This is a genomic window from Dongshaea marina (assembly GCF_003072645.1).
Taxonomy (GTDB): domain Bacteria; phylum Pseudomonadota; class Gammaproteobacteria; order Enterobacterales; family Aeromonadaceae; genus Dongshaea; species Dongshaea marina.
Map to the genome: position 1 here is coordinate 419,037 of NZ_CP028897.1, position 115,343 is coordinate 534,379.

The 115,343-nt window shown below is 51.4% G+C and carries 101 protein-coding genes, 7 tRNA genes and 5 pseudogenes (2 of these 113 cut by a window edge); 59 read left to right on the forward strand and 54 right to left on the reverse strand.

Annotation, left to right across the window (positions count from 1 at the left end):
- The 16 genes and pseudogenes from DB847_RS02205 to mutT form a co-directional block, all read left to right on the forward strand.
- A pseudogene (locus DB847_RS02205) lies at positions 1–1,342 on the forward strand (peptidoglycan D,D-transpeptidase FtsI family protein) (it extends 418 nt beyond the left edge of the window).
- Complete coding sequence (gene murE / locus DB847_RS02210; protein ID WP_108649249.1) at positions 1,329–2,807, forward strand: UDP-N-acetylmuramoyl-L-alanyl-D-glutamate--2,6-diaminopimelate ligase; 1,479 nt, start codon at positions 1,329–1,331, stop codon at positions 2,805–2,807. Before DB847_RS02205 ends, murE begins: the two are co-directional and overlap by 14 nt.
- A complete protein-coding gene (locus tag DB847_RS25295) occupies positions 2,804–3,037 on the forward strand; it encodes a Mur ligase domain-containing protein (protein WP_234418487.1) in 234 nt (77 codons plus the stop codon). The genes murE and DB847_RS25295 overlap by 4 nt, the downstream gene beginning before the upstream one ends.
- Complete coding sequence (locus DB847_RS02215; RefSeq protein ID WP_234418488.1) at positions 2,998–4,161, forward strand: UDP-N-acetylmuramoyl-tripeptide--D-alanyl-D-alanine ligase; 1,164 nt, start codon at positions 2,998–3,000, stop codon at positions 4,159–4,161. The genes DB847_RS25295 and DB847_RS02215 overlap by 40 nt, the downstream gene beginning before the upstream one ends.
- Positions 4,155–5,237: a phospho-N-acetylmuramoyl-pentapeptide-transferase gene (gene mraY, locus DB847_RS02220; protein ID WP_108649250.1), complete on the forward strand. Its 1,083-nt coding sequence runs from the start codon at positions 4,155–4,157 to the stop codon at positions 5,235–5,237. The genes DB847_RS02215 and mraY overlap by 7 nt, the downstream gene beginning before the upstream one ends.
- Positions 5,238–5,239: 2 nt before the next feature.
- Complete coding sequence (gene murD, locus DB847_RS02225) at positions 5,240–6,538, forward strand: UDP-N-acetylmuramoyl-L-alanine--D-glutamate ligase (RefSeq protein ID WP_108649251.1); 1,299 nt, start codon at positions 5,240–5,242, stop codon at positions 6,536–6,538.
- Positions 6,539–6,630: 92 nt separating this feature from the next.
- On the forward strand, positions 6,631–7,728 hold the full coding sequence (gene ftsW / locus DB847_RS02230) for a cell division protein FtsW (protein WP_234418577.1): 1,098 nt from the start codon (positions 6,631–6,633) through the stop codon (positions 7,726–7,728).
- Position 7,729: 1 nt separating this feature from the next.
- Positions 7,730–8,830, forward strand: a complete 1,101-nt coding sequence (murG, locus tag DB847_RS02235; protein ID WP_108649253.1) for an undecaprenyldiphospho-muramoylpentapeptide beta-N-acetylglucosaminyltransferase — start codon at positions 7,730–7,732, stop codon at positions 8,828–8,830.
- Positions 8,830–10,290 (forward strand): UDP-N-acetylmuramate--L-alanine ligase, encoded by a 1,461-nt coding sequence (gene murC / locus DB847_RS02240; protein WP_108649254.1) that lies wholly within the window; start codon positions 8,830–8,832, stop codon positions 10,288–10,290. Before murG ends, murC begins: the two co-directional genes overlap by 1 nt.
- Positions 10,291–10,370: 80 nt before the next feature.
- Positions 10,371–11,207, forward strand: coding sequence for a D-alanine--D-alanine ligase (locus DB847_RS02245; RefSeq protein ID WP_234418489.1), 837 nt, complete (start codon positions 10,371–10,373; stop codon positions 11,205–11,207).
- A gap of 1 nt (position 11,208) precedes the next feature.
- Positions 11,209–11,964, forward strand: a complete 756-nt coding sequence (locus DB847_RS02250; RefSeq protein ID WP_108649256.1) for a cell division protein FtsQ/DivIB — start codon at positions 11,209–11,211, stop codon at positions 11,962–11,964.
- A gap of 6 nt (positions 11,965–11,970) precedes the next feature.
- Positions 11,971–13,227, forward strand: a complete 1,257-nt coding sequence (gene ftsA, locus DB847_RS02255; RefSeq protein WP_108649257.1) for a cell division protein FtsA — start codon at positions 11,971–11,973, stop codon at positions 13,225–13,227.
- A 39-nt stretch (positions 13,228–13,266) separates the two neighbouring features.
- Positions 13,267–14,442 (forward strand): cell division protein FtsZ, encoded by a 1,176-nt coding sequence (gene ftsZ, locus DB847_RS02260; protein WP_108649258.1) that lies wholly within the window; start codon positions 13,267–13,269, stop codon positions 14,440–14,442.
- 98 nt (positions 14,443–14,540) lie between these two features.
- On the forward strand, positions 14,541–15,467 hold the full coding sequence (gene lpxC, locus DB847_RS02265; protein ID WP_108649259.1) for a UDP-3-O-acyl-N-acetylglucosamine deacetylase: 927 nt from the start codon (positions 14,541–14,543) through the stop codon (positions 15,465–15,467).
- Between the two features lie 334 nt (positions 15,468–15,801).
- Positions 15,802–18,528 carry a preprotein translocase subunit SecA gene (gene secA / locus DB847_RS02270; RefSeq protein ID WP_108649260.1) on the forward strand — a complete coding sequence of 909 codons (2,727 nt, stop codon included), beginning with the start codon at positions 15,802–15,804 and terminating at the stop codon, positions 18,526–18,528.
- Positions 18,525–18,923 carry an 8-oxo-dGTP diphosphatase MutT gene (mutT, locus tag DB847_RS02275; protein ID WP_108652886.1) on the forward strand — a complete coding sequence of 133 codons (399 nt, stop codon included), beginning with the start codon at positions 18,525–18,527 and terminating at the stop codon, positions 18,921–18,923. Before secA ends, mutT begins: the two co-directional genes overlap by 4 nt.
- 97 nt (positions 18,924–19,020) lie before the next feature.
- Here mutT and yacG read toward each other — a convergent pair whose 3' ends face one another.
- The 7 genes and pseudogenes from yacG to DB847_RS02310 all read right to left on the reverse strand — a co-directional run bounded on the left by yacG (position 19,021) and on the right by DB847_RS02310 (position 25,028).
- On the reverse strand, positions 19,021–19,209 hold the full coding sequence (gene yacG, locus DB847_RS02280; protein ID WP_407644431.1) for a DNA gyrase inhibitor YacG: 189 nt from the start codon (positions 19,207–19,209) through the stop codon (positions 19,021–19,023).
- A gap of 11 nt (positions 19,210–19,220) precedes the next feature.
- Positions 19,221–19,951, reverse strand: a pseudogene (zapD, locus tag DB847_RS02285) (cell division protein ZapD).
- A gap of 27 nt (positions 19,952–19,978) precedes the next feature.
- The gene (gene coaE, locus DB847_RS02290) at positions 19,979–20,587 is read right to left on the reverse strand and encodes a dephospho-CoA kinase (RefSeq protein WP_234418492.1); all 609 of its coding nucleotides are present in this window, start codon (positions 20,585–20,587) and stop codon (positions 19,979–19,981) included.
- Between the two features lie 2 nt (positions 20,588–20,589).
- Positions 20,590–21,477 (reverse strand): prepilin peptidase, encoded by an 888-nt coding sequence (locus tag DB847_RS02295; RefSeq protein ID WP_108649261.1) that lies wholly within the window; start codon positions 21,475–21,477, stop codon positions 20,590–20,592.
- 133 nt (positions 21,478–21,610) lie between these two features.
- Positions 21,611–22,858: a type II secretion system F family protein gene (locus DB847_RS02300; protein WP_108649262.1), complete on the reverse strand. Its 1,248-nt coding sequence runs from the start codon at positions 22,856–22,858 to the stop codon at positions 21,611–21,613.
- Positions 22,859–22,875: 17 nt separating this feature from the next.
- Complete coding sequence (pilB, locus tag DB847_RS02305; protein ID WP_108649263.1) at positions 22,876–24,582, reverse strand: type IV-A pilus assembly ATPase PilB; 1,707 nt, start codon at positions 24,580–24,582, stop codon at positions 22,876–22,878.
- Between the two features lie 5 nt (positions 24,583–24,587).
- On the reverse strand, positions 24,588–25,028 hold the full coding sequence (locus DB847_RS02310; protein ID WP_108649264.1) for a pilin: 441 nt from the start codon (positions 25,026–25,028) through the stop codon (positions 24,588–24,590).
- A 636-nt stretch (positions 25,029–25,664) separates the two neighbouring features.
- Here DB847_RS02310 and DB847_RS02315 point away from each other — a divergent pair.
- Positions 25,665–26,549, forward strand: coding sequence for an IS982 family transposase (locus DB847_RS02315; protein ID WP_108649240.1), 885 nt, complete (start codon positions 25,665–25,667; stop codon positions 26,547–26,549).
- Positions 26,550–26,587: 38 nt separating this feature from the next.
- Here the strand turns inward: DB847_RS02315 and nadC are convergent, their stop codons facing one another.
- Positions 26,588–27,427 carry a carboxylating nicotinate-nucleotide diphosphorylase gene (gene nadC / locus DB847_RS02320; RefSeq protein WP_108649265.1) on the reverse strand — a complete coding sequence of 280 codons (840 nt, stop codon included), beginning with the start codon at positions 27,425–27,427 and terminating at the stop codon, positions 26,588–26,590.
- 124 nt (positions 27,428–27,551) lie between these two features.
- Between nadC and ampD the strand changes: the two genes are divergently transcribed.
- The 5 genes from ampD to lpdA all read left to right on the forward strand — a co-directional run bounded on the left by ampD (position 27,552) and on the right by lpdA (position 34,945).
- Positions 27,552–28,109, forward strand: a complete 558-nt coding sequence (gene ampD, locus DB847_RS02325) for a 1,6-anhydro-N-acetylmuramyl-L-alanine amidase AmpD (protein WP_108649266.1) — start codon at positions 27,552–27,554, stop codon at positions 28,107–28,109.
- A 177-nt stretch (positions 28,110–28,286) separates the two neighbouring features.
- Complete coding sequence (locus tag DB847_RS02330) at positions 28,287–29,069, forward strand: GntR family transcriptional regulator (RefSeq protein ID WP_108649267.1); 783 nt, start codon at positions 28,287–28,289, stop codon at positions 29,067–29,069.
- Positions 29,070–29,113: 44 nt separating this feature from the next.
- On the forward strand, positions 29,114–31,771 hold the full coding sequence (aceE, locus tag DB847_RS02335) for a pyruvate dehydrogenase (acetyl-transferring), homodimeric type (RefSeq protein ID WP_108649268.1): 2,658 nt from the start codon (positions 29,114–29,116) through the stop codon (positions 31,769–31,771).
- Positions 31,772–31,783: 12 nt separating this feature from the next.
- A complete protein-coding gene (aceF, locus tag DB847_RS02340) occupies positions 31,784–33,373 on the forward strand; it encodes a pyruvate dehydrogenase complex dihydrolipoyllysine-residue acetyltransferase (RefSeq protein ID WP_108649269.1) in 1,590 nt (529 codons plus the stop codon).
- A 138-nt stretch (positions 33,374–33,511) separates the two neighbouring features.
- Positions 33,512–34,945, forward strand: a complete 1,434-nt coding sequence (lpdA, locus tag DB847_RS02345) for a dihydrolipoyl dehydrogenase (protein WP_108649270.1) — start codon at positions 33,512–33,514, stop codon at positions 34,943–34,945.
- Positions 34,946–35,441: 496 nt separating this feature from the next.
- Here lpdA and DB847_RS02350 read toward each other — a convergent pair whose 3' ends face one another.
- Positions 35,442–35,699, reverse strand: coding sequence for a hypothetical protein (locus DB847_RS02350; RefSeq protein WP_108649271.1), 258 nt, complete (start codon positions 35,697–35,699; stop codon positions 35,442–35,444).
- Positions 35,700–35,782: 83 nt separating this feature from the next.
- Here DB847_RS02350 and DB847_RS02355 point away from each other — a divergent pair, with 83 nt between their 5' ends.
- The 9 genes and pseudogenes from DB847_RS02355 (at position 35,783) to DB847_RS02395 (ending at position 45,217) form a co-directional block, all read left to right on the forward strand.
- A complete protein-coding gene (locus DB847_RS02355; protein WP_199911685.1) occupies positions 35,783–36,991 on the forward strand; it encodes an FAD-dependent oxidoreductase in 1,209 nt (402 codons plus the stop codon).
- The gene (trxA, locus tag DB847_RS02360) at positions 36,988–37,302 is read left to right on the forward strand and encodes a thioredoxin TrxA (RefSeq protein WP_108649272.1); all 315 of its coding nucleotides are present in this window, start codon (positions 36,988–36,990) and stop codon (positions 37,300–37,302) included. The genes DB847_RS02355 and trxA overlap by 4 nt, the downstream gene beginning before the upstream one ends.
- A gap of 20 nt (positions 37,303–37,322) precedes the next feature.
- Entirely contained in the window at positions 37,323–37,808 is a 486-nt protein-coding gene (grdA, locus tag DB847_RS02365; protein ID WP_108649273.1) for a glycine/sarcosine/betaine reductase complex selenoprotein A, read from the forward strand.
- A 70-nt stretch (positions 37,809–37,878) separates the two neighbouring features.
- On the forward strand, positions 37,879–39,411 hold the full coding sequence (gene grdC, locus DB847_RS02370) for a glycine/sarcosine/betaine reductase complex component C subunit beta (protein ID WP_108649274.1): 1,533 nt from the start codon (positions 37,879–37,881) through the stop codon (positions 39,409–39,411).
- Positions 39,412–39,419: 8 nt separating this feature from the next.
- Positions 39,420–40,553, forward strand: a complete 1,134-nt coding sequence (grdD, locus tag DB847_RS02375; protein WP_108649275.1) for a glycine/sarcosine/betaine reductase complex component C subunit alpha — start codon at positions 39,420–39,422, stop codon at positions 40,551–40,553.
- A gap of 265 nt (positions 40,554–40,818) precedes the next feature.
- Positions 40,819–42,110 (forward strand): annotated as a pseudogene (locus DB847_RS26485) (glycine/sarcosine/betaine reductase component B subunit).
- An 11-nt stretch (positions 42,111–42,121) separates the two neighbouring features.
- The gene (locus tag DB847_RS02385; RefSeq protein WP_108649276.1) at positions 42,122–43,420 is read left to right on the forward strand and encodes a glycine/betaine/sarcosine/D-proline family reductase selenoprotein B; all 1,299 of its coding nucleotides are present in this window, start codon (positions 42,122–42,124) and stop codon (positions 43,418–43,420) included.
- A 54-nt stretch (positions 43,421–43,474) separates the two neighbouring features.
- Entirely contained in the window at positions 43,475–44,785 is a 1,311-nt protein-coding gene (locus DB847_RS02390; RefSeq protein WP_108649277.1) for an amino acid permease, read from the forward strand.
- A 27-nt stretch (positions 44,786–44,812) separates the two neighbouring features.
- On the forward strand, positions 44,813–45,217 hold the full coding sequence (locus DB847_RS02395; protein WP_108649278.1) for a GrdX family protein: 405 nt from the start codon (positions 44,813–44,815) through the stop codon (positions 45,215–45,217).
- Positions 45,218–45,276: 59 nt separating this feature from the next.
- Here DB847_RS02395 and selB read toward each other — a convergent pair whose 3' ends face one another.
- The 4 genes from selB to DB847_RS02415 all read right to left on the reverse strand — a co-directional run bounded on the left by selB (position 45,277) and on the right by DB847_RS02415 (position 50,298).
- Complete coding sequence (gene selB / locus DB847_RS02400; RefSeq protein WP_108649279.1) at positions 45,277–47,070, reverse strand: selenocysteine-specific translation elongation factor; 1,794 nt, start codon at positions 47,068–47,070, stop codon at positions 45,277–45,279.
- A gap of 138 nt (positions 47,071–47,208) precedes the next feature.
- Positions 47,209–47,300: transfer RNA gene (locus tag DB847_RS24170), tRNA-Sec, on the reverse strand.
- Between the two features lie 713 nt (positions 47,301–48,013).
- Entirely contained in the window at positions 48,014–48,418 is a 405-nt protein-coding gene (locus tag DB847_RS02405; RefSeq protein WP_108649280.1) for an H-NS family histone-like protein, read from the reverse strand.
- Positions 48,419–49,167: 749 nt separating this feature from the next.
- A complete protein-coding gene (locus DB847_RS02415) occupies positions 49,168–50,298 on the reverse strand; it encodes a 1-acyl-sn-glycerol-3-phosphate acyltransferase (RefSeq protein ID WP_199911821.1) in 1,131 nt (376 codons plus the stop codon).
- A 207-nt stretch (positions 50,299–50,505) separates the two neighbouring features.
- On the opposite strand from DB847_RS02415, the gene DB847_RS02420 reads away from it, so the two are divergent.
- Positions 50,506–50,730, forward strand: coding sequence for a YheU family protein (locus DB847_RS02420; protein WP_108649283.1), 225 nt, complete (start codon positions 50,506–50,508; stop codon positions 50,728–50,730).
- A gap of 322 nt (positions 50,731–51,052) precedes the next feature.
- Here the strand turns inward: DB847_RS02420 and DB847_RS02425 are convergent, their stop codons facing one another.
- Positions 51,053–51,475, reverse strand: a complete 423-nt coding sequence (locus DB847_RS02425) for an OsmC family protein (protein WP_108652889.1) — start codon at positions 51,473–51,475, stop codon at positions 51,053–51,055.
- A 244-nt stretch (positions 51,476–51,719) separates the two neighbouring features.
- On the opposite strand from DB847_RS02425, the gene crp reads away from it, so the two are divergent.
- Complete coding sequence (gene crp / locus DB847_RS02430; RefSeq protein WP_108649284.1) at positions 51,720–52,358, forward strand: cAMP-activated global transcriptional regulator CRP; 639 nt, start codon at positions 51,720–51,722, stop codon at positions 52,356–52,358.
- A gap of 46 nt (positions 52,359–52,404) precedes the next feature.
- Here the strand turns inward: crp and DB847_RS02435 are convergent, their stop codons facing one another.
- From DB847_RS02435 to DB847_RS02445, 3 genes are all read right to left on the reverse strand, one after another.
- A complete protein-coding gene (locus DB847_RS02435; RefSeq protein ID WP_108649285.1) occupies positions 52,405–53,265 on the reverse strand; it encodes an NAD(P)-dependent oxidoreductase in 861 nt (286 codons plus the stop codon).
- Between the two features lie 191 nt (positions 53,266–53,456).
- Positions 53,457–55,385 (reverse strand): ABC transporter ATP-binding protein, encoded by a 1,929-nt coding sequence (locus DB847_RS02440; protein ID WP_108649286.1) that lies wholly within the window; start codon positions 55,383–55,385, stop codon positions 53,457–53,459.
- An 85-nt stretch (positions 55,386–55,470) separates the two neighbouring features.
- The gene (locus DB847_RS02445) at positions 55,471–56,145 is read right to left on the reverse strand and encodes a CatB-related O-acetyltransferase (protein ID WP_108649287.1); all 675 of its coding nucleotides are present in this window, start codon (positions 56,143–56,145) and stop codon (positions 55,471–55,473) included.
- Between the two features lie 248 nt (positions 56,146–56,393).
- On the opposite strand from DB847_RS02445, the gene DB847_RS02450 reads away from it, so the two are divergent.
- The 3 genes from DB847_RS02450 (at position 56,394) to DB847_RS02460 (ending at position 58,235) form a co-directional block, all read left to right on the forward strand.
- Positions 56,394–56,588 carry a YheV family putative metal-binding protein gene (locus DB847_RS02450; protein ID WP_108649288.1) on the forward strand — a complete coding sequence of 65 codons (195 nt, stop codon included), beginning with the start codon at positions 56,394–56,396 and terminating at the stop codon, positions 56,586–56,588.
- Between the two features lie 161 nt (positions 56,589–56,749).
- Entirely contained in the window at positions 56,750–57,334 is a 585-nt protein-coding gene (locus DB847_RS02455) for an FKBP-type peptidyl-prolyl cis-trans isomerase (RefSeq protein ID WP_108649289.1), read from the forward strand.
- Positions 57,335–57,479: 145 nt separating this feature from the next.
- Entirely contained in the window at positions 57,480–58,235 is a 756-nt protein-coding gene (locus DB847_RS02460) for a substrate-binding periplasmic protein (RefSeq protein ID WP_108649290.1), read from the forward strand.
- A gap of 117 nt (positions 58,236–58,352) precedes the next feature.
- Here DB847_RS02460 and DB847_RS02465 read toward each other — a convergent pair whose 3' ends face one another.
- Complete coding sequence (locus DB847_RS02465; protein WP_159084342.1) at positions 58,353–58,763, reverse strand: hypothetical protein; 411 nt, start codon at positions 58,761–58,763, stop codon at positions 58,353–58,355.
- Positions 58,764–59,100: 337 nt separating this feature from the next.
- Here DB847_RS02465 and DB847_RS02470 point away from each other — a divergent pair, with 337 nt between their 5' ends.
- From DB847_RS02470 to rarD, 3 genes are all read left to right on the forward strand, one after another.
- Positions 59,101–59,763, forward strand: a complete 663-nt coding sequence (locus tag DB847_RS02470; protein ID WP_108649292.1) for a hypothetical protein — start codon at positions 59,101–59,103, stop codon at positions 59,761–59,763.
- Positions 59,764–59,898: 135 nt separating this feature from the next.
- The gene (locus tag DB847_RS02475) at positions 59,899–60,732 is read left to right on the forward strand and encodes an SWIM zinc finger family protein (protein ID WP_108649293.1); all 834 of its coding nucleotides are present in this window, start codon (positions 59,899–59,901) and stop codon (positions 60,730–60,732) included.
- Positions 60,733–60,912: 180 nt separating this feature from the next.
- Positions 60,913–61,800: an EamA family transporter RarD gene (gene rarD, locus DB847_RS02480; RefSeq protein ID WP_199911691.1), complete on the forward strand. Its 888-nt coding sequence runs from the start codon at positions 60,913–60,915 to the stop codon at positions 61,798–61,800.
- 29 nt (positions 61,801–61,829) lie between these two features.
- Here the strand turns inward: rarD and DB847_RS02485 are convergent, their stop codons facing one another.
- A complete protein-coding gene (locus DB847_RS02485; RefSeq protein WP_108649294.1) occupies positions 61,830–62,837 on the reverse strand; it encodes a Gfo/Idh/MocA family protein in 1,008 nt (335 codons plus the stop codon).
- Between the two features lie 264 nt (positions 62,838–63,101).
- Here DB847_RS02485 and DB847_RS02490 point away from each other — a divergent pair, with 264 nt between their 5' ends.
- Positions 63,102–64,016 (forward strand): bifunctional helix-turn-helix transcriptional regulator/GNAT family N-acetyltransferase, encoded by a 915-nt coding sequence (locus tag DB847_RS02490; protein ID WP_108649295.1) that lies wholly within the window; start codon positions 63,102–63,104, stop codon positions 64,014–64,016.
- Positions 64,017–65,151: 1,135 nt separating this feature from the next.
- Here the strand turns inward: DB847_RS02490 and DB847_RS02495 are convergent.
- Both DB847_RS02495 and DB847_RS02500 read right to left on the reverse strand, forming a co-directional pair.
- Positions 65,152–65,385 carry a SlyX family protein gene (locus tag DB847_RS02495; protein WP_108649296.1) on the reverse strand — a complete coding sequence of 78 codons (234 nt, stop codon included), beginning with the start codon at positions 65,383–65,385 and terminating at the stop codon, positions 65,152–65,154.
- Between the two features lie 8 nt (positions 65,386–65,393).
- Complete coding sequence (locus tag DB847_RS02500) at positions 65,394–66,377, reverse strand: WD40 repeat domain-containing protein (protein ID WP_108652891.1); 984 nt, start codon at positions 66,375–66,377, stop codon at positions 65,394–65,396.
- 102 nt (positions 66,378–66,479) lie between these two features.
- Here DB847_RS02500 and fkpA point away from each other — a divergent pair, with 102 nt between their 5' ends.
- On the forward strand, positions 66,480–67,301 hold the full coding sequence (gene fkpA / locus DB847_RS02505) for an FKBP-type peptidyl-prolyl cis-trans isomerase (RefSeq protein ID WP_108649297.1): 822 nt from the start codon (positions 66,480–66,482) through the stop codon (positions 67,299–67,301).
- Positions 67,302–67,439: 138 nt separating this feature from the next.
- Here fkpA and DB847_RS02510 read toward each other — a convergent pair whose 3' ends face one another.
- From DB847_RS02510 to aspA, 4 genes are all read right to left on the reverse strand, one after another.
- Positions 67,440–68,363, reverse strand: coding sequence for a sensor domain-containing diguanylate cyclase (locus DB847_RS02510; RefSeq protein ID WP_108649298.1), 924 nt, complete (start codon positions 68,361–68,363; stop codon positions 67,440–67,442).
- Between the two features lie 60 nt (positions 68,364–68,423).
- Positions 68,424–68,756: a divalent-cation tolerance protein CutA gene (gene cutA, locus DB847_RS02515; protein WP_108649299.1), complete on the reverse strand. Its 333-nt coding sequence runs from the start codon at positions 68,754–68,756 to the stop codon at positions 68,424–68,426.
- A gap of 46 nt (positions 68,757–68,802) precedes the next feature.
- On the reverse strand, positions 68,803–70,104 hold the full coding sequence (locus tag DB847_RS02520) for an anaerobic C4-dicarboxylate transporter (RefSeq protein WP_108652892.1): 1,302 nt from the start codon (positions 70,102–70,104) through the stop codon (positions 68,803–68,805).
- A 146-nt stretch (positions 70,105–70,250) separates the two neighbouring features.
- Complete coding sequence (gene aspA / locus DB847_RS02525) at positions 70,251–71,699, reverse strand: aspartate ammonia-lyase (RefSeq protein ID WP_108649300.1); 1,449 nt, start codon at positions 71,697–71,699, stop codon at positions 70,251–70,253.
- A gap of 458 nt (positions 71,700–72,157) precedes the next feature.
- Between aspA and DB847_RS02530 the strand changes: the two genes are divergently transcribed.
- Entirely contained in the window at positions 72,158–72,631 is a 474-nt protein-coding gene (locus DB847_RS02530; protein WP_159084343.1) for an FxsA family protein, read from the forward strand.
- A gap of 336 nt (positions 72,632–72,967) precedes the next feature.
- On the forward strand, positions 72,968–73,426 hold the full coding sequence (locus DB847_RS02535) for a hypothetical protein (RefSeq protein ID WP_108649302.1): 459 nt from the start codon (positions 72,968–72,970) through the stop codon (positions 73,424–73,426).
- A gap of 86 nt (positions 73,427–73,512) precedes the next feature.
- Here DB847_RS02535 and DB847_RS02540 read toward each other — a convergent pair whose 3' ends face one another.
- Positions 73,513–74,865, reverse strand: coding sequence for an MATE family efflux transporter (locus tag DB847_RS02540; RefSeq protein WP_108649303.1), 1,353 nt, complete (start codon positions 74,863–74,865; stop codon positions 73,513–73,515).
- A 225-nt stretch (positions 74,866–75,090) separates the two neighbouring features.
- On the opposite strand from DB847_RS02540, the gene DB847_RS02545 reads away from it, so the two are divergent.
- The 5 genes from DB847_RS02545 to DB847_RS02570 all read left to right on the forward strand — a co-directional run bounded on the left by DB847_RS02545 (position 75,091) and on the right by DB847_RS02570 (position 82,290).
- Positions 75,091–75,384: a co-chaperone GroES gene (locus DB847_RS02545; RefSeq protein WP_108649304.1), complete on the forward strand. Its 294-nt coding sequence runs from the start codon at positions 75,091–75,093 to the stop codon at positions 75,382–75,384.
- 30 nt (positions 75,385–75,414) lie between these two features.
- On the forward strand, positions 75,415–77,061 hold the full coding sequence (gene groL, locus DB847_RS02550) for a chaperonin GroEL (RefSeq protein ID WP_108649305.1): 1,647 nt from the start codon (positions 75,415–75,417) through the stop codon (positions 77,059–77,061).
- Between the two features lie 1,049 nt (positions 77,062–78,110).
- Positions 78,111–79,355 (forward strand): group II intron reverse transcriptase/maturase, encoded by a 1,245-nt coding sequence (ltrA, locus tag DB847_RS02560; RefSeq protein WP_234418493.1) that lies wholly within the window; start codon positions 78,111–78,113, stop codon positions 79,353–79,355.
- Complete coding sequence (locus DB847_RS25310) at positions 79,339–79,764, forward strand: HNH endonuclease signature motif containing protein (RefSeq protein ID WP_234418494.1); 426 nt, start codon at positions 79,339–79,341, stop codon at positions 79,762–79,764. Before ltrA ends, DB847_RS25310 begins: the two co-directional genes overlap by 17 nt.
- Before the next feature lie 1,068 nt (positions 79,765–80,832).
- Positions 80,833–82,290 (forward strand): DASS family sodium-coupled anion symporter, encoded by a 1,458-nt coding sequence (locus DB847_RS02570; RefSeq protein WP_108649308.1) that lies wholly within the window; start codon positions 80,833–80,835, stop codon positions 82,288–82,290.
- 21 nt (positions 82,291–82,311) lie between these two features.
- Here the strand turns inward: DB847_RS02570 and DB847_RS02575 are convergent, their stop codons facing one another.
- Complete coding sequence (locus DB847_RS02575) at positions 82,312–83,136, reverse strand: substrate-binding periplasmic protein (protein WP_108649309.1); 825 nt, start codon at positions 83,134–83,136, stop codon at positions 82,312–82,314.
- A gap of 144 nt (positions 83,137–83,280) precedes the next feature.
- Between DB847_RS02575 and DB847_RS02580 the strand changes: the two genes are divergently transcribed.
- Entirely contained in the window at positions 83,281–83,814 is a 534-nt protein-coding gene (locus DB847_RS02580; RefSeq protein WP_108649310.1) for a dihydrofolate reductase family protein, read from the forward strand.
- A 51-nt stretch (positions 83,815–83,865) separates the two neighbouring features.
- Here DB847_RS02580 and DB847_RS02585 read toward each other — a convergent pair whose 3' ends face one another.
- A complete protein-coding gene (locus DB847_RS02585) occupies positions 83,866–84,666 on the reverse strand; it encodes a substrate-binding periplasmic protein (RefSeq protein WP_108649311.1) in 801 nt (266 codons plus the stop codon).
- 331 nt (positions 84,667–84,997) lie between these two features.
- On the opposite strand from DB847_RS02585, the gene DB847_RS02590 reads away from it, so the two are divergent.
- The 4 genes and pseudogenes from DB847_RS02590 (at position 84,998) to DB847_RS02600 (ending at position 89,433) form a co-directional block, all read left to right on the forward strand.
- Positions 84,998–86,887 carry a beta-glucoside-specific PTS transporter subunit IIABC gene (locus DB847_RS02590; RefSeq protein ID WP_108649312.1) on the forward strand — a complete coding sequence of 630 codons (1,890 nt, stop codon included), beginning with the start codon at positions 84,998–85,000 and terminating at the stop codon, positions 86,885–86,887.
- An 11-nt stretch (positions 86,888–86,898) separates the two neighbouring features.
- Complete coding sequence (locus tag DB847_RS02595) at positions 86,899–88,338, forward strand: 6-phospho-beta-glucosidase (RefSeq protein WP_108649313.1); 1,440 nt, start codon at positions 86,899–86,901, stop codon at positions 88,336–88,338.
- A gap of 99 nt (positions 88,339–88,437) precedes the next feature.
- Positions 88,438–88,512: pseudogene (locus DB847_RS26490) on the forward strand (LacI family DNA-binding transcriptional regulator); the annotation flags it as partial.
- A 63-nt stretch (positions 88,513–88,575) separates the two neighbouring features.
- Positions 88,576–89,433 carry a substrate-binding domain-containing protein gene (locus DB847_RS02600; RefSeq protein ID WP_234418495.1) on the forward strand — a complete coding sequence of 286 codons (858 nt, stop codon included), beginning with the start codon at positions 88,576–88,578 and terminating at the stop codon, positions 89,431–89,433.
- A gap of 71 nt (positions 89,434–89,504) precedes the next feature.
- On the opposite strand, the pseudogene DB847_RS02605 reads toward DB847_RS02600, so the two are convergent.
- From DB847_RS02605 to DB847_RS02635, 7 genes and pseudogenes are all read right to left on the reverse strand, one after another.
- Positions 89,505–90,085 (reverse strand): annotated as a pseudogene (locus DB847_RS02605) (anthranilate synthase component II).
- Positions 90,086–90,289: 204 nt separating this feature from the next.
- Positions 90,290–91,090 (reverse strand): hypothetical protein, encoded by an 801-nt coding sequence (locus DB847_RS02610; protein ID WP_108649315.1) that lies wholly within the window; start codon positions 91,088–91,090, stop codon positions 90,290–90,292.
- A 316-nt stretch (positions 91,091–91,406) separates the two neighbouring features.
- Complete coding sequence (locus DB847_RS02615; RefSeq protein ID WP_108648954.1) at positions 91,407–92,324, reverse strand: IS5 family transposase; 918 nt, start codon at positions 92,322–92,324, stop codon at positions 91,407–91,409.
- Positions 92,325–92,353: 29 nt separating this feature from the next.
- Positions 92,354–92,542 (reverse strand): hypothetical protein, encoded by a 189-nt coding sequence (locus DB847_RS02620; protein ID WP_108649316.1) that lies wholly within the window; start codon positions 92,540–92,542, stop codon positions 92,354–92,356.
- Positions 92,535–95,090 carry a YfjI family protein gene (locus DB847_RS02625; protein WP_159084344.1) on the reverse strand — a complete coding sequence of 852 codons (2,556 nt, stop codon included), beginning with the start codon at positions 95,088–95,090 and terminating at the stop codon, positions 92,535–92,537. The genes DB847_RS02620 and DB847_RS02625 overlap by 8 nt, the downstream gene beginning before the upstream one ends.
- Positions 95,091–95,133: 43 nt before the next feature.
- A complete protein-coding gene (locus DB847_RS02630) occupies positions 95,134–95,325 on the reverse strand; it encodes a helix-turn-helix transcriptional regulator (protein WP_108649318.1) in 192 nt (63 codons plus the stop codon).
- Positions 95,326–95,437: 112 nt separating this feature from the next.
- Positions 95,438–96,136, reverse strand: a complete 699-nt coding sequence (locus DB847_RS02635) for a spore germination protein GerPC (RefSeq protein WP_234418496.1) — start codon at positions 96,134–96,136, stop codon at positions 95,438–95,440.
- A 349-nt stretch (positions 96,137–96,485) separates the two neighbouring features.
- Here DB847_RS02635 and DB847_RS02640 point away from each other — a divergent pair, with 349 nt between their 5' ends.
- Positions 96,486–96,695, forward strand: coding sequence for a helix-turn-helix domain-containing protein (locus tag DB847_RS02640; RefSeq protein WP_108649320.1), 210 nt, complete (start codon positions 96,486–96,488; stop codon positions 96,693–96,695).
- A 28-nt stretch (positions 96,696–96,723) separates the two neighbouring features.
- Positions 96,724–97,857, forward strand: a complete 1,134-nt coding sequence (locus tag DB847_RS02645) for a hypothetical protein (protein WP_159084346.1) — start codon at positions 96,724–96,726, stop codon at positions 97,855–97,857.
- Positions 97,858–97,990: 133 nt separating this feature from the next.
- Here DB847_RS02645 and DB847_RS02650 read toward each other — a convergent pair whose 3' ends face one another.
- Positions 97,991–100,399: an N-6 DNA methylase gene (locus DB847_RS02650; RefSeq protein ID WP_159084347.1), complete on the reverse strand. Its 2,409-nt coding sequence runs from the start codon at positions 100,397–100,399 to the stop codon at positions 97,991–97,993.
- Between the two features lie 268 nt (positions 100,400–100,667).
- Positions 100,668–101,909: a tyrosine-type recombinase/integrase gene (locus DB847_RS02655; RefSeq protein ID WP_108649323.1), complete on the reverse strand. Its 1,242-nt coding sequence runs from the start codon at positions 101,907–101,909 to the stop codon at positions 100,668–100,670.
- Positions 101,910–102,245: 336 nt separating this feature from the next.
- Between DB847_RS02655 and DB847_RS02660 the strand changes: the two genes are divergently transcribed.
- Entirely contained in the window at positions 102,246–103,847 is a 1,602-nt protein-coding gene (locus tag DB847_RS02660) for a CHASE domain-containing protein (RefSeq protein WP_108649324.1), read from the forward strand.
- Between the two features lie 115 nt (positions 103,848–103,962).
- Here DB847_RS02660 and DB847_RS02665 read toward each other — a convergent pair whose 3' ends face one another.
- From DB847_RS02665 to DB847_RS02695, 7 genes are all read right to left on the reverse strand, one after another.
- Positions 103,963–104,259 (reverse strand): late competence development ComFB family protein, encoded by a 297-nt coding sequence (locus tag DB847_RS02665; protein ID WP_108649325.1) that lies wholly within the window; start codon positions 104,257–104,259, stop codon positions 103,963–103,965.
- A gap of 77 nt (positions 104,260–104,336) precedes the next feature.
- Positions 104,337–104,423 (reverse strand) — tRNA-Leu (locus DB847_RS02670).
- A 44-nt stretch (positions 104,424–104,467) separates the two neighbouring features.
- Positions 104,468–104,554: transfer RNA gene (locus DB847_RS02675), tRNA-Leu, on the reverse strand.
- A 47-nt stretch (positions 104,555–104,601) separates the two neighbouring features.
- On the reverse strand, positions 104,602–106,083 hold the full coding sequence (gene glgA / locus DB847_RS02680; RefSeq protein ID WP_108649326.1) for a glycogen synthase GlgA: 1,482 nt from the start codon (positions 106,081–106,083) through the stop codon (positions 104,602–104,604).
- Positions 106,073–107,290, reverse strand: coding sequence for a glucose-1-phosphate adenylyltransferase (gene glgC, locus DB847_RS02685; protein WP_108649327.1), 1,218 nt, complete (start codon positions 107,288–107,290; stop codon positions 106,073–106,075). The genes glgA and glgC overlap by 11 nt, the downstream gene beginning before the upstream one ends.
- 138 nt (positions 107,291–107,428) lie before the next feature.
- A complete protein-coding gene (gene rsmC, locus DB847_RS02690) occupies positions 107,429–108,463 on the reverse strand; it encodes a 16S rRNA (guanine(1207)-N(2))-methyltransferase RsmC (protein ID WP_108649328.1) in 1,035 nt (344 codons plus the stop codon).
- Between the two features lie 126 nt (positions 108,464–108,589).
- Positions 108,590–108,787 (reverse strand): hypothetical protein, encoded by a 198-nt coding sequence (locus DB847_RS02695; RefSeq protein WP_108649329.1) that lies wholly within the window; start codon positions 108,785–108,787, stop codon positions 108,590–108,592.
- Positions 108,788–109,054: 267 nt separating this feature from the next.
- Here DB847_RS02695 and DB847_RS02700 point away from each other — a divergent pair, with 267 nt between their 5' ends.
- Entirely contained in the window at positions 109,055–109,261 is a 207-nt protein-coding gene (locus DB847_RS02700) for a hypothetical protein (RefSeq protein WP_108649330.1), read from the forward strand.
- Positions 109,262–109,357: 96 nt separating this feature from the next.
- Here DB847_RS02700 and DB847_RS02705 read toward each other — a convergent pair.
- The 6 genes from DB847_RS02705 to DB847_RS02730 form a co-directional block, all read right to left on the reverse strand.
- Positions 109,358–109,433, reverse strand: a tRNA-Asn gene (locus tag DB847_RS02705).
- 6 nt (positions 109,434–109,439) lie between these two features.
- Positions 109,440–109,515 (reverse strand) — tRNA-Phe (locus DB847_RS02710).
- A 3-nt stretch (positions 109,516–109,518) separates the two neighbouring features.
- Positions 109,519–109,594, reverse strand: a tRNA-Thr gene (locus DB847_RS02715).
- Between the two features lie 55 nt (positions 109,595–109,649).
- Positions 109,650–109,725 (reverse strand) — tRNA-Phe (locus DB847_RS02720).
- A gap of 98 nt (positions 109,726–109,823) precedes the next feature.
- Positions 109,824–110,996, reverse strand: coding sequence for a murein transglycosylase domain-containing protein (locus tag DB847_RS02725; protein WP_159084348.1), 1,173 nt, complete (start codon positions 110,994–110,996; stop codon positions 109,824–109,826).
- A gap of 17 nt (positions 110,997–111,013) precedes the next feature.
- Positions 111,014–111,289 carry an oxidative damage protection protein gene (locus tag DB847_RS02730; RefSeq protein WP_108649332.1) on the reverse strand — a complete coding sequence of 92 codons (276 nt, stop codon included), beginning with the start codon at positions 111,287–111,289 and terminating at the stop codon, positions 111,014–111,016.
- 293 nt (positions 111,290–111,582) lie between these two features.
- Here DB847_RS02730 and DB847_RS02735 point away from each other — a divergent pair, with 293 nt between their 5' ends.
- Positions 111,583–112,140, forward strand: coding sequence for an SGNH/GDSL hydrolase family protein (locus DB847_RS02735; RefSeq protein ID WP_108649333.1), 558 nt, complete (start codon positions 111,583–111,585; stop codon positions 112,138–112,140).
- A complete protein-coding gene (locus DB847_RS02740) occupies positions 112,140–112,730 on the forward strand; it encodes an SGNH/GDSL hydrolase family protein (RefSeq protein ID WP_108649334.1) in 591 nt (196 codons plus the stop codon). The genes DB847_RS02735 and DB847_RS02740 overlap by 1 nt, the downstream gene beginning before the upstream one ends.
- 95 nt (positions 112,731–112,825) lie before the next feature.
- Here the strand turns inward: DB847_RS02740 and DB847_RS02745 are convergent, their stop codons facing one another.
- The 4 genes from DB847_RS02745 to mutY all read right to left on the reverse strand — a co-directional run.
- Positions 112,826–113,404 carry a hypothetical protein gene (locus tag DB847_RS02745; protein ID WP_108649335.1) on the reverse strand — a complete coding sequence of 193 codons (579 nt, stop codon included), beginning with the start codon at positions 113,402–113,404 and terminating at the stop codon, positions 112,826–112,828.
- 783 nt (positions 113,405–114,187) lie between these two features.
- Positions 114,188–114,604: a bacteriohemerythrin gene (locus tag DB847_RS02750; protein ID WP_108649336.1), complete on the reverse strand. Its 417-nt coding sequence runs from the start codon at positions 114,602–114,604 to the stop codon at positions 114,188–114,190.
- A 31-nt stretch (positions 114,605–114,635) separates the two neighbouring features.
- Positions 114,636–115,058: a bacteriohemerythrin gene (locus DB847_RS02755; protein WP_108649337.1), complete on the reverse strand. Its 423-nt coding sequence runs from the start codon at positions 115,056–115,058 to the stop codon at positions 114,636–114,638.
- A gap of 33 nt (positions 115,059–115,091) precedes the next feature.
- Positions 115,092–115,343: the 3' portion of an A/G-specific adenine glycosylase gene (gene mutY, locus DB847_RS02760; RefSeq protein ID WP_108649338.1), read on the reverse strand. 789 nt of this gene lie beyond the right edge of the window; only the last 252 of its 1,041 coding nucleotides appear in the window; the start codon falls outside the window, past its right edge; its stop codon occupies positions 115,092–115,094.

Consider the following 115,343-nt stretch of genomic DNA (forward strand, 5'->3'; position numbering starts at 1 on the left):
CGGTAGCCGACTATATCCGTAAGCTCAAGCTGCCGGGAATCTACTTAAGACCCGAGTCCCGCCGCTTCTATCCGACCGGTGAGATCAATGCCCAGCTGGTCGGGCTGACCAATATCGATGATAAGGGGATCGCCGGTATTGAGCTTAGCTATAACCAGTGGCTTGCAGGCAGTGCTACTGAGCGCAGGGTACGCAAGGATCGCCTGGGTCATGTGATCGAGAATATGGGAGTGGTGCGCGAGGGTAAAAAGCCCCATCAACTGACCCTGAGTATCGATCAACGCATTCAGTCGATGGCCTATAAGGCGCTTAAGCGGGCCACCGCGTACAATCAGGCAACCTCTGCCTCTTTGGTGATGATCAAGGTCAATACAGGTGAGATCCTGGCGATGGCCAATACTCCCTCCTATAACCCGAATAATCGCTCTGATTATCGAAGCTTCAGGGCCCGGGATCGCGCCATCACAGACGCCTATGAACCGGGCTCGACTCTCAAGCCTCTGATCATGGTCAGTGCTCTGGAGCACAAGGTGGTTGAGCCGGATTCCATCATAGATACCTCCCCGGGCTGGCTGTACCTTGGGGCACAGCGGGTCTCCGACGAGGGACATAACTACGGTAAGATCACCCTGGGTCAAATCCTTGAGCACTCCTCCAACATGGGGATGACCAAGATTGCCCTCAGGGAAACGCCGCAGCAGATGCTCAGTACCCTGTATAACCTTGGAATTGGCAATACCACGGGGGTGGGGCTCACCGGAGAGGCCGCGGGGTTCATGCCGCAGCGGCGCCGCTGGTCCAAGTTTGAGCAGGCGACCCTCTCATTTGGTTATGGGGTGACGGTCACTCCCCTCCAGCTCGCCTATGCCTACTCGATATTGGGTAATGGCGGCATTCGTTATCCACTGAGCATCCTCAAGCTCAATAAGGCCCCCAGGGGGAGCGGGTGGTGCCCCAGCGCGATGCCGATGAAGTGGTCAAGATGCTGGAGAAAGTAATATCCGGCGGAACCGGGACAAAAGCTGCTGTTCCGGGCTACCTTGTCGCAGGAAAAACCGGTACGGCCCGAAAAGCGGTTGCAGGGGGCTATGGAAATGACTATGTTGCTCTGTTTGCCGGGCTAGCGCCCGCGTCCAACCCGCAGCTGGCGATGGCGGTCGTGGTCAATGATCCCAAGGGGGATCGTTACTATGGCGGTCAGGTTGCAGCACCCGTATTTTCAGAAGTGATGAGTGGCGCCTTGCAGTTATTGAATATTCCACCCGATGCCGAGCCTGCTGGTGGCGAGGGTAGTAAAATGCGATTTGTTAAGCATGAGGAGGTTAAAGATGCTCATGCTTGATGATCTCCTCAGACCCTGGGGAGTAATAGCACCTAACCGAGAGGTTCAGAACATAACACTGGACAGTCGTACTCTCCAACCGGGGGAGCTATTTTTGGCGGTCCGAGGCCATGAAGTTGATGGTCGTAACTATATAACATCTGCCATCGGTAAAGGAGCGAGTGCTGTCGTTGTGGAGTGTGATTCACATCAGCAGCATGGGTCATGCGAAGTACGTGACGGGGTCCCCTGCCTGTCGTTCTGGCAACTTTCAATGCATCTGTCTGCGATTGCCGCCCGCTTTTATGGGCAGCCTGCAGAACAGATGGCAGTCGTGGGAGTCACCGGAACCAATGGTAAGAGCACCATCTCTCATCTGGTTGCGAACTGGTGTCAGCTCTTGGGGCAGCAGTCAGCCGTGATGGGCACGTTGGGCAATGGCTTGTGGCAAAAGATAAGGCCCGGGACAAATACCACTGCCAGTGCAGTTGAGTGCCAGCAGTTGCTGGCGCAGTTTGTCAAACAAAGGGTCGATGTAGTGGCAATGGAGGTCTCATCCCACGGACTGGATCAGTTTCGGGTAGATGGGATCCCGTTTCGGGTCGCGGTCTTCAGCAATCTCAGCCGCGATCACCTCGATTATCACGGGGATTTGCAAAGCTATGCAGAGGCAAAAAGCCGGCTGTTTAGCTTTAGCTCCGTTGAACATCGGGTGATCAATGCTGACGATCTGCTGGGCCGCGGTTTGATTCAACAATATCCACAATCTATCGCTTATTCGCTAAAAGGCCGGCCTTTGGCACACCCGGGAGATTCAATCTGGGTTGAGGCTATAGAATTTAGCGATTCTGGCTTTTGCGCCCGGATCGGCTCCTCATTTGGTCGGGGTGAGCTCAAGGTTCCCTTGCTGGGTGAGTTTAATGTTGAAAATGTTCTGGCAGCCCTGGGCTCAATGCTGGCCCTTGGTTATGAATGGAATGCTCTGTTAGATGTGGCGCCACGGTTGATGGCGGTGTCTGGACGGATGGAGCTGTTCTCCTCTGAAAACCATCCCGCCATGGTGGTGGATTATGCCCACACCCCGGATGCGCTGCATAAGGCGTTGCTTGCGGTTCGCCAGCACTGCAGGGGGACCCTGTGGTGTATTTTTGGCTGCGGCGGGGACAGGGACAGGGGCAAGCGTTCACAGATGATGGCGTTGGCCGAGGAGCATGCAGACAGGGTGGTGGTAACCGATGACAACCCACGCCGCGAGTCACCCGGGCAGATCGTGTCTGAGATACTGGCCGGAGCAGACAAGCCGGAGCGGGTGCAGGTGATTCATCAGCGTGATCAGGCGATCCGCTGGGCCTTTGAGCAGGCGGCGAAGGATGATCTGATCCTGGTTGCCGGCAAGGGCCATGAAGATTATCAGATAGTAGGAGATAAGGTGCTCGATTTTAGTGACCGCCAGTGGGTCAGAGAGCTTCAGGAGAGTCAGTCATGATTCCCCTGAATCTGCAACAGATCGCACAGGTTCTCAATGCGACCCTGGTCGGGGATAGCTGTACGCTGGCATCGGTCAGTATAGATACCCGAACCCTTGGCCCGGGTGCCCTGTATGTGGCCTTGCGAGGCGAACGGTTTGATGGGCATCAGTTTTGTGACAAGGCAAGAGAGCAGGGGCGGTTGCCCTGTTGGTTCAGGAGCGCCAGGATGTTGCTTTACCTCAATTAGTGGTCAGGGATAGCCATCAGGCATTGGCCGATCTTGGTGCTTATGTCCGCTCTCAACTGGATCTGAAGGTTGCAGCTATCACCGGAAGCTGTGGCAAGACCTCGGTCAAAGAGATGCTGGCGAGTATTCTGGGGCGTGAGGGGAAAGCACTGGCGACCCGCGGCAATCTGAATAACGAGATAGGGGTGCCACTGACATTGCTGGAGCTGACCGAAGAGCATCAGTATGCGGTCATCGAGCTTGGGGCAAATCACGCCGGCGAGATCGCCTTTACTACGGCACTCACTCGCCCGGATGTCGCCGTGGTGACCAATGTCTCGGCGGCACACCTTGAGGGTTTTGGCTCCCTACAGGGGGTGGCCGATGCCAAGTTCGAGATTTTCCAGGGGCTGGGCAAAGAGGGGATCGCGGTTCTTAATCGCAAGCAATATGACTTCGAAAATTGGCATCACAAGCTGGCGATACAGCCCCAGCTGGGATTTGCCCTTGAGGATCCTGACTCGGATCTCTACGCCGATGCGATAGAGATGCAGGCCTCGGGGTGCCGGTTTATGCTGCACACCCCGAAAGGAGCCGCAGAGGTGCGACTCAGGGTTCCCGGGCGTCATAATGTGGCTAATGCGTTGGCAGCTGCCGGCACGGCATTGGCTTTAGGGATCCCTCTGGAGACTATTGTTGCGGGCCTTGAGGCGTTCGACTCGGTTCCGGGGCGCCTGCAACGAACCGAGCTCAAAGATTGTGTGGTGATCGATGACAGTTACAATGCCAGTGCCGATTCGGTGAGTGCTGCCATTGAGGTGCTCAAAGAGATGCCAGGCTACCGGATCTTCGTGTTTGGGGATATGGCTGAGCTTGGAGATGAGAGTGATGCTCTTCATCAGCGGATCGGCCGGGAGCTGAAGGCCAGTGGTATTGAACAGGTACTGCTGCTGGGTGATAAGACCCGGCTGACGGCCAAAGAGTGCCAGGGGCACTGGTACAGCGATAAGCCGCTGCTGATCAAGGCATTGGAGCAGCTAATAACAGAACAAAAAGATGTAGTGATTTTGGTTAAAGGGGCCAGAAGTATGAAGATGGATGAGGTTGTGACTGTACTCACCAATAACGAGGAGATGGCATGCTAGTCTGGCTTGCGGAGCATCTGACACACTATTGGAGTGTGTTTAATATCTTTTCGTACCTGACTTTTCGGGCGATCCTGAGCATTCTGACCAGTCTGGTGATCTGTCTGTGGATGGGGCCGCGCCTTATCAAGCGCCTGCAACGTCTGCAGATAGGTCAGGTGGTACGAAATGATGGGCCGGAATCCCATTTCAGCAAGTCCGGCACCCCGACCATGGGCGGGATCATGATCCTGGTTTCGATTGCGATCTCCTGCCTGCTGTGGGCGAGGCTGGATAACCCGGATGTGTGGGTGGTGCTGTTTGTGCTGGTGACCTTTGGAATCATAGGCTTCATCGATGACTACCGCAAGGTGGTGCGTAAGGACCCTAATGGTTTGATCGCCCGCTGGAAGTATTTTTGGCAATCGGTGGCAACCCTGTTGGTTGCATTTTTTCTCTATGCAACCGCCCACCATGCCAGTGAAACCACCCTGGTGATCCCCTTTTTCAAGAGTGTGATGCCTCAGCTGGGTTTGTGGTTTATTTTGCTGACCTACTTTGTGGTGGTTGGTTCGAGTAATGCGGTAAACCTGACCGATGGCCTGGATGGATTGGCGATTATGCCAACCGTCATGGTGGCTGCCGGATTTGCCATTGTGGCCTGGGCGACCGGTAATGTGAATTTTGCCAGTTACCTGCATATCCCCTATGTGCCAAAGGCCGGTGAGTTGGTGGTTGTCTGTACCTCGATTGTGGGGGCGGGCCTTGGGTTTTTATGGTTTAACACCTACCCGGCTCAGGTGTTCATGGGTGATGTTGGCTCACTGGCGCTGGGAGCTCTGCTCGGTATCATCGCCGTGTTGGTTCGCCAGGAGTTTTTGCTGGTGATCATGGGAGGAGTTTTTGTGCTGGAGACTGTTTCTGTGATCCTGCAGGTCGGCTCCTACAAGCTTCGTGGCCAGCGAATATTCCGCATGGCCCCGATACATCATCACTATGAACTCAAAGGATGGCCAGAGCCTCGGGTGATCGTTCGCTTTTGGATCATGACACTGGTGCTGGTCCTGGTGGGACTTGCAACATTGAAGATGAGGTAATCATGGCTGGGCATTCAGTCGTTGTGTTGGGGATGGGCAAGACAGGCCTGGCCTGTGTTGACTACCTGTACCGCCAGGGCGTGTCGCCTCTGGTGGTGGATAGCCGTGAAAATCCACCGGGTCTTGCCAGCCTGCCAGCGGATGTCGCCCGTCACTGTGGTGATTTTCCTCAAGAGTTGTTGTGTCGGGCGAAAACCCTGGTGGTCAGCCCCGGGATCTCTCTTAAGCAACCGGCGATTGAAGCAGCCCGGGCAAGTGGCGTTGAGATCATTGGTGATATTGAGCTGTTTGCCCGCGCAAACCGTGTGCCTGTCATCGGGATCACCGGCTCTAATGGTAAGAGTACGGTTACCACTCTGGTGGGGCTGATGGCTGAAAAAGCAGATCTCAGGGTGGGGGTCGCCGGGAATATTGGTACTCCGGTTCTCAGCCTGCTGGAGGAGTCATTGGATCTGTGTGTCCTTGAGCTCTCAAGCTTTCAGCTGGAGACCACCTTTTCTCTGAGCTGTCAGGCGGCCACTGTCCTCAATCTGAGTGAAGATCACATGGATCGCTACCTGGATATCGAAGATTATCGCGCCGCCAAATTGCGGATCTATCGAGGGGCTCAGGCGGTGATTAGTAACCGGCAGGACTTAAGAACCTATCCTCTGGAGGCTTGCCCGGATTTTAGTTTCGGCTCAGACAATAGCGGTTATGGGCTCCTGGAAGTTGATGGAGAGTGTTGGCTGGCGGTTGAGGGTGAACCTGTGATGAATACCCGGGATATGGGGTTGCTGGGACGCCACAATCAGCTCAATGCACTGGCGGCGATGGCGCTGGCCGATCGGGTCGGGATCCAAAGAGAGGCACAGCTGGCCGCACTGCGCGAGTTCAGCGGCCTTGCTTACCGCTGCGAGCTGGTTGCCAATAAGAACGGAGTGCTCTGGGTGAATGACTCCAAGGCGACCAATGTCGGGGCGACAATAGCCGCGATTGAAGGCCTTGAGGGGCAATATAGTGGTCGGCTGTTTTTGCTGGCCGGAGGCCAGGGCAAGGGGCAGGATTTTTCACCCCTTGAGCCGCTTCTCAATCACCAGGTCCATCAGACTATCTGTTTTGGTGAGGATGGGGATGCTATTGCGGGGTTAACACCACAGCACCATAGAGTGGACAGCCTGGAGCAGGCGATCGATTACTGCAGCAACCAGGTATGTGCAGGCGATCTGGTTCTGTTGGCTCCGGCCTGTGCCAGCTTCGATCAGTTCGTGAGCTTTGAGGCCCGGGGCGCACGCTTTAATCAGTTGGTCGAGCTGTTATGAGAATCGCCATCCGCCAACACTTCGACAAATTTTCTGCGCTGCGTTTTTTGCTGGGCGGGGGGAATAGCTCCGCGGTTTATGACAGGCAACTGATGTGGCTGGTGTTGGGGTTGATGGGAGTGGGTCTTATCATGGTGGGCTCAGCTTCGATCTCCGAGGGGTTGGTGCTGAAGCATGATGCTTTTTTCTTTGTAAAGCGCCACGCCTTTTACCTGGTGCTCTGTTTCGCGATGCTGGCAATCTTGCTTCAGGTGCCGATGCGTTTTTGGGAGCAATACAGCGGCCAGCTGTTGTTGCTTGCCCTGGTGATGCTGGTGATGGTGCTGATCGTCGGGCGCACCGTCAACGGTAGTACCCGCTGGCTACCGCTTGGCCCCCTGAATTTCCAGCCATCTGAGTTTGCCAAGCTGGCGCTGCTGACTTATCTCGCCAGCTACCTGGTGCGAAAACAGGAGGAGGTGCGCGATAGCCTCAAGGGGTTTTTAAAACCGCTGTTTATCCTGTTTGTGTTGACTATCCTGCTGCTAAGCCAGCCGGATCTTGGGTCGATGATCGTGCTGTTTGTGGTCACCATGGGGCTACTGTTTTTGGCCGGGGCCCGCTTGTTCCAGTTTGGCTTTCTGATGCTGGCCGGAGTCGGGGGGGTGGTTGCACTGATCCTGATCTCCCCCTATCGTCTCAAACGGGTCACCATGTTTTGGAACCCCTGGCAGGATCCCTTCGGCAGTGGATATCAGCTGACTCAGTCTTTGATGGCATTTGGCCGGGGTGGCTGGTTTGGTGTCGGGCTCGGCAATTCGGTACAAAAACTTGAGTACCTGCCCGAAGCTCACACGGACTTTGTTTTTTCGATTCTGGGTGAAGAGCTGGGCTATATCGGGGTGGTAGTTGTGCTGGCGATGCTGTTTTGCCTGGCCTGGAAAGCCCTGATGATAGGGCGCAGAGCCCTGCTGGCCAACCGATTGTATGAGGGGTATCTCGCCTGTGGGATCAGCATCTGGTTTAGCTTTCAGTCGGTGGTTAATGTCGGGGCTGCCTGTGGTTTGCTGCCGACCAAGGGATTGACTCTGCCACTGGTGAGTTATGGCGGTTCCAGCCTGATTATGGTTGCTGCCGCAGTGGCGATCTTATTGCGCATCGATCACGAGATGCGGGTTTCGGGTATGCAGGCCCGTCATTTGGAGAGTTAACATGAGTAAACGGACACTATTAGTGATGGCTGGCGGAACCGGAGGACATGTTTTTCCCGGCTTGGCCGTTGCTGATTATCTGAAGCAGCAGGGCTGGGATATTCATTGGCTGGGTACCCGTGAGCGCCTGGAGGCTCAGTTAGTGCCGGAGCATGGTTACCCTATCTCTTTCATTGAGATCAAGGCGCTCAGAGGGCAGGGGCTCAAGAGTAAGCTGCAGGCCCCCTGGAAGCTGTTAAAGGCATTGGGGCAAGCTCGCCGGGTGATAAAGGCCATCAAGCCTGATGTGGTACTGGGAATGGGCGGCTTTGCCAGTGGTCCGGGTGGTGTCGCGGCACGCCTTGCGGGGATCCCCCTGGTTCTTCACGAGCAAAATGCCGCCGCCGGGATGACCAATCGCCTGCTTTCTAAAATTGCGACTCGAGTGCTGGAAGCTTTTCCTAATACTTTTCAAAATTCACCCAAGCTGGAGCTGGTGGGCAACCCGGTTCGCCAGGCGATGATCGATATCCCTGCCCCACAGGAGCGGCTGGATCTGAGCCGCAAATCCCTGAGGGTGCTGGTGATCGGTGGTAGCCAGGGTGCAAAAGTTCTTAATGAGACACTGCCACAGGCGGTGGCTAATATCGCTGATCTTGAGATCCGCCATCAGTGTGGCAAGGGCCAGCAGCAGAGCGTCTCTGAGGCCTACTACGATCTTGGAGTTAAAACCGGGGTTCAGGCCAATGTGACTGTTCTGCCTTTCATCAAAGACATGGCCGCGGCCTACACCTGGGCGGATCTTCTGATCTGCCGGGCCGGAGCGCTTACGGTTGCTGAGGTCTCTGCGGCGGGAGTGGCGGCGATCTTTGTTCCTTTTGCCGCGGCGGTCGATGATCACCAGACCAAGAATGCCCGGCAGTTGGTCAGAGCGGGAGCCGCCCTGCTGATCCCTCAGGCGGAGTTAACTGCAGAATTACTGAGCCAGAAAATAGCGCAGCTTGCACAAGACAGGCCGCAGATTTTAGATATGGCGACCAAGGCTCGCCAGCAAGCGATAACAGATGCAACAAAGCGGGTGGCGAACGTATGCCAGAAGCTGGTTGCACAAGAGATTGATTGATGACTAAGAACGAACTTGCAAGATTAAGAACCATGATCCCTGAGATGCACAGGGTACAGCGGATCCACTTTATCGGGATTGGCGGCTCGGGTATGGGAGGAATCGCCGAGGTTCTGTGTGGTGAAGGCTACCAGGTGACAGGTTCCGATCTTTGTGAAAATGGGGTTACTGAGCACCTGCGCCGTTGTGGCGCCGAGATCACCATAGGTCACCAGGCCAAGACTGTCGAGGGAGCCAGTGTGGTGGTGGTCTCAACGGCGATTAAGCAGGAAAACCCTGAACTCGCCTATGCCCGGGAGCTGAGGATCCCCGTGGTTCAGCGCGCCGAGATGCTGGCCGAACTGATGCGTTTTCGCCATGGGGTTGCGGTGGCCGGAACCCACGGTAAGACGACGACGACCAGCCTGATTGCCAGCGTGTATGGTGAGGCGGGCTGTGATCCGACCTTTGTGATCGGTGGTCGTCTCAATAGTGCAGGCACCAACGCCAAGCTTGGGAGCTCACGTTATCTCATCGCCGAGGCAGACGAGAGTGATGCCTCCTTTTTGCATCTGCAGCCGATGGTGACAGTTGTCACAAATATCGAGGCGGATCACATGAGTACCTATGGTGGCGACTTCAAGGTTCTCAAAGAGACCTTCATGAAGTTTCTGCACAACCTGCCCTTCTATGGGGTGGCCGTGGTGTGCTGTGATGACCCGGTCGTCAGAGAGCTGATCCCGACCATTGGGCGGCGGGTTATCTCCTATGGTTTTTCCGAAGATGCCGATTACAGGCTCAGTGATTATCAGCAACAGGGCAGCCGCAGCAGCTTCACCCTGAATAGCCCCGATGGCGAGAAGACCCGAGTTACCCTGAATCTGCCCGGAAAACATAATGCTCTCAATGCTACCGCGGCAATTGCGGTGGCCCGCGATGATGCGATCGAGATGGCCGCGATCACCCGTGCCCTGAGTAAATTTGAGGGCGTCGGTCGGCGTTTTCAGCACTATGGAGAGTTTGATACCGGCAGGGGACAGGTGATGCTGGTGGATGATTATGGCCATCATCCCAGTGAAGTTCAGGCGGTGGTGGAGGCGGTCCGGGATGGCTGGCCAGACAAGCGGTTGGTGATGATCTATCAGCCCCATCGCTATAGCCGGACCCGGGATCTCTATGATGATTTTGTGTCTGTGCTTTCTAAGGTCGATGTGCTGCTATTGCTGGATGTCTATGCCGCCGGTGAAGAGCCGATCGCCGGGGCGGATAGTCGGGCCTTGTGTCGTAGTATCCGTCAGCTGGGGCGGGTCGACCCGATTTTTGTCGCCAGTGCAGATGATATTCCAGCGACCCTGGCCGGACTTCTCAACAATGGCGATCTTTTGATGACCCAGGGAGCCGGAAGTATTGGATTGCTGGCCAAGCGCTTGGCTGGCCTGGAGCTTGATGCAGAGCGTATGCTGCAACAGGAGAGTGAGTAGATGAGTCAATTTGGTAAGGTTGCCGTGCTTTACGGGGGACATCCGCTGAGCGGGAGGTCTCACTGCGTTCGGGGACGGCGGTGTTAAAAGGACTGCAAAATGCAGGCATCGATGCTCATGGATTAGATACCCGGGACTACTCGCCGCTTCAGCTTAAGAGTGATGGGTTTGAGCGGGTCTTTATCGTGCTGCATGGCCGGGGTGGTGAAGATGGCAGTATCCAGGGAGCATTAGAGTTTTTGGATATCCCTTATACGGGCTCCAGGGTTCTGGGATCGGCGCTGGCGATGGACAAGGTTCGCACCAAGCAGATCTGGCAGGCCCTGGGGCTACCAACGGCGCCCTATGCCGTGGTCCATAGAGCCGATTATCTGGCTGCGGATGCAGCTCAGCTATTCGAAAGCCTGAACTTGTGTGCCTTTGTGAAACCCTCCCGGGAGGGATCCAGCATCGGAATCGTGAAAGCTGAGAGTGCAGAGCAGCTACATCAGGCAATTGAGACCGCCTTTGAGCATGATGATGAGGTGCTCGTTGAGAGCTTCATCGATGGGCCAGAGTATACGGTATCGATAGTCGGTGACCAGGTGTTACCGGCCATTGAGCTCAGGACGGCGCGTAGTTTTTACGATTATGCGGCCAAGTACCAAAGTGGTGATACCCAGTATATCTGCCCCTGTGAGCTGACGGATGATGATCGTGAAGAGTTGAATCGATTGAGCCTGCGGGCTTTTGAGTCCCTGGGCTGCGAAGGTTGGGGACGGGTGGACATCATGCGTGATGCAAATGGGGCTTTTCAGCTATTAGAGGTCAATACGGTTCCCGGAATGACTGAGACCAGTTTGGTGCCAAAAGCGGCACGGGTCGCGGGTTATTCGTTTGAGGAGCTGTTGCTGAAAATCCTGGAGGAGGCGCACTGAGATGGGGCGTGCTGCCATCATACGGAAGCAATTTCAGATCCCGGGGCGAATGCGCTTTTGGAGCGGGCTGCTTTTTTTTGTGGTGGTGCTGATTCTGGTATTGTGGGGTGGGCGGCAGGTTAAGGACTGGTTGTACGACGGTAGTCGCCTTCCTTTGAATAAGTTTGTGGTGCAGGGAGCCCAGCGTCCGATTGTACGTGCTGAGATCGAAGCGGTGTTACAAGGCCTTCCTAAAACCACCAGTTTTTTTGAGCTGAATGTAGATAAGCTGCAACAGCAGCTGGCGGCTCAACCCTGGGTTTACCAGGTGGCGGTTCGTAAGCAGTGGCCTGAACGGCTGGGAGTCTATGTGACTGAGCAGCAGGTAATGGCACACTGGGGGGAGCAGCAGTTGATCAATCGCTATGGCGAGATCTTCAGTGCTCCAACCCAGGGAGTCAAGCTGCCGGATCTGTGGCTCAGTGGTCGGGCAGATGAAGCGGATAAGGTTGTAGCCATGTACCACCAGTTGCAGCCCTTGTTTCAATCAGGCCCCTTTCGTCTTACCCACCTGACGATGACCGGACGGGGAGCCTGGATTGTCGAATTGGATAATGGCTGGAAGCTTTATGTCGGCCAGCAGCGGGTCATGGAGCGGTTACAACGTTTTTTGAGTGTGTATCCACAGATCCAGCCTCAACAACAGATCGCTTATCTGGATCTGCGATATGACACCGGAATCGCAGTGGGATGGAAAAATAACAAGAAAGTGAGTTAACACTGAATGACAAAGGCACTGGAGAGAAATTTAATCGTTGGTCTGGATATCGGTACTTCCAAAGTATCGGCTCTGGTCGGTGAACTGCTTCCGGATGGAGAGCTCTCCATTGTCGGGTTGGGGAGTCATAGCAGCAGGGGAATGGATAAGGGAGGCGTGAACGATCTTGAGTCTGTGGTCAAGTCGATTCAGCGTGCGATCAATGAAGCTGAGATGATGGCAGAGTGCCAGATCACCTCGGTTTACCTTGGGATCTCCGGGCGGCACCTGGATTGTCTGAATGAGTCGGGTATGGTGCCGATCACAGATGAGGAGGTCTCCCAGGATGATGTGGATAATGTGATCCATACGGCTCAGTCGGTCAAGCTCAAGGATCAACACAGGATCCTGCATGTGATCCCCCAGGACTTTGCCATTGATTACCAGGAGGGGATCAAGAATCCCATCGGCCTGTCCGGGGTAAGAATGAAGGCTCAGGTTCACCTGGTGACCTGCCATAACGATATGGCGAAGAATATTGTCAAAGCGGTTGAGAAGTGTGGTTTGAGAGTGGATCAGCTGATCGCTTCCGGGCTGGCTTCCAGCTATGCGGTTCTGACCGAGGATGAGAAGGAGCTTGGGGTTTGTGTGGTTGACATCGGCGGTGGCACCATGGATATGGCGCTGTTTACCGGTGGGGCCTTGCGCCATACCCAGGTGATCCCTTATGCGGGGAGTGCGGTGACCAGTGATATCGCCTACGCCTTTGGGACACCACCGGCAGATGCCGAAGCGATTAAAGTTCGTTATGGATGCGCACTTGGAAGTTTGGTCAGTAAAGAGGACAATATTGAGGTTCCGAGTGTCGGAGGGCGACCCGCCCGCAGTCTGCAGCGACAGACTCTGGCCGAAGTGATTGAGCCAAGATATAGTGAACTTTTCGGCATGGTAAATGACGAACTACAGAAGTTGCGTCGTGAACTGAAAGATAAAGGGGTCAAGCACCAGTTTGCCGCTGGCATAGTGCTGACCGGTGGCGCATCACGCATAGAAGGCGTGGTGGAGTGTGCCGAGCGAATTTTTGGATGTCAGGTCAGAGTGGGAGAACCGGTCAACATCAAAGGTTTGGTTGACTATGTAGGCTCCCCTGTATATTCGACTCCCGTAGGATTATTGCAGTATGGCAAGTTGCATCAGCCAAATAACTTGGAAACCGTGATGCGCAGCCATAGTGTGGGTGGCCTGATGAAGAAGGTTACCAACTGGTTTAAAGGGGAATTTTAGTGTTGTTGATGGGTGCAAAAAGCGAAGTGGAGAGACAAGATGTTTGAATTCATGGACAGTTCTAGTGACGAAGCAGTCATTAAGGTTATTGGTGTCGGGGGTGGTGGAGGAAACGCCGTCGAGCATATGGTGCGTGAATCGATCGAGGGTGTCGACTTCATCTCGATCAATACGGACGCGCAGGCACTCAATAGTGCGACGGTTAATACCACACTGCAGATCGGTGGGACCATCACCAAGGGGCTGGGAGCAGGTGCCAATCCCGAGGTGGGTCGCGATGCTGCGATCGAAGATCGTGAGGCGATTGCCGAGCTGCTCAATGGGGCCGATATGGTGTTTATCGCGGCCGGTATGGGTGGCGGAACCGGAACCGGTGCGGCTCCCGTGGTGGCTGAAGTTGCCAAGGAGCTGGGGATCCTGACGGTTGCTGTGGTGACTAAGCCCTTCTCCTTTGAGGGTAAGAAGCGAATGAGCTTTGCCCTGCAGGGAATTGAGGAGCTGGCTAAATCGGTCGACTCGCTGATCACCATCCCGAACGATAAGCTCCTCAAGGTATTGGGGCGTGGTATCAGCCTGCTGGATGCCTTTAAGGCGGCCAATAACGTATTGCTGGGAGCGGTGCAGGGCATTGCCGAGCTGATCACTCGTCCGGGTCTGATTAACGTTGACTTTGCGGACGTTCGTACCGTGATGCGCGAGATGGGTACAGCCATGATGGGCACCGGTATCGCCAGCGGTGAAGACAGAGCGGAAGAGGCTGCCGAGAAGGCGATCTCCAGCCCGCTGCTGGAAGATGTGGATCTAGCGGGAGCCCGTGGCATCCTGGTGAATATCACTGCGGGTATGGATCTCAACATTGAAGAGTTTGAGACCGTCGGTAATGCGGTGAAAGCGTTTGCCTCCGAGAATGCAACCGTGGTGGTCGGTACCGTCATCGAACCGGATATGGAGAATGAGCTGCGGGTGACCGTGGTGGCAACCGGGATCGGCGCCGATCGTAAGCCGGACATCACATTGGTGAAGTCTGCAACTACGGCTCCTCAGAGCGCATCGGTTCCATCCATGTCTGGTAGTGCACGCCCGGCGACCGAGAACGATCAGCCTCTGACACCTAAGAGTGCTCAGGTTGCGGTCAATGCCGATAGTAACCCGGTCGCGAAAAGCGAGCCTGATTACCTGGATATTCCGGCATTTTTGCGTAAGCAGGCTGATTGATCGAACTGTGTTTGGTTTTGATGCTGGTTATAGAATGTGCTACACTCTTCGGCCGTTTGTTCGAGTCGGGCTGAAGTAGTGCTGAGCGGGTACGTCTTATGATGAAACAAAGAACCCTAAAGAAAAGTGTGCAGGCCACCGGAGTTGGGCTGCATTCAGGGCAGAAAGTCACCATGACCTTCTACCCTGCTCCAGTTAACACCGGGGTCGTGTATCGACGTGTTGATCTGGATCCAGTGGTGGAAATCAAGGCCGATGCCAGCCTGGTGCGTGATACCATGCTTTGCACTGCTCTGGTCAATGAGCAGGGCGTACGGGTTTCTACGATAGAGCATCTCTCTGCAGCCCTTGCTGGCTTAGGGATTGATAACCTTGTCGTAGAGGTCGACTCTCCAGAGCTGCCGGTAATGGACGGAAGTTCCCATCCGTTTATCTACCTGCTGCAATCTGCGGGGATCGAAGAGCAGTCCGTTGCCAAGAAGTTTATCCGGGTACTCAAGCCGATTCGGGTTGAGTTAGAGGATAAGTGGGCCGAGCTGCTTCCCTACAACGATGGTTTCAAGATGGACCTGCTGGTGGATTTTGATCATCCGGTATTCAAGAAGCAAAACCAGCATCTGAAGCTCGATTTTTCCAGCAATGCCTTTATTCGCGATATCAGCCGCGCCCGAACCTTCTGCTTCCTGCGGGATGTTGAGTATATGCACTCACGCAACCTGGCACTGGGTGGAGGCCTGGAAAATGCGGTGGTGATGGATGATTATCGTGTGTTGAATGAAGATGGCTTACGCTATGACGATGAGTTTGTGAAGCACAAGATGCTGGATGCGATCGGCGATCTCTACATGTGTAATCACAATCTCATCGGTGAGTTCAAGGCTTACAAGACCGGGCATGCCCTCAACAACCTGTTGCTCAAGACTCTGTTGGCAACAGAAGATGCCTGGGAGCTGGTTAGCTTTGAAGATGAAAAACAGCAGGTGCCGATCACCTTCTGTGATACCTCACTGGTGGTTGCAAGCTGATCTTCCACATCAGACATGAGAAAAGGCGCCGGCGCTCTCCACCCGGCGCCTTTTTTATTTCCCCCCAGTTCTGATCTCCCCTTGCTTTTTGAGGAGACAGCCCCCATAAATTGCTTGGCTCTGTTGAGGTTTCCAATTTTAAAGTGGATCTGAGGCGTCAGCAGAGCCTGGATGATGAGTTGTTTTTGCACTCTTTTCCAACAAGGATTTTGCCCTGGTCTTATCTTGATTTAAAATGGCGTGCCGGTCTGTCCTGTATCGCTTCGACGAACCGGGGGGTCTCCTAAAGTGCAAGGATGAGAGATTAAACCAGTGAACCTAAAAGTGGCCAATAATGATAAGTAACTTCCTCACCAAGATTGTTGGCAGCCGTAATGAGCGAATTCTCAAGAATCTGCGCAAGGCTGTAAAACGGATCAACGCTATGGAGCCTGAATATGAGGCTCTGACCGATGAGCAGCTGAGTGCCAAAACTGAGGAGTTTCGTCAGCGACTCAAAGAGGGGGCTACTCTTGAAAGCCTGCTTCCTGAGGCTTTTGCAACGGTTCGAGAGGCATCTAAGCGTATCTTTGAGATGCGTCCCTTCGATGTACAGTTGGTTGGGGGCATGGTCCTGAACCAAAACCAGATCGCCGAGATGAAAACCGGTGAAGGTAAGACCCTGACCGCGACCCTGCCTGCTTATCTGAACGCCCTGACCGGACGTGGCGTTCATATAGTTACCGTGAATGACTACCTGGCCAAGCGTGATGCCGATGGCAACCGGCCACTGTTTGAATTTTTGGGGATGACGGTTGGCTGTAACCTGCCCGGAATGGATCCGGATCAGAAGCGTGATGCTTACGCTGCCGATATCACCTATGGAACCAACAATGAATTCGGCTTCGATTATCTGCGCGATAATATGGCCTACTCCGCCGATCAGCGGGTTCAGCGTGAACTCTACTATGCCCTGGTGGATGAGGTTGACTCGGTTCTGATCGATGAGGCGAGAACACCACTGATCATCTCCGGCCCCACCGATGATAACTCAGAGCTCTATATCAGCATCGATAAGCTTATCCCTAAGCTGACCAAGCAGGATAAAGAGGATTCTGAAGAGTATAAGGGCGATGGCCACTATACGGTGGATGAGAAAAATAAGCAGGCCTTCCTGACTGAAAATGGCCAGCTGTTTGTGGAGGAGCTGCTCAAGGAACGCAAGCTACTCGGTGATGATGAATCCCTGTTTTCGGCCACTAACATCGCCCTGCTGCACCACATCAATGCGGCGCTGCGCGCCCACACCTTGTTTGAACTCAACGTCGATTACATAGTTCAGGATGGCGAGATCGTGATCGTCGATGAGCATACCGGTCGTACCATGCCGGGACGTCGCTGGTCCGAGGGGCTGCACCAGGCTGTGGAAGCCAAAGAGAATGTGCAGATCCAGAATGAAAACCAGACCCTGGCATCGATCACCTTCCAGAACTATTTCCGCCTCTATGAAAAGCTGGCGGGGATGACGGGAACCGCCGATACCGAAGCCTTTGAATTCCAGTCTATCTATAACCTCGAGACTGTGGTGATCCCGACCAACAAGCCGATGATCCGTAACGATATGGGCGATCTGGTGTACCTCACCGAGGAGGAGAAGTACGAGGCGATCGTTCAGGATATCAAGGACAGGATCCAGGAGGGGCGGCCGATCCTGGTGGGTACCATCTCGATCGAGAACTCCGAGATGCTCTCTAATGTCCTGAAGAAGGAGAGTGTTCGCCACAAGGTTCTGAACGCTAAGTTCCATGCCCAGGAAGCTGAGATCATAGCCCAGGCGGGACGTCCTGGCGCCGTGACCATAGCGACCAACATGGCGGGCCGGGGAACCGATATCGTGCTCGGTGGTAACTGGCAGTCAGAGCTTGCCAAGCTTGATAATCCGAGCGAGCAGCAGGTGAATAAGATCAAGGAGGAGTGGCAGCGTTGCCATGATGAGGTGATCCAGGCGGGTGGCCTGCACATTATCGGCACCGAGCGTCATGAATCCCGACGCATTGATAACCAGTTGCGGGGCCGTTCCGGTCGTCAGGGGGATCCGGGTTCGAGCCGGTTCTATCTGTCGATGAACGATTCACTGATGCGGATTTTCGCCTCCGATCGGGTGGCTGGAATGATGCGTAAGCTTGGTATGCAGCGCGGCGAAGCGATTGAGCACCCCTGGGTGAGCAAGGCGGTTGAGAATGCCCAGCGTAAGGTTGAAAGCCGTAACTTTGATATTCGTAAGAGCCTGCTGGACTACGATGATGTTGCCAATGATCAGCGTAAGGTGATCTATGAGCAGCGTAATCACCTGCTCGGCAGTGAAGATGTTTCTGAGATCGTTGAGCACATTCGTGAAGATGTGATCAATGGTGTGGTGGATGAATATATTCCACCTCAGTCTCTGGAAGAGATGTGGGATATTCCTGAGCTGGAGCAGCGCCTCAAGGCCGATTTCTCCATCGAGCTGCCGATCGCCAAGTGGCTTGAAGAGCAGGATGACCTGCATGAAGAGACCCTGCGCGAGAAGATAGCTGAAGAGTCCTCACGCATCTACAAGGATAAAGAAGCTAAGGTGGGGCCAGAGGTACTGCGCCAGTTTGAGCAGGCGGTGATGCTGCAGAGCCTGGATGGTCTGTGGAAGGAGCATTTGGCGGCGATGGATCATCTGCGCCAGGGGATCCATCTGCGTGGCTACGCACAAAAAGATCCGAAGCAGGAGTATAAGCGTGAATCCTTTGCACTCTTTACCCAGATGCTGGATAGCTTTAAACAGGAAGTGGTCAGTGTGCTGAGCCGGGTACAGGTTCAGGAACAGTCCGAAGTAGATGCTCTCGAAGAGCAGCGCCGCCGCGCCGAGAGTGCACCTCGCTCCTACACCCATGCCGAGGCCCATAGCCCTCTGGGTGGAGAAGCAGCTCCAGCAGGCGAGGAGGAGCACGTTCAGCAGTATGTGCGTGAGGGGCGTAAGGTTGGGCGTAATGAGCCTTGCCCTTGCGGGAGTGGCAAGAAATATAAGCAGTGCCACGGACGCCTGAGCTGATGGAGTCGAATCGGATCTGGGTGGCGGTTGGCGTCATCCTTAATCCCAGTGGTGAGGTGTTTATCTGCCGACGTCCCCCTGATAAGCATCAGGGGGATAAGTGGGAGTTTCCCGGAGGCAAGGTGGAAGTGGGAGAGGAGTTCCATGATGCCCTGGCCCGTGAACTGACCGAAGAGATCGGCATCAAGCCGCTGCGGGTCGAGCCCTTTTTAGAGGTGCAGTTTGACTATCCGGATAAGCAGGTGCTGCTGGATGCCTGGCTGGTAACCCGCTACAGCGGGGAGCCCCATGGCAAAGAGGGGCAGGAGTCCCTGTGGTGTCCGGTAAGCAAGCTGGATATACGCCACTTCCCGGAGGCGAATCGGGCCTTTATCGAGAAGCTGCAGCAGGGATAAATAACCCGGAAGCTTTGGGCTTCGGAACAAGAAAAACCGCAATCGGCTGTGCCGGTTGCGGTTTTTTATGGGTGCTGTTGTGGCTCACAATGCTGCGTCATTCACTCCACAACTCTTGCTCACTGTGCTGAATCGGGGTCGAGATGGTGCGTTCCTCTTTCGCCCACTCCCCCAGATCGATCAGGCGACAGCGCTCTGAGCAGAAGGGACGAAATTGACTCTCGGGTTGCCACACCACCTTGGTTTCACAGGTGGGGCAGTTAACTGTCATGGCTGGTTTACTCACGGTGCCTCCGTTTAACAGCGGGCCAGTTCAAAGGGAATATCCGTTGTTTTTTCATTAGCCAGCGGCAGAAAACGGATGGTAAAGCGGCTCTTATTTCCACTGACCGAAGGGTAGTGGCCGTGATCACTGTCGAACTGGATCCGGATCATCTGTGCCGATTCGGTCGCATCCTGGAAAAAGCCGTTACGGGCAGTCTGCTCCTGATATTGAGCGGACTCACGCCAGAACCATAATAACAGCTCAATGGCTTCGCTCAGAGGACGTAATCCATCGACCCACTGGCTGATTTGCGGTTGTTGAAGCTCGCTATCCTGACCAAGCCACAGGTGAAGGGCCGGCACGTCAAAACTGCAACACCCCCCGGAATATTGAAACGAGGGCGGATCGCTCCAAGGAGTTTATCCTCCTTGAGGTGCTGGATCGCCCTGGCCATCCGGGGCAGGTTCTGCTGCGCCGAATGGAGCCGGGTCTCTAGCTGGTCGACCAGCTCGCGGTCGATTCCCGGATATTGAGACCACAGCGCGAGTTTTTGGCTCTGTTTTTCGAGATCCTTGAGAAGCTCCATGCGGGGATCTCCCCGCTCTAAGAGCTCCTGAAGTTCAAACAGGGCCTTAAAGAAGGCCAGGTGTTGCCAGCTCTGCTGCTGCTCGCAGTTGTCAAAGAGCTGCGCAAACAGGTATTCCAGACGCAGGTAGATACGGCTCTTCTCATTCAGCGGATTTTCAAAGGTATGCAGAGGCATTTAGCACTTCCTTTAAGTCTCAGTACACTATTTGTCTTGCGAACGTTGCGCAAGTTCCCTGTAATTGTGATCCAGTTGAATAATCTTCTGTTTTAATTGTGCCAGTGTTGTCCGGTCATTGTCGATCAGATCATCCGCTTTCTGACGGCGCTGCTCTCTGGAGAGCTGGCTGGCGACGATCTGGCGGATCTGCGACTCGCTGCTGGCATCACGTGCACAGGCGCGTTCGATCTGAACCGGCTCACTGACGTCGATGGCCAGGGTTCGGTCCACCTCTTTCTCCCAGCCCTGCTCAAACAACAGGGGTACTCCCCAGATACAGTAAGGGCTTAGGGCCTTATCGGTCAGCTCTAACATCCGCTGTAGAATCAGCGGATGCAGTAGCTGTTCCAGCCAGAGTTTTTGCTGTGGTTCATCAAAAATCTTCTGGCGCAGTGCCCGGCGATTGAGGGATTCCCCCTCAAGGACCTCGGGACCAAAATGGGTCGAAATCTCAGCCAGGGCCGGGGTTCCGGGTTCGACGACCTCCCGGGCGATCTGATCGCTATCGATACAGAGGATCCCAAGTTCAGCAAAAAAATTTGCGACCGTGGTTTTGCCACTGCCGATCCCACCGGTTAAGCCAATAATAAACATGATTAGTTCAGCACAAAATTCAGGTAGCCGCTTATCATAGCATCTCCCCAAAGCAGGGCAATCCAGCCCGCAATGGCTAGCGCCGGGCCGAAGGGAAAGGCTTTAGATCCATCCGATACCGGCTTCAGGCGCAGCAAGAGACCGAACAGCAGGCCAACGATAGCCGACAGGAAAATAATCAGAGGCAGTTGTTGCCAGCCCAGCCAGGCCCCGAGGGCTGCCAGCAGTTTAAAGTCCCCATAGCCCATACCCTCTTTTCCGGTCAGCAGCTTAAAGCCCCAGTAGATACACCAGAGTGACAGGTACCCGGCCATGGCGCCAATTAGGGCGTCTTGTAGCGAGCAAAACTGACCGAACAGGTTAAAAACCAGCCCCAGCCACAGCAGGGGCAGGGTCAGCTGATCCGGCAGCAGCATGTGATCGAGATCGATGAATACCAGGGGGATCAGGGTCCAGTAGAGCAGCAGGGCACCAAGCAGTGGCCAGCCCGGTGGAAAGTAGCAGCCGATGATAACTGAGCCCAGGCCACACAGGGCTTCGACCAGGGGATAACGCGCCGAAATTTTCTCCCGGCAGTGGCGGCAGCGCCCCCTGAGCCACAGGTAACTAAGCAGAGGAACATTATCTCTGCCTTCAATTTGAGCCTTGCAGTGAGGGCAACAGGAGCGGGGGACAATCAGGTTAAATGCGGGGGAGGCTGGCTCTGAAGATGGCTCTGCGTCATCCGGGGTGAAATACTCCCGGTACTCTTGCTGCCATTGGCGCTCCATCATCACCGGCAGGCGGGCGATCACCACATTGAGAAAGCTGCCGATCAACAGGCTAAAGATCGCCAGCAACAGAAAGTAGAGCCAGGGGTAGAGCTGGTAAAGGGCGAGCAGAGTATCCATGAGCATTCAACCTGAGTAAAAGGATAGGATATACGCAAACCGCCTCAAGAAGCGAGTTCGGGTATATAGCAAAGCGGCCGGGCCCCGGGGCTTAAAGCCAGGGCACCGGCCGCTGTGAGTCCGGGAGTTTTGGTTAACCAACCACGCTACCCATCTGGAAGATAGGCAGGTACATAGCTACCACCATACCGCCCACCAGGGTCCCGAGGACCACCATGATCAGAGGCTCAATCAGGCTGGTCAGGCCATCGATGGCATCATCGACCTCCTGCTCATAGATGTTGGCGATCTTATCCAGCATCTCATCAATTGCACCGGACTCCTCACCTATCATCACCATCTGGATCAGCATGTCCGGAAACAGGTTACAGGTGCGCATCGCCACATTCATCTGCATTCCTGCGATCACCTCGGTTCGAACCGACATGATGGCGGAGCGATACACATAGTTACCCGAGGCGCTGGCAGAAGAGACCAGGGCATCCACCAGGGGGATACCGGCGGCAAAGGTGGTGGAAAGGGTTCGGGCAAAGCGAGCCATCGCCGCCTTGTGCAGAATTATACCGACGATGGGTAGCCCCAACAGCACGATATCGGTGCGATTTCTCACTCTCTGGGAATGGCGGTGCGACTGGACATAGATCACGACTATGATGATCACCCCACCAAACAGCAGGTACCAGTAGTCCTGCATGAAGCGGGACATGGCGATCACCATCTTGGTAAAGGCCGGAAGCTCGGCGCCAAAGCTTTGAAAGATCTCCTCAAACTGGGGGATCACGAACAGCAGCAAAATAGAGGTAACGCCGATGGCGACAATGATAACGGTCACCGGATAGAAGAGGGCTTTTTTGATCTTGGATTTAAGGATCTCGGCTTTCTCTTTGTAGGTTGCGACGCGATCATAAATGGTTTCCAGAGCCCCTGATTGCTCTCCTGCTTCCACCAGATCACAGTAGAGGTCGTCAAACTGGCGCGGGAATTTGCGCAGCGCCTCCGAGAGGGGGGTTCCGGTTTCGACATCGGCGGCAATCTGGCCGATCAGCTGGCGAGCTGAGGCTTTTTCGTGGCTGCCGGCGATCAGCTGCAGGGTCTGTACCAATGGAACTCCGGCGGTAAGCATGGTGGTGATCTGGCGGGAGATCACCGCAATATCCATCGGGGTGACTTTGTCACCATATTTGGCAAACAGGGATTGGGATTTCTTGGTGACCCGGGTAGCCGTGACACCCTGTTTTTTCAGCTCCTGTTTGACGCTGGCGATCGAGTCAGACTGAAGCTCTCCGGAAACCTTATGTCCCTTACGATTGACCCCTTTCCAGCTGAAGGGGTAGATCTTTTTTTGAATCTTGGCTTTTCGAGCCGGTGCTGCGGTTGCCATTGGTTACATCCTTGTCGTTATCGGCTGGTGACCCGGTTGACTTCGGCCAGGCTGGTGACTCCCTGGGTGACCTTGACCAGACCTGACATATGCAGGGACTGCATCCCCTCTTTGATCCCAAGCTCAGCGATATCCAGGGAGTTGGCCCCCTCCATGATAAGTTTGGCAATATTTTCCGACATCACCAACATCTCATAGAGGCCGACTCGTCCTTTGTAGCCTCCGGAGCACTCGGGGCACCCCTTGGGCTTATAAACCGTAAAGCCTTTTTTCACTTGCTCCTCGGAAAAACCCAGCTCCAGTAGCTGTACTTCGGGGACCTCTTCGGGCTCTTTGCAGTGATCGCACAGGCGTCGAGCCAGGCGCTGAGCCATGATGAGGGTGACCGATGAGGCGATGTTGTAAGCCGGGACTCCCATATTGAGCATCCGGGTCAGAGTCTCTGCAGCTGAATTGGTGTGTAGGGTCGAGAGCACCAGGTGACCGGTTTGCGCCGCTTTGATCGCGATCTCGGCGGTTTCCAGGTCCCGGATCTCTCCCACCATCACGATATCGGGATCCTGGCGCAAAAAGGCGCGCAGGGCGCTGGCAAAGGTCAGTCCTGCCTTGGGATGGATATGCACCTGGTTGATCCCGGGCAAGTTGATCTCCACCGGATCCTCAGCGGTGGAGATGTTGCGTTCGGCTGTGTTAAGAATATTCAGTCCGGTGTACAAAGATACCGTCTTACCGCTTCCGGTGGGGCCTGTGACCAGGATCATCCCCTGGGGCTTGGCCAGGCACTCGGTATAGAGCTTTTTCTGGTTTTCATCAAAACCCAGGATATCGATATTCAGCTTGGCGGCGGAGGAATCGAGGATACGCAGCACCACCTTTTCACCCCATAGGGTGGGCAGTGTGTTGACCCGCAGATCGATCGCCTTGTTGCGCGACAGCTTGAGCTTGATTCGGCCATCCTGGGGCAGGCGGCGCTCGGCGATATCCAGGCGGGACATGACCTTGAGGCGGGCCGAGAAGCGATTGGCCAGGTTGATCGGCGGATTGGCCACCTCATGCAAAATCCCATCGATACGAAAACGGATCCGGTACTTGTGCTCATAGGGCTCAAAGTGCAGATCCGAGGCGTCCTTGCGAATTGCATCCATCAACAGCTTGTTGATGTAACGGACGATCGGCGCGTCATCATCGTCGGGAGCCGAGACCTCATCGAGGCGGCTCTCTTCGTCGGCGACCTCCATGCCATCGATCTCGTCATTGTCTAGATCGTCCATGTCCAGGGAGTCCATGTCGCTCTCAAGCACTTTGGATATGGCTTTTTGCAGCTTGAGCTCATCGACCAGCAGCGCTTCTGTGTGCAGGCCAAAGCTAAATCCAAAATCCTCGAGGGCGGTGACATTGGTGGGATCGGACATTGCGATATACAGGGTATGGCCCTGGGTGTAGATCGGCAATGCATGGTATTTCTCAATCAATTTCTCGTTGATAAATTTCTGAGGGATCTCATCTAAGTTAAAGGCCTCGAGATCCAGCAGTGGGATCCCATACTCCTGCTCGCAGAACTGGGCCAGCTGCTCGCTTTCGATAATCTCGCTATCGACCAGGTAGGAAACCAGGGGCTTATGCTGATGCTTAGCCTCCAGGCAGTAGCGCTTGGCATTATCCTCTGTGATGAGAGAAGAAGCGGCCAGGCTGATCGCCAGGCCGCTCGAAGTGCTTGCGTTCATAGGCGCTAGCATAGTCCGTTTGTTTTACAGCTTCCTGTAATGACCCAGGTGACCTGACGAGTGGTGGTGTTGGTGGTTCCCTGGATGATGTAGGTGGACTGATCAGAGTCAATACCGGTTGATGCGGTGGCTGTGATATTGACACCGGTGGAGCCACTGGCGGCGGCATCGACACTTGCAACTTTGCTGGTATCAAAGGCATTAGATACAGCGTTATCGGCGGCGGTAGCACAGGTAGTCATCAGTGCGGCACTGACAGAGTCGGCACTACCCTGTACACAAACCTCAACCGCAGTTTTGGCCGGTCCTGAGGCGGAGATGACCTCAGAGAACTTGGCGCGCTTGGTATAGGTCTGATAGGCCGGCAGCGCAATAGCGGCCAGGATGGCGACGATCGCGACCACGATCATCAGTTCGATCAAGGTAAAACCAAATTGCTTTCTCATAGCATGCTTCCTTACTGGTTTGAGCCCTAGGTTGCTCGATTAATGACCCGAAAGACACCCTGTCCGTGTGAATTCTCTTTCGAACCAATTCAATTATCTGTGTCGATCCTCTGTTACATCTCTCCTCGCATCTACCCAAAAGCGTAGATGCATTTCTTGTTGTCTGTCTAAGTATAGAAAAGAGTGCAGAAAACACTCAAAAAAAGGGCTCAATTGAGTTGCATTACGGAGGGCTTAGCTGATTTAGCTCAGTTTTGAGGGAGAACTTGGGGTTGTTTGACTCTTTAAGCTCGGGGTTCACTCCGGAGGGCAGAGGCCGGAAAGAGGCTTCCCGGCCATCGCTGCACTAGTGCTGGTTCACTTAAATACCATTACGATCCACTTGTACGATAAAAAACTCGAGCCACGGATGGCGAGCTACGTAGCTCGATGGAGGGACTCATCGCGCGAAGTAAGGTTTTGCCTACTTTTGACGATCCAAAAGTAGGGTGCAGTCGGACACCCCCGACAATGTTTGCAGTTGTGGTGCAAACGAAAGCACTTAGATAACCTGAGCTGCGCATAAGAGGGGAACTAAAAGCCCAAGCTGCGATCTGATCGTTTGTCCAGAACCATCAATCGCCAAGGAGCTTGGGCATGATCAATTTAGAAGCTATTTTCGTTGATGTCGATGATTTCTGTCAGGTCTTTCTACCCGCTTGGCAAAAACAGCAGATCTCCTTAGGTGTGAAGCAGCGGAACAGACCCTCTCGCCTGGCTGTCAGTGAAGTGATGACCATCGTCATCGCATTCCATCGCTTGGGATTCCGAGACTTTAAATCCTATTATCTTCAGTTCGTATGTAAGTACTGGAAAAGCGAGTTCCCCGGCCTGGTGAGTTACACCCGGATGTTGAAATTGATGCAAACGACCCTTGTCCCTTTGTGCTCCTATCTCACCCACAGACAAGCAAAACCTACTGGGATTGCATTCGTCGACTCAACAAAACTTCAGGTTTGCCATAACCTTCGCATCCCTCGACATCAAGTATTTCAAGGTGCTGCCAAGCGTGGCAAAGGAACCATGGGGTGGTTTTATGGATTTAAATTGCACCTTATTATCAATGATCAAGGTGGTGTTATCTCGGTCAAATTAACCCCAGCCAATGTTGATGACAGAACTCCTCTTCCTGAAATGTGCGAGCAGCTCTGGGGTTCACTCTATGGAGATAAAGGCTATATTTCAGGACCACTTGCAGAAGAGCTGGCAGACCAAGGGGTCACATTAATTACCAGCATCAGGAAGAATATGAAACCAAAGTTGATGCGGCTATGGGATAAGCTGATGCTTCGCAAACGCTTCATCATTGAAACCGTCTTTGATCAGCTGAAGAACATCTCTCAGATAGAACACTCACGGCATCGTAGCTGCGTCAGCTTTATGGTGAATCTCCTTGCTGGCCTCATTGCATATACCTTCCAGGAAAAGAAGCCGAGCATCCGAATGTCTCGGCTTGAAAAGGAAGCGCTTATGCAGATCTGAGGTTAGATAAGTGGTATAGATAATAACGCTTATCTACACTAGACAAACCGCATTGAGAGATCCAGAGCGCGCAGGTGCTTGGTCAGGGCGCCGACCGAGATGAAATCGACCCCGGTCAGAGCAAACTCTCGCAAAGTTTCTATGGTCACATTACCTGAAACTTCAAGCTTGGCACGGCCCTGGGTGAGCTCGACCGCTTCGCGCATCATCTGGGTGGTGAAGTTATCCAGCATGATGATGTCGGCGCCGGCTTCCAGAGCCTGTTTCAGCTCATCCATACTCTCGGTTTCCACTTCGACTTTTTTGCCCGGGTTGAGTGCCCTGGCTTGTTTGATCGCCTCAGCAATACCACCACAGGCCATGATATGGTTCTCTTTGATGAGGTAGGCATCATACAGGCCGATCCTGTGATTACTGCCACCGCCACAGCTGACCGCATATTTAAGGGCATGACGCAGCCCCGGAATCGTCTTACGGGTATCGAGCAGTTTGCAGCGAGTGCCTTCGAGCTGTTCGATGTATTCGGCAACTGCGGAGGCGACGCCACTGAGGGTCTGGATAAAGTTGAGAGCGGTCCGCTCACCGGTCAGCAAAATTCTCGAGTTACCCTTAAGCTCAAACAGGGTCTGATTTGCGTCAACCTTATCACCATCTTCCACATGCCACATGATCTTGAGGCTGGGATCTAGCTTGGCAAAGACGGTATCGGCCCAGGCTTTACCACAAAACACGCCGCTTTCACGGGTGATGACCCGGGCATGACTTAGCTGATCTGCCGGGATCAGCTGGGCTGTGATATCTGAAGCGGGATCAAGATTGCCTCCCAGATCCTCTGTCAGGGCTGCGATGACAACGCTTTCAATCTCCTGTTGTGTCATTATTCTATTTCCATTGAAGGGTGGTAAACGAGTGGGGGAATCCCAGATGCAGGCATGGTACAACGAAGCCCTGGCAATTGACAGAGATCGGCTGTGAAGCCGATCAAACAACAAGGAGCGACGGATGGATAGTTTTGATGAGGCTGGCTGGTTAAAAGAGGCACGCAGCTGCCCCTCTCCTCACTTTGATGCAAGGCCAGATGCGATGGATGTGTCACTGGTGGTGCTGCACTGCATCAGCCTGCCTCCCGGACGATATGGTGGGAAGGCGATCGATCAGTTTTTTCAGGGCAAACTGGATCCAAGGGATGACCTCTACTTTGAAGAGATTGCACCGATGCGGGTGTCGGCGCATTTTCTGATCCGCCGCGATGGCGAGCTGGTGCAGTATGTCTCAGTGGATCACAGGGCCTGGCATGCGGGTGTCTCCAGCTTTGAGGGGAGGGAGCGCTGTAATGATTTCTCAGTTGGCATTGAGCTTGAGGGGACAGACAGTGGCAGTTACCAAGAGGAGCAATACCAGTGCCTTACCAGGCTACTGACTCTTCTTATGGCGCGTTACCCGGCAATAACTGCGCAGCGGATCACCCGTCACAGTGATATCGCACCCGGGCGCAAAACCGACCCCGGCCCGGGATTTGCCATGACAAAGTTGCAGGAATTGTTAGGGAATCTGGAGTGAACTTGTATCGAACGGGTTAAATGTAACAGTTTGGGGATGAATGTTTTTTATAACCGAGTGTAAAAAACGGTGTTAATTTGATTCAGATCATGGAATCTTGTGCTGGACTTTTGGTTTGGGCTCTGCTAATTTTGCCTCATTCTAAAATTGGTAATACCAATTAAGTGCAGAACACTGATGTCGCAACTTACTCAAAAACAGTCGAAACGTTCCGATGCCATTGCCGCAGAGCTGGAGAAAATGATCCTGGAAGGAAGCCTGGTTCAGGGGCAGCGTCTGCCCGCTGAGCGGGAGTTAGCAGTGCGCTTTGGGGTGTCTCGTCCCTCGGTACGAGAGGCGATTCAACTGTTAGAAGCCAAGGGGCTGGTCTCCCGGCGTCATGGTGGGGGAACCTATGTGGAGGGCTCTTTAACCAAGGGCTTTGCCGATCCCCTGTTTGAGTTGTTAGCAACACACCCGGATTCACAGACCGATCTGTTGGAGTTTCGCCACGCCCTGGAGGGGATTGCAGCTTTTTATGCCGCTTCCCGGGCAACGAATACCGATGTCGAGCGGATTCGCCGTATCCAAAAACGGATAACCCAGGCCCTCGATGAGAAGGATGTGGAGGCCGAGGCCCATGGAGCCACTGAGCTCTATGTTGCGATCGCCGAAGCCTCTCATAACCTGGTACTGCTCCATCTGATCTCTGCGATCCGACCTCTTCTGCACAGCAATATTCTGAGCAATATTGAGATCCTCAACCGGCGGGCGGGGATCATCGCCGAGGTCCGCATTCAACGCGCCAAGCTGATTGAAGCCATCTTGAGTGGCACCCCTCAGCAGGCACGGCAGATCTGTGATGATTACCTTGCATTTATCAAGGAGTCTCTTCGCGAACTTCAGTTCGAAGAGCAGCGAGCCCAGCGCTCCCAGAGGCGAACCGAGCTTCGGGGCGGATCGGACGCTGATAACGCTTGATTTACGTTCGTCACCTTGGTGTTTAATAACAGTAGGACCCAGCTATGACTGATTTCCTAAGCAAAGATCTGGACCCAGTCGAAACTAAAGAATGGTTAGACTCCCTCGATGCAATTCTGCGTGAAGAGGGGCCAGAACGTGCGCAATTCATTTTGCAGCAGCTTTCCGACTTCGCAGCGCGTAATGCCGGAATCAAGATGTCTCAGGGCTTTTTGACCGATTACATCAACACCCTGTCGAAGGACGAAAACTACCCAGGGAATTGGGATCTGGAACGCCGTATCCGGGCGATCATCCGTTGGAACGCGGCCATGATGGTGCAGAAGGCCAACAAGAAGCCTTACTCGCTGGGCGGGCATATCTCCTCTTTCGCCGGTGCCGCAACCATCTATGATGTGGGCTTTAACCACTTCTTCCGCGGACCGGATGCGCCGAACGGTGCCGACCTGCTGTTTATCCAGGGACACAGCTCACCGGGTATGTACGCCCGTGCATTTGCCGAGGGACGCCTGAGCCGCTCTCAGCTGGATAACTTCCGCCAGGAGATCGACGGCAATGGTCTGTCTTCTTATCCGCATCCACACCTGATGCCGGATTTCTGGGAGTTCCCGACAGTTTCCATGGGACTTGGTCCTATCGCAGCTATCTATCAGGCGCGCTTCATGAAGTACCTGACCAACCGCGGCCTGAAAGATTGCAGCGGGCGTAAGGTCTATGCCTTCCTGGGTGATGGTGAGATGGATGAGCCTGAATCCAAGGGTGCAATCGCGATCGCGACCCGTGAAAACCTGGATAACCTGGTCTTCGTGGTTAGCTGTAACCTGCAACGCCTGGATGGACCTGTCGTGGGTAACGGCAAGGTGATCCAGGAGCTGGAAGGTCAGTTTAAGGGCGCCGGCTGGGATGTATTCAAGGTGGTCTGGGGTCGTAAATGGGATGAGTTGCTGCAAAAAGATAGCTCGGGCAAGCTGATTCAGCTGATGAACGAGACCGTGGATGGTGACTATCAGACCCTCAAATCCAAAGATGGCGCCTATGTTCGCGAGCACTTCTTTAACCGCTACCCTGAGACGGCAGCCCTGGTTAAGGATATGACCGACGAAGAGATCTTCGAGCTTAACCGTGGTGGTCACGATCCACAGAAGCTGTTCAGCGCCTTCTCTGCGGTGCAGGATGACAACGGCAAGCCTAAGCTTATTCTGGCTAAGACCATCAAGGGCTATGGGCTGGGTGCCGGCAGTGAGTCACAAAATACGGCTCACAACGTGAAGAAGATGGATACCGAGACCATGCGCAAGCTGCGCGATCGTTTCAAGATTGATATCTCGGATGCCGAGCTGGAAAACCCCTCCTATATCGAGATCAAAGAGGGTAGTGAAGAGTATAAATACCTGCAGGAGCGCCGTAAGTCTCTGGGTGGTTATCTGCCCCAGCGTCGTCAGCAGAGCTCTGTTGAGCTTCAGGTGCCCGAGCTGGAGGCCTTTGCCCCGCTGCTGGGTGAGCAAAAGCGCGAGATCTCTACTACCATGGCGATGGTGCGTGCTCTGAATGTGATGCTTAAGGATAAGTCGATCGGCAAGCGTATCGTACCAATCCTGTCTGATGAGGCGCGTACCTTTGGTATGGAGGGTCTGTTCCGCCAGATCGGTATCTATAACCCGAATGGTCAGCAATATACTCCAACCGACCGCGAGCAGGTTGCTTACTATAAAGAGGATATCAAGGGACAGGTACTGCAGGATGGCCTGACCGAAATGGGTGCGGTTTCTTCCTGGCTGGCAGCGGCGACCTCTTACAGCGTCCATGACTGTCCGATGATCCCCTTCTTTGTTTACTACTCCATGTTCGGCTTCCAGCGGATTGGCGACATGATGTGGGCTGCAGGTGATATGCAGGCAAAAGGCTTCATGATCGGCGGTACCTCCGGACGCACCACCCTCAATGGTGAAGGTCTGCAGCACCAGGATGGCCACAGCCATATCCAGGCGGGTACCATCCCGAACTGTATCGCCTATGATGCGACCTATGCCTACGAGGTTGCTGTTATCGTTCAGGACGGCTTGCGCCGCATGTACGGTGAGAACCCGGAGAATGTTTACTACTACCTGACGACTCTCAACGAAAACTACCACATGCCTGCGATGCCAGAGGGCGTGGAAGAGGGCATTCGTAAGGGTATCTATAAGCTGGAAACAGTGGCGGGTGATAAGGCCAAAGTACAGCTGATGGGCTCCGGCTCGATTCTGCCCGGCGTGCGTGAAGCCGCGCAGATCCTGAGTGCGGACTATGGTATCGGTTCTGACGTATTCGCGGTGACTTCGTTTAATGAGCTGGCGCGTGATGGTCAGGATGTGGAGCGCTATAACCGCCTGCACCCTGAAGCCGAGCAGCAGCAGGCCTATATCAGCTCGGTACTGGGCGACCTGCCAACCATAGCTTCTACGGATTATATGAAGTCTTATGCAGACCAGGTGCGTGCCTTTGTACCATCAAGCGCCTATACAGTGCTGGGTACCGATGGCTTCGGGCGCTCAGATAGCCGTGAGAACCTGCGCCGTCACTTCGAAGTCGATGCGGCTCACGTGGTGGTAGCGACCCTGAATACCCTGGCCGAGCAGGGAACTGTTGATAAGAAAGTTGTAGCCGATGCCATCAAGAAGTTTGGTATCGATGCAGATAAAACTACTCCACGTAACGCATAAGGGGTTTAACTGATGTCTAAAGAAATTTTACTACCGGATATTGGATCCGATGCGGTTGAAGTCGTGGAGATCTCTGTAGCAGTTGGCGATATGGTTGAAGCCGATCAGCCATTGCTGACCGTCGAGGGCGATAAGGCCTCTATGGAGGTTCCATCTCCGGAGGCGGGCAAGGTTGCCAGTATTGAGATTGCGGTCGGTGACAGCGTAACTACCGGCACCCTCATCATGAGATTCGACACTGCTGGGGCGGCAGACGCTCCCGCTGCCGAAGCTCCGGCAGCAGAAGCTGCACCGGCTGCTGCTGCGGCGACTAGCGAGCAGGCGGTAGCCGTTCCCGATATCGGCGGTGATGCGGTTGAGGTCACCGAGATCCTGGTTCAGGTGGGTGATAGCGTTGAAGCCGAGCAGTCTCTCATCACGGTTGAGGGTGACAAGGCCTCAATGGAAGTCCCGGCTCCGGTTGCGGGTGTGGTGAAGTCGATTGATATCAAGGTGGGGGATACGGTCAATACCGGCTCTCACATCATGACCTTTGAGGTTTCTGGTGGAACTCCTGCAGCCTCGGCTCCAGCTAAGGCAGAAGCGGCGCCAGCCCCGGCGGCTCCTGCGGCTGCACCGGCTCCGGCAGCAACTCCAGCGCCAGCCACTGAGGCGAGCAGTGAGTTTGAAGTGAATGATGCTTACATCTACGCTTCACCTGCGATTCGTCGCCTGGCCCGTGAGTTTGGGGTTAACCTGACCAAGGTTGAGGGACGTGGACGCAAGGGACGCATCCAGAAAGAGGATGTGCAGCGTTATGTCAAAGAGATGCTCAAGCGTGCCGAAAGTGGTGCGGCAGGTGGCGGCAGCAACATGGGCTTTGATCTCCTGCCATGGCCGAAAGTAGATTTTAGCCAGTTTGGAGAGGTCGAAGAGGTTGAGCTGTCACGAATTCAGAAGATCTCGGGTCCGAATCTGCATCGTAACTGGGTGCGTATTCCTCATGTGACTCAGTTTGATGAGGCGAATATCAGCGAGCTGGAGGCGTTCCGCAAGCAGCAGAACCAGCTGGCGGCTAAGCGTGATGATGGCATCAAGATCACACCGCTGGCCTTCATCATGAAAGCGGTGGCTTATGCCCTCAAACAGCACCCACGTTTTTGCTCTTCACTGAGCGAAGATGGCAAGCGTCTGACGATGAAGAAGTATGTGCACATCGGGGTTGCGGTGGATACGCCAAACGGTCTGGTGGTTCCGGTATTCCGCGACGTGGATCAAAAAGGGATCCACCAGCTGTCTCAAGAGCTGGCTGAAGTTTCAGCCAAGGCGCGTAAGGGTCAGCTGACCTCTTCAGACATGCAGGGCTCCTGCTTTACCATCTCCAGCTTAGGTGGCATCGGTGGAACTCAGTTCACGCCGATCGTGAATGCTCCGGATGTGGCGATCCTGGGTGTTTCCAAATCCGAGATGAAGCCTAAGTGGAACGGTAAGGAGTTTGAACCTCAGCTGATGCTGCCACTGGCTCTGTCTTACGATCACCGGGTGATCGATGGGGCTGCGGGCGCACGCTTCATCACTACCCTGAGCGGAATTCTCTCTGATATCCGTAATCTGGTGTTGTAACTCACATTTGGCAGGCTCAGGCCTGCCATTTTGCTTTTCATCCTCTTAACAGGAATGTAAACTTTGCCCGGTCTTAGGTGAAACCCCAGTCTCCGAGAGTCAGGTGATCCGGGAAATAACAACGACAAAGAGGTCATCATGAGTAAAGAAATTAAGGCCCAGGTGGTCGTGCTTGGCGCAGGACCTGCGGGCTACTCAGCGGCATTTCGTGCGGCTGATTTAGGTTTTGAAACTGTAATTGTTGAGCGTCACAGCACGCTGGGCGGTGTTTGTCTGAATGTTGGCTGTATCCCCTCAAAAGCCCTGCTGCACGTTTCTAAAGTGATTGAAGAAGCCAAGTCTCTGGCGGATCACGGTGTTATTTTTGGCGAGCCAAAGACAGATATCAACAAGATCCGTCTGTGGAAAGAGAAGGTGATCGGCCAGTTGACCGGTGGTCTGGCGGGCATGGCCAAGCAGCGCAAAGTGACCGTGGTTAATGGCCTAGGTCAGTTTGCCGATGCGAACAGCCTCAAGGTGACCGATGACAAGGGTGAAGAGACCCTGGTGAAGTTTGATCACGCGATCATCGCCGCTGGCTCTCGTCCGGTTAAGTTGCCATTCATTCCTCATGACGATCCTCGGGTGTGGGATTCGACCGATGCCCTGGAGTTGCAAACTGTCCCTGGCAAGCTGCTGGTGATCGGTGGCGGTATCATCGGTCTGGAGATGGGAACCGTCTACTCCTCCCTGGGCAGTGAAATCGATGTGGTTGAATTTGCCGATCAGCTGGTGCCAGCCGCCGATCCGGATGTGATCCGCGTCTATACCAAGCGGGTGAAGAAGAAGTTCAACCTGATGCTGTCGACTAAGGTGACCGCGGTTGAAGCCAAGGCCGATGGCCTGTATGTCTCCTTTGATGGCAAGAAGGCTCCTGCCGAGCCGGTTCGTTACGACAACGTGCTGGTTGCGGTCGGCCGGGTTCCTAATGGTCTGAACCTGACCGCTGAAAATGCCGGGGTTAAGGTGACGGAGCGCGGCTTCATCGAGGTGGACAAGCAGATGCGCACCAATGTGCCGCATATCTTCGCCATTGGTGATATCGTGGGACAGCCGATGCTGGCGCACAAGGGGGTGCATGAGGCTCATGTTGCCGCCGAGGTGATTGCCGGTAAGAAGCACTACTTCGATCCTAAGGTGATTCCTTCTATCGCCTATACCGACCCTGAGATCGCCTGGGTTGGTTTGACCGAGCGTGAGGCCAAGGAGCAGGGGATCAACTACGAAGCCTCTGTGTTCCCATGGGCCGCTTCCGGGCGTGCGATTGCATCCGATTGTGCCGATGGCATGACCAAGCTGTTGTTCGAGAAAGATTCTGGCCGGGTGATCGGTGGTGCCATCGTTGGTGTCAATGGTGGTGAACTCCTTGGCGAGATAGGTCTTGCGATCGAGATGGGCGCCGATGCCGAAGATATCGCGCTGACCATCCATGCACACCCAACATTGCACGAGTCGGTTGGTCTGGCGGCCGAGATCTTTGAAGGTAGTATTACTGACCTGCCAAATGCCAAGGCGAAGAAGAAAAAGCGCTAATCATCGTCTTTTTCCCCTCGTTAAAATGCCAGCCTTAGGGCTGGCATTTTTTATGGCGGCTCTTCCCCAAGAGGCTCTCTGGCTAATGACTCAACTCCCTACTGATAGTTGATGGCTGGTTTTTATTTACCTGTGTTGGGTAAAAAATAACAGTTATTAGTTTTTCTAATCATATTTTTGCGGTTAAGTTTATTCGGAAATATCCAGTCCTCATTAGTTGTGTATGTGTGATTTCTGTTTCTAAGGGGAAAGATCATCGGCGTTACTTACTCAATAATTTTTCCCATGAGCTCATTCATTAGGGAGAAGCACTACTCCTGGCCATAAATAATTCCTGAATGTCAGGTTAAATTAGTGTTAAATTGTGCTCTATAGTCATAATCTGTAATTTTCTGTGCCAAATATTCATGCTGAGTAAAAATTAATGGAGTTCCATCATTAAGTTTTGATCGGACTCACAGCTAGTTCGATTCTGTGTGAAGAATTGAGAATTCAATCACAATCCCCCTTTTTCGATATGGATTTTTAAAGGCTCAGGCGTAGTATCTGTCTCACCAAGGAAATTCACTGTTATTAGTTTTTCTAATGAGGTTGTGGTCGATGTCGAGTAGCCGTCTAATCCAGCAAAATCTGTTGCCCTTGCAGCCACAGCTTGGCTGGTCCGCGGCGCCTCAGTGACCCACCCTGTCTCGCTGCGGCGCAGCGAATCATCAGCGAGCAGATAGCTCGGCTGCTTTTCAAGTTTTCTTTCCAACTGTTAGCTCTTCGGGGCGTGGTTTGATCCAGGAGATCAGCCCAGGCCTCATCATGGGGAATCAGTCATGAGTGATTTATACGATGTCATCATCATCGGAGGTGGCCCGGGGGGCTGTCTGCGGGGATCTATGCAGCCAGGGGCGGATGAAAACCCTGCTCATCGAAGAAAAACGCAAGATGGGGGGTCAGTGTGCAACCACCTCTGAGCTTGAAAACTATCCGGGGATCATTGAGGACACGGGTCCTGGGCTGATGGAGCGTTTCCGTTCCCATGCCGAAAAATTCGGGGTTGAGTTTGAACGTGGCCGGGTGGCAGGCATCGAGGTCGGTGACGATGGGTTCCACAAGGAGATCCGTCTGGCCGATGAGCGCACCTTGCGCACTAAGAGCATCATCATAGCGACCGGAGCGGCGCCACGCATTCTTGGGATCCCGGGAGAGAAAGAATTTCGGGGCCAGGGTGTCTCCTATTGTGCCACCTGTGATGCGGATTTTTATGAAGAGCTCGATGTAGTGGTGGTTGGCTCAGGCAATACCGCGGTCGAGGAGTCGGTATTTCTGACCAAGGTGGTCAATAAGGTCACCATGATCGTGGTCCATGATGAAGGCAAGCTGGATGCAGACCGGGTCGCCCAGGAGCAGGCATTTGCCAATGACAAGATTGAGTTTGTGTGGAACTCAACCGTCGATGCCATCGAAGGAGATGGCCTGGTCAACGGGGTGAGGCTGCGCAATATCAAGACGGGTGAGACACAGCAGCTTGCCACCGATGGGGTATTCATGTTTGTCGGTACCGTGCCGCAGACCGGCTTTGCCAAAGATCTCATTGAGCTTAACGGCGCGGGCTACATCAAGACGGATGATAAGCAGCAGACCAATATTCCCGGGATCTTTGCGGTGGGTGATGTGACCGATAAATTCCTGCGTCAGGTGGTCACTGCTGCTGGAGATGGTGCGGTGGCAGCGGTTGCGGCCAACGGCTATGTGGAGCAGGAGGAGTATTGGCAGCAGCAGGTGCTGAAGAGCCAAACTCCGGTACTGGCTGTGTTCTGGTCTCCTCTGGAGGGAGATAGCGTGCAGCTGATCCAATCCCTGGAGGAGATGACCATTGCCTACCCGGATCATCGAATTGTCACTGTGGATACCTACAAGAATCAGATGCTGGCGGATCGCTATGAAGTACAGGAGATTCCGGCAGTCCTTAGGTTTGAACAGGGTCAGGAGCAGCTGCGTTTGGTCCAGCCCGGTGCAGTTGAACTGAATCAGTTATTTCAAGGGAGTAAGTCATGATCGAGTTAAATAAGGAGAATTTTGCCGAGGAGACCGCCCAGGGCGTGGTGCTGGTGGATTTCTGGGGCGAGAGCTGTGAGCGCTGCAAGGAGCTGATGCCGGATGTTGAGGCCCTAGCGGAGCAGTACGGACAAGAGATCAAGTTTTGCAAATTAAATATTCAAGGTAATCGTCGTCTCGCGATGGCGCAGAAAGTGATGGGACTACCCTCTATCGTTTTTTATCAAAACGGTGAGAAGGTTGAGCATCTGTCCGGTGAGGAGCTGGAGCCTGCGCAGATCGAGGATGTGATTAAAAACTACGTTGCGTAACGTAAATTCAGGAGCAAACCATGAAGCTTGAAGGCAAGAAGGTAGTGATTCTTGGTGACAGGGACGGGATCCCCGGCCCAGCCATCGAGAGCTGCCTGATTAACACTGGTGCAGAGGTTATTTTCTCTGCCACAGAGTGTTTTGTCTGAACAAGTGCTGGAGCTATGGACCTGGAAAACCAACGTCGGATCAAAGATATGGCTGAGAAGTACGGACCGGAAAACATGGTTGTACTTTTGGGCGGAGCAGAAGCGGAATCTTCTGGTCTTGCCTGTGAAACAGTCACAAGCGGCGATCCAACGTTTGCAGGTCCTCTGGCCGGAGTTCAGTTGGGACTTCTCTGTTATCACATTGTTGAAAGTGAAATTAAGGATCTGTGCGATCCTGCCGTCTACGACGAGCAGATCGGCATGATGGAGATGGTACTGGATGTCGAAGGTATCGGCGCCGAAGTAAAAGAGTACCGTGATCAGTGTTGCAAGTATCTGGCTGAAGCCACCGCTTAACAACACCCTTAATCTTTGTAATCAAAGAGGGGGCATCGCCCCTTCTTTTGTTTAAGCTCAAGGGGTTAGCATGAGTTTAGCTGTCATCAAAGGAGCCAGTTATATTCTGGCTCATGCGCCTGAGATGCTGGTACATCAGGGCGCGGTTGCCTCCCAGACCCGTCATCAGAATCCGGATGACCCATATTTGAAAGAGATCCGATCTCATCTTCGAAGTTTTTCCGAGGTCGCATCCTATCCCCCCAACCAATGCTATATCGGGAATATCAGACCCGACTCCCTGAATGAGTGTGCCAGGCCCTGGTATCAAAACGCCGCTGAGGGATCTGCTCAGGGCAAGATGGGTGAAGTACTGAGTGAAGGATTACTCTATGTGCTGATGCAGCATGTAGATGCGTTTGAACTGGTTCAGCTGAGCCAGGATTTTTGTGACTCAATCACAACCGAGCTTAACAGCCATCCGCTACTGGGAGGCCTGGAGCTGACCTCCAAACTCCAGGGCTCAGAGATTTCCAGCATCATAGATAAGGTCGAGGGTACTGCGGCCGAGGGTCTTTATTACAACGATACCCTGATCGGCTGTGTGAATCGTGCCCATGATAGTGATGAAAACTTAAGTGCCCACATCATGCTGGAGAACCTGGCAACCAAGGCTACCTCCTATCTGGCGGGACTCCACCTGGATCGTCAGGGGATCGATCTGGCCAGCATCGATTATATTCTCGAGTGTTCCGAGGAAGCCTGTGGTGATATCAATCAGCGCGGCGGCGGTAACTTTGCCAAGGCGATCGGTGAACAGCTTGGCTGCAGCAATGCCAATGGGGCCGATATCCGCGGCTTTTGTGCCGCCCCGGTTCATGCCCTGCTTAACGCATCGGCGCTGGTACAGGCCGGGATCTTTAGCAATGTCATGGTGGTCGCCGGTGGTGCGGTTGCCAAGCTTGGGATGAATGGTCGTGACCACGCCAAGCAGGGGATGCCCCTGTTAGAAGATGTGTTGGGTGGTTTTGCCTTTGTGATCAGCGCTAACGACGGAGTGAGCCCTGTGATCAACACCAAGGTGCTGGGGCGTCACACCATAGGCACGGGCTCATCGCCTCAGGCGGTAATGACGGCGCTCATCGCCTCACCGCTGAAGGCCAATGGTCTGAGCATTCCACAGGTCGATAAATATACGGTCGAGATGCAAAACCCTGAGGTGACCAAGCCTGCGGGCGCCGGTGATGTGCCCGAAGCCAACTACAAGATGATTGCGGCACTGGCGGTTAAAGAGGGTTGGCTGCAGCGCAGTGAGCTGATGAATTTTGTTAGCAAGCACGGGATGCCAGGCTTTGCTCCGACTCAGGGACATATCCCATCCGGGGTACCTTTCCTCGGCCATGGCCGGGAGATGATCCTCGAGGGTGAGCTCAATAACTTCATGGTGGTAGGTAAGGGCAGCCTGTTCCTGGGTCGGATGACCAACCAGTTTGATGGCCTGAGCTTCTTGGTCGAGAAAAATAGTGGTCAGGCTTCAGAGACTCAAGCAGCCTTTGATGAAACTGCTGTTCGCTCTGCCCTGGCCGATGCGATGCGCAAGGTTGCAGCCGAGCTCAAGGAGTAGGGGGTCACATGGCGCACACAGATATCTATTTGGCCGAGCTGCTCGAAGATATGGCCGGTGAACTCCAGGGCGGCGGAGGCAAGGTGCTGAGAATTGGCCTGACGACTCTGGACAGTGAGCATGGTAGCAGTGAGCTGATCGAGGCGGCAGTGCGAGCGGCCACCCCTGGCTTGCAGCCGGTATTGATTGGGGAGGGAGCCGACTCCGGCTTGCCTCATTATCCGGCATCTAACCTCAATGAGGCCCATCGCACCATGGAGCAGCTGCTCCAAAGCGGTGAGATTCATGGAGCCGTCACCCTGCATTACGCCTTTCCGCTGGGGGTAACCACCATTACTCAGATTGATGCTCCGGCGACGGGGCGCAAGATGGTGCTGGCTTCCACCACAGGATCTTCGGCGACCGAGCGTAAGGCCGCCATGCTGCGTAATGCGGTGTTGGGGACGGCACTTGCCAAGGCGAGTGGTGTATCCGAGCCTTCTCTGGGGATTTTGAATGTCGAGAGTGCCCCTCAAGTGGAGCGAGGGCTGAGCCAGCTGGCTGAAGGGGGATACCCGCTCCAGATGGCGGGATCCTCCCGCGCCAATGGGGGTGCCCTGATGCGCGGCAACGATCTGCTGCAGGGCTCTCCGGATGTGATGGTCGCAGATTCCCTGACCGGTAACCTTTTGGTGAAGCTGTTCTCCGCCTTTAATACCGGCGGGGGATATGAAGCCACCGGGGTCGGCTATGGCCCGGGCCTGGGCGCCGGAGTCAAACATCCGATCTGCATTATCTCGAGAGCCAGTGGCGCACCGGTTATTACCAATGCCCTTGGATTCTGCGCCCAGCTGGTGAGAGGCGATCTGATTGGCCATCTCAATCGTGAACTGGCGTTAGCCGAGCGGGCGGGGCTGAGTGAGCTTTGTAAATCCCGCCAGGTGCAGGCTCAGAGTGAGGAGAGTGTCGCAGAGCCTGCGCGTAAGACGGTCAACTCTGAGATCGGTGGCATCGATATATTGGAGGTTGAAATTGCCAAGCTAGCCTTGTGGAAGGCGGGGATCTATGCCGAAACCGGCATGGGTTGTACCGGGCCTGTGTTGCTGCTGAACCGGGATGATGAATCTCAGGCGCGGGAGTTAGTGAAGGAGTTTACAGGTTAGATTCTGGGGATATTTCAGCCTGAGGCAAATCACCGACACGCAGTGAATCCGTCCGTGGATGCTCTGCTATAGCATCCCTGCTATAGAAGGTCGGAATTTGCCTGCAGCCTGAACTCCAAATAGTGAAGCTAACCCTAAGGGTTTAGACGGGAATTAGAGGCGGGAGCCTCATGTAAAAAGAGGATGTCTGAGGCAGTAATTTGAGGCTGCTGAAGGCATCAATGGATTGCTCTTGATAGCCGTAAGGCACTTAAAGGAGTAGAAGATGAAGTTAGAAGTCGGGTATATCGACATCCAGGACTTCGCATTTGGCGAAAGCAATGGTCTTAAGGATCGCCGCCTGGTGATCAACAAAGCCGAGTTGGGTGCATATCTTAAAGAGCTGGATCATCGGATCTGCGAGTTGGAGCTGGATATTGTCCACCCGGGTGAGTCGGTACGGATCATGCCGGTCAAGGATGTGGTGGAGCCGAGAGTCAAGGTTTCCGGTGATGGCTGTATCTTCCCGGGACATGCGCTGGGTGAAGAGTCTATGGTGGGCGAAGGACGCACTCATGTCCTCAAGGGCGTCGGTGTCGTGACGACCGGGCGCGTGGTGGGCTTCCAGGAGGGGATCATCGACATGTCTGGCCCGGGTGCCGACTATACGCCTTTCTCTAAGCTGATGAACCTGGTGGTACGTGCCGAGGTTGAAGATAGCTGTAACCAGTATGAGCATGAGGCGATTTTGCGCCGCATCGGGATGGAGGCAGCACGCTGGATTGGTCAGTGGGGGCGGATGCCCAGCCGGATCGTCTCAAGCGTTATGAAACCAAGCCTATTATCGAGCAGGCTGCCCAATATCCTAACCTGCCCAAGGTTGGCTACATCTACATGCTGCAGAGTCAGGGCTTGCTTCACGACAGCTACTACTACGGGGTCGATGTGAAGGGGATGCTGCCTACCCTGATGTATCCCACCGAGGTGATGGATGGTGCTATCACCAGTGGTAACTGTGTATCGGCCTGTGACAAGAATACCACCTATGTTCACCAGAACAGCCCGGTGATCGAGGAGCTTTTAGAGCGTCACGGTATCGATTACAACTTCATGGGCGTCATTGTCACCAATGAGAATGTGACCCTGCGCGATAAGGAGCGCTCCTCTAACTTTGTCACCAAACTGGCGAGCCAGCTCAGCCTGGATGCAGTGGTGATCTCAGAAGAGGGCTTTGGTAACCCCGACGCCGATCTGATGATGAACTGCCGCAAGCTGACCGATGCCGGCATGAAGACCGTCTGCCTGACCGATGAGTATGCAGGTCGTGGTGGTGAGAGCCAGTCACTGGCCGATGCACACCCACACGCAGATGCGGTGGTGACTGCGGGGAATGCCAACCAGGTGGTGGTGCTGCCGGTGATGGATCGGGTCATCGGCCACTCTCAATATGCAGATACCATTGCCGGTGGTTTTGACGGTAGCCTGCGTAGCGATGGATCAATCGAGGTTGAGATCCAGGCGATCACCGGGGCGACCAGTGAACTTGGATTCCATAATCTGACCACCAAAGCGGGTTAAGGGAGAGAGATATGAGCATTAAAGTAATTCACTATCTGAACCAGTTCTTTGGTCAGAAGGGCGGTGAAGAGGTGGCAGACATGCCTCTGGAGCTGCATGATGGCACCATAGGACTGGGCGCTCAGCTCAACCAGGCGATGGGCGATCAGGGTGAGATCATCAAGACAATCCTGTGTGGTGACTCCTATTTTAACGAGAACGAGTCCCTGGCCAGTGATGGGATCCGCGAGCTGCTGATGCAGTTCCAGCCCGATCTGGTGGTTGCGGGTCCCGCCTTCAACGCGGGTCGCTACGGGATGGCCTGTGGTAAGGTTGCCGAGATCGCCAGCGAGCTTGGGATCACTGTCATCAGCGGCATGTACCCTGAGAACCCCGGCTACGAGATGTATCGTCCCTTCATGTATGCCGCTGAGACCGGCAATAGCGCCGCATCGATGCGCAAGGCCCTGCCAGCGATGATCACCCTGATCCAACGCTTCATTCAGCACGCGGGCGATATGGGTGACCCACAAACCACCGGCTATATGCCACGCGGGGTACGGGTGAACTTTTTTGCGAAGGAGCGGGGCGCCAAGCGCGCGGTCAATATCCTGTGCCAGAAGCTCAAGGGTGAGGCCTTTACCACAGAGTATCCGATGCCTGTCTTCGATCGGGTTGAGCCTCAGCCTCCGGTGCTGGATATGGCAACCGCGACCATAGGCCTGGTGACCTCAGGTGGTGTGGTACCCAAGGGTAACCCTGATCGCATCGAGTCTTCCAGCGCTTCCAAGTATGGAACCTACTCCATTGAGGGGCTCAGTGAACTGACCGAGTCGACTCACGAGACGGCGCATGGTGGTTATGATCCCGTAGCTTGTAATGCCAACCCGAACCGGGTTCTGCCTGTAGATGTGCTGCGGGACATGGAGCGCGAAGGTCGAATTGGCCGCCTGCATGATACCTTCTACACCACGGTCGGTAACGGAACCTCGGTGGCAAATGCTAAGAAGTATGGTGCCGAGATCGCGATGAAGCTGCAAAAGGCCGGGGTGACCGCCGCCATATTCACCTCTACCTGAGGCACCTGTACTCGTTGCGGTGCAACGATGCTCAAAGAGATCGAGAGAGTGATGCCAGTGGTTCATATTGCAACCGTGGTTCCTATCTCCAAGACGGTCGGTGCCAACCGAATTGTACCGGCGATTGCGATTCCTCACCCCCTGGGGGATCCTAAACTGGATGCAACGGAGGAAAAGGTACAGCGTCGCAAGCTGGTTGAACAGGCATTGAACGCCCTGTCAACTGAGATTAGCGAACAAACTGTCTTCTAAAACCGAGGGGGCTAGCGTATGCTAGCCCCCTTTTCCTTCCCGGAGGACTTCGATATGAGTCATTCTCAGGAGTCGCAGTGTTCTCTTGATTCCACCATCCCTGCTAACCATCCGGCGACATCGAGCTCTATTTCTCGCTGGAACTCCGTAGATACACGCTGGGCTCTAACCCTGTTTGGAACCTCCTTTGGAGCCGGCTCTCTGTTTATGCCCCTGGGGCTTGGAGCCTGGGGGATCTGGCCCGTTATCATCTGTGCGTTTTTGGCTTTTCCCATGGTCTACCTTGCGCATCGTGCTTATACCCGGTTGTCTCTGTGCTGTAGCAGTAGCAGCGGGAATATTAACGATGTGATTGCCGAGCACTTTGGGGTGACGGCGGCACGCTTGTTTGTGTTGTTCTACTTCGTGGCTGTCTATCCGGCGCTGGTGGTCTATGCGCCTGGTATTGTCAACGTGGTGATCACCTATATGCAGCATCAGCTGGGGATCGCGGATCCCTCAAGAGTTTGGGTCAGCTTTGTGATGGTCGCCCTGTTGCTTGGGGTCTTGATCACAGGACGTAACCTGACCCTCAGGGTCTGTCAGTTTTTGGTGATGCCGCTGATTGTCCTGATGACCCTGCTCTCATTTTATCTCATTCGTTACTGGCATCCCGAAGCATTGGGGGTGATCCCTCCTGTTGGCCATAGCCTGGATATAGTGATGACGGCCCTGCCACTGGTGATCTTTGGCTTCACCTTTGCGCCCGCCTGCTCGGCCTTTGGTCAGGCTTATCACAAATCAGAGGGGAGTGAGCAGAAGGCTGAGCGTAAGACCAGCCTTATCATGCGTCGCACCACCATCGCCCTGGTGTTTGTGATCATGTTCTTCTGCTTCTCCTCAATGATGGCATTGGATCCTGCGCAGATTGGACCGGCGAAGGCCAGTAACCTGACGATTCTGAGCTATCTCGGGTTGGTACTGCATGATGGCGTACTGGGAGAAGTTGTTCCCTTCGTGGTGTTTGCCGCGATCGCCAGCTCCTTTTTCGGATTTTACCTGGGAGCCCGGGAGGCCCTGGAGGGGGTTCTGCTACATGGTGGACGGACTCTGTTTCCAAAGTTAAAGGCTGAGAACCGAATTTTGCAGTGGGGGATGAATCTCTTTTTCTTCCTGTCACTCTGGTATATCGCGGCGGTAAATCCCAATGCGATCTCGGTGATCAGTAACTATTGCGGACCGTTTCAGGCGGTGATCATGTGTTTGATCCCTGTCTATGCCACCTATCGGGTTGAGCGTCTCAAACGCTATCGTGGATGGTCTAACGCCTTTGTGGCCCTGGTTGGCCTGGCGACCGTCTTTTCATTTATCTATTCACAGTTGTAACTGGGCTTGCCCTTAGGATAGGGAACGATGAACTATTTTGTGATAACCAATAATCCTGCGGTTGTTGAGCGCTTTTCTAAAACCTCTGAGCGGGATGTTAACCGGGCGGAGCTGGTGGTCAGGGAGAGCTTTCGCGATGTCCTGTGTGAGTGTCGGGATCGGATCCATAGCGGTGCCAGACTTGTCTCCCACCCTCTAAGCGGCAGTGTGAAGCCCTGGGAGACGCCCTATCGCTCCGTGCTGCTTAGCCCGGGGACTGAGCTTGATCTCTCATCGGTTGAGACCATTGAGCAGGCGATGGAGCGCTACGATACCCTGGTGAATCAGCATACGCGGCGGGAGTATCCTGAGCAGGTTTACCAGGATTTTCAGATGGTGGACGCCAGCTTGCTGGAGAGTGCAATCAGTAGCCTGAGAAGTGCTTTTCTTTAATCCCTGCTAATTTCGATCAAGCTTAAAAGAGTACGCCCTCCCGGGCGTACTCTTTTTCTTTAGTCTGCGATAACTTTCTCGCTGAGGGTTTTTAGCACCACTCGCTCGCTCTCATCTCGCCGAACCCAGCCATCTTGCTCGATGCGGTTGAGCAGTGGGATCAGCTGCTTGCGGGCAAGTCCGGTGGCCTCGCGGGCCATTGCAATTGAGAAGCGCTCATCGGGCTTTCGGCCTTTGAGCAGCCGGCTGACAAGCTCAAGATAGCTCTGCTGATCAAAGTAGATCTTATCCTGAGTGTGCAGAATCAACGCTTCACGGGTGAGTAGCCGCAGATTTTTTTGCAGCCCGGGAATCGATGCCTTGTTTGCTTCAAACCCCTGAGTTCCCGCCTGAAAAATCAGCTCAAACAGCTGCTGGGCCTCCTCGGGCAGCGTGTTGAGATTCTGCCCGCCTCCCACGGAGCAGGTTTCGCCACTGCGGCTGACTTTTCCCTGCTCAATCAGTTGAGCGACCAGGATTTCGATGATTGGCATCGGCCAATGGGTCTTACTGGCCAACTCCGGCAGGCTGGAGCTGCCATGGGCGCTTTCCAGCAGCTCAAACAGGCGGCTGCTGCCACTGTCTAAGAAATGGTGACTGACCAGGTACTCACCAAACTGTTGGCTGGAGAGGATCTCAGAGTCCTGTCCTGGAGCCCGGGTAAAGCCGTGAAGTTTTAGCTGCAGGCTCGCATAATCGGCCTGGGTTAATTGGGCGGGAAGGCTTTCAAGCATAGATTGCAAGCGGGCTCTATCCTGGCGGGCGACGCTCTGGCTCCAGACCAGCTGACCGGCACCTATGATCTGCGATCCGCCATGGCGGATCAGCACAATTCGCTGTCCCCAGAAACAGGCACAGGGGGTGGTTAACTGTAGCCTTGCCAGCCTGCCATCTCCCAGCAGATAGAGGCGAGCCAGGGTGTGTGCGGTGCCGATTGCAACCTCAATCTCACACTGCCTGCGCTTAAGCTTGAGAGGGTTTTCGATGCGGATCAGCAGATCCGAGGAGGTTTCACAGGCAGCCTTGATATCATGCAGGCAGGCACCCCTTTGAAGCTCTCGCTTCTTGACTCCCTTAAGGCCGATTGCCACCCGGGACACAGAGTCTACCGATTCACGGTGTTGGTGGTAGGCGTGCAGGCTTTTGATCTGGACCCGCATCCCCTGGGGGGAGAGGTTGAGCTGGTCGCCGATCTTGAGAGAGCCGCCACACAGGCTTCCGGTGACTGTGGTACCAATGCCGTTAATGGTAAAGATCCGATCCACATAGAGATGGGGAAGGGGGAAAACAGGCTGGCGTTCAACTTCATCCAGGGTTCGCTCAATGGTTTGTTGTAGTTTGTCGATTCCCTGCCCGGTCAGGGAAGAGACGCAGACGCTCTGGGGCAGCAGATCCATCTGTTCGATGAATTGCTCCAGTGCCTGCTCTTCGACAGCGACAAGCTCCTGAGGAGTTACCAGGTCACTCTTGTTGATGACCAGGATGATATTATTGATCCCGAGGGAGGCGATGACCTTCAGGTGGTCATGAGACATGGCTGACCAGCCCTCATCGGCAGCGACCACAAACAGCACCAGATCCAGGCTCCAGACCCCGGCGACCATGTTGCGGATAAAGCGCTCGTGTCCCGGGACATCAATGACACCAATTTTGCGACCCTGATTGTCATTAAAGTGGGCAAACCCCAGGTCAATGGTCATTCCCCGCTGCTTTTCCTGGGGAAGATGGCTGGTTTCTATTCCGGTCAGGGCGTGGATCAGGGCGGTTTTTCCATGGTCAACATGGCCTGCGGTTCCGATAACAAAATTATTCACAACTACTCCTTCAGGTATGACTTAAGCGCAAGACTTTCCTGTTGTCACTGAATTATTTTGGCGAGGCAGATTGATGGCCGATGGCTTCGGGGATGGTGTCTTGTTTAGGCTCAGAACCAGGGATTTAGGGTATGGTATTGGCGGAAGAGGCAGGAATCGAACCTGCCTCAGCCGATCGGGCTGACATCGGTTTTGAAGACCGAGGAGACCACCAGATCCCATCAACTTCCGCATCTGGGAAGGACTATAGAGGATCGGTTGGGTGAATAGAAGAGTCCGGTCCCGGTGAGTTTTTGAAAAAAAGAGCTCTATCACATAATTATTGAAAATTGCGCAAAACCTCAACATTAACTCATTTGCTTCGATTGTTTAGGAAGAGCTCAGCGAAGTGAGACGTGGCTGGTTGATTTATTTTTTCTACGAAGTGGAGGGGGAGGACAGATTGTTTGCCATATCGCATTTTAAAGGTAAGTTTTGTGAGCTGAGTCGACATTCTGTTTTTGTTTTTGTTTTAGGTGTAGGCTGTTTTTTGAACAGTGGCGGGCCTAAAGCTGAGTGACTCGCTTCTGCCCAGGTATCAGATTCTTTGTTTACTGGGCAAGTTTCTGAGAATGAAAAGTGTGTTAGTAAGTTGAAAGACTATCACCAATCTTGCACAGGTGGCTTACTGATTATCTGTCGCTTATTATATATGCTAGCTGTGGATGCTGTTGGCTTGAGTTGCAGGCTTATCAGGAGATATTACGGATTTCTGCAATCCCTTGTTATATCTGTAATCGGAAATTTTGCTTTCTAGGGAGAGAGGCGATAATCAATTGCAGGTATGAGAGGGGATTTATACAACAGTAAGGAGAGGAGTTTTTATTAAACTTATATCCGATTAATAAAGGAGCCGAGAGGCTCCTTTATCGGGTATTATCATCAGCAATTTAATTGCTAACGATTACTGGATCAGGAACTCATCCATGCTGCGGCCTTCATCCAGAGCACGCTGGATAGGAGCTGGTTTGCGGCCCTGGCCGGTCCAGGTCTTTTCCTGGCCATTGTCGTCCCAGTAGCGGTATTTCGCCGGGCGAGGAGCGCGCTTAGACTTAGTCTTTGTTTTGGTTTCAGTCAGACCAGACAGGTCGGTCAGGTCAATACCATCAGCTTCCATCATCTGCAGGTATTCGTTAATTTTCTGCTGACGAGCCTCGCGCTCCTGACGAACAGAGGCTTCGGATTCTCTGCGCTCATCGACGATAGACTGCAGCTTCTCCAGACCCTCTTCTAACTGCTCCAGAGTCAGGTCACGACAAGTTGCACGAAGGCTGCGGATGTTTAATAAAACCTTGATGAAATCAATCATAATATTCCTACCCAGTTAATTATCTCTTTGCATATACAATATATAGTCAAGCATAAAAAAAAGTCCATTTAAGATGTCGACTAAATTGCTAATTTTGATTTGTTCGTTGCTATTTTTGTTATCAGTCTGTCGAATTCAGCCTGTTGCGCCGACAACGATCAGCACAAGAATACACGAGTTATTTTATGCTATCAACAATTAGTGCTATTTCAAGACAGAAGCTGTTTGCTCAAAGCTATAATGATTAAGTCCGGGTTAAGGTTCTGGTAATTGTGACAAATTGTGACAGTTTTCTGAGCGTTGGCATATTTAGGGGATTTAACAAGAGTCCTGCGATGCTTGCCTTAGGAGTTCCCCTGCTATTAGAGACCGCACAGCTATCTTAGCGGAGATTTAAATAGGAGGATTCCCTTATTTTAAAGTCGTCGGGAAAATATCGCACTCAGGATTTGCAGATTTATATAATGATCATCTTCACTATTCCTGATGATTCTGCCTGGGGTGTTTATAAGAGTAAATGGATGCTCGCGACCGATCTTAGTTTGGGTCTTTATCTATCTTTCAGCTATCCGCTTATGCTCCTTGACTCCGGTTTCGAAGATATTTCAAATACGAAGTCATTGCTTCGAAAGATCTTCTGTGAATGAGAGAGGATGAAGCGAGCGCTTCGGCTGGTGCTGTGTTCACTGAGGGATGCAAGCCTTTATAGAGCATCCTTGCGGATGCCCTATAAAGTATAAGCAGGGCTATCAGGAGGAGGGAGGAGTTTCCTGATACTGCTGCTGGTTCTGCAGGGGTTTTGCATACATGCTGAGAACCTGTTCCCTGAGATCCTGTGGGATAGCGGCGATATGCTGATTGAAGCGCGAACGATCTTCGTGGGTGATATCCGTATGATCCTCCCCTGCGGCCAGGTAGTTGCTGGGGAACAGATGGTAGTTTTTGTGGATCGCCTCATCGATGGCTGCTGCCAACTCATCGGCGCCCTGGTAATCACCAGTCATCTGCTCGCCGAAGGCGACATGGATGCGCCCCTTGAATCCGGAGATCCCCTGGGCGATGCTGCGAATATCCTCCAACTCACTCTTTTGGTAGCTCCCTTCCCGGGCTATGGCGAGTAACTCGTTAGCCTTGGCTGCATCTCCCGGGTCATATTCATAGGAGATCGAGACCGGCACCAGGTTGAGTGAGCGGATGTAGTCAGCAAAGGGTACTTTTTGCTTTTTGCCGTTCATATAGAACATCTTGAGGATCGCCGGATCGGTTTGATCATCGCCATCCTTAGCACGTCCCTCTTTCTGGGCAATCCAGATCGAGTGTTTCCCCTCAATCGAGTGGCGGATATAGGCCGAGAGTTTGTCAAAGGCACGCATCATTTCACGGGGGCCTTTGGCCGAGCGTCTGACAATAAAGCTCTTATTCAGACGCATCAGTGCCGTTGCGTAGTCGGTCTTTAACAGGTTGTCGCCGATGGCGATCCGTACCGTATCCATCCCTTTACGGTGCAGCCCCAGATTGACAAAGGCGGGATCCATTGAGATATCTCTGTGATTCGAGATAAAGAGGTAGGCCTTGCTGGGATCCAGTCGGTCCAGTCCTGAGTAGGTGACGCCATCGGTGGATGAAGCGATGATATGCTCCATATAGCGTTCAACCTCAAGCTGGACCTGATAGACGCTTTCGAAGCCACCCCATTTCTTTTTCAGGTAGAGGCTGATCAGAGGCCGAAGTAGCCAGGGCGCGGCAGAATAAAGCTTTGGATATCGGTATTTTGCGACGACAGAGAGAAATTCCCGATCATGAATAATATCCTTAATCGCTGATTTTACTTCGTCATCATTGTAGGGACGGATATCACTAAACTGGTCCCCATCGGTCACTGTTTGCATTGGATTGTATTTTGCCGCTGTTGAAATGGAGGGTGAAAAAGGAGACATTTTACACGCTTTGGCTGTCAGATCTAACGCTTTACGCCCGGGGATGTCGGATTATTAATCGACGAAAGGAAAAGCTGGCGGCCGATGAGCAAGCTTTTTAAAATGGGTGAGCTTTAAATGAGTCAATATCAATGATGATGGGAGTGGTTGATGATAGTACCCTGGCAGGAGCTTGATCCTGACACTCTGGAGAATCTCCTGCAATCTTTTGTATTGCGTGAGGGAACCGATTATGGAGAGCAGGAGCTTAGCCTGGAGCATAAGGTTGAGCAGTTAAAGGAGCAGCTAAAGCGCAAGGAGCTGGTACTGGTTTACAGCGAGTTGCACGAGTCGGTGAACCTGATGCCTGCCGATGCTTTTTCTGAGAAGGATTAGGCTCTGTTGACGTAACAGATTTTGAACCTGTTGCCCCTGAAAATGCTCTGTTCGCGACGCGAATCATGAAGTTTAGTTGTTCTAAATGAGTGGTGAGCAACAATGAACAGGGCTTTTTTCAGGCGCAACCCGTAGAGCAGTGGCTATTTTCCCTCCCAGCGGCGTTATCAAATGTTCATGTAGAATAACTACACCACACGTTTTCTGCCTTGCTGGTCGAAAAAATTGCCAACTGCAGAACCAAGTCCGTTATGTCAACAGAGCCTAATAGAGAGGCTGTAAGTACAGCCTCTTTTGGATTCCAGTCTTCAGGCGCTAGTTATCAGACAGTCTGTTGTGGGGCGAGTTGTTCAATCACATAGCTGTGGCTGATGGTGAGTGCTTTTTCCAGCATCAGCGAGACACTACAGTATTTTTCCATCGACAGCTCAACCGCCCGGGCGACCTGTTTTTCACTCAGCTTGTTCCCCGTGACAATAAAGTGCAGGTGAATTTTGGTAAATACCCGGGGCGTACTGTCGGCGCGCTCGCTGTCGATTTCGACCTGACAGTCGCTAATCTCCTGACGAGCTTTTTGTAGGATAGAGACCACATCAATGGTACTGCAGCCTCCGGCCGCCATCAGTACCATCTCCATCGGGCTTGCGCCGTTCCCCGGATTGGAACCATCCATGATCAGGCTATGTCCGGACTCAGTAGTGCCCTGCATCTGCATCTCATCTATCCATTTAACCTTGGCTTTCATCTTGTCTCCATTGGCATAGTGTGGTGAATTGCTATAGGATATGGGCGGCCCGGCAAATTCTACCTTGGCGGCACTAAAGGACGAGGCGAGCACAGATTGCTCCTGCCAATATAAATCTTTTAATACCTACACGCAGACATCTGTCAGGCTGGAAGCCATTTTAGCAACTTTTAACTCAAAAGATGCAGGACCTCTCTCAGACCGAGAGTCGTTGTGCAGCATAATCGAAACGAGAGGGAAACCGATGGTAATTGGCAAACCACAAAGCGATCCAACCCTGGAATGGTTTTTGTCACACTGCCATATTCACAAGTACCCTGCAAAAAGCACTCTGATGCATGCAGGCGAAAAAGCAGAGACGCTTTACTACATAGTAAAAGGCGCCGTGGCAGTTCTCATCAAAGATGAAGATGGCAAAGAGATGATCCTCTCATACCTCAATGAGGGAGACTTCATCGGTGAGATGGGGCTTTTTGAAGAGACTGAGAGTCCGGAAAGAACCGCTTGGGTTCGTTCTAAGACGGCTTGTGAAGTCGCAGAGGTCTCCTATAAAAAATTCCGTCAATTGATTCAGGTTAACCCTGAAATTCTGATGCGTCTGTCGGGACAGATTGCAAACCGTTTGCATACAACCAGCCAGAAAGTCAGTGATCTGGCATTTTTGGATGTGACCGGACGAATTGCGCAAACCCTGCTTAATCTGGCCAAGCAGCCAGATGCGATGACCCATCCGGATGGAATGCAGATCAAGATCACCCGCCAGGAAATTGGCCAAATCGTTGGCTGTTCTCGCGAGACGGTGGGAAGGATCCTGAAAATGCTGGAGGAGCAGAACCTGATCTCGGCTCATGGTAAGACCATAGTCGTATTCGGAACCCGCTAATCCATTGCAGAAAGGGCCACATTCGTGGCCCGATTTTTAGGCCAGATTAACCAAGGTTCTTGATCAGGACCGAGGTATCACAGTGGCCATAACCCGCCTCGATCAGGCTCTGATAATAACGATCAACCAGCTTAGTGATCGGTAGCTCCACTCCCAGTTTTTTTCCTTCCGATAGACAATAACTAAGATCCTTGTGCATCAGCTCAATGGCAAAGCCAAAGTCGAACTCGCCCTGGCCCATGGTGACGGCACGATTGTCCAGCTGCCAGGATTGAGCGGCACCGCCTCCCAGTACCCTGGCAATAGTCGGGATATCCAGCCCCGATTTCTGAGCCAGGGTCAGCCCCTCGGAGAGTCCCTGAAGAATACCGGCGATGCAGATCTGATTGACCATCTTGCAGCGCTGGCCTGAACCCGGGCCGCCCACGTGGGTGACACGCTTACCATAGCTACTCAGGACAGGCTCAACCCGGCTAAAGGCATAAGGCTCTCCCCCGACCATGATGGTGAGCTTACCCTGCTCGGCGCCACTCTGGCCTCCGGAGACCGGGGCATCCAGGTAATGAACCTGATGCTGCAGGCAGTATTCTGACATCTCTTCGGCAAGGTGTGCTGAGGTGGTTGTGTGATCAACAATGATGGTGCCGGGTTTGAGTTCGCTGGCGATCCCTCTGGGGCCGGAGATCATCTGGCGAACATCCTGATCCTTTCCGACACAGAGCATGATGCAGTCTGCATCTTTTACGGCTTGTCGGGCTGTGTCGGCAACCGGACCGCCATATTCGCTCACCCATTTCTGTGCCTTGGTTTCGGTGCGGTTATAAACCGTGACCGGATAGCCCGCCTGGTGAAGGTGCCCCGCCATGGGGTAGCCCATCACGCCCAATCCTAAAAAAGCGACCTGCATCCTTTTTCTCCGTCGATAGATGAATTGAACTGCGCCCAATCTATTGGCTTTTTCGGGGATCTACAATGATCAATTGAAAAAATTGATGAACCGGCCTTCAGAGGGCTGGTCAAGGTAGGAAAAGCCCAGAGAGGAGGCTTCTGTTTTGGGCGCTTCTCTCTGGACCTTTGTGTCGGCGGGATTTTGCCTGATTAGCTGGCGCTGAGTTGTGCCTCAAAGGCTTGCTGCCTGGCATCTATTTCATGCTCAAGCTCCAGCCACTCTTCTTCGTGTTGTGCGAGGGCCTGCTGGCTACGGGTTCGAAGATCCAGGGCCTCCTGGAGCTTCATCTTATTGGCTGGCTCGTAGATATCCGACTCTGCCAGCTGTTGTTCAATGCTTTCCAGCTGGCTCTGCTCCTTGTCCATCGCTTTTTCCAGCTGTTGCAGGCGTTTCTTCAATGGGCCAATCTCACTGCGAAACTCAGCCTCCATACGCTTGCGCTGTTTTCGATCCAGGGTCGGCTCAGGGCTGTTTTGCTCGGGCTGAGATTTAGTGTTGTTTTTGGTTGCAGGATCGGTCAGCCAGCGATAGTAATCATCCAGATCCCCATCGAATGGGCTTACCCTTTGGGCATTGACCAGATAGAGCTCATCGGTGACCGAACGCAGCAGGTGGCGGTCGTGAGAGACCAGCACCAGAGCACCCTCATAGGCCTGTAGTGCCAGGGTCAGGGCCTGACGCATCTCCAGATCCAGGTGGTTGGTTGGCTCATCAAGGAGCAGCAGATTCGGGCGCTGCCAGATGATTAAGGCCAGCACCAGGCGTGCCTTCTCACCTCCGGAGAAGGTTTCAACAGGCTCGAACACCTTATCACCACTAAAGTCAAAGCCACCCAGGTAGTTTCTCAGTTGCTGCTCGGTTGCATTCGGAGCTAGCAGCGCGAGCTGCTGCAGCGGCCCCATGTCGACCCGCAGGGTCTCAAGCTGGTGCTGCGAGAAGTAGCCGATGCGGACCCCGGGGCTCAGGGCCAGTTCACCATTTTGCGGGGCAAGCTCCCCGGCCAACAGTTTGATCAGAGTGGATTTACCGGCACCGTTGCGCCCCAGAAGGCCGATGCGGCTACCAGGGATCAGGCTGAATTTCACCTCTTCTAGGATCGGCTTGTCGAGTTGGTAGCCTGCCGTTATCTGCTCGAGTTTTAACAATGGATTTGGCAAAGAGGGCGCAGGTTTAAACTCAAACTGAAAGGGGGAGTCCACATGGGCCGGGGCGATTAGCTCCATCTTCTCGATTGCCTTGAGGCGACTTTGAGCCTGGCGGGCCTTACTTGCCTTGTAGCGGAAGCGATCCACATATTTTTGCATGTGGGCAATGCTGCGCTGCTGCTTTTCAAACAGGTGCTGTTGCTGAGAGAGTTTTTCTGCCCGTTGCCGTTCATAATCTGAGTAGCCACCCTGATAGAGGTTGAGCTGGTTGTGCTCAATATGCACTATCTCTTCGATGATCTGATCGAGAAAATCCCGGTCGTGGGAGATCAGGAGCAGGGTGCCGGGGTAGTTGTTTAGCCAGTTGCCCAGCCAGATCACCGCATCCAGATCCAGGTGGTTGGTTGGCTCATCGAGCAGTAGCAGATCGGAGCGGCACATCAGGGCCTGAGCCAGATTCAGGCGCATTCGCCATCCCCCGGAAAAGGCGCTGACCGGGTTCGCGAGCTCGGCATCGGCAAAGCCTAAACCATGCAGCAGGGTCGCGGCCCGGGCCTTGGCACTATAGCCGCCAATGATCTCAATTCGGGTGTGCAGCTCGGCAATTTTGTGGCCATCATCGCTTCGCTCGGCTTCGGTAAGCTCGCGCTCCAGTTGCCGAAACTCCCGATCGCCATCGAGAACATAATCCAGGGCGCTACAATCGAGTGCAGGAGTCTCCTGGGCTACACTGGCGATCTGCCAGTGGCGTGGCAGAGAAAGTTCGCCGCTGTCTACAGAGAGTTCGCCTCTGAGCAGGGCGAACAGGGATGATTTGCCACAGCCGTTTTTACCCACCAGGCCAACCTTGTGCCCGGCATGGATAGTGAGGTTGGTTTGGTTGAGCAGTCGCTCTGTACCTCGGTAGAGGCTGATATCACTTAGGGTGATCATAGGTATTCCAAATCTTATCAGGGATGCGCCACGCCAGGCATTGTGCAGTAATGGTGCACTATTTGCGAGCCTGGCGTGAATTCATTTATCGACTACGCTTGGTGGCACTCTTTTCATACGCCAGGTGAGCTTTCTCCAGCTCTGATACGCAAGCCTGCTGAATAAAGGGAAGCAGTTGTTCTATCTTCTCCTGAGGCCAGTTCCACCATTGGAGCTGTTGCAGTTTAGCTATGTCGCTCTCACTAAAGCGCTTTCGGATCTCCTTTGCCGGGGTGCCGGCAACCAGGGTATAGGGGGCGACATTTCGGGTGACCACGGCGCGGGCCGCGATGATGGCTCCATCCCCTATACTGACTCCGGGCATCAAAAGGGCCTGGGTTCCGATCAATACATCGTTGCCGATCCGGGTATCACCTCGGCTTTCATAGCTTCGCTCGAGGGCTTCCGGCTTCAGGAAGGGATAGGTGCTGATAAACTCCTGATTATGAGTGTGATTGCCTCCCATCAGGATAATGACACCGGCTGCGATCTGCACATAATCCCCGATATACAACTTGTCGATGGGCCACTTTGGCTTCCAGCCGGTTTGGGGATCCCGGCTGTAGCGATCGCCATGGAGGTAGCGTACCGCGACATCTTCAAATCGGCCATCGTAGTAGCCGCTGAAATAGCTGTGAGTACCCTGAAGGATGATATTCGGGTTGGTGACTCCCTGGTGCAGGTATTCAAACCGGGACCAGTGGGGGCAAAGATTTTTCATGGTTCTGTCCTATATCTGGTTGATTAAAAAAATAAACAATTGATGGATAGATCTATCCTGTACCGATTTATCGGCAGATATAGGGGAGCAGGGCGCGCAGGCAAAAGCGCAGCGCAGATAGCGCAAGCATGAAGTGTCTCTTTATCATGCTGCTATCCTAGCTCAGGATTTAACCTGTGAGCAAGGGAATATTGTGCGAGAGAGTGAATCGGCTATGATGAGCCTTTGATCATGGTAATGGAGGCAGGATGCAAAGGGAATCAAGGTGGCGCTTTATCGCCGGTGCCAGCTGTCCAAAGTGCGAGAAGCTTGATGGCATGCAGTACCGTGATGGCGAACAGGGCCAGGAGATGCGTTGTGCATTTTGTGACTATCAGCAGCTGATGGATGAGCCGTCAAGCCAAGAAGCCCCGGCTCAGATGATCGGCGTTTTTAAGCCCTGAAAGGGCTCCGGATGGCTAGTTGTGGTATGCCCCTGCATTTTGGCTTAGAATAAACCCCGGGTAGGCAAACTAATTCCCTGTGTAAATGAACCTGTCTACCTGAAGGCCCCCTGGGGGCCTTACTCCTTTCCCTTATCAGAGAATTTCTAGCAGGCCTAACCATGAAAGTATCAGAGCAGAGCGTTGTCACCCTTCATTACAGTGTGAGCGATAAACAAGATGAGTTGCTGGACAGCAATATGGATGGTCAGCCTTTGATCTATCTGCATGGCAGTGGAATGCTGGTTCCGGGCCTTGAGCAGGCGATTACCGGACGAGTTAGAGGTGATAGCTTCAGCGTTGAGCTTGAGCCAGCACAGGCCTATGGCGAGTATGTTGATGGGCTGCGTCAGCAGATCCCGGGCGATGTATTCGATGGCATGGAAGTAGCCGAGGGTGATCGCTTCATGGCACAGACCGACGATGGCGATCTGCCGGTCACAGTCGTTGAAGTGGCTACCGATTACGTTGTTGTGGATGGAAACCATCCATTAGCGGGTGAGCCTCTGAAGTTTGAAGTGATGATCAAGGATGTTCGCGAGGCGACCGAAGAGGAGCTGGCTCACGGGCATGTGCATGGTGCCGGTGGCTGTGGTCACCATCATGAAGAGCACCATGGCTGTGGTGGTCATGGTAAGGGCGACGATCACCAGTGTTGTGGCGGTAAGGGCGGCCATGAGGGCTGCTGTGGTGGCAAGGGTCACTAATTTACCCTGAATTTGAGAAAAGCCGGAGCTAATCGCTCCGGATTTTTTGTATGTGCAACCAGGCCATACTGGTCCAAAGCCGCAAGTTACATACGTTAGCATCGCCTAGACTTACTGAAAGGGAACAGGAGCAAGGGATTGTTCGATGCGACTTATTGTTATTGCTTTGATGATGGCAGTTGTTTCGCTTTCTTCGGCGGCTGACAAGAGAGTTGAGCTGAGTGTCGGTGAATTTCCTCCCTATATTTCTGATTCCCTTCCCGAAAAAGGGATCCTGGCAGAGCTTGTAACCCAGGCATTTGGCTACAGTGGATATCAAACCGAGTATCAATTCTACCCATGGAAGCGGGCGTTTCATCTGGCCAGAGGGGGAGTCAGTAATGGCAGCCTGATGTGGATGAAAAGTAAGAAGCGGGAAAATAGTTTTTACTTCAGCAGCCCGGTTTTTTATCTGAATCAGAACTTTTTCTACCTTAAATCTCGTTTCCCAAATGGATTTGAGTGGAACAGCATGAAGGATCTGGATCAATATCATATCGGCGGAACCCTGGGATATTTTTATGGAAAAGAGTTTGAGCAAGCTGAGAAGGAGTTACTGATCCATGTGCATCGAAAGAGCAGTGATAGCATCAATTTCATGCGTTTGCTTGAGGAGAAGATCGATCTCTTCCCGATCGAACTCTGCGCAGGTTATGCCCTGTTAAGAAAGCTTTATCCGGACAAGTTACAGTTGTTTGCTCATAGCTCTGAACCGATTAACTCTTCACCACGGTATGCTATCTTTCCTAAGCTGCGTTCCGACAGCCTGGAGTTACTTAAGGCCCTGAATCATGGTTTATCCAAAGTTGATCTGACCAAGGCCCAGACCCGCTTATATCTGAGCTGTATTCCTGAAGAGTAGCGCCGCTCTCTGGTTTGGGAGTTTAGGTTTAGGACTTTTAAACCCCTCTCAGATGGCTTATCTGAGAGGGTTACCTTATAGCATTGGAGCTACTCAGAAAGCAGTGCACAATTAGATCTACTTTTGCTGTTGGGCGTCGGTAAGCTTATCTAAACAAGCTTGGTAGGCTTCATCGTAATCAAAATAAAATCTCAAAATGCTTTGCTCTTTGAACACGATATCGGCTGCAAAACGTTGCATTTTACTCGATAAGACGATGGCAAATAGGACGCAGCTATTCTCGCAGCACCAATCGGTAATGGCATCGTTTGCCGATTTTGCATCTGCTGATGACATCTCCCACTGGCGACCATCATGTAGGATAACCCAGGGGGATTGAATACCTTCGGAGCTTTCGAATAGGGTTTGTTTTAACTCTTCGAGATAAGAAAAGCTGGCCTCTGTATTGGTTGGTCCGATCACCTCTGAATACAAAAGCCTGCCTTCGAAGTGCATGGACCAACTGCCATGAATATTACGTGGTGCCATTGATACATCCGACTTTATTCATGAGATTTTTATGTAGTATAGCCAGAAGTGGGGCGTATCCTCCTAAACAGCTGAGCTTTCCACTCCTGATCACAGTAACGCAAAGGCAGCAGCTTTTTGAGGAGTGTGTTGAGAGGGGGGCCTTGTGTTGCTGTTGCCCAAAGGCTTTCTGGTGATTCTTCTCTGGCTCAGACAAACCTCAATAGCAAGACCATACCTGAGTAGTATCTTCCTTGCTTCGGCATTCACTGATGAAGGAGTGGCAGTGATAGTGCTCTGAATTTATGGTCGATTGTGTAATTATCTGCCTGAAGCGCAACAGGGTTAAGGATGAATAGTGAACTTAAAGTATTTGATGATATGGATTGGCGTGCTGTTTTCTGGGATGGCTTTTGCTCAGGGGGAGAGTTGCCCTAAGGGCTCAATTTATTACCAGCAAGCAGATAAAACCTACTGTGAAGCCCAGCAGCTCTTCTTTAAACAATTTGGGGTAGAGGGGATCAATCGCGTTCCTCTGGCTGAATTCAAGGAGATACCTCAGTACCAGGCTGTCTATCGGGATAAAGGGAACTCCATAAAAAGCCGCCAGTTTATCCGGTTTAATATGCAGCACAATGATGGAGTGGTCGGTAAGGATTACCTGATTCTGCCAATTCTCAGGTTTGGTCAGGATCAAACTAAGACAACCCCCTACCGGGCACCCTTGTTATCCGTGGATCAGGCTTTGGTGTATCGCATCAAGTCGATCAAGAACAATATCAGTTACCAGCAGCTTACTGATTGGGTAAGACAAGGCAAATTTAATTTCCATTCGAGCGTGACAGGGATCCATGATGTGGATTCACTGATCCACAGCATAGTAGATGTGCGCTACGCCAAAAGCCGACCGGACCTGATTCGTCAGCAAAGGTATGACAAGGGGGTCGGGATCGTCTGGTTTGAGCTGGAGGGCTATTATGATCCGGCGCAAAACAAGGTTGTTTATCTTAAACATAGTTAACAGTGGCGTCTGAGGTTTGTCCCTCAAGCGTGATCCGGATGGATATGTGAATGCAGCTAACCCCATTAATGGCGGGTAGGCTAGTCAACCGGTTTTTACTTATAACGATGGCCATGTGAGAGTTAGTGAAAGAAGATGATCAAGCTGAATGAGGTAACAAAGAGATGGTTGAAGGCCTTTGCAGGTGAGAAGATTTATCTGCGGGGTGAAAAATATTTTCAATCCGGGATGGTGCTAATCAATGTATACCAATCTGAGATACCGAGATTGGATGCAGAGGTCAGCGGAAGTTACGGGAACTATGAAGTTTCTATTGAGGAACAAAATGGCAATCTTCACGCTGATTGTGATTGTCCTTATGATGGATACCCGTGTAAGCATGTGGTTGCAGTACTGCTCGATTTTCTTGAGAGGAAAGCGGAATATACCCAGAGTTCAGAAGAAACAAGAGGCTTTTTAAGTGATCTCAAGAGAAAGCTAAAGCAATACAGCAACGAGCAGTTGATTGACATTATAATCAGTGCTGCGAAGCAGAATCCTGAGTTTAGAAAAGAGTTGGCAATCGTTATTGAGCCTGAGAATGAAGCGATCTTGGGATTGCTCCAGAGGCAGCTTAATTACATCAATTTGGATGATATTGATGACGACTTTTCATCTGAGCTAGAAAAAATAAGGGAGCTCAAAAAGATACTCAGTTCAGCTGAAGGGGCTTGTGGCAAGACCAAGGTGATCATTAACTGGGAGGTGGCAGATAAGATCTTAAACTTCCTGAATTCGTATGGGATAGCAGATGAGCGCTGGGAAGGGCTGGCTATTCAAGCGTTCGATACTCTTGCGCTATCTATTTCACAAAACAAAGATCTCGATGCAATGCGTCAAGAGGTGATCGGCAAGCTTGGTGAGTATCTTGAGTGGGGAAACTGTGGAATGGAGGATTGGATTTTGGAGCTAATCGATAAGCTCAGTTGATAAAAAATACCTATGGCTAAATACTTAGAAACTTTCAGATATGAATAATCCAGGGCTTTTGTCACTGAGTCAAATGTTCAAAATATCTACAACCATCTGATCACTATCCTATATACTGCCGTGGGGGGACCTCCTATTAAACCCCAGTTAATATAAGGATTTATGCGGCAGGCTTTGATTATGAATGAACAGACCCGGCTCGGGATCATCTATGCGATTGCTGGCTATGTACTATGGGGCTTAGCTCCCATCTACTACAAGATCATCAGTGAAATATCTCCCCTTGAGATCCTGTCGAATCGGGTGATCTGGTCGTTTGTGCTGCTGGTGATTATCGTAGTGTTGACCCGGCAGGGGCGGCAGATCCTTGAGGTTCTGATGGATACCAGGCGGTTATTGCTGACGGCTGGCTCTGCATTGCTTTTGGGGGTGAACTGGCTGATCTTTATCTGGGCAATCAATAATGGTCACATGCTCGAAAGCAGCCTGGGTTATTACATCAACCCCCTGTTTAGCGTGGTACTTGGAGTCCTTTTTTTTCATGAACGCTTGCACCCCTGGCAGGCTGCGGCCGTCATCCTTGCCTTTGTCGGGGTGATGATACAGGTGGTGAGCCTTGGTGAGATCCCCTGGGTGTCACTGGGCCTTGCTTTCACATTTGGCATCTATGGTTTGTTGCGTAAATCACTGAAACTTGGTGCTGTGACCGGGCTTTTGTTTGAAACGGCGATCATGCTGCCGATTGCGCTTGTTTACCTTAAGTTTATCGACCCCAGCCATACCTCGAACTTTCTGCACAATAGCTCAGATCTTAACTTGCTGTTGATGGCGGCTGGTGTCATCACAGTCTTGCCGCTACTCGGTTTTACCGCCGCTGCGACCCGTCTTGATCTCTCATTGCTTGGGTTCTTTCAGTACCTGTCTCCGACCATAGTGTTCTTCCTGGCGATCACTTTTTACGGAGAGCAGATCAACCCGACCAAGATGGTGACCTTCTCTCTTATCTGGTTGGCCCTGGTGATCTTTAGTATTGGCGGGGTTAAAAAAGCCAGGCTACAGCACGTGTGAGCTTCTTACTTCGGAGCTCGCTTGTATTGTTATGATCGGTTTGGATACACAAGGTGTGAGAAACCATGGGCCTTAAGGCTGCTCTCAATCAGAGATAGTACCTGCTGGCTTGTCTGTGCCGGTAGCCAGGATGATTGGTTTTTCCCGTCTGAGATTAACCCTGATAGATGTTCTATCTCATATTGGAATCCACCACCACAGGCCTCTGGCTCGATTTCAAAAGTCTCATCAAGGTGGGTCACGGTGATTTTTTTCGGATTCCACCACTTGTCATGGATCACAATGTGCAGGTTTTCCCCCTGGAGGGTTGCTTCACGTCTAAGGTCCCGGGTAATGGAGGCTGACAGCGTCCCCTGTACCGGGCCATCGAACGTGAAGGATACTGTCTCATCGACCTGGGAGCCTGGATTATCAATCCAACATTCAAACCGCGGGAGCTGGGGTTGAACCTGCATCAGCTTGCAGATATCACAATAGAGCCACAGAGGGTAAATGCCCACATCCAGGGTTGCACCACCCGATAGACGGTGATTGAAGATTGGAAGTTTGTCATCAAAAGCGTGGTAATTACCAAAGGCGGCTTCTATTCGATTGATCTTAAGCTTTTTCTCCTGGAGCCATGAACGAAGCTGACGATAGGCAGGAAATGCCATGCTCTTCATCGCCTCGACAAGGAGAACCCCTTGTTTTTTGGCCAATTCTGACATGGTCAGCCAGTCTTTGTGATTGGTGAAGGCTGGTTTTTCGACCAGAACATGCTTGCCATGGTTTAAGAAAAGCTCAACGAGTGGCTGGTGAAAGGGGTGGATGGTTGCGACATATACGATATCGATATCTGGATCCCGGGCCATTTCGATATAGGAGGCATAAGCACGCTGGCACTGATTGCGGTTTGCAAACTCAGCGGAGCGTTGCATATCCCGGGAAGCAACAGCCTTTAGTTCTGCGCTGGGACTATGCAGGATTAAGTCATTGGCAAATCGTTGTGCAATCTTTCCAAGACCTGCGATACCCCAGCTTATCTTGTGGTTCGACATGTTTTTGTACTTCTCTGAGAATAACTTTTTGTGGACGTCAGCATGCTACTGACTTTTGAGACTTGAGTCGCATTACTGGAACCAGAATTGTGACCCTGGTCTCTGGCCAGTGAGCTTTTTGGTAAAGGAGCGCCTCCGGGCTGGATAACGGGTTTTATCAAGGCCGTCAGGAAGCATCCCCATCATGGTTAGAGATGATAAGTGGTTGTGCAGTGCAACTATTGTGTTATTTTGTTGCTAATCGCAACTAAATTGGGAGTGGCTATGGATTCTCGTCTTTTAAGATCTCTTTCCCGTACCCTGGTCCGTGAACTGGGAATGCTATCCAGGCAGTGTGGTTCCCTGGAGCTTTCACCTGTTGAGGCTCACCTGCTGCTTGAGCTTGAAGAGGGACCACTGGTCAATCAGCAGCTTGCCGAGCGACTCAAGGTGGATAAATCAAATACCAGTCGACCCTTGAACCGTTTGAGTCAGAGAGGACTGGTGGCTTTGCAGACCAACCCTCTGGATGGTCGTAGCAAACAAGCAGTTTTGACCCCGGAGGGGCAGGCCCTTGTAAAGCTGTTGCACCATGAGATGGATACAGATATGGATGAGGTGCTGGCTCAGCTTAGCGCAGCAGAGCAGAGTGAGCTTGCAACTGGTTTGGGTCACTATCTTAAGGGACTTAAACTCGCATCTCGCCAGAAAGGCTACCGGATCCGCGCTATCTGTGAACAGGATAACCCGGCAATCGCCAAAGTTATCCGGGCTGTCTCTGCAGAGTATGGACTAACGGCTGATAGGGGGTACGGGGTGTCCGATCCCAACCTGGATTGCCTGTATCAGAGCTACCAGGGGGAGGGGAGTCGCTACTGGGTGATTGAAAATTCTAAGGGAGAGATTTTGGGAGGAGCAGGGATAGCTCCCCTGTCCGGTGAAGCTGGTAAGATTTGCGAATTGCAGAAAATGTATTTTATGCCTGAGCTGCGAGGTCTTGGCCTTGCGCGCCGCCTGGTATTAGAGGCTCTGGATTATGCCTTAAAGAGTGGATACCAAAGCTGTTATCTGGAAACCACCTCCTGCCTTAAGGAGGCCACGGCTCTATATGAAAAGCTGGGTTTTGAGCATCTCGACGGACCTCTTGGCGATACAGGACATAGTGATTGTGAGATCTGCATGATTCGCTCCCTGGACTAGAGTATTTGTGCCTGTGGCACATTTGCCGCTGCCGAGCGGCGGCGGGAAAAGGCCGTTCTCAGGCGTCCTGCCTTCCACGGCATTAATACATCCTGTATGACAGGATATGCTTGTCCAATACCCTCTTCACTCCCAAGGACACCCCGGTATTTGCTTCATCCTCATATTTCAAGTTCGCAAAAGTACAGACAAACAGCCCGCATACCTTCCATGAGATGCCTTCCCAGTTTGGCATCCTGCCTCTCGTTTCGTTACTTCGGAAGTAACTTCACCCCTATACTGATAGCCTTTTCGCTGCATCCTTGCCACTCACCCTTTGCTCCTACTTGAAACCCTCGGCGCAAATAAACGGGGCCCTACTCCCCCGTGAGCGAGCGCAGAGGTGAGCCGTAGAGGATTCAGGTCGAATCACATGGATGTGATGAGAGCTTAGCCGTAACAAGGATGTTGCGTCTAAGCGGTGCCTTAATCATCAGGAGAGCCGAGGGTTAAGTGAGATCTGGGGCGCGAGGGGATTGCAAAGGGGAAAAGCGTTTGCCCCTTTGCTTACTGTCGGGCGACCCCGACTTCAATGCAGCGCAGCTGCAACCCGCGGTGTGCAGCACAATACATCTAGTTGATTTGATCTGAGGTCAGCGAATTTGTGCCGAAGGCACAATTGCCCGGCCGCGGACAGCGGGAAGAAGGTATTGCTTGTCCAATACCCTCTTCACTCCCAAGGACACCCCGGTATTTGCCGTTTCCTCATGATTCATAAGATTCACTAACGGACAGACAGAACATCCCTGTTCTGGCTACCCTTCAACCACATCCATGTGATTGATACGCTCATCAACAATGAATCACTCGGCGGCAAATAAACGGGGCCCTACTCCCCCGTGAGCGAGTGCTGAGGCGAGCCGCAGAGGATTCAGGTCGAATCACATGGATGTGATGAGAGCTTAGCCGTAACAAGGATGTTGCGTCTAAGCGGTGCCTTAATCATCAGGAGAGCCGAGGTTTAAGTGAGATCTGGGGCGCGAGGGGATTGCAAAGGGGAAAAGCGTTTGCCCCTTTGCTCGCTGTCAGGCGACCCCGACATCAATGCCGCGCAGCTGCAATCAGCCGTGCGCAGCACAAGTAAGGCATTCTGCCATCAATAATGTGGTGGCGGGGTCTCTTCGCTCTGGGAGGCTATTTGGCTGACCTGGGTCTCTTTCATCTTGTTGACCAGGTATTGCATCTGGATCTTGAGCTTTTCGGTTTCCTGCTGCTGGGTATGCAGCTCCTGGTTGAGCTGCTGCAGGCTATCCTCCTGAAAGGCGAGCTGGGTCTCCAGTTGCTCAATTCTCTGCTCCAGTTGGGTGATCTGCTCGCTGGTTTGGCTCATCTTCTCTCTCACTTGATCTTCCAGGTCTCCGCCAGGCCACTGGAGCTGATACTTACCAGCGTCCGGGTCTGTGGCTTATAGGCGACCGAATATACCACAGCCCCGTCGGGACGGGTGCTTTTTCCCGGGGTGACCATCCAGCTTTGTTGGCGCTTCCCGCTCTTTAGATCCCAGAGTGTCATGTTACGCGAGGGGGATCCCGTCAACAGCCAGCGATCCTGATTGGCAAAACGGATCGCACTGTAGATCTGTTGGCGGCTGATATAGTGCAATCGGCTATGCTCCTTGCCTGTCTTGAGATTCCAGATGATCGATTGGCGCTTGCTACCAGCGGTAAAGGCGAATTTTCCCTTGGGATCGAGTTTGACCATGCTGACTCGGCTGGCATGATTAAAGCGCCAGATCACCTGGGCGGTTCGGGTGTCCCACAGGTAGGCACTGTAGTCGTTCCCTCCGGTCAGGGCATAGCGGCCATTGGCACTGAGATCCACGCTGTTGATCTGCTCGGTGTGCGCCAGAAACTTGAGGCGTCGTCCGGTATCCACATCCAGGTGCTCCACCTTGCCATCGGTACGCCCGATCAATACATAGCGACCGCTGGAGGAGATGGCGATGTCGCGAATCGTTGATTCTGGCTCGGAGTAGAATCCTGCGGCCTTACCGGTTTTGACGTTCCAGATCACAAAATCACTGCGGGTTGCAGTGACCACATGGGAACCATTGGGGGAAAAGCGGGTCACAAACACATTGTTGTTGTCTTTTCCGCGATGGCTCCAGCGATACAGGAGCTGATTGCGGTAGAGATCCCACAGCATCAGGCCGTGATGGATCGATGAGATCACCGCATATTGGCCATTGATGCTGAGATCGGCGGCGTAGGCACCGTGAGGAGCCAGGGTCTGACGGGTAACCGGGGTACTACTGTCGGTGCATGCCGCCAGTAGGAAAGCAATCGATAGTGCCTGGGCAGGAATATTTTTTGGTATTTTCATTTGAATGTTTTTGCGCATCCCCTCTTAGGCGTTAGTATAGATAAGTTTTACAGCCCTCAGTTGCGGAGGCTGAACAGAAGATAAGGAAGGTTGGAGATACTTATGAAAAAAATGATTCAGATCTCTTTGCTGGCGGCAGCTGTGGCAGTTTCTGTCAGTGCCTGTCAGAAGAAAGAGGAGACTCAATCTGCGGCAGCACCTGCAGCTACGGCAACTCAGCAGCAGGGTACGCTGAAGACATTTGAACAAAAATCTGCTTATGCTATCGGTTTCTCTATGGGCCGTTATATCGGTAACACCCTGGAGCAACAGCAGAAGCTTGGGATCAAGCTGGATAATACCGTGCTGCTCGATGGCGTGAAGGATGCCCTGAACAAGCAAGGTAAGCTGGATGACAAGGCGTTGCAGGAAGTTCTCAAGCAGTATGATCAGAAGATCGGAACCCTGGCCAAGGAAAAGGCAGAGACTGAAGCGAAGGATAACCTGGCTAAGGGTGAAGCCTTCCTCAAGAAAAATGCAACCGAAGATGGCGTAAAAGTGACCAAGTCTGGCCTTGAGTACAAGGTGATCAAGCTGGGTAATGGTCCTAAGCCAACCAAAGATGATGTGGTAAAGGTTGATTACACCGGAACCCTGATCGATGGCACCAAGTTTGATAGCTCTGTCGATCGTGGCGAGCCTGCAACCTTCCCTCTGGGTCAGGTGATCCCTGGCTGGACCGAAGGCCTGCAGCTGATGCCGGTTGGTTCTGAGTTCAAATTCTTTATCCCGGCTAAGCTGGCCTATGGCGAGCACAATGCCGGAATGATCCCACCGAACTCAGTGCTGATCTTTGATGTGAAGCTGCACGAGATCGTCAAAGAGAAAAAAGCTACTGGCAAAGAGCAGGCTAAGCCTGCCAAAGAGGTCAAAAAAGCTAGCTAATGCAGCTTGCTTTCAAGCCAGAAAAACCGCCTGTTCGGGCGGTTTTTTTATGCCTTTTAGCCAGAACAAGAAGCTGGTTTCCAGATTACCAGGGTAAGGCGCAATCCTTGATATGGGGTTCTGTAAAACAGAAACGTCCTATAATCCGGCGGCTTCGGTGCTGATGGTTACCTGGTTTCTTCCTTTCTGCTTGCTGTTGAGCATGGCGTGGCTGACCCGCAACAAAATTGACTCTGCTGATTCATTCACCTGGGTGATACTGCCGCCTATGGATGCCGTCAGTGAGCGAGTCTCGTCCTCAATATGCAGACGGCTTTTCTGGATCAGGGCGCAGATCTGCTCGGCAATTTGGGTCAATGTCATGCTATCGCAGTCGGGCAGCAGGCAGAGGAACTGACTTTCAGACCAGCGGCCAACCGTATCAAAGGGGCGGCAGCAACCGCACAGGGTATGGCTGATGGTGCGTAGTGCCAGCTCGGCATTTTCGCTCCCATAACTGTTTTTGAATTTATCGAAGTGATCCAGATCGATAAGCAGCACGGCGAAGGGAACTGAGGTGTGGATAAAGCTGGTCAGCATCCCCTGGAGCTCAGCCTGCAGGTGGGTGCGCTGGGGAAGGCCGGTTGCGATATCCAGCAGCTCAAGATGCCTGAGGGTCTGGTAGCGTTTTTGCGGGCTCTGAGTCGCGGAGACCTCACTAAAGAGCTCGATGCCCCCGATGATCTCTCCCTTATCGTCGCGCAGAGGTGTGGTTCTCACCTGCACGGCCACCCGGTGGCCCCGTTTATGATGAAGAAAAACCTCGGCCTGCCTCGATTCCTCGTCAAGCATGCTGGCCGCCAGCGGGCACTTTTCAAGACAGAGCTGGCAACCGCTCGCATCCACATGGACCAGAATATTATCCTGGCAGCGGTGCCCCACTACTTCCTGTGCACTAAAGCCTGTGATCTGTTCCGCAGCCCGGTTCCAGTAGGTGATTCGGCGATCCCTGTCTACAAAATAGAGACCGTCATAGAGCTGGTCCAGGATGCTCCTTAGGTGATGATCGCGCTCCCAATCCATGGTGACGCCCTGTATCCATTCCTTTGTAAGCTTAAGTATAACCAATCAATTTAAGGATTATCACTCAGGCTCTGGCTGGCAACTTTGGATCAGCCATTCCCGGTAATCTTTGGAGCAGGCCGAAATCTCAGTTGCGATAATCTCCGGAACATCATAGCTGTGAAGGGAGAGGATCGCCGCCTCAACCCTGGCAAAGTTCTGCTGGGTACTTTTGATCTGCAGCAGCACTTCCGGCTCAGACTCAACCTGTTGCTGCCAGCGGTACACAGAGAGCACCGGACTGCTGATGGTGGCACATCCTGCCAGACGTTGTTCAATCAGCGCGCTGGCAATTGTCTGTGCCTCCTGAACGTCTTTGCAGCTGCAGTGGATCAGTATGATGGTTTGGCTCATGGTTACACCTCCCTGTGTTGCTGTTTGTTGTCTGCCGTGACAAAAATCAGAGTACCACCGGCCCCAGCAAGAAGCCAAAGAACACGGCTAAGGCTATGGTCAGGGTGCCTGGTATCAGGAAGGGGTGATTGAACACCCAGCGGCCGATCCGGGTCGACCCCGTATCATCCATCTCGGTTGCAGCCAGCAAGGTGGGGTAGGTTGGCAGAATAAACAGGGCGCTGACCGCACAAAATGAGGCGATCGCTGCCACCGGGCTGACTCCCAGCATCAGGGCCGCCGGCATCAGAGCCTGGGTGGTCGCGGCCTGGGAGTAGAGCAGGGTGGAAGCAAAGAACAGGATCACCGCCAGCAGCCAGGCATGCATATGCAGCAGCTCGCCGGAGAACTCCTTGATCTCCAGAATGTGGTTGGAAATCAGGGTATCTCCCAGCCAGGCCACACCCAGCACGCAGACACAGGCGCTCATGCCGCTGCGGAAGGTGCTGGCTTCTGTGATGAGTGGCGCTTCCAGCTTACACAAGAAGGTGATGAGGGTGGCGGCCGATAACATGAAGATCATGATCGCTTCGTTGCGCGGCATCGGTGGATGCTTAATCAGTCCAACCATGTCGGAGATAGAGGTTGCGTAGATGACCACGGCTACGATCGCCAGCAGGAAGATCAGCACCGAGCGCTTGGCATGGGGCTTGATCTTAATTTCGGACATCTTTTTATAGGTCACCAACCCCTCGGCTAAGCGCTGCTGATAGACAGGGTCTTTCTCCAGAGGCTTACCCAGGAAGTTACAGACAAAGGCGGCGCACATGCAGGCGGCGAAGGTGGTGGGGATGGCGATCATCAGCAGTTGCAGATAATCGACCCCCATCGGCTTGAGCAGGCCACTGAAGATCACCACAGCCGCCGATATTGGAGATGCGGTGATCGCGATCTGGGACGCGATGACGGCGATACTCAGTGGGCGGGAGGGGCGGATCTTCTGCTCTTTGGCCACTTCTACAATCACCGGTAGGGTTGAGTAGGCGGTGTGGCCGGTCCCGGCCAGCAGGGTCATCACATAGGTGACACAGGGGGCAAGGAAGGTGATCCAGCGAGGGTGTTTTCGCAGAATATGTTCGGCCAGTTTCACCAGGTAGTCCATGCCGCCTGCGGTTTGCATCGCGGCAATGGCTCCGATCACTGACATGATAATCAGGATCACATCGACCGGAATTGAACCGGGTTTAAGGCCCATGACGAAGGTGAGGATCAGTACCCCGAGCCCCCCGGCAAAGCCTATACCTATGCTTCCCAAGCGGGCCCCAAGAAATATGGCGAACAGAACAATGACAAATTCCAGACCAAACATCATCTATTACTCCTGGCGATATCAATAATTTCGGTCGTAGTGGCTTCTTGTGGAAGGAGTTGGTGTAGGTTTGTCCGCTGTGTCCTTTCAGCAAGAGGTTGAAGGATAAAGAAAGGGCGCCATCGGCGCCCTGTTACAGATCAATTTTAAGCGGTTGTCTGCGCAGCCTTGCCATAGCGCTTGGCTTTGTACTCAGGGTGCTTGAGGTTCTCTACCGCAAAGATCTCATTGAGCTGTTGCTCGGTGAGAAGGCCTCGCTCCAGCACGACTTCACGCACGCTCTTGCCGGTGGAAGCACAGATCTTGCCGACAATGTCTCCCTCATGGTGACCGATAAACGGATTGAGGAAGGTCACAATGCCAATGGAGTTAAAGACAAAGCCTTCACAGATCTCACGGTTGGCGGTGATGCCGCGAACACACTTCTCATCCAGGGCGATACAGGCTTTCTCCATCAGGTGAATCGACTCAAATAGGCTCTGACCGATCACCGGCTCCATGACGTTCAGTTGCAACTGACCCGCCTCAGCGGCCATGGTGATAGTGATATCGTTACCAACCACCTTGAAGGAGGCCTGGTTTACCACCTCGGGGATCACAGGGTTGACCTTGGCTGGCATGATGGAGGAGCCAGCCTGCAGCTCAGGCAGGTTGATCTCATTGAGTCCACAGCGAGGGCCGGAAGAGAGCAGGCGCAGATCGTTACAGATCTTAGAGAGCTTCACCGCCAGACGCTTGAAGGCACCGGAGAGCATAACGTAGGCGCCACAGTCTGAGGTGGCTTCAATCAGATCTTCTGCCGGTGTATAAGCCTGTCCGGTGATCTCAGCCAGCTTCTGAATGGCCAGTGCTGAGTACTCTTTTGGCGTGTTGATGCCGGTACCGATCGCGGTGGCACCCAGGTTTACTTCCAGCAGCAACTCCTGGCAACGCTTGATGCTCTTGATCTCCTCTTTAAGAGTGACGGCATAAGCATGGAACTCCTGGCCCAGGGTCATGGGAACCGCATCCTGCAGCTGGGTACGCCCCATCTTCAGGATGTCATCAAATTCACGGGATTTTGTATCAAAGGCATCGACCAGGCGCTCAATGGCCAGCAGCGCGGTTTCGACACTGTTGTAGACTGCGACCCGGAATCCGGTTGGGTAGGCATCGTTGGTTGACTGACACTTGTTCACATGATCATTCGGGTTGATGACCTCATAGTCACCTTTTTCCTTACCCATCAGTTCCAGAGCCAGGTTGGCCAGCACCTCATTGGTATTCATATTTACCGAAGTTCCGGCGCCGCCCTGGAACAGATCAACCGGGAACTGATCGAAGCACTTACCTGTCTCCAGCATGGTGTCGCACGCCTTGACGATCATCTCGGCGACGCTCGGATCTATGGTACCCAGCTCGCCATTAGCCAGAGCTGCGGCTTTCTTGGTCAGGACCATGCCTCGTACGAATTCAGGAACATCGGATATTTTGCCGGAGCTGATGTGGAAGTTTTCCACGGCTCTTAAGGTGTGAACACCATAGTAGGCATTGGCTGGAATTTCTTTGGTACCCAGGAGATCTTCTTCTGTACGAGTGCGTGCTGTGTCAGACATGATTACTACCGCCTTAATAAGATCAAAATCGACGCTATGAATGAGCTGTTTTAGAAAAATCGCATGTTGCCAGTTTTCAGCGCCGGATAAAAGAGATTTGTTTGATTTTTGAACTGTTTGACTCAGGGTCTTAATTCGGGAGCCATTCTAACCGGTGTCGCTTCGGAAAAAATCAGAGTTGGATCACTAAAAATGAACAAAAGATTTGTCGAGTGTTATTTATTTGATTTTTATTCGATTTATCCTTGGCTCACAGCCTATTTGTGTGAGCCAGATCCCGACCAGAGCTAATTCGGATGATGTTATATCCCGGGGAAAGGGTTGAAAAACATGCGCAGGAAACCCAGATCTGAACACTCAGAGAGCTATCTGTGTCAAAAGCGACTTGGAATATGAAGGTTCCTCCGGGAGCAGGGAGTTGTTTCGAAGTCGCCTCGAAAGGCACCTAAGAGAGTATTGTGAAAAAATTTTCAGTGATTGTCTGGCTCGGCGTGCTGGCCGAGTTGTTTGTACTGGTTGCCGTGGGCTCTGTGATTGGCCCCCTGGCAACCATAGTGTTGGTGGTATTGACCTCAATGTTGGGTGCTTCCCTGCTCAAGGGAAACGGCCTTAAGAATATTCGTCAGGCTCAGCAACAGATGTCGGAGCAGATCCCTGCGCCGGGGACCATGTTCCAGGGACTCTCCCATGGTGTAGCCGGATTTTTACTGTTACTCCCGGGCTTTATCTCCGATCTGATTGGATTGTTGCTGCTATTACCCTTGGTGCAACGAGTGCTGATCCGTCTGGTGCTGGGGCGTTTGGTGCCTGGCGCTGCGATGTGGGGGAGTGACTTGAACCGTGGCAGGGCGGCAAACGCGACCGATGAGCAGGCAGTTCAGCAGGGGGATGTGTTTGAAGGTGAATTTGAGCGCCAGGACAAAGAGCGTTAGTGTAGCGAACCCTTTAGCTTTCATCCGGATAAGGCTGATAATTTTAAACGCTCTACTCTGAAAGAACCGGCTCTGACATCTTTATGGTGAGCTGCCGTGAGTCCCCTCACTGGGTACGCTTCGCTCTATTCCAGTGCAAAGAGCAGCCAAAAGCCAATCACCGACAAAAAGATCCCGATGAGGGTCACGAAGTTGAACATGGCAGTGGTCTTTTTTACAACAGGGTAACTCACAGTGTAGTCGTTTTATGTTGCGACCAGGGGCCATTATCCGGAACGGCATTGCAACTAGTTGTTTGGCCGTCTTTTTTAAAGAGTTAAGTTCAATGAGGAGTTCATGAGTTACACCAGCGATGAGCAGGATAGCAGGGTACTGCAGCGTATCAGAGCCTGTGTGAAAAAGGTGGTGTATTCGACGAAACGCCATCTCATAGATGAAGCAAGCAAGGCTGTGATTCGCAACCAGGGGATGTCCCCCGGCGATCTTGGAGTGAAGCGCACCCTGATCGACAGCCGCAAACGGATGGTCAGGTTATTTGAGGCCAAACTGCTACAGCTTGAGGTCACCCTGAATAGCTCACGAATGCTGTTTATTCTCAGGCTTGAGGATGCGCCCGATTTTTGTGACCGGGTGCTGCGGGTCTGCCCCATGGCTGATATTTTTGCGCTGGATCAGATCATCGGCTCCGGTCGCCAGATGGAGATCGCTGTGGAAGGATTTTGGCCGCAAGTGATCGATTTTTACGCCGATCAGCTTTGGGGAGCGATCCAATCCTATAACAAAGAGCAGGAGTGACTCTGCTGCCAACCATGGCTTTAATGCTCAATCTCCCGCAGAGTCACGCCCTAGAGTTAACCCACTATTCACATCCCAATTTTGATTTAGCCTCGCAAAAAACCCCGGGGGAAGCTGCGGGCGCTAAAGTGCAGGGCGATGGCTCCGCTGCACAGGCTGGCGGCCAGCAGGCCGCAGAAGATCCCCGTGGTTCCGGCGAGCTGACTTCCAAGCCAGGCAAAAGGCACCACAAAAACAAACAACCGCATTCCGTTAAATAGCAGTGAGGCGACAGGCGCCTGCAGGCCATTGAGGGCAGATGCCAGTAGCATCAGGCAGCCCTGCATCCCGTATCCCAGGGGCACAATCCGCAGATAGAGGGTAATCAGCTCCTCAACCCTGGGATGACTGCTAAATGCCATCGCCACCCAGGGACTGATGACAAAGATAATCCCATATAGCAGTAGTCCCGAAAGAATGGAGAAGCGGATCGAAACAAACAGCGCCGTGCGACTGCGTTGATGCTGGGCCGCCCCGGTATTTTGCGCAACAAAGGGGGCCAGCACTGAGCACAGAGCCATGATGACGATCAGCAGCAGGCTCTCAACCCTCGATGCTGCGCCATAGGCTGCCACCACTTCGGTCCCGAAGCGGGCAAAGATCATCATCAAAATGGCGTTGGCAAAGGGGGTGAGCAGGTTGGTTAAAGAAGCGGGCAGGGCGATACGCAAAATGCGTCGCCAGTTATCAACAAGCTCACGCAGCGAGGCCACTTCAAATACCAGCAGCTTCTCTCGCTGGCGCAGGATATACAGGCTTACCACCAGGGCTATTAGCCAGGAGAGTGCCGAGGCGATGACGGCGCCTTGGATCCCGAGTTGCGGAAAGGGTCCCAACCCAAAGATCAGCAGGGGGTCGACCACTCCATTGACCAGGCCGGCGACCGTCATCACGATTGCCGGGGTACGGGTATCTCCGGTGGCGCGGATCGCTGCATTGCCCAGCATGGGAATCGCCAAAAGAGGCAGGGCGGTAAACCAGATCACCATATAACTTCGGATCAGCGGCAGCAGAGACTCCGGAGCTCCCAGCAAACGAAACAGCGGGTTCATCCACAGGTGACACAGGTTTGCAAGGATAAGGATAGACACCAGCCCAAGCAGAATACCGTGACTGGCGAGCTTGGCAGCCAGGTGACGATCACCCTCACCCAGGGTGTGTGCCAGCACAGAGCTCAGACCGACGCCAAGTCCCATCAAAATCGAACTCAGCATGAAGGTGACCGGAAAGGTGAAACTGACCGCCGCCAGGGCCTGGGTGCCGAGCAGGCCTATAAAAAAGGTGTCAACCAGGTTAAAGGTAAGAATCGCAATAATCCCCAGGGCCATGGGGGCACCCATTCGGGTCAGGGTTTGCGGGATCGGATCACTGAGGAGTGAATGGGGATTGGAGCTTGGCATGGCTCATTCTAGCATGCGATTTTTTACTCTGTCTAAATCCGAAATAGGCCGGGTTGGTGATGCCGATCCCATCGGTTTAAAAAAAAATTCGCTGCATCCCTTGAAGTGATTGAATGCGTCCCCATCTAGTTGAGACTGGCGTTGACAATATGGTCAAGCTGTTTGAACTGATGCGGCATAGACGCCGCAAAATCGTGTGACAAAACTCATTTAGGGGAGTTATCGATGAATATTCGTCCATTACACGACCGTGTGATCGTTAAGCGCATTGAAACTGAAGCCAAGTCTGCTGGTGGCATCGTGCTGACCGGTTCTGCGGCCGAGAAGTCTACCCGCGGTGAAATTCTGGCTATCGGTCAGGGTCGCGTGCTGGATAACGGTGAAGTGAAGCCACTGGCTGTTAAGGTTGGTGACACTGTTATCTTCAACGAAGGTTTTGGTGTGAAGACTGAGAAGCTGGATGGCTCTGAGGTTCTGATCATGTCCGAGTCTGACATCCTGGCGATTGTTGAACAGTAATTTGCTTTAGATAATTAAGGATTAATAGAAATGGCTGCAAAAGACGTTAAATTCGGCATTGATGCTCGCGCGAAGATGGCTGAGGGTGTAAACCTGCTGGCTGACGCGGTTAAAGTAACTCTGGGCCCTAAGGGTCGTAACGTAGTTCTGGACAAATCTTTCGGTGCTCCGACCATCACTAAAGATGGTGTTTCTGTAGCGCGTGAAATCGAGCTGGAAGACAAGTTCCAGAACATGGGCGCTCAGATGGTTAAGGAAGTTGCTTCCCAGGCCAATGACGCTGCGGGTGACGGTACTACTACTGCGACCGTTCTGGCTCAGGCTATCGTGAACGAAGGTCTGAAGGCTGTTGCTGCGGGCATGAACCCAATGGATCTTAAGCGCGGTATCGACAAGGCTGTCGGTGTTGCGGTTGAAGAGCTGCGCACTCAATCTACTCCTTGTACCGACACCAAGGCGATCGCTCAGGTTGGTACCATCTCTGCAAACTCTGACGAGACCGTTGGTCAGCTGATCGCTGACGCGATGGAAAAAGTAGGCCGTGACGGTGTTATCACTGTTGAAGAGGGCCAGGCTCTGCAGGACGAGCTGGATGTTGTTGAAGGTATGCAGTTCGACCGCGGTTACCTGTCTCCTTACTTCGTAAACAAGCAGGAGAACGGTACTGTTGAGCTGGATGACCCATTCATCCTGCTGGTAGACAAGAAAGTTTCTAACATCCGTGAGCTGCTGCCAGTTCTGGAAGGTGTTGCTAAGGCTTCTAAGCCGCTGATGATCATCGCTGAAGATGTTGAAGGCGAAGCGCTGGCAACTCTGGTTGTGAACAACATGCGTGGCATCGTGAAGGTTGCTGCGGTTAAGGCACCTGGTTTCGGTGACCGCCGTAAGGCAATGCTGCAGGATATCGCGACCCTGACTGCGGGTACCGTGATCTCTGAAGAGATCGGCATGGAGCTGGAGAAGACCTCTCTGGAAGATCTGGGCCGTGCTAAGCGTATCGTGATCAGCAAAGAAAACACCACCATCATCGACGGTGTGGGTGAAGCGGCTGCTATCGAAGGGCGTGTGGGTCAAATCCGCCAGCAGATCGAAGAGTCTACCTCTGACTACGACCAGGAGAAACTGCAAGAGCGCGTAGCCAAGCTGGCTGGCGGTGTTGCCGTGATCAAGGTTGGTGCAGCAACTGAAGTTGAGATGAAAGAGAAGAAGGCTCGTGTTGAAGACGCGCTGCACTCTACTCGCGCTGCGGTAGAAGAAGGTGTAGTTGCCGGTGGTGGTGTTGCGCTGATCCGCGCAGCGGCTAAGCTGGGCACTCTGAGCGCAGACAACGAAGATCAGAACGTGGGTATCCGTATCGCACTGCGTGCGATGGAAGCACCTCTGCGCCAGATCGTACAGAACACGGGTGAAGAGCCATCTGTTGTTGCTAACAACGTTCGCGAAGGCGAGGGTAACTATGGTTACAACGCTTCTACCGAGCAGTATGGCGACATGCTGGAGATGGGTATCCTGGATCCAACCAAGGTTACTCGTTCTGCTCTGCAGTACGCAGCTTCTGTTGCTGGTCTGATGATCACCACCGAGTGTATGGTGACAGACCTGCCTAAGGAAGATAAAGCAGCTATGCCAGATATGGGTGGCATGGGCGGTATGGGCGGCATGGGCGGCATGATGTAGTGCGACGAGAGTCGCGTAGGTAGCTAGCCGAGCGGGCTACGTCCACAGTGGTCATTAACTCATAGGGTTTGACCACTGCCCTTCCCGCCGAAATAGCAATTGATAAACCCGATATTCGGGCTTAAACTCAAGCCCGAATATCGGTCCTCGTACGAGGTCCGATGTTTAGGTATGGGCGAAAGCCTGTATCCCTCGCTTTAAGCGAATGATACACGTTGAAACAGCGCTAATAGTGTCTGTGAGGTAACGGGGATATTCGTGTCTTATTTAAGCTTGAGCCACCTACACGGTGCGAAGCTGTTTTCATTATTGTCTTAGCCAATTAGTTACTCGGACGGGTAGGTAATTGGATAGTAAGACCTATTGTTCAGCCAATAGTAGCCTAGGGATAGTGCATCTACGGTAACGTGATGTGCGGAGCTTCCTGACAATGTACCCCCGCGTATGCGGTTGTCTGTTACCGTGAGGTGATAGGCAGGCATGCAGCCAATAGTAGGCTGTAGAGGGGCTAGGCTGGGTTATATGGTTAACGCAAGTGAACTGCTGTTAAACACCGTCAGCCGCGACGAGCGTAACGCTATTGTCGTCTTCTTCACTGATCTTGACGTCGGTGGGTGGACTAACGCTCTGACCAAAAGGTATATGGCCGGTTATTCCCCTTACATCTGGGAATACGCTGACTCTTGTGCCATCGGTGGATAGGCAGAACCTAAGTAACTCATGTAATGGAAACGGAACTCGGTAACCCCGTATCTTTGCCATTTTGGCAGGTAACCCGCGAGGGAAACTGTTGAGGATGCGGGAATAGGAGAGCAGAAGAAGCAAATGCTGCCTTGTAATGAGGTGGATAAGGGGACAATGTTCCTCTGCCGGAAACGGAGCTGACGTCTGCTTGGTCTTTAATCGCGTGAAAGCGTGTAAAGCCGTCGGGAAATGTGCGCTCAGTAACATGAGTCACACTTACAAAACGATCCCATGTGGGGCAGGAATAGCCCCATATGGGGATATCTATTCTCTGTCTTCCGGGATCACTTCTGGAGGATAGCAAGATGAGTGTTTGTTTATCGACACCTGCATTCTCACACCCAGCCACAAGTTGGCATACGATCGACTGGAACAACTGTCATCGGAGGGTGCGAGGGCTACAGGTACGAATCGCGAAAGCAACGAAGAATCAGCAATGGCGGCAGGTCAAAAGATTGCAGCGCATGTTGGTTCGCTCGTTTTCAGCCAAGGCTTTGGCTGTAAGACGAGTAACTGAGAACCGTGGTCGCAAGACTGCGGGTGTTGACGGTGAAACTTGGGATACCCCGGAAACTAAATGGAGTGCTGTTATCCGATTAAGACGGCAAGGCTACAAGCCAAAACCGTTACGTAGAGTCTACATTCCGAAAGCGAATGGCAAACGTCGTCCGCTTGGGATACCGACCATGTTTGACAGGGCTATGCAGGCTTTGTATCTGATGGCCCTGGATCCTGTTTCGGAGACAACCGCGGATCGTAACTCCTATGGTTTTCGCCCTCAGCGATCTACTGCTGATGCGATTGAGCAGATTTTTGTCAATCTCAGTCGCAAGAATTCGGCTCAGTGGATACTTGAAGGTGATATTAAGGGGTGTTTTGATCACATCAGCCATGACTGGATTACGGCAAATGTTCCGTTGGACAGATGCATAGTTAGGAAATGGCTGAAGGCAGGATATATGGAATCCAGCCAGTGGAATCCAACAGAGGCGGGAACTCCTCAGGGAGGTATTATCTCGCCAGTGTTGGCCAACATGGCTCTTGATGGTCTGGATACGGTGCTTGAATCTCATTTTGGGAAGAAAAACACTAAAGCCAGTTACAAGACTAAGGTCAATTACGTCAGATATGCGGATGACTTTGTCATTACCGGTATTTCTCGGGAGTTGTTGGAGCAGGAAGTTAAGCCAATTGTTCAGCGCTTTATGGCTGAGCGAGGGCTGACACTTTCAGCTGAGAAAACACTGATAACTCATGTATCTGATGGGTTTGATTTTCTTGGGCAGAACATCAGAAAGTACAATGGCAAGCTGTTGATTAAGCCTGCTAAATTGAACTTGAAGGTGTTCTTAGCCAAGATCAAGGCATTGATTAAAGGTCACAAGACGGTGCCCGCATGGAAGCTGATTGAGATGCTTAACCCGGTTATTCGGGGCTGGGCTAACTATCACCGACATGTAGTATCGAAAGAAACCTTTAGTTATGTGGATTACCGCATCTGGAAGATGCTGTGGCAATGGTGTCGACGGCGGCATGCAAAATCGCCATAAGCGCTGGATCCGTGGAAAATACTTCAAAAGCGTGGGGATGCGCAGTTGGGTATTTTCTGGAATTTATCCCAGTGGTAAGGCGGCACAATTGCTATATGCTTCGGATACGCCAATCAAGCGGCATACCAAGATCAAAGGGGAAGCTAATCCTTATGATCCCTCATTCGAGCAGTATTTTGAAAAACGGTTGGAATATGTTTGGAGAAATTCAGCACAAGGGAATAAGAAATTAGTGGATCTTTGGTATCGACAGCTGAAACGCTGTCCCATGTGTAAGCAGTTTATTACGCTCGAAAGCCGGTGGGATATCCACCATATTTTTGAGCGGCACAAGGGAGGGAATAGCAAGCTGAAGAACTTGGTGTTACTGCACCCAAATTGTCATCGTCAATTACATTCATTGACGTAAGTCATTGAAATACATACTCAGGAAGTATATAAAGAGGACGAGTTTATCAAGCTCAGCGTCACTCTGATAAAGTGGCTGAAGGGCCGATAGAAGCAATGAAGGTAACCGGGTGGTGACTAGCCCACTGTAAAAACGCGCTAGGTGTTTGGCGGAACGTTAAACCGTTAATCGAACAAGTCTCGGCTTGTCCGTCGTGTGGAGACACGATAATCACTGCGCTGCAGCTGCAAGCAGTCTAATCCTGCAGTATCGGTTAGTTGGATTTGTAGATAGAGGTCTGTGGAATTGAGTTATTCTAGATCACTCAGTTCAACCGCTTAGGCTGAAGCGGTATACAAATGCCAGGTTAAAATCTGGGCGCCCAGATCTTATTGAAGGCTTACGCCATGAAATTCGATCTGAAAATAACAGTGAACATTGATTTAGCGAAATTGATTATAGCGGCTACAACATGCATATCCGTTTTGCATAAATTAGGTTTTCTGTAACAAAGTCCGGGTCTGCTTGAAGGCCCGGCAACCTCTTTATAGTTGTTGGTCCATATAACCATATGGGCTTATAAAGGCTTGAGCCGTATGCGGGGAAACTCGCACGTACGGTTCTTAGGGGGCGGTGGCGCAGAGATGCGCTGCTGCTACCCGACATCATCCCCCCGCTACCTATAGCGAGCTGACAACACCCGCCTTGTGCGGGTGTTGTTGTATTTGGGGCCTGGTCAGTGGCTGCTGTCGACCTCAGATTATCTATATCCATACTCCAATCCATTTCTTTAAGAGTTGCCATCTTTTTCGCAGCGCCTCAGAGCTCACTTTGCATCGTCAGGATTCGTCCTGAATCCACTCCCACATAACACTCTATTCACTTACCTCAACTCTCTGGCACGATCTTCATGTTAAAAATCCCCGCATTGATCATGGATTCTTGTGGGGCTCATCCGATAATCTGTTAACTCATTGTTTGTGTAAAAACTCAGCGGGTGAAGTGCGCTAATCCAGAGAGTCCAGGCTCGCAGCATTCACTAGCCGGAACCAAGAGGGATTTTATGAGTATTTATGTTGGGAGGGGCGGATGAGCCAGACCCCGAAGAGGAGCGGTGCCAAGTTGCTGCCGTTGACGATAATCGTGATTGTTGCTGCAATCTTTTGGTATCAGACCCCGCCCGAGGGGTTACAGGTGGCGGCCTGGCATACGGCGATCGTGTTTGTAGGCACCATAGTGGCGATAGTGGCCAACGTGATGCCGGTCGGGGCGGTGGGTCTTTTGGGGATCACCGTCTTTGCCCTGACTCATGCCGGCGGTGAAGCGACCGGCAAAGAGGCGATTGTCGATGCCCTGAGTGATATCAATAACTATCTCATCTGGCTCATCGTCGTTGCCTTTTTGATCGCCCGGGGCTTTATCAAGACCGGCCTTGGCAGGAGGATCGCTCTGCTGCTGACCCGAGTGTTGGGCAAGCGTACCCTGGGCCTTGCCTATGGGTTGGCGTTGGCGGATCTCATCCTGGCGCCGGCGATGCCGAGCAATACCGCCCGCTGTGGTGGGGTGATCTATCCGGTGGCGGACTCCCTGGCTCGCAGTTTTGATTCAAAGCCTGGCGATGGCACGGCTAAGAAGATAGGCACCTTTCTCATCTGCTGCATCGGCAATGTGAACGATATTACCGCCGCCATGTTCCTGACCGCCTATACGGGGAACCTGCTGGCAGCCAAGCTGGCGGCCGATGCCGGGATTTCTCTTGGCTGGGGTTACTGGTTTATGGCAGCTGTGGTGCCCTGCCTGGTGGCGCTATTGCTGATTCCGCTGGTGGTCTATTTTCTGACGAAACCTGAGATCAAGCGCACTCCGGATGCCCCTCGTTTAGCCAAACAACAGCTCGCCGAGATGGGGCGGATGAGCCGCAATGAGTGGATCATGTTGGGAGTCTTTTTGCTGCTGCTGGTGCTGTGGATCTTCGGTGGCCAGTTTGGCATTCACAGCACGGAGGCGGCCTTTATCGGCTTGTGTGTGCTGCTGATTACCGGCGTTTTAGACTGGGATGATGTGAAATCGGAAAAGGGCGCCTGGGATACCCTGATCTGGTTTGCGGCGCTTTTGATGATGGCCAACATGCTCAAGCAGCTTGGTTTTACCGCCTGGTTTGGTGGTCAGGTGGGCGGCATGGTGCAGAGCTATTTTGGCGGCATGAGCTGGGTGGTGGTGCTGGCGGTGTTGGTGTGTGTCTATTTCTATACCCATTACTTCTTCGCCAGTGGCACCGCCCAGGTGGCGGCTCTGTATTCGGTGTTTTTATCGGTTGGGATCCAGCTTGGGGTGCCGGCGGTGGTGATGGCGATGATGCTGGCTTCGGCCAGTAGCCTCTACTGCTCATTGACCCAATATACCCACGCCCGGGGGCCAATTTTGTTTGGTTCCGGCTATATCAGCACCGGTACCTGGTGGAGTGTCGGCTTGGTGGTGAGCATCATCAACCAGCTGATTTTCCTGAGTGTTGGCTTGTTGTGGTGGAAGCTGATCGGGCTTTATTAATCATCCTCTCGAATACAAGCCTCAGGATTGATCTGAGGCTTGTGTGCTGCTCCCGGTTTTATCATTGACCGGGAAAGAGGGAAGGGGGTTGGGCTGGCTCATATCCTGGATACGGAACTGGGTTCGCAGCTCATCCACCCGACCGGACTCCTGGAGTTTTTTAAGCCCACGATTAAACTTCTCTGTGAGCTCTTCGGCTCCCGGATAGTTTTTCGAGAACAGCAAAAAGTGTTTGGAGTTGATCACTGGCTGTGGATGGTTGGTGAACAGGTTTTGGGCAAAGGGGAGCTTCTTATAAAGGGTAAAGTAGCCGACATCGAAATTGGCAATCACCAGATCGACCCGTTCGGCCAGGGCAAGCTGGAAGCTCTGGGTTAGTCGGTTGACGTAAGCGATACTGTAAAGGCCCGAGTTACCGTGCTGATGAAACTCCTTGGTATAGGTAAAGCCCCGGATTGCAGCGATCTTTTTTCCCTTGAGGCTGGCGTAATCGCTCCAGTCAAACTGCCGATCTTTAAGGTAGAAAAGTACCACCGGGCTTTTCAGGATCAGATCGCTGAAATAGTGCGTTTCCGTTTTTTCTGTGGAGTATCCCCAGGGGGCTGTTCCGGCTACAGCGCCAATCCGGGAAAGGTTGTAGGCCCGCTTCCAGGAGGTGTAATGATATTTGACTGTTACTCCCTGTGAGGCAAGAGCCTCTTTCACCAAGATCCCAGTGATACCGTATCCCTTCAGACGATCTGAGGTGAAGGGAGGATAGTCCCCTATGGCGATGGTGATGGTTTGGGCCTGCAGCAAAGGCGTGATAAGGCAGAGAAGGGCAATTATCAAGGAGCGAATCGGCATGGGTTTATCTTCATCGGCAATAGATTACCCCAAGTATAGAAAATGAATGCCATGAGGCATCTCGGGGCAAGAGGGCTGGGTATTTTCACTATCGGTGTTTTCATACCCACTCTTGTGTGAACCGGTACAGAGGAAGGAGTACAGATGACTAATTTTGTATATATCGCGACCAGCCTTGATGGTTATATCGCCGACCGTGATGGCGGACTCGACTGGCTGCATAGCATCCCCAATCCGGAGCAGTCCGACTTTGGTTGGGCAGATTTTATAGCTGGTATTGATGCTATTGTCATGGGGCGAAACACCTTCGAGACCGTGTGTGGCTTTGCTGTTCCCTGGCCCTACTCCGTACCTGTCTTCGTTCTGAGTCATAGTCTTAACTCTCTTCCTGAAGAGTATAGAGACAGGGCTCAACTTATCAGTGGCTCTTTGTGTGATGTCATGACAGCCCTGAAACAACAAGGATTCAACAAGCTGTATATCGATGGTGGCAAGACGATTCAGGGCTTTATGCGGCAGGATCTGATAGATGAGCTGATAGTGACTCAGATCCCCATAGTGTTAGGGGCGGGTATACCTTTGTACGGTGAGTTGCCAACCGCCCAGCGTTATGAGCTGGTTCGCTCAGAGGTGATGCTGGGGGCTATGGTCAAAAACCACTATCGGCGATTGAGATAATGGTTCGCCTGAGCCAGGATGAGGCCCCGGGGTGAGCGAGGCCTTCGGGGATCATTCCTGATACAGCTGCCAGAACTTATCCTGCTGCTGTTTAAACTCTTCGGACTCGCGGAGCTTGGTCAGGGTGCTCCAGATCTCGTCAGAAAACTCCGGATAGTTATCCACCAGGGGGAATGACAGCATCAGGTAGTAGGGTTTTTCTGAGATGGGAATTTTCCACTTCTCCAGCCCTTTTGACAGGACGGGATCGTTCCTCAGCACAAAATCTGCCCGCATGGTTTGCAGGGCTGCGCCCTGGAGCCTTCCGCGCAGCAGCTTATACAAGATAAGCTCAGGCCCTCTGGCGCCTTCATCCAGAGGGACCTTAAGCTTTTTCAGGCGATCGACAATTGAGAAGCCGGGCTGGACACCTATGGTGCCGCTGAGGTTTTCAAACCCCTTGCCATTCCACTGCAGATTTGAGTCTTTACGCCGGTAGAGTGAGTATCCCGAGATATGGATACGCCGCTCTTTATCCAGCTGGCCATCGAGCAGGGTCGGATAGTTGCCCATTCTCAGGCGCTCCTGCTTGAAGCTGGCGGCGAATGCACCATCCATGGTTCCTGACTGCATCGATTTTAGACAGCGTTTCCAGGGAAGCTTGTGCAGGTTGATTGGGGTTTTAAGCTCACTCTCAAGAAGCTTAATTAACTCAATATCCAGTCCCCGGGTCTGGTTTCCCTTGGGGAAAACCCAGGGAAATGCATTCTGATCCTCATGGCAGAAATTAAGCTCGGCAGGCGTATTGATCGCATTTGCTCCGAAGGCCAGCAGACCAAAGAGCAGGGTTAACAAGCGTGGACAGAGTTTCATGTTCCCTCAGAAAACCGTAGCTGTCATATAAAAGAGTGTAGTAGTCGTCAGTTGAGAATGGACCCATTGTGTGTGAGCCTGAATTTTTCCGGAAAACTCTCATTTCCCATAAAGCGGGGAAGAACCGCTGTGCTAGCCTGTCTGCACTAATACATCTTTGATGTTGCTTGCTGCTATTTTGGGCGAATCCAGGGCGAAACTTAGCCGAAAGTAGCCATGGCTTCGAATAGCAAAACTGCCAGAGACTTCACATTTTGAAATGAAACCGGTTGCTGAAATCGGTTTTAGTGATTATTGTTGCAACCGGTTTCAGTGGCAGGGGATATTGAGAATGGCAAAAATCAGGGACTACGCCAGGCTGGCAAAACAGATACTTGAACATGTTGGCGGACAAGGCAATATTGTCAGCTTTACCCGCTGTGCGACACGGTTACGGCTGGTGTTAAAAGAGATACCAAAAGGTGCCAGTGATAAGATCAAACAGCTGGCCGGGGTGATTACCGTGGTAGAGAGTGGTGGTCAATTCCAGATCGTCATAGGGACCCATGTGTCCGATGTGTATGAGCATTTAGCAGGACTTGTTGATCAGAACCTTCTGAGTGATGCGGGGAAGAAGGCACGGATTGTCGACTCAGTTATATCCTCTATGTCAGCTATCTTTGCGCCGATCGTCTATATCCTGGCTTCTGCGGGGATGCTGCAGGGTGGGCTCATAGTCGCCAAATATTTCATGCCTGATTTTACCTCAAGCGGTACATTTCAGGTCCTTAACTTCATGTCCTGGACTCCCTTTGCTTTTTTGCCTGTGTTCATCGCGGTGACAGCGTCAAAGCATTTTAAGTGTAATCCCTTTATCGCCCTGCTATGTAGCTGTGCCCTGATCAATCCCGACTGGGGCGTACTGGCTGCACAGATAGCCAGTGGAAAAGTAATTACCTTCCTTTCCATGCCTTTAGCCCAAACCATTTATACCTCATCGGTGTTGCCTCCGATCTTTATGGTGTGGGGCCTTTCTCATGTTGAGAAATATGCCAAGCGGCTCATTCCCGAGGTGATCGGCGAGCTATTTACCCCGCTGGTTTGTATGTTAATCATGGTGCCCGTGACTTTGTTACTCATAGGTCCTGTGACCAGTGCCGCCGCAGAGGGTATTGCAAATGGATATAACTGGTTATTCGAAGCCTTCCCACCCCTGGCAGCGGCACTGATAGGCGGATTCTGGCAAATCGTCGTGATATTTGGTGTTCACTGGGGGATCACCCCGGTCATCATGGCTAACTTTGATATGTATGGCAGGGATTCATTTCAGGCATTCCAAACCATGGCGGTTGTCGCACAGATGGCAGCAGTGTTTGCTGTCGGCTTTAAATCCCGGAACCGGGCTTTTAAGACCACCTCATTTTCGGCCGGGATCACCGCTATTTTCGGGATCACAGAGCCAACCCTCTATGGTGTCACTCTAAGGCTTAAGAAGCCCTTCATATGTGGTTGTATTGGTGGCGCCGCCGGAGCATTAGTCGCGAGTCTGTTTGGTAGTTACTACTATGCCTATGCCGGCCTGCCTGGCCTGCTCACTGTGATGAATTCAATCAGCCCCGAAAATCCATCCTCTTTTATCGGGATGGTTGCGGGTGTGGCAACCACGGTTGTGGTCACCTTTACCCTGGTTAATTTTATTGGCTTTGCAGATCCCAAAGAGGATGAATCCGATGCCGGGAGCCCGGCTCCACTAAAGCAACAGCCTCAGGTTTCAGAGTCGCAGCAATCTAGCTCAATCACTTTAGCCAGTCCGGCTAATGGTGAGTTGGTTTGCCTGAGCCGTGTCAATGACCCTAGTTTTTCACAAAAGCTACTGGGTGATGGGGTGGCGATTAAGCCGAAGGATGGAGTAATCTACTCCCCTTGTGATGCGGTTGTTTCATCGGTCATTGAAAGCCAGCATGCTGTCGGCTTGACCTGCGAAAATGGGGCTGAGATTTTGATTCATGTTGGTCTTGATACAGTTAATTTAAAAGGAAAACATTTTGATACCAGGGTTGAGCTTGAGCAAAAAGTAAAAGCCGGGGATCCATTAATCCAATTTGAAAATGATTTGATTGAGCAGGCAGGTTACGATCTGACGACTCCCTTTATTGTACTCAATAGTGATGAGTTTTCATTCAAACTAACAGGCTCAGATTCAAGCGTTAATGTTGGTCAGCCATTAATCCACTTATCTTAATGAGAAGCGATATGAGTAATACTTTTCCAGGTGATTTTTTATGGGGCGGCGCGGTCGCGGCACATCAACTTGAAGGTGGCTGGGACGCACAGGGTAAAGGTGTCAGTGTGGTCGATGTATTAACTGCCGGAGCTCATGGGGTACAGCGACGAATTACCGATGGTGTGATTGATGGTGAGTCGTATCCAAATCAGGAGGCGGTAGATTTTTATCATCGCTATAAAGATGATGTTAAGCTGTTTGCCGAGATGGGTTTTAAATGTTTTCGAACCAGTATTGCCTGGACTCGAATTTTCCCGAATGGCGATGAGGAGTATCCCTGTGAGGAGGGATTAAAGTTTTATGACGATCTGTTTGATGAGTTATTAAAGTACAATATAGAACCTGTTGTAACTTTGAGTCATTTTGAGATGCCATATCACCTGGCTCGGGAATATGGTGGATGGATGAATCGCAAGGTTATCGATTTCTTTGTGAAATACTCCATGGTGGTGATTGAGCGTTATAAGCATAAAGTCAAATACTGGATGACGTTCAATGAGATTAATAATCAGATGAATGTAGATGCCGATATCTTTGGCTGGATGTGCTCCGGGGTTAAGTTCTCACAGATGGAGCGGCCGGAAGAGGCTATGTATCAGGCTGTACATCACCAGTTTGTCGCTAGCGCATTGGTTGTCAAGCAGGGGCATGAGATTAACCCTGAGCTTAAAATTGGTTGCATGTGTGCTATGGTGCCTTTCTATCCCTACTCATGTAACCCTGAAGATATTATGTTGGCACAAAAAAATATGCGGCATCGCTATTATTTTTCGGATGTCATGATTAGAGGCCACTATCCTAACTACGCAAAGCGTGAATGGGCGATTAAAGGCTATGATATACAAATGGAGCCGGGTGATGAGGCAATATTGAAAGAGGGCAAAGCAGATTATTTAGGCTTTAGCTACTATATGTCTAATACTTTGGATTCAACCGCTAGTCAATCGATTGAAGATTGTATGAATGGCGGCCATCAAAACTCGGTCGATAATCCATATATAACCGCCAGTGATTGGGGATGGCCTGTTGACCCTATTGGGATGCGTTATTGCCTGGCCTCTTTGTATGAGCGATATGAGGTGCCGCTTTTCATTGTTGAAAATGGATTTGGCGCGGTGGATCTGGTCGATAATAATGGTGGTATTCATGACGAGTATCGAATCGATTATTTAATAAAGCATATTCAGGAGATGAAAAAGGCGATAAATATTGATGGGGTCGATTTAATGGGTTATACCCCCTGGGGCTGTATTGATCTGGTCTCTTTTACCACCGGAGAGATGAAAAAACGTTATGGATTCATTTATGTGGATAAACATAATGATGGCTCCGGGACACTTGAAAGAACCCGTAAGAAATCCTTCGACTGGTATAGGGAGGTGATTGCTTCTAATGGTGAAATGCTCTAGAGTAGGTCGGCTATAAGATGTCTAAAAAGTTAGCCGGTCGCTTCGGCTAACTTTTAATGACAGAATAATTAAAAATGATTAGGTGAACAAATGGTAACCATGCTCGATGTGGCTAAGAAAGCTGGGGTATCAAAATCAACTGTTTCAAGGGTGCTGAATGGTAAGAATTTAGTTCGACCTGAGGTTGCTACTCGAGTTTTTCAAGCCATTGAGGAGACAGGGTATAGGCCTAACTTATTGGCGCAACAATTCGCGACCAAGAAAACTAATTTTGTGGGTTTTGTTATTACCAACTCTTTATTTAATGGTCCCTACTTTTCGTCTCTGGTGTATCATGCCGCCTTATTTAGTGAGCAATCGGGTCATCAGTTGGTTATGGTTGATGGCAAACGTTGTGCTGAGGATGAAAAGAATGCGATCAACTTTCTGCTGGATATGAAGTGTGCCGGGATCATTGTCTATCCTCACTACCTGAGCGAGCAGGAATTAACAGAGATTATTGATTCGACCAGCACGCCGATTATCGTGCTCAATCGCGACTTAGTCTCTCACCCGGACCAGTCAATCGTAACCAACCACTACCAAAGCGCCTATTTAATGATGGAGCATATCCTGGAACAGGGGCATAGGGATATCGCTTTTATCCGGGGGGCTACGGGCTCGTTGACCGATCAACAGCGTTTTGCAGCGTATCAAGATGCATTAAGTAAACATGATCTGGAGTTTGCTTCCCAAAGAGTAGTGTCGGGTAACTGGACCCTGGAGACCGGATACCGGGCTGCAAAAGAGTTGGTTCAAAGAGGCGTGGATTTTTCTGCGGTTGTCGCCGGTAATGATGATATGGCGCTGGGGGCGATGAAGGCTTTTTCTGAGTTAGGTTTTAATCTGCCGCAAGAGATCTCGATTGCTGGATTTGATAATAGCGAGATAGGTGGCTTTTTTACCCCGAGCCTGACCACGGTCAGCATTCCATTGAAGGAGATGATCCACAAGGCTGTCCTGAAGATCATCGGCAAGCCTCACGAGGCTGAGCTTATCAATATCTGCGGGACTCTGGTGCAGCGAGACTCCGTACAGAGTCATAGCGCCGGATAAACTCATTTCAGTCTTCTCTATGCTGACAGCGCTCCCCATCAATTCAAGGTGGGGTAGATTGACCCCGGGGCTCACAGCTGGCGGGTAAAGTTCTCCAGCAGCTGGTGTCCCTGCTCGGTGAGAATGCTCTCGGGATGGAACTGAACCCCCTCAATCGGTAGCTCGCGATGACGCAGCCCCATGATCTCATAGGGAGAGGCATCGTCGACCTGGTGCCAGGCCGTTATCTCAAGCTCGGGGGCAGGCTGTCCGGGTCGACCAGCAGTGAGTGGTAGCGGGTGACCGTGAGTGGGTTATTCAGTCCCTCAAAGACTCCCCGGTCACTATGTTGAATTCGACTGGTCTTTCCATGCATCACCTCAGAAGCCCGGATCACCGATGCCCCAAATACCTGGGCGATCGCCTGATGCCCCAGACAGACCCCGAGGATCGGTAGCTGGTGCTTAAAGGCCTGAATGAGCTCAAGTGAAATCCCTGCTTCATCCGGAGTGCAAGGGCCGGGGGAGATCACCAGGCCCCGGGGGTTGAGACGAGAGACATCCTCCAGGGTTAACTCATCATTACGCCGTACCTCGATCGATTGCCCGAGCTCTTTGAAGTAGTGCACCAGGTTATAGGTAAAGGAGTCGTAGTTATCGATCATCAGTAGCATGCTAAAGCTAATCCTTTGTTTTTATTGGGCGTTTAATTGAATCTTACTGTTTGATACCCGCAAATGTCCCCGCTTTTTTCTTGGCTACTTGGTCAGAGCGTTGTATCTGGACGAGCTATTTTGCCCTAATTTATGCTGGGGATAAATTTTTGATGAGACCTTTTTGCGAAACAGATTTTATAGCCATCCTTGGCTATATGTTTATCATCCAAGCTGTTTTAGCTTAACCAACATCCCAAGCGTTCTCTCAAACTTGCGATCTAGGTGTGTTTCATACCGGCTTAATGTTTGGAGCCCATTTAGTGGTATTCCTTCGCCGACTGCCTGGGCTTTTATGGCGCTATGATGCTGAGCATTTTTATAGGATGACTGATAATAGGGGATAGCCTCTCGTTCCAGGAACATACTCAGTCCCTGGCTGGTAGATGAGTAGAGCTCTTCTTCTTCGTACTCAGTCCACCACTCGCACGTCTCAGGCTGCAGCTCTCTTATGGCTTTTTGATAAGCTTCACCGTTATTTTCTGACAGTATTTCGAGAGCTTTTTGGCTTGCTTTCTGGTGGCAGGTAATCTCTTGTATAAATTCAGCAACTTCGTTGTCGGACATGGCAAGCAGGTTTTTCAAGTCATGGCTTTCGCCTCTGAGCCCCAGGGCTAAAGGGATGGAGCGAGCTATTACACCATCAGATTCATACCCGGATGTTGCATGCCTAAGCCCCTTATTCAGGCTGGCTTTTTCAGCTTGCAGAACTCGGCATTTGCGCCACATTATTCCGGCAAGCTCTTCGACAAGGTGTTGCTCGGTTGGCCCTGATGGCTGATGTTCTTCGATCAGGGCGGTCAGTAAATCTGTAAACTCCTCCTGATCTTCATGGGGTAACACGGTCTGTTTGGAGAGGATGCCATGCTTGACGGCATTGAACCGAACCACTTCATAGCCGGAATTTTCCGGTGCTTTATGATCATATCCCTGTGGTTCTGTAGAGTTGGTTTTTGGTTTAGTCATGTTTTTACCTCAGTTATGCAGAGTTGGCCATCGTTCAGCGCTAGTGCGTTGGTCATGATCATTCGAACCTGGCAGATAAGCTTTGCAGCGCATCCGGATGTTGTGTCTGGGGTAGTAGTTTCGACCAGAGGATAGATCACCTTTCTGGGATGCTATACATAGCCCTCGCGGCGTCAGATTTGAGCAATCAGTGCAGCAGCGGCGATCATCCTCAAAAATAGAGTATTTTTCATCGGCAGGATATTCACTGACAGAAGAGCCATTAGAAGGCGGCGTTGTTTCCTAAATCCGAGTCTGATAATTGACTTGTACCCATTCAGGCAGCTTGCTGCCTGACAGGCATACCAAGCCCGATCACTTTGTTTAAAGCTTTAACTCCGGCCAAGGCTTCCCCAACCTGACCGTTATAACAACGTAAGCTCAGCTGTGGAGAATTGAGCTGTTTGTAGCGAGACATTGCTGTTTCTGCTAACGAGCGCTGATGGTAGTCGTTGTCATGCTTCCATTGTGAAAGCTGCCCATTTTTAAGCGCTTCGACAGCTTCATTTCTGGGATGATCTCCTTTCCAGTAAGCTGCATTACTGCGGGGAGGAATCGTTGGTTTACAACCCTTTCTCTGTAACAGTGCATAGCAAGCCTCTGTATCGTATGCACCATCTGCTGAGACTTGCTGTATCTTGCGTCGTAGTGGGTTTAATAAGGTCGGCAACACCTCGTTATCTCCAACACTATCAAGGCTGACCTCGGCTGCTATGATTTCATGAGTTTGAGCATCAACAGCCAGGTGGAGCTTGCGCCAAACTCGGCGCTTTTCTTTTCCGTGCTTGCGCATTTTCCACTCTCCCTCACCGTGGATTTTGAGCCCTGTCCCATCAACGACCACGTGAGCAACAGGGCCTCGGCTGGGGCGGCGATATTTTATCTCAACGGTCTTCGCTCGTTTGCTGATACAGCTATAAGTCGGTGACTTAAGAGGAACATTCATGAGCTGAAAGACCGAATCAAGGAATCCTTGCAACCCCCTCAGTGGAAGGCTGAATACTCCTTTGAGCATCAACGCGGTTTCGATAGCGGTATCACTGAACGTGAAGCCTCTTCCTCTGTCGCCATGGTGCTCCTGACAATGCCAGTTTTTGACTGCATTCTCATCCAACCAGAAGGTGATCGAGCCACGCTTTACCAATGCTTTATTGTATTGAGACCAGTTCTTGATTTTGCCGTTGGATTTACCCATTTGAAGCTTCCCATCATGACGATGGGAGATCAGATCTTGCTCAAACCAAAAGGTTCCATCGATTTAGGAAACAACGCCTTAGAAGGCTCTATTTCGGGGGATTTATCAGATTGCCCTACTGCCATTACTGACGTTAGAGCTCTTTCGTCACTATTGTCAGTTGCTGGTGGAGCATTTTTTGATAATTCTTTTCGGGCTCGTAGTAACCAGTCAGTCATTATTTTTCTCCCGATCTTTCGTTAAGATTCGGGGGTTGATTGAATAGCGAATGGTAGCGCGCCCTGTCCCCGGGCCGGAGCCGCCGGATCTTTTTTCTCTGAGCCAGCCTTCATCCACCAGCCACTCCAGTGCAGACTGAATCTGCTCTTTATGTTTGAGGCTCTTCCACTGCTTGCGCCGGATATCCCTGGCGGTGAATTGATTTTGTAGTTTGTGTTGCTGGATTTTGTTAGCCAGCTCCTGGGCTGCTCGCAGTCCACTGTCGATAAGCAGGCCATAGCAGCGCCGGGCATGGGCTTCTAGATATTCACACCAGGCTGCGGCGCGAAGTGCGTTCTTTTGGGTGACTTGTTGGGTCTTGCCTGTAGCGGCATTTTCGGCAAGTTGGAGAATAAGGGCGATGGCAGGGAATAGCTTGTCATATTTGGCCTGGTGCTGGGCGATAATTGGTTGCTCCTCATTGGCTAGCCGCTCTTGGTGGAGCTCTGCGGACCAGTCAATGAAGATGGCTTGCGCTTCAGGGGTAAATCTCAGATAAGGGAACTTAGAGCTCTCACCAGCAGGATGGGCTCCCAGCAGGCAAGGATCACTATCAGCCAATAGCTCAAAAATTCTGACAACAGAATTATAAGCTTGCCGGTTGGGAGAACGGTCCCGCCACTCCCACTGGCAGGGATCCGGATAGACCAGGAACTGAAAGCGTTGCAGCATTCCATCATTCGCTTTTGAATGAACAGCTTGCTCCAGATATCCCAGCAGTTTATCTGGTTGAGTTCCGCCAAAAACCGAGACACATAAATTGGGAATATTTACCGAGCCTCGACCAATCCGGTCGGTGTCAAAGCTAGCATTACCGTTCCAGGCCTCCAGATAGAAGGCTCGATCCCCTTCTCGTCCCTCTCTATCCCATGAGGTCATCAGGCCAACCAGTTCATCACGCATGATAAGCAGGCCTGCAGAATTATCCTGGAGCAGCTCCCCTAGTTTTTCTATTGTGGTATCGTTTGACTTGAAGCGGCGAGGTGCAGGTTGCGGTGGCGCTTGCCTTCGGTGGCTCTGTGGTTCAGCCACCAGCTTATCGAGTTTGTTACTTTTATCTTTTTTAGCCTCCTGTTTTATTCTCTGCTCAAGAGCACTCTCTCTGGCTTCAAAAACCAGCAGCTCATCCTCAAAGGCCATCTGCTCAGCTTCGTGCTGCTTTTTTGCCCGGGCTATCAAATGATTCAGGGGGGTGAGTGCAGCCCCGATAGCCGGAGACTTTTTGGCAGACGGCTGTCCGACAATTCCTCCCCATAAGTTAGGGATCACTAGCCAGTCATCATTGGTCTTGGGTTTGATTCCACATCTGGCACCAATGACGGAGCCTAAAGAGACCAGCACAGCTGCCGCAATAAAACCCGGAGGACAGGGCATCCGATCAGCTTCATCGATCACCCACTCGCGAAATGGTTCCGGTAGCAGGGCCTCAGGATCAAATTCAGGAACCGGATAAAGCTCAGCTTTGATGACTCCGGGGAGCGGCCAATCTTCAGCGAGCGCCACTGTGGGGATCGGGGTCTTGCCATCAACAAGTTCACGCAGCTCCTGCCAGCCCTTATCGGCACAGGAGTTGTGCATGCATTTAAATCCCAGCTTACCCTGCTGATCCCGAAAAATGGCGGCCTCCCCCTCACCATGCTCCGGATTAAAGGGGCAATGCTCCAGTTTGTAGCGTTCGCGTCTCTGATGCAGATCTTGCTGGTAGGGTATATTGAGCCGGGACAGAAAGTCATTGAGATCGAATGAGTTTATTTGCCGCAAATAATGGGCAGGTGGCTGTGCTTGCTCTGGTTGCAGTGCCTGAAGCTGCTTAGCGCTAACAACCTGGCTACGCTCCGGGGTAGAGGTGAGCCGGGATAAGCGCCAGGGGGTCAATAGAGTGTGATCTCCCTTATTGGCGACCGTTCCATAGAGTTTGGTGATCCTTCCGGCGTTAAACACCGACTGATCCAGGGTAACTTCCGGGGTATCAAATTGACCGGCGAGCGCAGCTAGGGCTCCCTTTACCAGATCTCGCACTTCTGGAGTGTTGGGTAAATCCAGAGGATACAGCAGGTGGTAACCGTTACCGGACTCTGCGGTTACCGGATTTGGCCATCCCTCTGCTCTGAGAAAGCTGTAACAGGCCCTTGCCTGAGTTATTGCTGCCTGTAACTGAGTATCTGTTGCGCTGATATTTTTAGGACGGTTCGGGTCAAAGTCCAGCATTAGCCATCGGCGCTGAACCACATCGGCATCAGTTGCAGTTGCCGAGGCGTAATTTTCCACCCGGTTGCAGTAACGCCCCAGCAGCTGCGGATTAAGCGGGTTCAGGTTGATATAAACCGCAGCCCCCTGCTGGTTGAGGCGCGCCGCTTCTTTTACCAAGGCCTCTTGGTGTTCACTATCAAAGTAACCGGCGCTGGTCTGCTTTTTGCCTCTGTGCAGAGCTCTAAGCTCAATGATATTCGTAGGCTTAAACAGAGCACCAAGCGTATCCAACATCAGCATCTGATCAGGTTGTGGCACCTGTGTTGCAGGTTGCTCGGTATCTTCGGTAGGATAGGGGCGATTAATTGTTTCCAGGGGCTTCGATTTGCTGCTCAAGCCAGTTGTCGATCTCTGACTCAATCCAGCCCACGGCTCTGCCTCCCAGCGCGATTGGTGTTGGAAAAATGCCCTTTGCAATCCGGGAGTAGATGGTGCTGCGTGACAGACCTGTGCGGTCGATAACAGTAGGAAGTCTTAGTACGGAATTAGCCATGTTCGTGCCTCCTGAGGCGGTGCTGGACATGGCTCGAATTGTGGGGTGTCAACGGTGAGATGGCATTACAGCTGCAATTTTTGATCTTGCAATTGCAATGGTTCTGGTTGAGTTACTCTGCTTTTTTGGCCTCTGTCAGAGTTCTGTTGGCATCAGCAAATTTTTGATTGATGGTTCGCTCACTTAGGCCGTGGACACCGCCAAAGCGATCCACAATCTCTGTTGTGATTGCACTTTGACTGGCAAACTCGGAGCAGTTCCTGCCTCGGTTTGAGTGCTCAAGCATTAGCTTAAGCATTGCACCAATCAAAATGTGGTCATATTTATTTGGAGCATCATTACTTGGTAAGGTTAGTCGCTGATCCAGCTGCTTTTGAATATCATTCTTTTCATCACGTAATTTCCTGTATTCCCTCTCAGCTTTCTTCAGACGCTCATTAGCACTCTTCAGTTCTGTTTGTAAGGTTTGATAGGCTTCAAGTGTGACCGCAGGATGAAGGCTGCGCTCTACCTCATCAAATAGAAAAGCGGGCTTATCCGATGGAAACACCTGGGCAATCCAATCTTTCAAATCAGAGCGTTTTACATGGCGACGATAGGGATTAACGTGCTCTCCTGGAGAAGCCATTCCTCCATGCTCCCTTCCGCAGGGTAGATCTCCAGCTGCAATAGCTTGGTGAATTGCACGGCACTTGGGCTCAAGGCATGGAACTAATGGGTGTTTATAGGTCGCATTACCTAGATCTTCAGACTCATTAATATATAGATCCACCTCTTTTGGTGGAATTCCACACCACAATGCTGCAGCCATAGAGACACTATAGAGTGTGAAGTGAGATAGGACTGAGTCACAATTTTGGTTTTCCCAGGGTTTTGTTGCGTTTTCTTGCATCGATTTCACTCTGTGGTAACAAGTTCTGAAGACAAATAGGGAGCTATCGTCCCAAGTAGTTTAGTGTAATTCTATACAGTACTTTTCATAACCTACATCATCAAAATCAGCGTCTGAACTTAAGTCCTATTCTTTTTGTAGAGCACTTGTCCTGGTTGAAAATTAAGCTATGCATTGCCTAGTACTCCCCCTCAGTCTGATCAATAGTCACCACTGATGCTATCTATTGTATGTAGACTTATAAGTAGCATAAGAGTCTCATAGAGGCATGAAAAAAAATGATTTGCTCATAACCTTTGGTTGTAGTGTTAGGAAAAAGAGAAAAGCAGCAGGCTTGTCACAGGAGGAGCTTGCGGCTCTAGCTGGTGTTCATCGAACGTACATAGGTATGGTTGAGCGAGGCGAAAAAAATTTATCTCTTTTAAATATTTACAAAATAGCAAATGCACTAAATATAAATGTAAAGGATTTATTTTGAAACTAACAGATTCCGTTCAGAGTGAATATTGGTTCCATGTGGCAGATCAGGGGAGATACCAATTGCTGGCGAAGTAGATAAATCTATAAATTTAGAACTTTTATCAAAAGTAGCTCATCAGACCCCAGATGACTCTAGAGGGTTTTGTGAATATATAAGAGAGCTCATCTTAGATAATCCAGATGCTATTGATATGCTTAGAACACTAATAGGTGTTTCTGATAAGAGGATGTATCTTGAATTAAGTTATGCTTACTCTAAAACGAGATTTAATAAAAAAGATAAGAATAACATTTTAGGTTATAGTATTTACGATCTGAATAAGAAAACTCTTAAGTTTTTTAAAAATACACTTTCTAGCGAGGATGTTGAATTATCTAGGGTTAGCTCTCGGTTAATATCTAACTACCTTGTTGATCAAGGGTTATATAAAATCCTCAGAGCTATCAAGAAGATAGATATGGATGAGCTTGAGGTTTTGGTTGATAATCTGATCTTAACTAAAGAAGTTCAACAAGCTGAAGCTAAGCGAAGGGGGCATGGTGCGGAACATGCTCTTGCTGAGCTGATACATAAGCTTGGGTTGGAAATGGTACCAGAGGAAAGGCATGCTAAGCCTATTGGATTTAGAGACCCAAATGTGAGTCGTGAAAACTTTGAGCTATCAAAAAAGATAAAAAATAAAACATGGAGCTTTGATCTTATTGTGCGTTCTCCTGAGCGGAAAAATCATATTTTTGTTCAGTCATTGATTCATACCTCAGATCCTGGTCAGTATGGGGTAAATAAAAGCGATGAGACCATTCTTGTTAAGTCTGATATGGATGCTCTAAATAATAATCTTTCATCTTCAAAAGAGTTGTGGGGTATTGTAGATGGGGTTGGTTTTTGTGAAAACAAAAAAGATACAATTGATAAGATGCTGGGTGTTTTTGATTGCTTCATACAGATGAAAACACTTTATAAGGCCGGATTAAAACTTCATCAAATAGGGTTTGTTAATATAAAAGCCATAGCATTTGATACCTCTTTTTATGATGATGATGAAATGAATATGATGTACCATAAGTATTGCTCGCCAAACATTGAAAATGTTACTCATTCAGAAGCTAACTCATCTTGGTGTGCTGTGGAGGCTGGAAAGGCAACTCTATTTTTTTGATTCTACGTTAGCACGTAAAATACTGCTGGGCTTCCTATAGATAGGTGGTTTTCCAAACTTCATTATTTATGATAAAAATTTGAATGGTTGGGTTATTCCCCCTTGGCTTTACCGAGGGGCCATCTTTATCTTATTATTTAACTGATGATAATGAACCTTGATGTATGGCGGGGATAACATAGGTATCAATATCTGAAATATATCTTTCGATATTTTCTAAATCTTGGTGTCCTCTTTCGCATAATGAACTTATTATCTTATGGTTTTCATTTGTGCTATCAAATTTAGGTAAGTTTAGATTAGTGATTGTACTTGGTGCTATTTGGGTGCTTACCTTAAAACTGTTTATTAGCTCTCTGAAATATGTTGAGCTTAGAAGTCCGCATAGGAAGAAGGCTTCTTCTTTATCATCCAATCCAATGTATATTATTTTTTCATTGGGAATGATATTTTTTCTTCCTAAGAACTCGTCTTCGGCATCTTGTATTACAGCACAGGTAAATTCTGAGGATATATATTTCCAAGCGACTTTATACTTTGAAAAAGTATAATCACCAATTCTTTGTAGAGTATAGTAATGTTCTTCGTGGATTTTTTTATCAAAGCTAGTGAATCCTTTTCTTGCCTTTAGCTCTTCTTTAAACTTACTAAAGTAAGTGGCAGTTAGAGGAAGGTTTTCCTTCAGATACTGTATAGGAAGTGGCTGCATTTTCGTTGTTACTGTATGAGGACATACAATATATTTTTTGTATGTGTGCGACCACATCTTAATGTCACTACCTGAAGCATATGGATATAGTGAGTCATCCTCAATTTCTGATTTTAATTTTTTAAATTTGATTCTTGCTTTTTCAGTTATATTTTCAACTGTTGATGATTTAGGTGATGGTTTTTCTAGTATGTTAAGCCAATAAATACCATTTGCACCACCAGTAAAAACACCCGTTCTAGCCTTATATGCTGATGTTCCTGTCAGCTTATCCATGTTTAAATATATGCTTTCATCAACAGATGCCCATCCAGAAGTGTTATCCTCTGGGTTGGATGGGATTGCAAATTTTATTGTTAGTTTAACCTTTTCTAAGGTTCTTTTTAAATCATCAGTATCTTGTATTTTCGACTTAGGTTGCAATTTCCATATCTTATAATCGATAGGGTATTCTGTTTTCATTCCTTTGATAGCATGAAATATAACAGTGTTATTTGATACTCCATTGAATGGATTGAATGAAGTCAAATCTTCTAATTCTTCTATTCTGAAACTCTCATTGGATTTTCTTATGTGAAACTTTCTAAATCCAGCAGCTTGTTTTATTGATTTAAATAAAGATTCCTTAACAACAAATGATATTTTACCTCCTTTTGCTAAGTAGTGGTCTATTGTAGCATATGTGATTAAGCTGGATATGTCTTCCTTGATGAAGATGGAGTTTAGACCTTTATAGTCGAAAAGGCCATATTCCTGCCATGTTGACTTGTATTTTTCTTTATACTCCGACGGAAGGTATTCCCAATTTACCCATGGTGGATTCCCAATAGCAACTTGAGCTCTTTCTTTAGAAAGACTTGGCATTATTGATGATATGTATTCCAATTCAGTAATATCTTCTGTGGAATATGCACTGTTTTTATTATTGCATATTTCAGTTATTCTATTTAATGCATCTTCATACGTTAAGAATGTAGAGTTTTCAATATCTAAGTCAAGTATGTTTGCACTAAATATTGGAAGTGCTTCATCTAGTATTTGAACTGTCTTACTGTTTAGTATTAAGTTGGTTTTTGCAGCAAAAGCTGAAGTCGGGTTTAAGTCAAACCCAAGAATCTTTCTTATATTTTTTTTTGTTGCATCTTCACAGTTCAGCTTTCTTAAAGCAGTAATAAGAAATGTTCCACTTCCACACGTAGGGTCTAATATCAACCCTGATTGGTGTGAAATCGAATTTGAGTTTGTTATGTGTTGAGCCATCCAATCTGGAGTGTAAAATTCTCCTAAGCTATGCCTTACCTCTCTAGGGTAGATCTCATGAAAAACCTCACGAATTAAATCTATATTATTGCAATCTAAATTGACACATTTTATTTGTTCAGCTAGTGAAATTATATTGTCACATAAATATAGATCATCAATTCCCAAGAATGTATTTGATGGGATGTAATAATTACAGATATTTTTTTCTTTAAAAAATGCAGTTGATAGGTATTCTTTATATCTATTTTCAGTGTATTTTATATCTATTTTTTTTGCAGCGCAAAGAGTCAATAAGCATAAATAGAAGCAATCTATAGCATAGATGAATTTAAAAATATCATCGTGTGCATTGATATTAACATTGAAAATGTAATTTATTTTGTCAATGTTTAACTTTCTCTGGGTGTCTAATTCACCATGACTATAGTTAAAGTGGATTTTCCAGCGTTCAAATTTGGATAGGTATTTTAAATGGAGCTCATGATTAGAATTTTGACCAATTTTTAGATGATTTTGTATATATAAATGGAAATGAGAGTTTTTCTCTTTAAGTTTTAGTTCTTCGAGCATTAGCAACCTATGATGACTATAGTATTCACTTATAAAGTTGAACATATTAATTTTGTGGCTTGGGAAAAACAAGGAGGCTATTCAAATATTTATAATATTTTTATAAGGGCTCAACTAAAACTCCATATAAAACAACTAGTTATCAATTTTTTGGTGAGCAATTGGTCCCTGTGCTGGATAGTTATTTGAACATTGATTGCCCAAAAATCAAAAAGTAGAGGGAAAGAGGATGATCTGCACTCATGGAAATAGATGACTGACACAGCTATTAAATCATCAAATTATCCAGCATATCCGCCCACTGTTGCATCATAGCCTGGCGTTCCTGCAGGTATTCCGCCTGATTATAGCTGGCGCGCACCCGGTTGCGCTCCTTGTGGGCCAGCTGGCGCTCAATCACATCGGGACGGTAACCAGCCTCGTTGAGAATGGTTGAGGCGGTGGCCCGGAAGCCATGGGCAGAAAAACCGATGCTGCCCTTACCATTGAACCCCATCCGCTCCAGAGCCCGGTTCAGGGTGGTGTTGGTCATACAATCACTGGGGCGGCGGTTGTTGGGGAAGAGCCAGCGCTGGCCGCCAGTCAGGGTATGTAGCTCCCTGAGCAGTTCAACCGCCTGGGTGGAGAGGGGGACGATATGCACCTCCCGCATCTTCATCCGCTCTGCCGGGATCTTCCACTGGGCACTGTCCAGCTCAAATTCATCCCAGCGGGCGGCTCGTAGCTCTACGGTGCGAACAAAGGTGAGTAGCAACAGGCGCAGGGCGATCACTGTGATGCGATAGCCGCCATAGCTCTCTAGAGCCTCTATAAACTGGATAATCTGCTCACGGTCTAATGGTTTCTTATGCTGTACCTTGGGGCGATGGATTGCGCCTTTCAGGGCTGCTGCCGGATCAGAGTCTGCTCTCAGGGTTGCTACGGCATAGCGAAAGATGGCGCTGCACCACTGCCGGAGCAGCATCGCCACTGTTTCTGCTCCCCGGGACTCGACCTGTTTTAGGATCTGCAGCAGATGAGCTGAGTTAACCGAGCGAATCGGCAGGGAGCCGATCTGGGGGAATACATCAGCTCCCATAAAGTTTTCAACCTGGCGCAGGTAGTAGGGGGACCAGTTCGCCTGTTTCTGCTCAATCCACTCTTTAGCCACTGCCTCCAAGGTATTAGCGTTATCTGCTGTTACCGCTGCTTGTTGTGCCTGGCGATCATGTGATGGGTGCGTTCCCTGCTTGACCAGTCCCCGACAGCGCTCGCGCTCCTGACGAGCTTCTGCCAAGGTAAAAAGTCCGGAGTGTCTGCGCAGCATCGCTTCATCTTCTGTTTCACCAGAGACGGCCTGGCTGTATTTGCCGATGGCAAACAGGTTCTCCTTGCCTGCGATCCGGTAGCGATAGCGCCATAGCTTAGCGCCACTGGGACGGATCTCCAGATAAAGGCCTCCGCCATCGGTAAGCTTGAGCGGTTTAGTTGAAGGTTTGGTGTTACGGATCTTGATATCGGTTAACGGCATAATGCGGGTATCCTGATTTTGATACCCGCAACGGTACCCGCTTTTTTGCCGGATGGCAATGGAAGGAGCTGGACTTAGCAAGACACCAAACCCTTTAATCACAGGGCTCTACGGGTGCTGTTGGATGCTGGTGGATTTTGATGGATGCCAATGCTAGTTATCGATCATCAGTAGCATTAGATCTCCGGCAGAATGACGAAATTGAGCGATTTTAGCATGAGACTAGTCTATGGACACCCTGTGAGCTTGCTGTCCTTCTTTTAGTGATTAGAGCCTTGAGTACCCCTTAGCCTGCTAAGCTTTAAAGGTAGAGCTCTGGCGCAATGGAACTGTCCTATGAAGTCATTTTCCAATCTTATACTGGTCGTGGCGATCCTCTTGTGTCTGGCACTGGTTGCTGTCATGAGCTGGAGCTTTTATCACCAGGAGACTCGCTCTATCGTGGCTCAGTTTCGCAACGATGTGGATGATAAGATTGCAGCGATTGAACTTGAGATTGATATCGATTTTGAAGCGGTTTACGCCATGCGTGGCCTGTTCAATACAATTCCGAATGTCAGTGACGGTGAGTTTCAGAGCATGGCCCGGGAGGTTCTCAGGCGTCATAAGGAGATCCAGGCCCTAGAGTGGGTTCCCAGGATCTCTGAGGTCCAGCGCCCAGAGTTTGTGACGCAGCGCCGTGCCAGCTTTTCTAATTTTGAGCTCACCGAGTTTAATGATCAGGGGTTATTGGTCCCCGCCGCTAAGCGCGAGATTTACTATCCGGTACTCTATGTCGCTCCCATGGTCGGTAATGAGGTCGCCCTTGGGTTTGATATGGGTTCGACCCGGGTGCGTAAAATTGCCCTCGATAAGACCCGGGATTCGGGCAGACTCAATGTAACCGAGCCGATCGTGTTGGTTCAGGAGCCGGAGGAGGAGGTTGGCTTTATCGTCATGCTCCCCGTCTATGATGGGCGGGCAACTACGGTCGTCAGCCGCCGCCAGAAGCTCAAGGGATTTGTACTTAGTGCCTACCGGTTGCCGGGCATCATGCGCTCTGCTATCGCCATGACCAAGGCCGAGGGGATCAACCTGTCACTCTATGATGTGAGTGACAGTGAGCCTAAGCTTTTATTTGAACATCGCAGCCGTGAAGCGGTCGCACAAGATGATTACCACCCCGAGTTCGATTATACGACCGAGATCGATATTGGCGGGCGTAGCTGGCAGGTAATGGCGACCCCCACCCGGGGCTATGTTGCTCAGCGTCATAGTTTGACCCCCTATCTGATTCTGGTTTTGGGATTCTTTATTGTGGTTGCCGGAGCCCTGTATATAAGGCTTGTGCTTCATTACAGCTACCGAACCGGTTTACTGGTCGAGGAGCGAACCCGGGAGCTGGAAAAGGCTCGCCAGGCCCTGGAGCGGCAGAATAGAACCGATCCCCTGACAGGGGTTGCTAATCGTAAGGGATTTGATGAAGCACTGGATCGGGAGTGGCATCGGGCGATTCGGGAACAGCACCCCCTGTCGCTGTTGATGGTGGATGTGGATGCCTTCAAGCAGTATAACGATCACTATGGACATCAGGCGGGCGATAACTGCCTCAAGCAATTAGCGATGGCGCTGACCCAGTCATTTAAGCGCTCAGCTGATATAGTGGCGCGCTATGGTGGCGAGGAATTTGTGGTGATCCTGCCCAATACGGCGGATGCCTATCACCTGGCAGAGCGCTGCCGGGTCAATATTGAGCGGCTCACCATTCCCCATGAATACTCAGAGGCGGCGCCTGTGGTGACGGTCAGCATAGGTTTTAGTGTGGTGTTACCCACCAATGACTCTCTGCAGGAGGAGCTGCTGTCTGAGGCGGATACGGCGCTCTACAAGGCGAAAGGGGATGGGCGCAACCGGGTGGTGCGTTACCAGCTCGAAAGCGCTGATCCTGGCTCAAGCTAACTGGTAGCATAAAGCAGCCCCTGGCAGGGCTGAGCCAAGGTGCCCTCGGGTGGCTGAGCTTTAGGGGGGCGTAGAGCAGGTGTTTCTCCAGGAGCGACCTGCTCAGCTTAAGTCGTTATTCAACATCTCCATTTTCTTTGACTTCCCGTTTGTGACTATCTTCTGAGAGGAAGCCAAGGGCCTTATCAATTGCTGCCGCCACATCATCATCCATCTTGAGACGCTCCTCATCGCTCAGGTAGGAGCACATATCGACATCGTAACGAATATAGTGAGGAGGAAGTTGGTTGAGGGTCAGGCAGCAGAGATCTGCGAGGAAGTCATCATCCCGGCTGTCATCAAGCTCCAGCTCGTGGATATGTTGTACGACTAGGTGCTCAAAAAAATTATGAATATCAGGATCAAGCTTCATTGGGTCGCCTCCATGTGTTACCAACCTAAAGCATAAACGAAAAAAACCCAGACTTTTAAGCCTGGGGTTCAAAAATATGGTGCGAGGAGAGGGACTTGAACCCTCACGTCCTTTCGAACACTAGCACCTGAAGCTAGCGCGTCTACCAATTCCGCCACCCTCGCAGGGTGATTTTGTTCGACATCATCTCAAACAAAATATCAAATTTTGGTGCGAAGAGAGGGACTTGAACCCTCACGTTCTTTCGAACACTAGCACCTGAAGCTAGCGCGTCTACCAATTCCGCCACCTTCGCAGTGGGACGCCAGAGATTCTATTCAATTTCTGGCGCAGGTCAAGGGATTAATAAAAATTTGCGTTCAACTGGTCAAAAGATGACTGATACATCTTCAGATACTGTAGCGCGGAGCTATTCCAGTCGAACTTGGTCTGCATGGCATTTTGCTGCAGGCGGACAAATTCGGTCGGTTGCTGGAGATAGAACAGCAGTACCCGACGTAGTGTCGCCAGAAGCTCTAAGCCAGTTGGTCCATCAAAGACAAAACCGGTTGCGCAGTCACGATCGGTATCATAGTCAACCACAGTATCCTTGAGTCCGCCAACCCCCCGGACAACAGGCAGGGTGCCGTAGGCCAGGCTATACATCTGGTTGAGACCACAGGGCTCAAACAGAGAGGGCATCAGGAAGAAGTCACTTCCCGCTTCCACCAGGTGAGCCAGCTCATTGCTGTAGGCATTGATGAACTTAAGGCGCTGCGGATAGACCTTGGACAGGGAGTGAAGCTGACCGGCCAGGGTTGGATCGCCGGTACCGACGATCACAACCTGGACATCGTGCAGCAGGAATCCCTGCAGGGCCTCGATCAGCAGGTGCACCCCTTTTTGTTCGGTCAGGCGACAGACCATGCCAAATACCGGGCAGTCTTTCTGCTCCAGGCCTACCTCATCCTGCAGGGCACGCTTACAGCGCTGTTTGCCCTGCATGTCGTCTGCATCGTAGTGGTAGGGGAGCAGGCGATCGCGCTTGGGATCCCAATCGCTGTAGTCACAGCCATTGATGATGCCGCTCAGATCAGAGGCGCGCTCCTGGAACAGGTGGCTGACACCGTGAGCCCCGAGAGGCGTGAGCAGCTCGGCGGCATAGTTGGGACTGACGCCATTGATCTTATCCGCGTACAGGATGGCACATTTAAGGAAGTTGATGTGTGCATGATCCTGCTGGATATTCTCTTTATAGCAGTTTGCCACCTCAGGCACGGCCCATAGCTGGCTACGGGCAAAGATCCCCTGAAATGCCGCATTGTGAATAGTAATCACACTCTTAGTGCGGTGGAAAAACGCCGAGTTTGCATAGCGAGTTTTCAGCAGATAGGGGATGAGCCCGGCATGCCAGTCATTACAGTGCAGGATCTGTGGCTGGAAGCCCAGCATCTCTGTGCTGTGCAGTGCTGCTGCGGCAAAGAAGGCAAAGCGTTCACCATTATCCGGATAGGACTGGTTGTGCTCTGCATACAGGCTGTCCCGCTCGAAGTAGTGAGGACAGTCGATGAGGTAGACTGTCACCTCATCTTCCAGCATCACCTTAAAGACTTTGTAGTCGATGTTGGGGTGACCCGACTCGGTATACAGGGTCGCATCCAGCAGATGTTCCGCTTTTTCCCGAACATTGGCCATTTTGTAGAGGGGCATCACGACACGGATGTCGTGCCCCAGGCGCTTGAGAGCCAGCGGGAGGGCCTTGGCGACATCCGCCAGGCCTCCGGTTTTGACGATCCCATCAACTTCTGATGATACAAACAGGATCTTCATCGGTTCAGTAGCCAACGCGCGCTCCTTTCGGGATCACGACGATGCCACCTTCAGAGACAGTAAAACGCTCACGATCCAGCTCTGGGTTTTCACCGATGACGGTACCCGGAGCGATCTCTACGTTCTTGTCGATGATGGCGCGACGAATCGAGCAGTTCTCACCTACTTTCACATTACCCAGAAGGACTGATTCATGGATCTGGCTGCCGCTGTCTGAGGTACAGTGGAACCCGAGAATCGAGCGGGTGATGCGGCTTCCCTGGATGTAACAACCCGCAGAGATCAGTGAGTTGGTCACATCCACCTTGGCTTGATCGGTATCGATCATGTTTGCCGGTGGCAGAGGCGGATAGAAGGTGTGCAGTGGCCACTTGCGGTTGTACAGGCTAAATGGAGGGTTGTCGGAAACCAGATCCATGTGTGCCTGCCAGTAGGCATCAATGGTTCCTACATCACGCCAGTAAGCCTGGCTCTTCTCGCCGGGGATCTTGTTGGTCGAGAAGTCATACGCATAAACCGCTTCACGAGGATAGAGGCTTGGGATGATATCTTTACCAAAGTCGTGGCTGGAGTCTGCCTTGTGGGCATCTTCGCGCAGCTCACGGCACAGGGTGTCACTTTCGAAGATGTAGTTACCCATGGAAGCCAGAGCATGATCGGGATCACCCGGGATATGCTTTGGATTTTCAGGCTTTTCTTCAAAACCGATGATCCGGCCGTCGGTATCAACTTCGATGACCCCGAAGGCTTTCGCCTCTTCCAGCGGTACTCGCAGCGCAGCTACAGTCAGAGCGGCTTTCTTTTCCTTATGGAAGTCGATCAGCTGACGCACATCCATCTTGTAGATATGGTCACTGCCGAAGATACAGACATGTTCCGGATCGGCGAGTTCGATGAAACGCAGGTTCTGATAGATAGCATCGGCCGTGCCATCATACCAGCGCTTGCCCATACGCATCTGGGCCGGGATCGGATCGATGAAGTGGTCCGTGATGCTCGACAGGTTCCAGCCCTTTTTCATATGCAGATAGAGAGACTGGGACTTGAACTGAGTCAGGACGTAGATCCGCAGAATATCGGCGTTGACGAAGTTGTTTAGAGCAAAATCGACTAAGCGATAGCTTCCACCGAAGGGGACCGCTGGCTTACTTCTTGTAACGGTTAGCGGTTGAAGGCGTGTTCCCTCGCCTCCGGCGAGGATCATAGCAAGTACACCTGCCATTGTTGGTTATCTCCCTGATATTTTGATATGTCTGAAAAGGTTTTCTTCTAATCCGTAAAAACTACCTCGTTGAGGGATACAACTGAACCAGACAAGCAAGTGAATTGTAGTGCGGGATGCGGGATCATGACGGGTCCGTTAATGATCTGCAGCCAAGTAGACACGAAACTTCCGGTTGTCAGCTACTGTTTTTACCTTCCTAAAATCCTGCCCCATTATAGGGAGATATTGGAGAAATGCATTAGCAACAATGATAAGTTTTGCCTCATTGCTCAAATATTGAGCAGATCGGGCAAGAAATTGCTCTGTTGCTGCATAATGAGTCTTTAATCCTGCATGAAATGGAGGATTTGAGACTATATAGTCAAATTTTGGCGAGATGTCTGAAAAAACATCCGAGGGGTACACCTTACCCTCTAGTCCATTTGACTCTAAAGTCAGTCGGCTCGACTCAAGTGCCAGGGCATTGATGTCGACCATCTCAATCTCTGCCTGTGGATTATGACGCTTGATCCAGCTTCCTATGACTCCGGCTCCACAGCCAAAATCCAGAACTCGCCCGCTCAGTTTTGGCAGGTGATCCAGTAGCAGCTCGGTTCCCTCATCAAGGTGTCCCGAGCTGAATACGCCTGGCAGGGCCTTGATGGTAAATTGCTCCCCCTGGTGCTCCAGGGAGTACTCATTGATCCATTGGGCCAGTGCAAAGGGTGGCACCTCTTTATCCAGGACCCCTATATAGAGGGAGCAGCGGCGCGCGGAATCAACCTTGGTGACCTGGCTGCAGTAGGGAGCCAGCAGATCCGGGGCGCTGCGAATACCGCCCCGATTCTCTCCTGCCAGAGCGATCAATGCCCCGGGCTGCATTGATGGCAGGGTGTTGGCCAGCAGGTAGCGGCCTTCCGCTTTACTCTTAGGCAGGTAGAGCAGCAGCGCATCATGCTTGGTTTCACTCTGGTAACTGTGGCTATATTGAGTCTGAGCTGCCAGAGGGGTTTCCCTGAGTTGGCAATAGTAGTGATAGTCACAGGTGAAGATAGATAGCTGCTGACAGCAATCGCTGAGCTGGAGCGGATAGCCATCTTCCATCGCACCACAGATCAGAAGGGAGCGATTATCAAAGTATTGTTCATTGCGAGTCAGCATCTGGCTGACGGTTGTGAGTGACTGCTGCATGAAGAGATCTGTCTAAAAATATTGCCGGCTATTATAGAGGGGGTGGGGGAGTTGGGTCACCCCTTTTATCGGCTCCAATGAGGGTAAACCCTGAAAAGAGGGGGCAAAGCCCCCTCAGAGCTCGAGCTAGGTTGAGGTAAAGATCACATTGAACATTTCGGAGTTGCTTCCCGGTGACTGGCCAACGCAGCTGATTAATTTGTCGGTTCCACTCAGTACACTCTGATCCACCATGCAGCTGATATTACCGCTGTTGCTACCATCACTGATGGTGCCATTAACCAACCCTGTCTCTGGCTGGTTGAGGGTACCATTGAGAGTCACAGTGACTGTCCCGGAGGAGGTCTGGGTCAGTGGATTGAATTGACTGCCGGTGCAGACGCCGGTTGTGTTTCAGGAGAGAGTCACGCCCTGGATTTGCGACCCTGAGCTCTGGCTCTTTCCCGTTGTTAATCTGACGCGATGATTTGTATTTATTGAGCTTAGTTGGATTCTTATCCTTGGCGGGTATCGCGGTGAGTCGCAATTGTGCATACTGGTTGCAATAGCTTTCGTGGTGGTGTCAGGGTTGAGAGTTAAACGAGATGACGGATGAGTGAGAGTCAAGAGATCCTGCGGGTAATGAGCCCCTGCGAGCAGGAAGAGGGGGATTCTGAGGTGGGAGCCGAGTTAGAACGGGACGCAATTGTGGTGCGTTGCCGTTTTTGTCGCTCGAGCGATTCTCCTCAGTGCGAGCTGTACCAGGATGGCTTTTGTCGTTGTAGTAAGCTGAACTCCGGGAGCTGCCCGCTTTACTAGGCTCTGTTGAGTATTGGCTTCGGGCGCATAGCATGTTTGATAAACATTGCGGGAGTAGAACGAAAAAAGCCCTGACCTAGGTCAGGGCTTTCAATGTGGCTCCCCCTGCTGGACTTGAACCAGCGACATATGGATTAACAGTCCACCGTTCTACCGACTGAACTAAGGGGGAATTGTATGGTGCCCAGAGGCGGAATCGAACCACCGACACGAGGATTTTCAATCCTCTGCTCTACCGACTGAGCTATCTGGGCAAATGGTGCCGGCTGCCGGAGTCGAACTGGCGACCTACTGATTACAAGTCAGTTGCTCTACCAACTGAGCTAAGCCGGCACACAAAACTGTGTGCATTGCACCTGAAGTGTTGTCTTCACACCACTTCGAAAAATGGTGCCCAGAGGCGGAATCGAACCACCGACACGAGGATTTTCAATCCTCTGCTCTACCGACTGAGCTATCTGGGCGACGGGGCGTATTAAACGTTTTTTCATGGATTGAGTCAACAACTTTTCCAAGAAAAACTTAAACTCGTGATCGTTTGCTTGTTTGCTGAACGTTTTGCTTAGGTTTTGCCCTTTTTGAAGCGATTTTCTGCCGAGATCACCTTTTTCAGGTAGTTTCTGGACTCGGAGAATGGGTGGTGTGTCACCAGCTGTTGATAAACATAAGTTGGCTTTTCGCGATTAATCTTGGCAAAGGCGGCGGATTGCTTTTTATCAAAGGTTCGCAGGGTCGCTCCAACACCGCCATTATAGGAGCTGATCATCGCATAGTGGCGTGAGCGGGACTGAGCAATTTTTTTGAGATAGCGGGTATCCAGCAGGTGCAGGTAACCTGAGCCGATCTCTATGTTGTTTTGAGGTGAAAGCAGGGTTTGTGGGCTGGGCTGCCCCTGTCGGTTCAAAACATACTGGTAGACATCCTTGCCTGCGGTGGCCGGTACAACCTGCATCAGCCCATAGGCCCCGGCCGAGCTAACGGCAAAGGGGTTAAAGGCACTTTCGGTCTGGATGACAGCATAGACCAGGCTTTCGCTCAGCTTATATTGGCGGGAATACTGCTTCACCAGGCTTGCATAGCGATAGCTGCGACTCAAGTCATGATCTTTGACCATGGAAAACTGGACCCGGTAGCGGGTCTTGTCCCTGAGCTTGTCGATCTTGAGGTTGTGAGCCAGCAGGTAGTCGGCATACTGTTCGGCGCGCCAGGGCCAGCGAATGCTCTGACCATCCTGATCCTTGACCTGACCATAGAGAAAAGGCTCCCCCTTGAGTTGAACCGCCTTGTCGGAGAAGAGATCTACATCTTCGGGGTTGGCCGGGGTGAGCAGGGTGGTGATGATCGCCTTGCGAAGCTGCTGTTTAGGAGCTGTGGAGGTGAGGGTTTCTACCGTGATCAGGCCACTTTCAAAGTCGATGCTGGCCCGACTCTGGTAGTGATCCGTGTATTTGACATATTTTTTGGGCTGGGGAAGTTCAGCCTGATCTTTCCCCCACACCCGATCGATCTCTTTACTCAAGCCGGCAAAAAGCTTGTGTAGCCGCTCCAGATCATTCACCAGGGCCTTGGGATTTGCTGCATAGCCTACGGCTTTATTGCTGGCCCATTGGCCGAGAGCCTGACTTGGGTTGGCCGAGCTTAGGATCTGAGTCAAGCTCATGGTGTCACTGACACTACAGCCGACCAGCAGAGCCAGGCTGGAGATCATGACACCTCTGCGCACTGCCTTTTTCACTCGACCTCCCGTCGGCATCAATCCTTCGCTGGGGGGGTATATCCCTCAATATGAACATCCGCACCTTCGAACAGGAACTTCTCCATCTCCTGCTCAAGACGCTTACGATGCTCAGGATCCATCATGTTGAGCTTATGCTCATTGATTAGCATTGTCTGCTTTTTCTGCCATTCACCCCAGGCCTGCTTAGAGATGTTGTCAAAAATGCGTTTGCCAAGCTCTCCAGGATAGAGCTGAAAATCCAGTCCTTCAGCCTCTTTTTTAAGGCGCAGACAAAAAACGTTACGAGCCATAGTTTCCCCGTATTAGTCGGTTGCGATCGCCAATTTATACCAGAGTTGGCTCTTGCTAGCCATTTGAACGCAAATATTCCTGGTTCGTTGTGCTGTTCATACTCAATGATTGGTTCCCCTCTCGTGATGAGTGAACTCGAAAAATATGTTTGTTAATGAAGGTTTTGGTGATCGTTATCGCAAATCAACAGCAAGTATCTGGTTGGAGAGATATTGCTGTGAATAATTTAGTGCATCTGCTCTCGGGTGGCAGATGATGGAAAACACTTCTCAGATACGCAAAGGAAGCATCAATGAAAGGGATTAAATATCTGCTCATGATGGTCAGCCTGTTGGTTGGCCTGTCTTTTATGCCAGTTTATGGTCAGGCTGTTAGTCATCTGCTTATTTTTGGAGATAGCCTGAGTGATAGCGGTAACAATAGCTGGATCACAACCGAAGGACCCTATGTGGGGGCTGCTATCTCCAATCCGGATGAAAATGGGGTTCGCAAGACCTGGGCTAACTATTTTGCGGACAAGTTTAGTCAAAAGCTGGGATATGGCACGCAGGGAGAGCTGCTCCCATTTTCCCGGGCGGCGGACGATACTCTCAATATTAACTTTGCCTGGGCCAGTGCCGAAACCGGAGATCACTATCTTAATGATATGACCAGCAGTCCATATTTTATCTATGATGATGAAATCTGCCCACAGCCAGGGATAATTGATCCGGAGCACGGGATCTATTGTGTGCCGAGTGTCGGCAAACAGATCGATCTGTTTTTACAAGGCTACCCAAGTTATTTGCAAAATAGTCTGATTGTGCTGTGGGGGGTGGCAATGATCTTTTCGATGATATCGCTAAGTTAATGGAAAGGCTGGGGATTCAGCAGGGGCTAGCCGCGACATCTGAGCAACGTGAAGAGTTTGGGCAGCTATTAACCCTGTCGGTGAAAGATGAGCAGCAACAGCAGGGCTTGTCCAATCCGGTAACTAATATGACGGCTAATATAGCTAAGCTCCATCAGGCGGGGGTGCCTTATCAAAACATGCTGGTTGTTGGCCTTCCGGATATGGCGATTATCCCGGCGGTGAAAGCCTTGCTGGTGGGCAATGAGTGGGCATTGCCACTGATGACAGAGTTTTCCAAGCTGTATAACGCTTCGCTGTGGGCCGCAATTAAGCTTCAATCAGGGTTTCATAGCCAGTTTTTCAATCCAACTGATCTGTTGAATCAAATTGCTCAGAGTCATCAATATGTGGACGAGAGTGGTCGGGTGTGGGCGTTTCCCCATACACAGGAGGCTTGTTACTCCGAGCCATACCGGGAGGGTATGCCAGTCCATAGCTGTGATGGCTATCTATTCTATAACCTCAAGCACCCAAGCAATGAAACACACCAGGTGCTTGCGGACGCAATCTGGAGCCAGGTGAGTCCGACCCTTAGTTTTAGTTCCTGAAGCGCGATTTCAGATTACAGGTCAGCGAAACCGAAGGCCCCGCCATTGATGGCAGGGCCTTCGGAGGCAATCGCTTCAACATCTAAAGCTTTGTTTTAGGCATGGGTGATAGCCTTAATATCATTGAAAGCCAGCCGGGCATCTTTGATCAGTTGCTCGAAGCTATGACTATCCTTATGTCCCTGGAGGATATCTCTGGCTATTCTGGCAATATCCATTAATTGGGCTAACGCATCTTTTGCCTTACCTGCAACCTGCAGGAGATCCTGGCTTAGGGGAATGGAATCCTGGCGCAGTTGCTGGATATTACTTTTTAGGTTGGAAAAATCATCCTTGAGGCCTTTCAGGTGCTCGGGTTTTATCGCTTCGGTTAGGGGGTTTTTACCCTCACCTATCATCTGTAATGCTTTTTGCAGTGCGGGCAGGAATCCCTTCTCTTTTTTTACCGCAGAGATAATATCTTCGATACAGGACTTACCATGACTAGCCATACTGGAAATCGTTGATATTCCCTGACCAATATCCTGATAAACCTTGGTTGCATCCTCGGTTAACCTTGGGCAAAGGGCATGGAAAAAATTGGTGACTGAATAATGCTCTTTCTCATTCCACTGAGTATTATTGATAGTTGGGGTATTGTTTCCGACCAGGCTCATATCATTGCTATAACTCATAGAGCGCTCCATGCGTTTGAATAGAATGTTTAATGTGAAGGTTTTTATTGCAAACCCGTATGTGGATTCAATCTTTCATTTGCAGTAATTACAATTGAGAAATGATCTGTAAAGCAGACTCTTAGTGCAGGTGGCAGCAGCAAAGGCCACAAGACTGGTTTACGGCAATTCTGCATTCAGTTCGCTTCTCATGACTGCTTATCTTGTATCATCTTGAGTTATCAAGGAGATTACTCTCTATCCGCCATTTTCGTAATCAGGTTTCAAGTAGCAGCAATCGCTCTGGATATATGTGATTATTCACCACTGAACCGATGATGAAACTAAGACTACCAGTTCATTTTTGATTACTCTTCTAGTTTTTATTGGGGGCTTTTATATTTTAATATTCACTGATCTTTTACTTTGAGTTTATGTGTTTTTAATATCTTGCTTTGTCATAGGTATAGACAGATATTGATAACGGATAGATAAATATATAAGTGACCATCGAATCTCGGATAAGCTTTTAAACGACTCGTCACTAAAATTCTTCTGGTTATGTCTCAGATCCGTTGCTCATACAAAAGTGTACTGATTTCAAGGTTACCAACCTGCTGCCGCAGGGATGCTGCAGCAGAGGTTCCATGGATGGATACACAGTGTTGGTGAGACGTGAAATCAGACAGCAACAATAGATGTGAAACACGACCATCCTCCTTGAGTGGTGTGTAATAAAGTCTTAAGAGTTGGAGCGCCGCTGCAGCTGTGCTGGGCTTTGAGGTCTTGTCCTGAACAGTGCAGTTATTTGATCTCATGCTCCCTGAACAGCGGGACGTATTGTTTATCAGAGATACAGATATGACTGACCCACCAGTCAGACAAAAACTTAAGGATATCTTCAGCCATCTGGCGGTCGCCACCATTGCGCTTATAGTTCTTTAGAAAAGCCTTGTACTGTTCTATATAGTAGCGATGCTCGGCCTTGTGCCCTGCGGAGCCAGAGTACCCCAGAGTATCGAAGTAATGCTCCTCGGTTTGAAAGTGATAGTAGGAGTAGTCGGCAATATTCCCCAGTAGCAAGCTGATCTCATCAGAGGAGAACTCAGTGGTTTCGAGGAGCTCGGCTAAATGATTGATGATCTGAATCAATCTCTGATGCTGGTGATCGATGAGCTCGATCTCCAGTCCCATGGTTTTTTGATCCCAGCGGATGGCCATAATTTACCTCCGATTCGTATTGGAGTCTTGATTATCTGAGCCCATGCTCTCTTAGCCAGGGAGCAAACTGACGATCTGAACCACAGATATGGTGAGTGAGCCAGTCACTGAGAAAAGTCAGCAGACTGATGGCAAGCTGTTGATCTTCATTGCTCTTGTTATATGCGCTAATCAGCTCTTTGCACTTATCGATATAATACTTATGCTCGGCCTTATGGGCCTCTTTATCCGGGTAGTCATATTTATCGAAGTAGAGCTCTTCGGTCTGGAAGTGGTAGTAGGCATAGTCGGCGATGTAGCCGAGAATGATCCCGAATTCAACGGGATCATTGTTTTCCGGCTCGGTGAGCTCCGAGAGCTGATTGATGATCTCGACCAACCGCTGATGCTGATGATCGATGAGTTCGATATCCAGCCCCATGCTCGCCTGATCCCATTGAATTAGCCTATGCATCCTGGTCCCTCAAGTTGCCGACAGTTACATGTTTTAGTCTATCATAGCCAGCTCTACTTGCTGTGACGTAAGCTGCTTTTCGACCAGCTTTCGGATCGGGGCGGGCAGTCCTACCTCGGCAAGCTGCCGGGGCGAAAACCACTGCATCGATGACTTGTCGGTATCAGGAGACTCCTGTTGCCAGACCTGGGCCTCGAGTTTGTAGTGGCTGAATGTATGGCGAAAGCTGTCGAATGCTCTCGCGCCAGCGAGTTGAGGCTTGACGGGGATCTCTGGCAGGCACCA

Coding starts and splice junctions, on each gene's coding strand:
- DB847_RS02495 (WP_108649296.1), bottom strand. CDS start 65,385: ATGAGCCAAACCAGCGAGCAGATCACCCAACTGGAGCAGAGAATTGAG.
- DB847_RS02395 (WP_108649278.1), top strand. CDS start 44,813: ATGAACTATTTTGTGATAACCAATAATCCTGCGGTTGTTGAGCGCTTT.
- nadC (WP_108649265.1), bottom strand. CDS start 27,427: ATGACACAACAGGAGATTGAAAGCGTTGTCATCGCAGCCCTGACAGAG.
- DB847_RS02575 (WP_108649309.1), bottom strand. CDS start 83,136: ATGCCGATTCGCTCCTTGATAATTGCCCTTCTCTGCCTTATCACGCCT.
- ampD (WP_108649266.1), top strand. CDS start 27,552: ATGGATAGTTTTGATGAGGCTGGCTGGTTAAAAGAGGCACGCAGCTGC.
- DB847_RS02700 (WP_108649330.1), top strand. CDS start 109,055: ATGAGTGAGAGTCAAGAGATCCTGCGGGTAATGAGCCCCTGCGAGCAG.
- DB847_RS02330 (WP_108649267.1), top strand. CDS start 28,287: ATGTCGCAACTTACTCAAAAACAGTCGAAACGTTCCGATGCCATTGCC.
- secA (WP_108649260.1), top strand. CDS start 15,802: ATGATAAGTAACTTCCTCACCAAGATTGTTGGCAGCCGTAATGAGCGA.
- DB847_RS02425 (WP_108652889.1), bottom strand. CDS start 51,475: ATGAAAGCCAAGGTTAAATGGATAGATGAGATGCAGATGCAGGGCACT.
- DB847_RS02445 (WP_108649287.1), bottom strand. CDS start 56,145: ATGAAAAATCTTTGCCCCCACTGGTCCCGGTTTGAATACCTGCACCAG.
- DB847_RS02650 (WP_159084347.1), bottom strand. CDS start 100,399: ATGCTCGAAGAACTAAAACTTAAAGAGAAAAACTCTCATTTCCATTTA.
- DB847_RS02310 (WP_108649264.1), bottom strand. CDS start 25,028: ATGAGAAAGCAATTTGGTTTTACCTTGATCGAACTGATGATCGTGGTC.
- DB847_RS02755 (WP_108649337.1), bottom strand. CDS start 115,058: ATGCATAGGCTAATTCAATGGGATCAGGCGAGCATGGGGCTGGATATC.
- DB847_RS02250 (WP_108649256.1), top strand. CDS start 11,209: ATGGGGCGTGCTGCCATCATACGGAAGCAATTTCAGATCCCGGGGCGA.
- DB847_RS02440 (WP_108649286.1), bottom strand. CDS start 55,385: ATGATCACCCTAAGTGATATCAGCCTCTACCGAGGTACAGAGCGACTG.
- fkpA (WP_108649297.1), top strand. CDS start 66,480: ATGAAAAAAATGATTCAGATCTCTTTGCTGGCGGCAGCTGTGGCAGTT.
- DB847_RS02465 (WP_159084342.1), bottom strand. CDS start 58,763: ATGGCACCACGTAATATTCATGGCAGTTGGTCCATGCACTTCGAAGGC.
- ltrA (WP_234418493.1), top strand. CDS start 78,111: ATGAGTGTTTGTTTATCGACACCTGCATTCTCACACCCAGCCACAAGT.
- murC (WP_108649254.1), top strand. CDS start 8,830: ATGACTAAGAACGAACTTGCAAGATTAAGAACCATGATCCCTGAGATG.
- DB847_RS02730 (WP_108649332.1), bottom strand. CDS start 111,289: ATGGCTCGTAACGTTTTTTGTCTGCGCCTTAAAAAAGAGGCTGAAGGA.
- DB847_RS02500 (WP_108652891.1), bottom strand. CDS start 66,377: ATGAAAATACCAAAAAATATTCCTGCCCAGGCACTATCGATTGCTTTC.
- DB847_RS02475 (WP_108649293.1), top strand. CDS start 59,899: ATGATCAAGCTGAATGAGGTAACAAAGAGATGGTTGAAGGCCTTTGCA.
- lpdA (WP_108649270.1), top strand. CDS start 33,512: ATGAGTAAAGAAATTAAGGCCCAGGTGGTCGTGCTTGGCGCAGGACCT.
- DB847_RS02735 (WP_108649333.1), top strand. CDS start 111,583: ATGAAAGGGATTAAATATCTGCTCATGATGGTCAGCCTGTTGGTTGGC.
- DB847_RS02635 (WP_234418496.1), bottom strand. CDS start 96,136: ATGGCTGCAGCATTGTGGTGTGGAATTCCACCAAAAGAGGTGGATCTA.
- DB847_RS02740 (WP_108649334.1), top strand. CDS start 112,140: ATGGAAAGGCTGGGGATTCAGCAGGGGCTAGCCGCGACATCTGAGCAA.
- DB847_RS02640 (WP_108649320.1), top strand. CDS start 96,486: ATGAAAAAAAATGATTTGCTCATAACCTTTGGTTGTAGTGTTAGGAAA.
- DB847_RS02300 (WP_108649262.1), bottom strand. CDS start 22,858: ATGGCAACCGCAGCACCGGCTCGAAAAGCCAAGATTCAAAAAAAGATC.
- DB847_RS02660 (WP_108649324.1), top strand. CDS start 102,246: ATGAAGTCATTTTCCAATCTTATACTGGTCGTGGCGATCCTCTTGTGT.
- DB847_RS02455 (WP_108649289.1), top strand. CDS start 56,750: ATGAAAGTATCAGAGCAGAGCGTTGTCACCCTTCATTACAGTGTGAGC.
- rsmC (WP_108649328.1), bottom strand. CDS start 108,463: ATGCAGCAGTCACTCACAACCGTCAGCCAGATGCTGACTCGCAATGAA.
- trxA (WP_108649272.1), top strand. CDS start 36,988: ATGATCGAGTTAAATAAGGAGAATTTTGCCGAGGAGACCGCCCAGGGC.
- DB847_RS02580 (WP_108649310.1), top strand. CDS start 83,281: ATGACTAATTTTGTATATATCGCGACCAGCCTTGATGGTTATATCGCC.
- DB847_RS02390 (WP_108649277.1), top strand. CDS start 43,475: ATGAGTCATTCTCAGGAGTCGCAGTGTTCTCTTGATTCCACCATCCCT.
- DB847_RS02620 (WP_108649316.1), bottom strand. CDS start 92,542: ATGACTGACTGGTTACTACGAGCCCGAAAAGAATTATCAAAAAATGCT.
- DB847_RS02435 (WP_108649285.1), bottom strand. CDS start 53,265: ATGCAGGTCGCTTTTTTAGGATTGGGCGTGATGGGCTACCCCATGGCG.
- mraY (WP_108649250.1), top strand. CDS start 4,155: ATGCTAGTCTGGCTTGCGGAGCATCTGACACACTATTGGAGTGTGTTT.
- DB847_RS02355 (WP_199911685.1), top strand. CDS start 35,783: ATGTCATCATCATCGGAGGTGGCCCGGGGGGCTGTCTGCGGGGATCTA.
- DB847_RS25295 (WP_234418487.1), top strand. CDS start 2,804: ATGATTCCCCTGAATCTGCAACAGATCGCACAGGTTCTCAATGCGACC.
- DB847_RS02540 (WP_108649303.1), bottom strand. CDS start 74,865: ATGCCAAGCTCCAATCCCCATTCACTCCTCAGTGATCCGATCCCGCAA.
- DB847_RS02535 (WP_108649302.1), top strand. CDS start 72,968: ATGAGTTACACCAGCGATGAGCAGGATAGCAGGGTACTGCAGCGTATC.
- DB847_RS02745 (WP_108649335.1), bottom strand. CDS start 113,404: ATGAGTTATAGCAATGATATGAGCCTGGTCGGAAACAATACCCCAACT.
- groL (WP_108649305.1), top strand. CDS start 75,415: ATGGCTGCAAAAGACGTTAAATTCGGCATTGATGCTCGCGCGAAGATG.
- DB847_RS02295 (WP_108649261.1), bottom strand. CDS start 21,477: ATGGATACTCTGCTCGCCCTTTACCAGCTCTACCCCTGGCTCTACTTT.
- rarD (WP_199911691.1), top strand. CDS start 60,913: ATGAATGAACAGACCCGGCTCGGGATCATCTATGCGATTGCTGGCTAT.
- glgC (WP_108649327.1), bottom strand. CDS start 107,290: ATGGCAGGTGTACTTGCTATGATCCTCGCCGGAGGCGAGGGAACACGC.
- DB847_RS02610 (WP_108649315.1), bottom strand. CDS start 91,090: ATGACTAAACCAAAAACCAACTCTACAGAACCACAGGGATATGATCAT.
- murG (WP_108649253.1), top strand. CDS start 7,730: ATGAGTAAACGGACACTATTAGTGATGGCTGGCGGAACCGGAGGACAT.
- cutA (WP_108649299.1), bottom strand. CDS start 68,756: ATGAGCCAAACCATCATACTGATCCACTGCAGCTGCAAAGACGTTCAG.
- DB847_RS02595 (WP_108649313.1), top strand. CDS start 86,899: ATGAGTAATACTTTTCCAGGTGATTTTTTATGGGGCGGCGCGGTCGCG.
- DB847_RS02510 (WP_108649298.1), bottom strand. CDS start 68,363: ATGGATTGGGAGCGCGATCATCACCTAAGGAGCATCCTGGACCAGCTC.
- grdC (WP_108649274.1), top strand. CDS start 37,879: ATGAGTTTAGCTGTCATCAAAGGAGCCAGTTATATTCTGGCTCATGCG.
- DB847_RS02590 (WP_108649312.1), top strand. CDS start 84,998: ATGGCAAAAATCAGGGACTACGCCAGGCTGGCAAAACAGATACTTGAA.
- DB847_RS02545 (WP_108649304.1), top strand. CDS start 75,091: ATGAATATTCGTCCATTACACGACCGTGTGATCGTTAAGCGCATTGAA.
- pilB (WP_108649263.1), bottom strand. CDS start 24,582: ATGAACGCAAGCACTTCGAGCGGCCTGGCGATCAGCCTGGCCGCTTCT.
- aceE (WP_108649268.1), top strand. CDS start 29,114: ATGACTGATTTCCTAAGCAAAGATCTGGACCCAGTCGAAACTAAAGAA.
- aspA (WP_108649300.1), bottom strand. CDS start 71,699: ATGTCTGACACAGCACGCACTCGTACAGAAGAAGATCTCCTGGGTACC.
- ftsZ (WP_108649258.1), top strand. CDS start 13,267: ATGTTTGAATTCATGGACAGTTCTAGTGACGAAGCAGTCATTAAGGTT.
- DB847_RS02630 (WP_108649318.1), bottom strand. CDS start 95,325: ATGGCTAATTCCGTACTAAGACTTCCTACTGTTATCGACCGCACAGGT.
- DB847_RS02485 (WP_108649294.1), bottom strand. CDS start 62,837: ATGTCGAACCACAAGATAAGCTGGGGTATCGCAGGTCTTGGAAAGATT.
- ftsA (WP_108649257.1), top strand. CDS start 11,971: ATGACAAAGGCACTGGAGAGAAATTTAATCGTTGGTCTGGATATCGGT.
- murE (WP_108649249.1), top strand. CDS start 1,329: ATGCTCATGCTTGATGATCTCCTCAGACCCTGGGGAGTAATAGCACCT.
- coaE (WP_234418492.1), bottom strand. CDS start 20,587: ATGTTTATTATTGGCTTAACCGGTGGGATCGGCAGTGGCAAAACCACG.
- crp (WP_108649284.1), top strand. CDS start 51,720: ATGGTAATTGGCAAACCACAAAGCGATCCAACCCTGGAATGGTTTTTG.
- DB847_RS02420 (WP_108649283.1), top strand. CDS start 50,506: ATGATAGTACCCTGGCAGGAGCTTGATCCTGACACTCTGGAGAATCTC.
- DB847_RS02665 (WP_108649325.1), bottom strand. CDS start 104,259: ATGAAGCTTGATCCTGATATTCATAATTTTTTTGAGCACCTAGTCGTA.
- DB847_RS02405 (WP_108649280.1), bottom strand. CDS start 48,418: ATGATTGATTTCATCAAGGTTTTATTAAACATCCGCAGCCTTCGTGCA.
- DB847_RS02460 (WP_108649290.1), top strand. CDS start 57,480: ATGCGACTTATTGTTATTGCTTTGATGATGGCAGTTGTTTCGCTTTCT.
- lpxC (WP_108649259.1), top strand. CDS start 14,541: ATGATGAAACAAAGAACCCTAAAGAAAAGTGTGCAGGCCACCGGAGTT.
- ftsW (WP_234418577.1), top strand. CDS start 6,631: ATGTGGCTGGTGTTGGGGTTGATGGGAGTGGGTCTTATCATGGTGGGC.
- DB847_RS02615 (WP_108648954.1), bottom strand. CDS start 92,324: ATGGGTAAATCCAACGGCAAAATCAAGAACTGGTCTCAATACAATAAA.
- aceF (WP_108649269.1), top strand. CDS start 31,784: ATGTCTAAAGAAATTTTACTACCGGATATTGGATCCGATGCGGTTGAA.
- DB847_RS02750 (WP_108649336.1), bottom strand. CDS start 114,604: ATGGCCATCCGCTGGGATCAAAAAACCATGGGACTGGAGATCGAGCTC.
- DB847_RS02655 (WP_108649323.1), bottom strand. CDS start 101,909: ATGCCGTTAACCGATATCAAGATCCGTAACACCAAACCTTCAACTAAA.
- DB847_RS25310 (WP_234418494.1), top strand. CDS start 79,339: ATGCAAAATCGCCATAAGCGCTGGATCCGTGGAAAATACTTCAAAAGC.
- DB847_RS02570 (WP_108649308.1), top strand. CDS start 80,833: ATGAGCCAGACCCCGAAGAGGAGCGGTGCCAAGTTGCTGCCGTTGACG.
- DB847_RS02520 (WP_108652892.1), bottom strand. CDS start 70,104: ATGTTTGGTCTGGAATTTGTCATTGTTCTGTTCGCCATATTTCTTGGG.
- DB847_RS02315 (WP_108649240.1), top strand. CDS start 25,665: ATGATCAATTTAGAAGCTATTTTCGTTGATGTCGATGATTTCTGTCAG.
- DB847_RS02585 (WP_108649311.1), bottom strand. CDS start 84,666: ATGAAACTCTGTCCACGCTTGTTAACCCTGCTCTTTGGTCTGCTGGCC.
- DB847_RS02490 (WP_108649295.1), top strand. CDS start 63,102: ATGGATTCTCGTCTTTTAAGATCTCTTTCCCGTACCCTGGTCCGTGAA.
- DB847_RS02450 (WP_108649288.1), top strand. CDS start 56,394: ATGCAAAGGGAATCAAGGTGGCGCTTTATCGCCGGTGCCAGCTGTCCA.
- grdD (WP_108649275.1), top strand. CDS start 39,420: ATGGCGCACACAGATATCTATTTGGCCGAGCTGCTCGAAGATATGGCC.
- murD (WP_108649251.1), top strand. CDS start 5,240: ATGGCTGGGCATTCAGTCGTTGTGTTGGGGATGGGCAAGACAGGCCTG.